This is a genomic window from Moorella mulderi DSM 14980, assembly GCF_001594015.1.
Lineage (GTDB): Bacteria > Bacillota > DSM-521 > Neomoorellales > Neomoorellaceae > Neomoorella > Neomoorella mulderi.
This window is the reverse complement of sequence record NZ_LTBC01000001.1, coordinates 1-115343: the sequence shown is the minus strand read 5'-3', so window position 1 is coordinate 115343 and position 115343 is coordinate 1. Positions and strand designations below refer to the sequence as shown.

Here is a 115343-nt window from a genome sequence, read left to right as displayed (position 1 = left end):
GCGCCCGGATATTTTGATCATCCCGGGCCCCTCTTTGGGCAACAGGCCGTGGTTGATGGCGTTTTCTACCAGCGGCTGCAGGCTGAGGACAGGAATGTGATAATCCAGCAATTCTACCGGTACGTCCTGGAAGTAGCGGAATTTGCTACCGAAACGGGCCTTTTCCAGGACCAGGTAGGTACGGACACATTCCAGCTCTTCCCGCAAAGTTGTCAGGCTGCCGCGGCGGTTTAAGGTGCGGCGAAAGAGGCTGGCCAGGCGGATCAGCAAGCGGCGGGCCCGCTCCGGGTCGGTACGGCTGAAGCTGATAATGGTATTCAGGGTATTAAAGAAGAAGTGGGGGTTGATCTGGGCGTTCAATGCTTCCAGCCGGGCTTCCGTGAGGAGCTGGCGCTGGCGGTCCAGCTCGGCCAGCTCGATTTGCAGGCTCAAAAGATCGGCCAGGCCAATGGCCAGGCGGATGATCTGGGGCGGGAAGACCCCTTCCCGGGTCTGGTAGAGCTTTAAAGCGCCGACAATTTCCTCCCGGCATTTTAAAGGAACGATAACGGCTGCTTTTAAAGGGCAGTTACAGCCCATATTATACCTGGGGCAGCAGAGCCCCTGGGGGGTATGCACCACCTTCAACTTGCCCGTGGCGATGACTTCTTTCGTGGCTTCCGTTAAGATCCGGTCACCGGCCCGGTGCTGGTCGCAGCCTACCCCCAGGAAGGTCAGGACGTGTTCGCGGTCGGTGATGGCTATGGCCGGGACTTCGGTGATATTCTGGATGATTTCGGCCGTCTTGGCGGCCGTTGCTTCATTTAACCCCCCGCGTAATACCGGCAGGGTCTCATGGGCAATCTGCAGGGTAGAAGCGAAAATACCTTCCGTCCCGCCGATCTCATCCTCTTCTTCCACCGGAGACTGGGTTAATGAGCAAGGGGGCCCCTGGAAAGCTTTTAAAGCCCCTAACCCCAGGGCGTTTGATCCCCCGAAGGCCAGGAAGGCCAGGAAGGGTGAAGCGTGGAAAAGGATGATTGCGGCTATGGTTTCTACCAGGGTCAAAGCAATAAACAGGAGGTAAAATATATAATTCATGGCCATTTCTCCCATCTACCGGCAAGAAAATTAAGAAAGCAGGTACTAATCCTTGTTAATTCCATGCTACAACGAACTGGCTTCTTTGTCAATCAGGGACATCTATAACTGCACTGCCCCAAATATAAAAGGAGAACCCTTCTGTTCACGGGCTCTCCCTTCTCGATGTGGAACCGGCTTTAGCAGCTAGTTCCTCCGAGCTTCCGACCCCCGGCTTCCTCCCTCCGACCTCGGGACTACGCTTCCTCGGCGTAAGCGGCTTTCAGTTTGGCTACCGTTGCCGGGTCGGCCAGGGTGGAGGTGTCCCCCAGGGCGCGGCCTTCGGCAATATCCCTGAGGAGGCGGCGCATGATTTTACCGCTCCTGGTTTTGGGCAATTCGGCGGTGAAAAAAATGGCTTCCGGCCTGGCCAGGGCACCGATCTTTTGTACCACATGTTCCTTCAGTTCCCGGGCCAGAGCGGGGGTGGCCTCGACGCCGTCCTTGACCGTGACGAAGGCCACTATGGCCTGCCCCTTGATTTCATGCTCCCGGCTGATGACGGCCGCTTCGGCAACATCAGGGTGATCCACTAGGGCGCTTTCCACTTCCATGGTGCCGATGCGGTGGCCGGAGACGTTAATGACGTCATCCACCCGGCCCAGGAGCCAGAAGTAGCCGTCTTCATCTACGCGGGCGCCGTCGCCGGTAAAGTAATAGCCAGGGATGCGGTTCCAGTACTGGTTGACATAGCGTTCGGGGTCGTTGAAGATGGTGCGCATCATGGCCGGCCAGGGTTTTTTAATGACCAGGTAGCCGCCTTTACCTGGTGGTACCGGTTCGCCCCGGTCGTCGACTACCGCTGCTTCTACCCCCGGGAAGGGCCGGAAGGCTGAGCCGGGTTTCAAGGGGGTCAAGCCCGGCAGGGGGGTGATGAGGATCATCCCGGTTTCCGTCTGCCACCAGGTATCGACAATGGGGCAGCGGCGGTGGCCGATATAGTTGTAGTACCACATCCAGGCCTCGGGGTTAATGGGCTCACCGACTGTTCCCAGTAGCCTCAGGGAGGAGAGGTCGTGCCGGGCCGGGTAGGCCGGGCCGGCGCGCATAAAGGAGCGGATGGCCGTGGGAGCGGTATAAAAAATGGTAACACCGTATTTCTCAATAATCTGCCAGTAACGGTCCGGCTGGGGGTAGTCGGGGCTGCCCTCATACATGAGAACGGTGGCCCCGTTGGCCAGGGGACCGTAGACGACGTAGCTGTGGCCGGTAATCCAGCCGATGTCGGCAGTACACCAGTAGACGTCTTCATCTTTTAGGTCGAAGACGTAACGGGAGGTAGTGGCAACGCCAACCAGGTAGCCGGCAGTGGTATGGACAACTCCCTTTGGTTTACCAGTGGTGCCACTTGTATGCAGGATAAAGAGAGGATCTTCAGCCTCCATATGTTCCGGCGGGGTATAGAGAGGAGCGGCGGCCATGAGTTCATGCCACCAGAGGTCCCGGCCCGGCTGCATATTTACCCTTTCCCCGGTGCGTTTGGTAACGATGACTTTCTCGATAGTAGGGGTCTCGGCCAGGGCGGTATCGGCGTGTTCCTTTAAAGCAACTACCCTGCCTTTACGGAAGCCGCCATCGGCGGTGATCAGCACTTTGGCGCCTATATCATTAATCCGGTCCCGCAGGGCGGCAGCGCTAAAACCGCCGAAGACCACGTTGTGGACGGCGCCAATGCGGGTGCAGGCCAGCATGGCAATTGGCAGTTCCGGGATCATGGGTAGATAGATGGTTACCCGGTCATTCCGCCTGACCCCCAGGGAACGTAAGCACGCTGCGAACTTGTTGACTTCCCGGTAGAGGTCGCGGTAGGTAAGGACGACAGAATCCCCAGGTTCCCCTTCCCAGATAAGGGCCGCCTTATTGCGGCGCCAGGTTTCCAGGTGCCGGTCCAGGCAGTTGTACGAAACGTTGAGGGTGCCGCCGTTAAACCACCAGGCCAGGGGATATTCCCACTCCAGCACCCGGTCCCAGGGCCGGAACCAGTGGAGTTGAGCAGCTTCCCTGGCCCAGAATTTTTCCATATCTTCGCCTTCCTTATATATTCCGGCGTCCCTGGCATTGGCTGCAGCGGCAAAGGCCGGCGGGGGAGGGAAAGTGCGGTTTTCTTTTAACAGTGTTTCGATGGTCCTGGTGTCTTTACTCATGGTTTTCACTCCCTTCCTGTGTTTCTATCTTAAGCGGGAAAGCAAGAAAAATAAAGGCTTTGGGCGCCAAAGGTCGTCTCGCCGGTCTTAGTGGTAGGCAAAGAGGTTTAAGCAGCTTTGGGAAAAAAGGGGCAAAATTTGCAGGAGGTTTTTCACCATTATTGCCGAATAAAGCAAAAGGGAATTAAGCAGCAGTAAAATGGTTAGGATGGGATTATGGCAAGCCTTGGCATTGACATTATTGAAATTGAGCGCCTGGAAAGGGCTTTAAAGCGCCACCCGCGTTTGTTAGCCAGGTTATTTACGGCAGCGGAACAGGAGTACTGTAGCAGCCGGCACCGTCCCGGGGCTTCTCTGGCCGCCCGTTTTGCCGCCAAAGAGGCGGTAATGAAGGCCCTGGGGGTGGGATTGGGTAGTTGTTCCTTCCGGGACATTGAGATTAGCCGGGAAGAGGGCGGGCGGCCCCGGGTAGTGCTTTATGGCCGGGCCAGGGAACTGGCCCGCGAGGTGGGAGCCGGCACCATAATCGTTAGCCTGTCCCACTGCCAGGCCTATGCCACGGCAGTAGCCCTGGCTTTGGAAGAGTAGTCCCGCGGGGCTGGCGCCCCAACCACGAAACCATGAAAATTAAGGGCTGGCTTTAGTTTGGAGCGAACGAAAACAAAGCCGGCCCGCGCAGAAGCTATTTTGAAAGAGGGATGAGCCATGTACCTGGTAACGGCCGCGGAAATGGGGCAGCTGGACCGCCTGGCTTCCAGCGAGTACCTGGTGCCCAGCATTGTGCTCATGGAAAATGCGGGCTTGAGGGTAGTGGAATCCATCCGGCGCCATTTTCAAGACCGGGTGAAGAACCGCCGGGTGTTAATCTTCTGCGGCAAAGGTAATAACGGTGGCGACGGCCTGGTGGTGGCCCGCCATCTTTTAAACCAGGGGGCGGAGGTCAAGGTCTTCCTCCTGGCCCGGCCGGAAGACCTGCGCGGCGATGCCCGCACCAATTTAGAGATATACCAGAAAATGGGTGGCCGTATCTTCCCCCTCCTGGGGGAAAGCCACCTCCAGCGGGCTGACATCGCCCTCCTTTATGCCGACCTGGTGGTAGACGCCATTTTTGGTACCGGTTTTAAGGGAGCAGCTATGGGCTTACCGGCAGCCGTCATTACCATGATCAATAAAGCCCACCGGGATACAGTGGCCGTTGACCTGCCCTCCGGCCTGGAAGCCGATACCGGCCGGGCCTTTGGCCCCTGCATTCAGGCTACCTGGACCGTAACCTTTGCCCTGCCCAAACTGGGCCTGGTCGTCGAGCCGGGGGCGAGCTACACCGGCCGCCTGGAGGTGGCCGACATAGGCATCCCCCAGAAACTCATTGACAGCCAGCGCTTTAACCTGCACCTGCTGACGCCGGCCTGGTGCCGTTCTTGCTTGCCCAAACGGGAGGCCAGCGGTCACAAGGGCCTTTACGGCCATGTCCTGGCCGTGGGCGGTTCACCGGGCCTGACCGGGGCCATTGCCTTGGCGGCCACGGCCGCTTTAAGGGCCGGGGCCGGCCTGGTAACGGCGGCCGTACCCCGCGGTGTCCACGGGATCCTGGAAATGAAGACGACGGAAGTCATGACCTGTCCCTTGCCGGAAACACCTGGCGGATACTTAAGCCGGGAGGCCCTGGACCCCATCGTGGAACGCCTGGCGGCATGTGACGTCCTGGCCCTTGGCCCCGGCCTTTCCCGGGACCCGGCAACTGTGGAACTGGTAAAGGAGCTCCTACCCCGCCTTAAAGTTCCGGCGGTGGTCGATGCCGATGCCCTCAACGCCCTGGCAACAGATACCAGTATCCTTACCGGTGATCACGGTCCCCTGGTTCTGACACCCCATCCGGGGGAGATGGCGCGCCTGGTGGGGACAACGGCGGCCAGAGTCCAGGAAGACCGCCTGGAGATAGCCAGGAAGTACGCCCGGGAATGGCAGGTGGTTCTCCTCCTTAAAGGCGCCCGGACCATAATTGCCTGGCCTGACGGGCAGGCCTACATTAATCCTACCGGGAATTCCGGCATGGCTACCGCCGGCAGCGGTGATGTCCTGACGGGGATTATAGCCGGCCTTATGGCCCAGGGGCTGGAGCCCGGGGTGGCTGCGGCCCTGGGGGCCTTCTTGCATGGAGCGGCCGGGGACGAGGCGCGGGCCAGCCTGGGCCAGCATGCTCTCCTGGCGGGAGATTTGTTAAACTTTTTACCAGCGGTTTGCCGCAATTTGGAGGTGGAGGCCGGTGTCACGGCCGGTTTGGGCCGAGATTGATTTGGATGCGATCGCCCACAATGTCCGCACCATTAAAAAAATACTAGCTCCCCAAACAGAGATTATGGCTATTGTTAAGGCCAACGCTTACGGCCACGGGGCCGTACCGGTAGCCAGGACGGCCCTGGCCAACGGGGCCACCTGGCTGGGAGTGGCCACGCTAGATGAAGCCCTGGCTTTACGGGAGGAGGGTATTACAGCCCCTGTGCTTATTTTAGGCTATACCCCGGCCGAAGATGCCGGCCGGGTGGTGGCCGCGGACCTGTCCCAGACGGTCTTTAGCCTGGAACAGGCCCGGGCCCTGAATGCAGCCGCCGCTGCTGCTGGTACCCGGGCGCGGCTGCATTTAAAAATTGATACCGGCATGGGACGGCTGGGTTTTTTGCCTGATCGAGCTGTAGCGGCGGCTCTGGCCATAGCCGGATTGCCCCACGTCCGGCTGGAAGGCATATTTACCCATTTTGCCGCTGCCGATGCAGCCGATAAAACCTATACCAGGCGGCAACTGGCCCTGTTTCAAGGGGTAATTACCGACCTGGAGCAACAGGGCATAACCTTCCCCTGGCGCCATGCGGCCAACAGCGGGGCCATTATCGACTTGCCGGAAACCCATTTCAACCTGGTGCGGGCGGGCCTCATTCTTTATGGCCATTATCCTTCCCCGGAGGTCCAGAGGGAGCGCCTGGATCTACGCCCGGCCATGACCTTAAAGACCAGGGTCGTCCTGGTGAAGGAGGTGCCGGCCGGGTCGTTTATTAGCTACGGCTGCACCTACTGTACGCCTGCCCCCGCCAGGGTAGCGACTTTGCCGGTGGGCTACGCTGACGGCTACTCGCGCCTCCTTTCCAACCGGGCGGAAGTATTAATCCGGGGCCGGCGGGCGCCGGTCATTGGCCGGGTCTGCATGGACCAGTGTATGATAGACGTCACGGCTATACCAGAAGCCCGCGCCGGTGATGAAGTTGTCCTTTTCGGCCGCCAGGGAGAGCAGCTTTTACCGGTGGAGGAAGTAGCTGCCTGGATGGGAACGATAAACTATGAGATCCTTTGCCTGATTTCCGGGAGGGTACCGCGGGTATATAAGCAAAGTTAAAAAATGGCCGTTAAAATGATTTCTCCCGGCCTTGCGCTGGTAATCCTTTACCGCTATAATTGGTTATATCATGACAGCAATATTATTTGAGAAGTTTAGTTGCCTCTCCATTTCTAACTTCTCATTTCTCACATCCAATATAGGGGGTGCCTTTTCTTGCCGGGTGTCAAGCGGATCATGATCAGTCTACCGGAAAGCCTCCTGGCCGAGGTTGACGGCCTGGCGACCCTGGAAAGGCGTAATAGGAGTGAATTTATTCGCGAAGCCATGAAACTATATATTACCGAGCGTAAACGCCGCAATATCCGGGAGCAAATGAAACGGGGCTACCAGGAAATGGCGTCAATCAATCTGGCCCTTGCGGTGGAAAACTATGATGTAGAAAATGAAGCCCAGAGATACTACGATGACAGGCTGGCGGAGTGTAAATAAAATGTTGGTTCGTCGTGGAGACGTCTTTTATGCCCATTTAAATCCGGTGGTCGGTTCCGAACAAGGAGGAACGCGGCCGGTACTCATCATCCAGAATGACATTGGCAATCAGTACAGCCCTACCACCATTGTCGCCGCTATCACTTCCCAGATTGCCAAGGCCAAACTACCTACCCACGTGGAAATCAGCGCTGCCAGGAGCGGCCTGGAACGGGATTCGGTTATCCTCCTGGAACAAATCCGCACCATTGATAAAAGCCGCCTCAAGCAAAAGGTAGCCGTCCTTGATGAAGAAACCCTGGAAAAGGTCAACCGGGCCATTGAGATCAGCCTGGGTTTGATAGAGCTATAGTTTGGGGAGAGGAAGTTACGGGGGAAGATTTATGGCTGCGCCGAGAATAGGGGTTACTTGTGACCTGGAGCGTGACCGGGAACGCGTTTTTTTACGGGCGGCCTACCTCCAGGCTATTACTGCCGCCGGGGGCCTGCCGGTGCTCTTACCGCCGGTAAACCCGGAACTGGTGGCAGGTTACCTGGCAATAATTGATGGCTTGCTTTTAACGGGTGGCGGTGATATTAAGCCTTCTTTTTTTAACGCCCGGCCGGAAGCTACGCTGTATAAAGTCCTGCCGGAGCGGGATGCCTTTGAGCTGGCCCTTACCCGCGCCGCCCTGGCGGCGGGAATGCCCATCCTCGCCATTTGCCGGGGCATCCAGGTACTTAATGTAGCTGCCGGGGGTGACCTGTACCAGGACATCAAAAGGGAAGTTCCAGGTGCCTTGGAACACAACCAGGCCGGGCCTAGAGAGCAACCCGGCCATGATATTAAGGTTATACCAGGCACCAGGCTGGCGGGAATTTTCGGGCCTACGGCGCGGGTCAACAGCCTGCACCACCAGGCAGTCCGCCGGGTGGGTAAGGGTTTAAGGGTGAGTGCCGTGGCTCCTGATGGCCTGATCGAGGCCCTGGAAGGTGAGGGGAAGGTAGCGGTAATTGGCGTCCAGTGGCACCCTGAGGATTTATTTTGTCACGACCGGCGGCAAAAAGAGCTATTTGAAAATTTTGTCGAACAAGCCCGGGGCAATAACATCTAACACATTATTTTCCATAGTTGCAGGAAATAGGTCATTACCTGTCGAATAAATTAATGATAGGGGAAGTAATTTTCCATGTAAGCCGGAGGATGTATAGGCCTTGCCAAGGATACTCATTGTTGATGACCAGCACGGGGTGCGTACCTTATTGCAGCTTGCTTTTCAGGAAGAAGGCTACCAGGTTGCTACGGCCATTAACGGGCGGGATGCCTTGCGCCAGGTAGAGCGCTGGCGGCCGGATGTAGTGGTGATGGATGTTAGGATGCCCATCATGGGCGGGCTGGAAGCCCTACCACGGATCAAGGCCCTGGCCCCGCATACAGCAGTAATTATCATGTCGGCTTACGTTGATGCAGCGACGCTGCCGGAAGTCTGGCACCTGGGGGCCAGTGATTTTATCTACAAGCCCTTTGACCTGGAAGAATTAAAAGCCAGGGTGAGGGCACTCTTACCCGGGGAAGAAGCGGATTGCAGGAAACTGGCACCGTAATAACGAAGTATAAAAGCCGCCTGCGTATTACGGCAGGTGGCTTTTAGACTTCCTGGAGGAGGACAAAATGATGGCTCCATGGGACCTGTACGTCATTATTACTACCAACCTGGGCGGGGGCCGGCCAACCCTGGAACTGGTGCGCCAGGCCCTGGCCGGCGGGGCGACAGCCATCCAGCTGCGGGAAAAAGACCTGCCGGCCCGGGAGCTGGTAGAGCTGGGCCGGGAGATCCGGCAGCTTACCCGTGCTGCCGGGGCTACCTTTATCGTTAACGACCGCCTGGATGTAGCCCTGGCCGTAGAGGCCGACGGCGTGCATATCGGCCAGGAGGATTTGCCGGCCAGGGTAGCCCGGGAGCTTTTGGGCCCGGGAAAAATCCTGGGGGTATCAACGGGGACGGTACTTGAGGCCCGGCAGGCAGTTGCGGATGGTGCGGATTACCTGGGCGTTGGCAGCATCTACGCTACTAGAAGTAAAGAAGATGCCGGCGAGCCCATCGGCCTGGCGGGATTAAAGGCCATCCGGGCCGCAGTCACTGTGCCACTTGTCGCCATAGGCGGCATCAATAGCAACAACGCTGCTGAGGTTATTGCGGCTGGAGCCGACGGCGTGGCCGTCGTCTCGGCGGTGATCGGTGCTCCGGACGTGGCCGCTGCCGCCCGGGAATTGCTGGCCGCCGTCAGGCGGGCCCGGCACTAGTATATAGATGCTATGCGGCAGTGCCAGGCCAGCCAGGAATAGTAATTACGTGGCAGGATTATCGCCGGAAAGGTAGAAGTAAGGTATTGGGTGTTGCTTGATGGACTTGGAAGCCCTGCGACAGAAGGCCGTGGCCTGCCGGGGATGCAGCTTAAGGCAACGGGCCAGGCAGGTGGTCTTTGGTGAAGGGAACCCCCGGGCCGGCTTAATGCTGGTGGGGGAGGGCCCCGGGGCCCAGGAGGACGAACTGGGGCGACCCTTTGTCGGCCCTGCCGGAGAGCTTCTCGACCGCATCCTGGTTGCTGCCGGCTTTAAACGGGAAGAATTATATATAACCAATGTCGTTAAATGCCGGCCGCCGGGTAACCGCCAGCCAGATGCCTCCGAAATACAGGCCTGCCGGCCAATCCTGGAGGCCCAGATTAAACTTATTAAGCCTAAAATTATCGTCTGCCTGGGGGCTGTGGCTACCCGGACTTTAATTGCCCCCGGGGCCAGCATCACCCGGTTGCGGGGCCGGTGGATTGCCAGGGATGGTATTCGTTACCTGCCCACCTTTCACCCTGCAGCCCTGCTCAGGGATGCTGCAAAAAAACGGCCAGTCTGGGAGGATTTTAAAAGTTTGCGGGACGTTTACCGCGCCTTGCAGGCGGAACAACTGTCCCTGGAGTTTGAGCAGTGAACGGGCGAGACTCGCAATAGAATGACTGAATGGTGACTGCTGTGCAAATACGGTTAAAGGATGCCGGGGCTACCAGGGAGCTGGGCCGGGTCCTGGGCAGGCTTTTAGGTCCGGGAGATGTTGTTATCCTCACCGGGGAACTGGGAGCCGGCAAGACCACCCTGGCCCAGGGCCTGGCTCAAGGCCTGGGGGTGAGCGGTACGGTTACCAGTCCCACCTTTACCCTGATCCAGGAACACCAGGGCCGCCTTCCCTTTTATCATATTGATGTGTACCGCCTGGAAGACCCGGAGGCTGCCCTGGAATTGGGGCTGGAGGAATATTTTTACGGCCAGGGAGTGACGCTGGTTGAGTGGGGGGAGCGCCTAGAGGAACTTTTACCCCCGGAGTACCTGGAGGTTTGCCTGGAGTATGATGCCACGGCAGGCCGCCGCGCCACCCTGACGGCCAGGGGGCAGCATTATGCCCGTATCCTGGAGGAGTTGAAACAAATTGCTGGTCCTGGGGCTTGACAGTGCCACCCAGGTTGCCGGGGTGGCTTTAATCGATGGCGACCGGCTGGTAGCCGAATTGTTTTTCAATACCCGCAAAAACCACTCCCAGCGCCTGTTACCCATGATCGCTACCTTGCTCCGTGAGGCCGGGGTGAAACTTGCCGATCTTGACGGCCTGGCCGTGGCCCTGGGGCCGGGGTCCTTTACAGGCTTACGCATTGGCCTGGCTACAGTCAAAGGCCTGGCCCACGCGGCGCAAAAACCGGTGGCCGGTATCCCCACCCTGGATGGCCTGGCCTGGAACGCCTGGGAGGTACCGGGGCTGGTTTGTCCGGTGCTCTATGCGCGCCGCCAGGAGGTATATACGGCCCTTTACCGCTGGCAGGAGGGAGAATTATGCCGTTTAACGCCATATCAGGCCCTGGATCCTTACTCGCTGGTCGACTCATTAAAATCCTCCACTATGCCGGTCTACTTTTTAGGCGATGGGGTAGCACCCTACTGGGAAGTATGGCAGCAGCTGGGCACCAGGGCCCGCTTTCTTCCCTCCACCAGCACCTTGCCGCGGGCGGCGCAGATAGCCAGGTTGGGGCGGGAACGCCTCCTGGCCGGGAAGGAGGACGACCTTTTCCAGTTAAAGCCACTTTACCTCCGCCCGTCACCGGCGGAGAGGCAGGCCCAGTTGAAGTGCAAATCCTGCCCATGACCAGCGAATACCTGGACGGGGTGCTGGCCATTGAAAGGGTTTCCTTTCCTACCCCCTGGACGCGCCACTCCTTCTTAAATGAGATATATAACAACAATTTCGCCTATTATTATGTAGCCCTGGCCGGCCGGCAGGTTATCGGCTATGCCGGGATGTGGATTATCCTTGATGAAGCCCATATTACCAATGTGGCCGTTCACCCCCACTACCGCGGCCGGCACCTGGGGGAACTGCTCCTCAAGGTCCTGATGCAGGAGGCCGTGCGCCTGGGCGCCGACAGGATGACCCTGGAGGTAAGGGTTTCCAACCGGCCGGCCCAGCGCCTTTATGAACGCCTTGGCTTCTTCCGCGCCGGGGTACGTAAAGGTTATTATAACGATAATCGCGAAGACGCCATCATTATGTGGAAACATTTCTTTGAGGAGAATGGCCTTGGAACCAGCAACTACTATTCTGGCCATTGAAACTTCCTGTGACGAGACGGCGGCAGCCATCGTTATTAATGGTACTGAGGTACGGGCCAATATCATTGCTTCCCAGATTGCTACCCACCGTCGTTTTGGCGGGGTAGTGCCGGAGATTGCCTCCCGGCATCACATGGAAAATATCGTCCCGGTAGTGGCCGAAGCCCTGGCCGCCGCCGGCCTGTCCTTCACCGACCTGGATGCCGTGGCTGTTACCTATGGGCCCGGCCTGGTGGGGGCTTTGCTGGTGGGCCTGGCCTACGCCAAAAGCCTGGCCTATGCCCTGGATAAACCCCTCATCGGTGTCCACCACCTGCTGGGCCACATCTATGCCGGATTTTTGCAGTACCCCCATTTACCCCTGCCGGCCGCCTGCCTGGTGGTATCTGGCGGCCATACCAGCCTGGTCTACCTGGAAAGCCATACCTCCCGGCGCATCCTGGGGGCTACCCGGGACGACGCGGCCGGGGAAGCCTTTGATAAAGTGGCCCGGGTACTGGGCCTGCCCTACCCGGGCGGCCCTGAGCTAGAAAAGCTGGCCCGGCAAGGCAATCCCCGGGCCATCAATTTCCCCCGGGCCTGGCTGGAAGAAGGTAGCTTGGACTTCAGCTTCAGCGGCCTGAAGTCCGCGGTAATCAATTACCTCCACCATGCCCGGCAAACCGGTACGGAGGTTAACCGGGCCGATGTAGCGGCCAGTTTCCAGGCTGCGGTGGTCGAGGTCCTGGTAACGAAGACCATCCAGGCAGCCAGGCGCACGGCTACCCGTTCCATCCTCCTGGCCGGGGGTGTGGCGGCCAATAGCTCTTTACGCCAGGAGTTGGCGGCAGCAGGCCGGGAGGCAGGTCTGCCCGTTTTTTGCCCGTCACCTGCCTTATGCACCGATAATGCCGCCATGATAGCCTGCGCCGCCTACTACCAGTACCTGCGCCGGGACTTTGCCCCCCTGGATTTAAACGCTATCCCCGATTTACCCCTTTATTAAATTATAATGTAACCTACCCAACAACCGGTACTTGTATTAATGTTGCTGATGCAGCACATTTCTGTTTAGACTAAAGTTAGCAGAAAGGGAGCTGGAGAAAATTGTGATTGGAGAGAAGACGGGGGCATATGCTGGGGTTTTGGCAGGGAGCCGCGGAGAGCTGTTGGCCGTGCGAGAAATAACTCCCGCGAAATTTCTGGTGGTAGTGTATAGGGAAACAAGTTCTAATGACGGCTTCATCATAACAGCATTCCTGACACGGAAGGTTGGGCAACTAGAGAAGAGGGTTACATCTAAACGGGGGTGGGTCCCTTTCTGGTTACCACAGTGGTCCCCTTTTCGATTGCCACAAACATTTATGGGAGCGTTTCGACTTCTCATTGCTCATCGCTCCGGCTGATATTAAACGCATGTTTTCTAAAAGTAGCCCTTGTCATTTGGTGCAAAAGTTTAATTTTTGCTGCAGGTTAGAACATTTATCGCCAGGGGTATGAACTAACAGAAGCCAAATACGGGGCTCTAAAGTAGTTTTAAAAAGAGTCAGGCTCAAGATATATATCCTTAGTGTCCGGCCAGGAAGACGTGAGCATAATTCCCGGCAAGCGGCCGCACGGCTCCGGCAAGTTATAATAAAAAGGCCCGCCCCGGTGGATAAGGCGGGCTTTTTCCTGAACTTACGGCCAGCCAAAAATCACTGCTCCAATTGTTTCTTCAGGGCGTTTATCTCTTCCGGGGCAAGCCCTGTGGCTTTGATGATTGTATCAATGTCGACGTTAAGCAAAAGCAGGTTCCGGGCCACTTCCCGTTTCCCTTCCAATTTCCCTTCCAACTTTCCTTCCAACTTTCCTTCCAACTTTCCTTCCAGCTTTCCTTCTAACTTTCCTTGCAATAAAATCTCTTGCCTCATTTCATCCAGAGCTATTTCCAGGTTGCTAATCATCTGTTCCACCTCCCAGGGTTTGTTGGCATCCAGGATGCAATCCACTTTTGCCTGTATGCCGGTTGGCATTTTAGGTTTGATAACGTGCTTCAGCCAGGTTGTTATATGACGGAACTCTTCGGGCGTCATAGTCTTTATTGCTCCCGCCAGTTTTTGGAGGCGAATTACCAGCTTTTCCGGCCTGGCTTTTTGATCCAGTAAAAATATGCTGGCGATTACATTGGCAGCTTTGACGAGCTCTTCTTCGCTGTAACGGTTGACGTCAAACAGCAGGTAGCGGAAGTCCAGCAGATGACCGCTGAAATTCTGGTAACCGTCTAGCATTTCTTTGAAGGATAGTTCCGCCGTCCAGTTATTAGCCCCGTTATAGAGCACTGCCGGTATGATGGGCGGCAGGCGGAAATTTTTGCTCTCCCGTTCGCCCTGTGGGGTGTTGTTGTAGATTTCCCGCCAGATTTCAACCATATATAGCAAAAGGCGGAAGGGCATCAGATAGTCTACCGTTGACTGCAGCTCCAGCAGGATGTAAAAGATGACGTTTTTATCCCTGGTCTTGAGCCGGTAGACGACATCGGCTTCTTTCTCGCTGAAATCCTGAAGGACGTAGGATTTATTCACCAGGATAAGGTCGTTTTCGTCGATGGCCGCCACCCATTCTTCCCGGACGAAGGTCTTTAAGAGTTCCAGGAACACTCTTTTGTCGGCCAGGAGCTGCCGGTAACCCTTGTCGTGGGGGTGGTGGGGAGGCCGGGGTTGCCCTTCATTTTCCGGCAAGGGATCACCTTCTTCTTGATATACCATTATACCATATTTTTGGAGCAGGGGGATAGTTTTTGGAAAGCTAACGGTCCCCGGTAAGCCGGTAAGAGAGAGGTCCAGGGAGCTTGCCCCGTGACCCCGAAACCAAGAAGCGGCGGCAGAAATGGGTGACGCATAGTCAGCCAAGGAATATAGATACTTTCCAATCTTTTGGCTGGCCCTGGACACTGGCATGAGAATAATTTTTATGACCAAAAGCGTTTTCCGAGGTTTAAAGGTATCCCCGATTTACCCCTTTATTAACAGGTTCCTGGGACCGTCCTGGGACCTTTTTGGGACCTGAACGGCTGTTTTTGTGGACGATTTAGCCTGTGGATAATGTGTATAAACCTGTGACTAACCTGGAATTAAGGCCTCCCTTGCTGTGGATAAATTTAAAACCATTCTGGCCTCAAGTTATCCACTAAATGTGGATAACTGGCTGAAAGGCTTGATTTTCAAGGTATTAACATGTGGAAAGGTTGTGGATACAGGCTGGGACGGTGTTTTTATTAAGAAGTCCTGGGACTGTTTTCTTAGAGTCAGGGAAGGAATCTGGCGCTTTTATGTCTAATATCTAAAGGCCAGCTTGCCGGGCCGGGGGTGTAACCTTGAAAAAGCAGTTAAGGCAGCAGATTCTAGCCAGGCGTAACGACCTGGCAGCAGCAGTCAGGGAAGCTAAAAGCGAGATTATCGTTAAAAAAGTCCTGGAACTACCTGCCTGGCAGCAGGCCGGCATAATGATGAGTTATGTTTCCTTTGGCAGTGAAGTGGCTACCCCTGCCCTGATTAAAGCGGCCCTGGCCGGGGGAAAACGGGTGGCCGTTCCCCTATGCGTGCGGGAAGGGCGGCGCCTTATTGCTTCGGAAGTCCTGGCTTTCCCGGACGATTTGCAGCCCGGCACCTGGGGTATCCTGGAACCCAGGCCGGAAAGCTTACGCCCCCTGGAACCAGAACTCATCGACCTGGTCATAGTACCCGGGGTGGCCTTCGATAGGGCCGGCAACCGCCTGGGCTACGGCGCCGGCTATTATGACCGTTTCCTGGCGCTCTTAAGGCCCGGGGCCAGAACCATCGCCCTGGCTTTTGCCGAGCAAATTGTCCCTGACGTTTATCCCGCGGCCCATGACCGGCCGGTGGATATGGTGATCACTGATACAGAAATTATTCAGCCCTGAGGCATAAAGGCCCGAGCCGGAGGGGGTAACAATCATCGAAAGGAAGGAAACTGGTGCGCAACTGGACCTGGCTTGTTTTCCTGGTTCTTTTTCTCCTGGCCCTGGGTAGCGGGCGCCTGCAGCAACAGCCGCAGGTTGCCGGCAATATTCCTGGTAACTTGAGTATGACCCCGGTAGATAATGATACTCAGGAATGGCAGGAGCTAGTAAATACTTATGATGGTTTCAGTTTAAACTATCCTGCCGGCTGGCAGCAGGAGATTATCCCGGGGGTAGCAACCATCCTGGCCAAACCCGGTTACGCCAAATTATCTATCTTCGCCCAACCCTTAGGGAAAATCAGTGCCGAGGAATACGTCCTTTACAGCAACCGTAGCCTCCAGGAGGGGTGGGGCAGCATTAAGCTCCAGGGCCAGAAGCAGTTAAATATCCGGGGCTACTATACCTGGCGGTTTGAGTGGACGCGGCAGCAAATGGACGCCGGGGATTTAAACTATTACTTCGAGTATGACCTGGTCGCCGGCAAAACTGTCTATACTTTTATGCTCAAAAGCAACGAGGCCAATTTTACGGCCGCAGCGCGGGATTTAAACCGGATTATCCAGACCTTTAAACCCCTGCCGCCGCAAGGTGTACCTGCCCTGCCGGCAGCCCCGCCGGTCCAGCGGGATATCGAAATCGAAGGCCGGTATCACCGCCTGGTGATCCCGGCAGATAAAACCCTGTGGGGCATCCTTAACCCCCACAAGCTGGGGCGCTTGGAGTATTTTACCAAGCTCTTGCCCCTGGAAAAAGAGCTGGACTTTAAATTTCAATTTCTCATTACTTATGCCGCCTTTGATACCCGCTTCAACTTTGAAGAATTAAAGAAAATCTACGATGATAACCGCGTGCTGATGGTTGCCCTCCAGCCCTGGTGGTACGGCAAAAAGGATGATACCTCCCTCATCGACCTCATCCAGGGCAAGTATGACCATATTTTGCGGGAATGGGCGCGGCAGTTTAAAGCCCTTGAGGACCCTGTTTTCGTCCGTTTTGGCAACGAAATGAACGGCGACTGGTCCACCTGGTCGGCCTGGTACTACGGTAAGGATACGGATATTTTTAAAATGGCCTGGGAGCATGTCTATCGCCTCTTCAAGGCGGAGGGGGCGAATAATGTCCTTTTTGTCTTTAACCCCCACGACCGCTCCTTTCCCAACTTTAAATGGAATAATTACCTGCTCTATTACCCGGGGGATCAAACCGTGGACTGGATCGGCCTGACGGGCTACAACAACGGCACCAGCCATGCCGCCGACACGTGGCGCGGGTTTAATGAAATCTATGAGCCCCTGTACCGCGAGTATATGTATTATTTCGGGAAGAAGCCCTTCATGATTACCGAGTTCTCTAGTAACGAAGTGGGCGGCGACAAGGCGGCCTGGATCCGGGAATGTTTCCGGAGCCTGGCGCTACGCTACCCCAATATTAAGATTGCCGTGTGGTTTAACCAGGTGGACGGCAAGTGGCTCTATAACCTGGATTCTTCGCCCCGGAGCCAGGCGGCCTTCAAGGAAGGCCTGCAGGATCCCCACTACCGGTTCCAGGCGGTGGTCCCGTGGTAGGCCGGCTTTGTTTGCGCTCGTTCCATTTCTAAATGTCTGGTAGCGGGACCTAAAATAGCCCCAATAAAAGGTGTGGAACTTAATTAATGCTGGGCAAAAGGAAATTGTTTCTTTTTTTGAGCTTCATTTTGCTTTTAGCGGTCCTGGTGGGGTGGCGCCTCTGGCCAGGTCGGGTAGCTGCTTTTGAGCGGGCCAGGTATTATTTAACAATATGGCGGGCCTGGGCCGGGCAGGTAGTTGCCCAACAGGCACCCGACCCGGCTACTTTCCCGCCGGCGCCGCCGCCGGTTGCCGGGGCGAGTTACGACGTACTAGTGGTAGGTGGGCAGCCGGAAGGAGTGGCTGCGGCTATCTCTGCCGCCCGCCAGGGGGCGAAGGTCCTGCTGGTGGAAAGGCGCGACGGCCTGGGCGGCCTCTTTACTTACGGCTGGCTGAACTTTATTGACATGAATTACGGGCCGAAACACGAACTGCTGACCCGCGGTACTTTTCTTGATTTCTACCGCCAGGTAGGAGGCAGCATTTTTGATGTCGCCGAGGCTAAAAAGGTCTTCCTGGACATGGTTGAGCGTTACCCCAACCTGGCTTTAAGCCTGAATACTGCTTTTAAAGCGCCCATCCTGGAAGGCAATAAACTGGTGGGCATCAGAGCCGTCAAGGACGGCCAGGAAATGGCTTTCTACGCCGGCCGGATCATCGACGCCACCCAGGATGCCGATGTTGCCGCCGCGGCCGGCGTTCCCTATACGGTAGGCGCCGAGGATATGGGCGAGAAAGACCGGCGCCAGGCCGTGACCCTGGTCTTTCACCTGGGGGGGATAGACTGGGCGGCCCTGGAGCAGGCCGTCAAGGGAGGCCGGATCAAAGACGCTAAGATTTCCGACCGGGCCGCCTGGGGCTTTGCCGACATTGGCGCTGCCTACCAGCCCTCCACCTCGCGCTTGCGGCTGCGGGGCTTAAATATCGGTCGCCAGAATGACGGCACCATCCTCATTAACGCCCTGCAGATCTTTGGTGTCGATGGACTGAGCGAGGCTGCCAAAACTGAAGCCATGGAACTGGCCCGGAAAGAACTGCCGGCTATTACTGACTTCTTGCGCTCCCGGCTGCCCGGTTTTGCCGGGGCCAGGCTCCTGGGGGCAGCGCCGGAACTCTACGTCCGGGAAACCCGCCACATCAAGGCCCTTTACCAGCTGGACCTGAATGACGTCCTCTTTAACCGCTATTTCCCCGACGCCATCGCCCTGGGGTCCTACCCCGTGGATGTCCAGGCGACTTCACCCCAGGATACGGGTTACGTCTACGGCCGGCCGGAAGTCTACAGCATCCCCTTCCGTTCCCTGGTACCCCAGGGGGTTGACAACCTCCTCGTGGTAGGACGGTCGGCTGGCTATACCCACCTGGCTGCCGGCAGCGCCCGGGTGGTACCCATCGGCATGGCTACCGGCGACGCTGCCGGGGTGGCAGCCGCTTATTCCCTGCAGGTGAATAAGAATTTCCGGGAGGTGGCGGCCAGCTCCCGGGATATCAAAGCCATCCAGGATCTCCTGGTGAAGGCCGGCGCTTACCTGAAGGACTACCACATCAAAAACCCCTTGAGCGATCACTGGGCCTTTGCGGGCCTGCAGTTCGTCAACCACTGGGGCCTGATTGTCGCCGGTTATAATAACGACTGGAAGCTGGAAGACCCGGTCAACCAGGCAAGCTTTTACTATATGACGGCCAATGCCTTAAAAAGGGCAGCTGGGCGGGGTGATCTGGTGGCTGCCAGGGCAGCAGCCTTAGAGCCCTATCTCGAACGGAAACCTTTAACACGGGGGGCAGCCGCCTCTCTCCTCCTCACCTACCTGGGCGAGGATACGGCGGCTTTAGACCCGGCGGCGGCCGTGGCCCGGGCCGGGGCAAGGGGCCTCCTGCCCCTGGATAAAACGGGAAGCGATCCCCAGGGGATAGTAACCGGAGCGGAGGCCTACTATGCTACGGAGCGCCTCTGTGCCCTGGTGGGTAAAAAGTAAAGCCATAATTCCTGCTTGCCTCCTATTTATGGTTATGCTACAATAAACATAACCGCATATACCTCCGAGCCAGTGGGCCTAAGGTTTTAAGGCTATGGCCGCTGGCCTCCTGCCTGCTTGCCAGGCAGCGACGGGGTAGGCGGGGAAACCTGCCTGCCTCCCGGAATGGGAAAGGAGTTTTTAGTAACTTCAGGCACCCTTCCGGGTGCCTGTAAATTTTTAGGTTTAAAGGGAATAAAGGCCGGCCCCAATAAGTCAATGAATATAAAGACGAAATTCCTAGGAGGGATATTTTATGGTTGACCGGGAAGCCGTCCGGGCAGCAGTAAAAGAAGCGGCTGCTGGCCATGGTGGCAAGTTACCTTGTGTGGTTGCCCAGGAAGTAGCCCGCCGCTTGCAGGTACCCATGCGTGAGGTGGGGCAGGCTGCCGACGACTTGCAGATCAAGATTATCCAGTGCCAGCTGGGATGTTTTGAGTAGCAGGGGGATATGGATGGAACTCTTCCGGGTGGTAACTTTAGCAGAAGCGCGCCGGCTGCTAACCCGCTACTGGCCCCTGCCGGGTCGGCAGGAAGTGATTTTACCCCTGCTTGCTGCCCTGGGGCGGGAACTGGCCCGGCCGGTGACGGCGAAGGACGACGTTCCCGGTTTTACCCGCGCCACCATGGACGGCTATGCCGTGCGGGCGGCCGATACCTTTGGCGCCCGGGAAACCCAGCCGGTAATTTTGCGCCTGGCAGGAGAGGTGCCCATGGGGCAACCGGCTGCAGTTACTGTTGGCCCCGGCGAGGCGGTGGCCGTGGCTACGGGAAGTATGATGCCCCCCGGGGCTGATGCCGTGGTTATGGTGGAAAGCACGGAAGTCCTCGCGGAGGGCCGGGTCGCCGTTTTTAAACCCGTGGCCCCGGGGCAGGACCTGGTGCGCCAGGGTGCCGACGTGCGCGCCGGTACCACCGTCCTGCCTGCCGGCCATACTTTGCGGCCCCAGGACCTGGGAGTGCTGGCCAGCCTGGGGGTAACCCGGGTGACTGTATATGAACCCTGGCGGGTGGGCATCCTGGCTACCGGCAATGAAATCATCCCTCCCGAGGCTAACCCCGGCCCCGGCCAGGTAAGGGATATTAATTCCTACACCCTGGCCGGACTGGTTAGGAAGTGCGGCGCTGAGGCCACCCTCTACGGTATTGCCCCCGATGACCTGGAGGATCTAACGGCCAGGATCCAGAAGGCCCTGGTGGAAAACCACCTGGTGCTCCTTTCCGGCGGCAGTTCTGTCGGCACCCGCGATTTAACCGTCCAGGTCCTGGCTGGCCTGGGACAGCCGGGTATCCTCTTTCACGGTGTGGCCCTCCGCCCGGGTAAGCCCACCGTTGCGGCAGTGGCCGGCGATAAGATGATCCTAGGCCTGCCGGGCCATCCCGTTTCAGCCATGGTTGTTTTCAGTATCTTAATTGAACCCCTGCTGCGCTACGGGAGCTACGATCATCTGGCCGGGAGGAGGACGGTGGAGGCGATCTTAAGCCGGACAGTTACTTCTATTCCCGGCCGGGAGGACTATATCCGCGTCCGCCTGGAAGCAGGCCCGGGTGGGTTCCTGGCCGTACCGGTACCGGGAGGATCGAGTATGATCTCATCCATGGTCCAGGCCGACGGCCTGGTAGCCATACCCCTGGAGGAAGAGGGCCTGGAAGCCGGTACAAGGGTAGAGGTTAAATTATTTTAAGTGCAACTTTATTATACTATAGTTCATAAAACGGAGAAAAAGCGGCGAGAAAGCGGAGAGGGTCTGGAAGGCTTAATTAAGTTATATTAAACCCGGGAAGGAAGGGTTGGTTATTGGCACGCAAGGTCTTTGTCACCAGCAGGCCCTGGCAGGAGGCCCTGGAGGAATTTCTAGGATCTTTAAGGTCCAATGGCTACCTGGCGGGGCTGCCGGCTGAAGAAATAGACGTTACCCGGGCCCTGGGCCGGGTAACGGCAGCACCGGTCTATGCCGCCATCTCTTCACCCCACTACCCGGCGGCGGCTATGGACGGGATAGCTGTGCGGGCAGAAAAGACCTTTGGTGCCAGCGAGGGGGAACCCCTGGAGCTGGCACTGGACCGCGAGGCAGTGCTTGTCGATACGGGCGATCCTTTACCAGAGGGCTTTGATGCCGTTATTATGATAGAAGAAGTAACTTTTAAAGATAAGGTTGCTGCTGTCATCAGGCGCCCGGCCGTGCCAGGGCAAAATATCCGGCCGGTGGGTGAGGACATCACGGCCGGCGAGCTACTGGTACCGGCTGGCCAGGCCCTCACCCCCTACGACCTTGGGGGCCTCCTATCAGCTGGAGTAACGATGGTAGCCGTCCGGCCGCGGCCACGGGTAGCCATCCTGCCCACGGGGACTGAGCTGGTGCCGCCCAACCCCAATCCGGCCCCCGGCCAGATCCTGGAGTCCAACGGCACCATGCTGGCCGGCCTGGTCACCCGCTGGGGGGGCGAGCCCCGGGTTTACCCCATTACCCCTGATGATTACCAGCTCTTAAAAGAACGCCTGCTGCAGGCCCTGGCGGAAAGCGACCTGGTCCTCATCAATGCCGGCTCCTCGGCCGGGCGGGAGGACTATACCGCCCGCCTGGTGGCTGAGCTGGGGCAGGTCTTAACCCATGGGGTCGCCACCCGGCCCGGAAAGCCGGTAATCCTGGGTATAGTTGAGGATAAACCGGTGATTGGCGTACCCGGCTACCCGGTATCCGCCGCCCTGTGCGCGGAACTCTTTGCCAGGCCCGTTATCTATTACCGGCAGGGATTGGAACCGCCCCGGCGGGAGCGGGTACAGGCCGTCCTGGCCCGTAAAATTTACTCCCCCCTTGGCCGGGAGGAGTTTGTCCGCGTTCGCCTGGAAAGAGAAAGGGACAGGTTGGTGGCCATCCCGACCTCCCGCGGTGCCGGCACCATCATGGCCCTGGCCCGGGCCGACGGTATTGTGGTGGTACCCCGCCTGGCCGAGGGTTTTGCCGCCGGCCAGGAAGTGACGGTATATCTCCTGCGGCCGCGGGAAACCCTTCTGGAAGAACTCCACACCGGAGCCAGGACCATCAAGGGTAGCTATAATTTAGAATGAAAAGCGGCATAACGAAGAAGCCGTTGCCGGAGAAAAGAGGGAGACCGGTGGAAGATGCCTTTCGCCGCCAGATAAACTACCTGCGTATTGCCATAACCGACCGCTGCAACCTGCGCTGCCGCTACTGTATGCCGGCAACCGGGGTACCCTTAAAGAGTCACCAGGACATCCTCCGCCTGGAGGAGATCGTCACCATTGCGCGGGTGGCCGGCAGGACCGGGATAAACCGCATCCGCCTTACCGGGGGCGAGCCCCTGGTGCGCAAAAACGTCGTGACCCTGGTGCGGGAGCTGGCTAAACTTCCGGCCATCAAAGAGGTTTCCCTGACCACCAATGGCATCTTCTTGAGTGGCCTGGCCAGGGCCCTCAAAGAAGCGGGCTTGAGCCGGGTGAATATCAGCCTGGACACATTAAAGAAAGAACGTTACCGTTATATCACCCGCCGCGGCAATATCAGCAGCGTCTGGCAGGGCATCCATGCCGCCCTGGCCGTGGGCCTGGCACCGGTAAAACTCAATGTTGTCGTTACCCGCGGCTTTAACGACGACGAGATCCTGGATTTTGCCCGGCTGGCTCAAGAAGAGCCTTTGCATATCCGCTTTATTGAACTGATGCCCATTGGCGCGGCTGCTGCTTCTGCTGGCGGTTATGTATCCATGGAGGAGATTAAAAGCCAGATTAGCCGGGTCTATCCCCTGGAACCTTTAGCAGACCTGGTAACCAACGGCCCGGCCGTTAACTTTAAGGTGGCCGGCGGGAAAGGTAGTATCGGCTTTATCAGCGCCATGTCCAGTCACTTTTGTCACCGCTGCAACCGCCTGCGCCTGACGGCCGACGGGAAACTCAGGCCCTGCCTCTACTGGGACGGGGAAATAGACATCAAAGGGCCTTTACGCGCCGGGGCTTCGGAGGCGGAACTGGCGGCTATTTTTGCCCGGGCTGTGACCTTAAAGCCGGCCGAACACCATATGGAAACCGGCTGGCGCCAGCCCCGGGTCATGTCCCAGATCGGCGGCTGATGTTTAAGAAGTGAGAGGTGGGAAGTGGGAAGTAGGAGTTGGTTCAGGTTAAGCTCCGGTGAGGTTAATGTCCGTGGGGGGAACCGGGTCGTTCCTTCAATAAAGGTTTGTATCTGTAAAGGCACAAAGTAAACGAGCAGTGTATTATGGAGGCATGGGTATGAGCAATCCCCTGACCCACCTTGATGCCAAAGGTGCTGCACGAATGGTAGATGTGGGCGCCAAGGCCGTTACCGAACGGGTGGCCGTAGCCCGGGGACGGGTACTGATGAGCAAAAATACCCTGGACCTCATCCTGGAAGGAGAGATGCCCAAGGGTGACGTCCTGGCCGTGGCCCGGGTGGCCGGGATTATGGCCGCCAAGCAAACGGGGTCGTTAATCCCCCTCTGCCACCCCTTGTCCATCAGCGCGGTGAGCGTCGACTTCCGCCCTGACCGGGACACGGGGACCCTGGAAATTGAAGCCCGGGTGAAGACCACCGGCCAGACCGGGGTGGAAATGGAAGCCCTGACGGCGGTCAGCGTGGCCGCCTTGACCATTTACGACATGTGCAAAGCCGTCGAGAGGGGCATGGTTATCGATAACATCAGGTTAATCGAAAAAACGGGTGGCCGCAGCGGCCACTTCCAGCGGGAAGGTGAGGAACCATGGGACGTATCGTAGCCGTCTGCACCTCGGCCGCCAAGGGTGAGCGTAAAAAGAATATTGGCCGGGGGATGCTCATTGCCAACCACGGCCTGGAGGGCGATGCCCATGCCGGCCCCTGGCACCGCCAGGTAAGCCTCCTGGCCATGGAAAGCATTACCAAAATGCAGGCTAAAGGCATGCAAGTGGGCCCCGGCGACTTCGCCGAGAACCTGACGACGGAGGGTATTGATCTGGTATCCCTGCCGGTGGGTACGAAATTAAGAATCGGGGACCGGGTCCTGGCCGAGGTGACCCAGATCGGCAAACAGTGCCACAGCCGCTGTGCCATTTACCAGCAGGCCGGCGACTGCGTCATGCCCCGCGAGGGCATCTTTGTGGCCATCCTGGAGGGCGGGCCGGTCCAGGTGGGCGATCCTATCGAGGTGGTGGCCTCGTGATCCGGGTAGCAATACTTACGGCCAGCGATAAGGGAGCCCGGGGCGAGCGGGAGGATAAGAGCGCGGCCGTCATCCGGGAAATGGTGGCGGATCTTGGCGAAGTGGTGGCCTATGAGGTTGTTCCTGATGAGCGCCGGCTCCTGGCCGCCAAACTGCGCGAGTTTTGCGATGTGGTGGGGGCCGATCTCGTTCTCACCACCGGGGGCACTGGCTTCAGCCCCCGGGATGTTACCTCCGAAGCCACCCGGGATGTGATCGAAAAGGAAGTACCGGGGCTGCCGGAGGCCATGCGGGCGGCAAGCCTGAAGTTAACCCCCCAGGCCATGCTCTCCCGGGCTGTAGCCGGCATCCGGGGGAAGACTCTCATCGTCAACCTGCCCGGCAGCCCCAAAGGGGTGCGGGAAAACCTGGCGGCCATACTGCCGGCCCTACCCCACGGCCTGGCCATCTTAAAGGGCGAGGCTGGCGAGTGCGGCCGGCCCTGAAAGATAGATTATGCAAACCCCGGTCTTTACGACGGGGTATTTTTATAAGACTATGTTTACTTTAGACTGCGATATTAACTTTTTCGGATGAGTAAGCCTGGACTTGCTGTTTTATTGGAGTTGGTTTTCTCCAGTAGAAGCATTATATGTTTTATGTTAAGATAATTTGGGGTGTAAAATTTAAAACATCAGCTGGTATAGGGACATCCGCAAGTCTCCCAAGAGAAGTTTTGCTGTTTAGGTTTACTCATTTATATAAAAGCAGCAAAGAGCCGATTTAGTGTATTTTTTAAATTAACAGGGGGCCCGGACTCGGTTGGTAGGAGGTGTATATGCTGATGATGGGAATTACTGTAAGAGAGGCGCTGCGCTTACCTCAGATGGAGGGAGCAGTACTGGTCGGTGGTGAACAGGGACTTGATCGTATAATCAATTCTGTGAACATCATGGAAGTACCAGACATAGGAAGTTATATAAAACCCGCAGAGCTTTTACTGACAACCGCTTATCCTATTAAAGATGATATCAAAGCTCTGGAAAATTTGATACCTCAATTAAACAAATGTGGATTGGCCGCGCTGGCCATAAAGCCGGAACGCTATATCCGCGAGATTCCAGAGATTATGATTAAGCAGGCCAACCAATACAAGTTTCCCCTGATTAAATTGCCCAACAGCGCCTCATTTAACGAAATTATAAATCCTATTTTGACCGAAATTTTAAACCGCCAGGCGGCCGTCCTGCAAAGGAATGAACAACTTAGCAAAGCCCTAACCGGCATAATGCTGCATGGTGGAGGGCTGGCTGAGATCGCGCGGACCCTAGCCGGCTTACTGGGGTTGCCAGTCTCTATTCATGATCCTTCTTTCCGAAAGATAGCTTCGTGGTTAGCGCCCCGCGATTTCGGTACTGAGAAGAACCGGGCACTGGCTGAACTTGTAAATGATAGCAAACAGCTGGCAGAAGCCTGCAAGGATGGTAGGGAACAATTGGTATTTAATTATGCCGGTGGGTTATATGCCATATGCCGCCCTGTTACAGTTGCCGAGGAAATTTATGCATACCTATTTATCTGGGAACCCCAAAAGCCTATTTCTGAACGGGATATAACTGGTATCGAGCAGGCGGTTACTGTTATTGCTTTGGAAATAAGCAAGCAACGGGCTGTCTTTGATGTAGAGAGCAGGTTTAAAAGCAGCTTTATTGAATATCTCGTGGATGGTAAAATCGCCTCAAAGGAAGATGCGATCATTTTGGCCGAAAGATTTGGGTGGGATATTGCTAACGGCTTTACAGTCATGTTATTTGAATGTGATGATCTGCAATCGCTTTACGATCAGGAGCCAGTATTTGCCCGCAAGAAACGGCTTAAGATAATGGAGATAGTGAATACAGCGGTTGTTTCATTATCTCCGGGATCAGCGGTTGTCGAGAGAGGGAGGCGGTTAATGGTGTTGCACCGCCCCCTGCCAGGTAAAGATACCAAACAGTTGCGGAGAAATTCCGAGACTTTGGCCCGTTCCTGTTGTGAAGAGTTAGCGAAGCGGTTAGATACACGAATACTCGTGGGGATTAGCCGCTTTATCGCCGACCCCATGAAGATTGCTGAAGGCATAAACCAATCCCAACAGGCTCTGGAAATCGGGAGGCGTGCTTACGAACGGGGCCAAGTTTTTCACTTTGACGACTTGGGCGTCTACCGCATTTTATTGACTTCTGATGCGGTAGAGATGCGATGTTTCTTTGACGATATCTTGGGCCAACTGGTCTCTTATGATGAAGAAAATAAAGCAGGTCTAATTGCAACGTTGGAGACGTTATTTGCTAATGATATGAACCTGCAGAAAACAGCTGATGCCTTATTTATTCACTATAATACTTTGAGATACCGCATAAACCGGATACAACAAATTACTGGCCTTGATTTAAAGTCTCCGGATGATCGCCTGAGCCTGCAGCTTGCCCTTAAAATCCTGCACATGAAAGGAAATTAACTTGAAGTTTTGTGGCCACCGCTTATTTGGTGGTGTTTTTTATCTAAAGATGGTTTAACTTGTTGATATTTGACTAATTAACGCGTTATCTTTTGTATGAAATTGACATAGAGGTGGTTGACTTAGTAGTGTTAAACTACAAATGTACGGGATACAGGTAATTGGATCTAATTACCAGAAATGTTTTTGCGGCGGAGGTAAAAAGGCAATAATATCATAGCCTGGGTTCGTGGCGCTGTAGAACAGGCTGTGGCCCATAGAATACCCGGCTTAGGGGACTCGTGTAGGATGTCGACACGCAGTTAGATTGCATAGGCATGCAGAAGTTAAGGGGAGGAGGTATAATAACGAATCCTTCGCTTCTGAAGATTTGCTTTGGGTAAAAATCCGGGAAATTACTGGGTAAAGCAGGAAGTTTTAAAAATAGCAAAAAATGGAAGTAATAGACGGTTCTACTAAGACGTATTAAATGCCTTGTATTAGGAGGATAAAAAAATGAGTGCAATTGTGCTTTTGCCGCTTCTTGTTATCATTGCCGTCCTTGTTATGAGGAAGCACATGATAGTCGCGGGTATCAGTGGTGCAATCGTTGCTATGATTATCGGTCATATGGGCCTGGCGCCGGCGACAAAAATAATAATGGACGCTATTCCCGGCATGATGTCTATGACGACACCGATTATGTATTCCGCGACGGCCCTTGCTGTTGCCAAGACAGGAGGGTTTGATGCTCTGCTTCGGCTTAGCCGGAAAATCACCGGCAATAGAGTATATCTAGTCGCTGCTGCTATCGTACTCATTCAGGCACTAGCAACTTACGCTGCTGGTCTTGGTGCAGGAAATACAATGGTAACCGGCCCATTGGCATTTGCTGCTGTAGGAGCAGTTCCGGAGCTAATTGCAGGCATGGCGATTGCAACAGCAGCGAGTTTTGAAACATCCCCAGCTTCTGCCGAGAGTGCCACAATTTCTAAAATTGCAGGGATAGATGTTGGCACTTATGTTAACCAAATGTTTCCATTTACGATCTTATTTTGGATAATTGGTATCGCCCTGGCGGCTTATGGAGTTTGGCGGCGGGGACGTATTTTGAATGAAGAAAATAATGAACCCATGCCCATGGGCCAGATAGTAAGAACTGCTCTTCCACCTCTCTACTTTATCATTGTAGTTGTCGCCGGTAAGTATTTAAATATGTTATTTGGTGGTTACCATGTCTTTACAGCACCTTTTAACATGATCAGCACTCTTGTGCTAGCAACAATTTTAACAAAATCCTCTATGGATAAGATGGCTGAGAACTTAATTCAGGGTTCCTCTTTCATCCTGACGCGGTTATTTGCAATCGGTGTTTTCCTGGGTTTCATTAATATCCTTTCAGAAATTGGTACCTTTAAATATATAGCTCAGATTGCAGCTAGTGCCCCGTCTTTTATCTTCGTAGCGACAGCAATTTTGGCTGGCTTCATTGTAGCTGTACCGGCTGGAGCGTATAGCGTTGGCGTAATTAGCCTGGTAGTTCCCGTTCTGGCTGCTGTTGGCCTTACTCCTTTACAAATGGGACTTGTGGCCCTGGCTATCGGTATGGGTACGCAGATGAGCCCTGTACAGATTAATGTTGCTGCTCTCTCCCAGACATTCGAAATGGAAATTGAAAGCGTCGTCCGCAATAATGCGCCATATGTGCTTGGGGTCCTCGTACTACTGATCATATTAGGTCTCTTCCTGTAAGTGAAGAAAGGGTGCATACCTTGGAGGCTCTTTCTGTGGGTATCGGGGCCTGGGGGACTCTAGAAGGACAGGCTTCTACTGAAGTAATCTCCATATCCAAACGTTCACTGTATTGCCGAGCCCCGGCTGGACTCGTGTGCGTAGGTAGCCAGTCTATAGGGCGCGGGCCCATTAATGTGCTGCTGAGCGAACATGAATGGAACGCCATATACAACCGCATCCTGGTCGGGGAAAACTTGGTTTTTAGTAAAGGTCCTACTTCTGGCATTCACACGGTTTTATTAATGAGGCGTTGCATTTATGCAGCACGTATTGACCCACCACGAGATTTTGGCCTGAAGCCTGTGTCTCTGGATTCCTTGTGGTCGCTTTTATTTACCTACGGTAAGGGACCAATGCTTTGCGCCCTTAACGGTAGTGCTTCTTCTGCCAGTGACCCTTTCGATAAGGTTGTGATACAAAGGGGTAAGCAGGGCATCGATCTCCTCCGGATAAACTGGAACCGAGATGAATGGCAGTTTATTGCGGATGTAGCAGTAAAAACTCTCTTGGGCTTGGGACCAGGTTTGACTCCCTCTGGGGATGATCTGCTTGTGGGTTACATGAGCGGGTTGGATTTAATATCGACCATAAGTTCCCGCGCCCGGGAGATTAAAAAAATGATGCAGTCCAACGTGCTGTCGTCCCTTGCACGTACAAACGAAATTAGCCAAACACATATCAGGTGGGCTTGTAGAGGGTACTATATGGAACCGCTCACAGCCTTGCTAAAGGCAATTGCGGGGGGGGAGCCAGAAGCAGTTGGCAATAACATGAAAAAATTACTAGCAAGGGGTGCATCTTCGGGTACAGATACAGCTATTGGATTGCTGTTGGCCCTAGAAAACGGAAAGGAGATGCAGCGTAGTGGTTATTCGCTGGCTAATTAAACCTAAGATGTATCAGGATTCTGTAAAACTCATGAAGTTATCTGCTGAACTCCGTAAGCAGGACGGGGTAAAGCAAGCATCTGTGATTATGGCGACGGAGATGAATAAGAGCACTTTACAGGATATAGGTATGTTGGTGCCAGAAGTAGCTGCTGCCAATGCCGATGATCTGGCGATAATCGTGGCGGCAGATACAGAAGAGCAGGCACAAAAGGCTGTGGAATTGGCGGAAAAACTTCTCAACCGTGCTGAAGTGCAACAGGGTGAGACTAAACAGCAATTTCCTAAGACCTTACGAAGCGCAGTAGAGGCTTTACCTGGTGCAAATTTGGCCCTTATCTCTGTACCAGGAACATATGCAGCAGCTGAGGCGCTTAAAGCACTGAATCTAGGGCTTAACGTGCATCTATTTAGTGATAACGTTACGCTGGAAGATGAGGTCCGGCTCAAGCAAATCGGAACTAAAAAAGGATTGCTGGTAATGGGGCCGGATTGTGGCACGGCAATTATTGATGGGGTGCCCCTTGCCTTTGCCAACGTTGTTGCTCGTGGCAAGATAGGGATTGTTGGCGCTTCAGGAACCGGTATCCAAGAAGCTACTGTTCTGATCGAGCGTTTGGGAGGAGGAATTTCCCATGCCATAGGAACTGGAGGCAGGGACCTCTTAGATGAAGTTGGCGGGCAAATGATGCTTCTCGGTATTGAACTTCTGGAAGAAGACCCTTCGACAGAGGTTATTTTATTGATCTCAAAACCTGCCGGACCACGGACGGCAAATAAAATACTGGATAGGGTTAAGCAGTGTAAGAAACCTGTAGTAGTGAATTTGCTTAAAGGCGATTTAAATACCATTAAGTCAGCTGGTGTTGTGGGTGCCGCAACCATCGAAGATGCGGCTTACAAGGCAGTCGCTTTGGCCAATGGAGAAGAAGCAGTTGCCATACCGGAAAATTACTGGGGAGATTACTCAAAACAGATCGCCGTGCTGGAGAGCCAGCTGCGCCCGAACCAGCGTTATATTCGGGGCCTGTTTACAGGGGGCACCCTAGCCGACGAGGCAATGGTGATACTCAGCGATATCGTCGGGGATATCTTCTCCAATATCCCATTAAAACCAGAACTAAAATTACCTTCAGCAAGGAAAAGCCACAAGCATACCATTGTGGATTTAGGGGATGACGAGTTTACAAGAGGGCGTCCCCATCCTATGATTGATCCCCTTCCTCGCAACGAACGTTTAATGCAAGAGTATGCTGATCCGGAGGTAGGCGTTATCCTTTGTGATGTAGTTACAGGTTATGGGAGTCACGCTGACCCGGCAGGGGAACTGGCCCGCGCAGTGGCCCGCGCCCGGGATGCTTATCCGAGCAATAATCCGGCAGTAATTGCCTTTGTATGTGGTACCGAAGCCGACCCGCAACCTCTTAGTGAACAGGTCAAAGCCCTCGAAAAAGAAGGGATTTTCGTCTTACCATCCAATGCGGAAGCAGCACGGGCGGCGGGAAGGATTATCAAGTTACACGAAAGCCGGAGGGTTTAATCATGACTTTAAGTAGAGATTTAATTAATGGTCCTGTCAAGGTTGTAAATGTCGGGCTTGAGTCTTTTGCCCATGACTTGACTTCGCTGGGCGTCGCTAATATACATGTAGAATGGAGACCGCCCGCCAATGGCGACCCGCATCTTGTCCGACTGTTGGCCTTGATTGAAGAAAATATTGATGTAATTAATACCGCCAATCAAAAAGCTATCAATCGTTTACTGGAAGCGCAACCGAAGCTTATCGATGTCAAGCTTGCTGGCGAGGTAATTCCTGGCTTCGAGGGCAATATGATATTGCACTCTGGTCCGCCGATTACATGGAGTAAAATGTGCGGGCCTATGCGGGGTGCTGTTATTGGTGCACTTATCTATGAAGGCCTGGCAGATAATGCAGAGCAAGCCGAGAAATTGGCTGCTAGTGGCGAAATAAAGTTTGCTCCCTGTCACGAATATAGCGCTGTCGGTCCTATGTCCGGGATTATATCAGCTTCTATGCCAGTTTTTGTAGTTGAAAATGAAGCCGCTGGAAACCGGGCATACTCAAACTTTAATGAAGGCTTGGGCAAGGTCCTGCGTTTCGGTGCCAATTCTCCCGAAATTATAGAGCGTTTGCGGTGGATTCGTGATGTCCTGGCACCGGCGTTACGCAATGCCATCTTGGCATGTGGTGGTGTAGACCTCAAGACTCTTACTGCAAAAGCTCTCCAGATGGGAGACGAATGCCACAATCGCAACCTGGCGGCAACTTCCTTATTGACACGTACCTTGATGCCTGCATTAGTTAAGACCTGTCCACCTAACAAACTGGAGGAGGTTGCTTCTTTCCTGGCCAAAAATGATCACTTCTATCTCAATATTTCCATGGCCGCCTGTAAGGCAATCCTCGATGCAGCACATGGAATCCCTGGAAGTACACTTGTTACGGCTATGGCACGTAATGGGGTCGAGTTTGGTATTCGCGTCAGCGGGCTTGGTAATGAGTGGTTTACAGCCCCGGCGCCATATGTTAAAGGGCTCTATTTCCCTGGGTACAATGATGAAGATGCTAACCCTGATCTAGGAGATAGCGCTATTACTGAAACGTGCGGTCTTGGCGGCTTTGCTATGGCAGCGGCACCAGCTATTGTGCAGTTTGTAGGTGGTACCCCTCAGGATGCCCTTAACTATACCCTAGAGATGTACAATATTACTTTGACCTCAAACCCTGCCTACACTATTCCTAACCTCGGTTTTCGGCCAACCCCAACAGGGATTGATGTTTTAAAGGTTGTTGAAACAGGCATTAACCCAATCATCAATACAGGTATTGCCCACCGTGAGGCAGGTGTGGGACAGATCGGAGCCGGTCTTGTCCGGGCACCTATGGAGTGTTTTGTAGCAGCACTGCATCGTCTCGCTGAAACTATTTCCTAACAATTGGCGAACGATGCGTTTATAAAAAAATGAGGGGGTTTTAACATGCAAAAAGTTGAAGTCTTTCGTATCCCAACAGCCTCACCTGATGATATCAGCGGGTTGGCTACTTTGATTGATTCGGGGAAGATTAATCCGGCTGAAATTGTTGCTATTTTGGGCAAAACGGAAGGTAATGGTTGTGTTAACGATTTTACTCGCGGTTTTGCCACCCAATCTCTAGCAATGTATCTAGCAGAAAAATTGGGAATAAGCCGCGAAGAAGTAGTAAAAAAAGTTGCGTTTATAATGTCAGGCGGTACTGAGGGTGTCATGACGCCGCACATTACTGTCTTTGTCCGAAAAGATGTCCAGGAACCAGCTAAGCCAGGAAAGCGCTTGGCAGTAGGCGTAGCTTTTACGCGGGACTTTCTGCCGGAAGAATTGGGCCGGATGGAACAGGTAAACGAAGTGGCTCGCGCTGTAAAAGAGGCTATGAAAGACGCCCAGATAGACGATCCCCGCGACGTTCACTTTGTTCAGATAAAGTGCCCGCTTTTGACTGCTGAAAGAATTGAGGATGCCAAGCACCGCGGGAAAGATGTTGTGGTAAACGACACGTATAAATCAATGGCTTACTCACGTGGAGCCTCAGCTCTCGGAGTTGCCCTCGCACTGGGCGAGATATCTGCGGATAAGATTAGCAACGAAGCTATTTGTCATGACTGGAATCTCTACTCTAGTGTGGCTTCGACGTCAGCCGGGGTTGAACTTCTTAATGATGAAATTATCGTAGTAGGAAACTCTACCAATAGTGCCAGTGATTTGGTTATAGGCCACTCTGTTATGAAGGATGCCATTGACGCTGATGCAGTACGCGCTGCCCTTAAAGATGCCGGGTTAAAATTTGATTGTTGCCCGCCAGCCGAAGAGCTTGCTAAGATCGTTAATGTACTGGCCAAGGCTGAGGCTGCATCTTCCGGTACAGTAAGGGGTCGGCGTAACACGATGCTTGATGACTCTGATATCAATCATACCCGCTCGGCGCGAGCGGTAGTAAATGCTGTTATTGCCAGCGTGGTAGGAGACCCCATGGTATACGTTTCCGGCGGTGCAGAGCACCAAGGGCCTGATGGCGGTGGCCCAATTGCTGTTATTGCCAGGGTGTAGGAAGGCAAGGGGGGCCATTATCAATGGCCCCCCTGAATGGCATCTTGCAGCTTAATATAACTAGATTAAGGTGAAGGTCATGCTCGTATTTTTCTTTTTGGCCCTTGGCATCGGAGCTATATGGGCGCTTCAGCCGGTGATAAATGCTGGGTTGGCCCGATCAACTGGCCCCCTGATGGCGTCCACAATTTCTTTTTTAATTGGTTCATTGTTGCTAATAATATCAGTCGCGATTTATCATTGTTTTGCTAAAGAACCCTTCAATTTTGCCGTCCTTAGCCAGGTCAACCCTATATATTATATGGGAGGGGCAATCGGTGCTGCTGTCGTACTTGGTATGACGACGATTATTCCCAAACTCGGTGCGGGAGGGGTACTTTCTGCGGCGATTACAGGTCAACTAATTATGGCGGCAGTAATCGATCATTTTGGTCTATTAGGAGCTCCTCGTATAGCTCTAAACTCACTGCGTTTAATTGGTATAATTCTTTTATTAATTGGCGTAAACCTAGTAATTTACAGGTAGACCCTTTGTCATTCAAGGCGCCAGCAGCTAGATGGACACCCTTATTGCCATAAATTACTTGAATAAGGTAATGATATATGAAGAGGGGGAAAAACGGTGAGTAGTCGTTTTATTGGTGTGGATGAAAAACCCGCCCTCCCATACTTAATTTTGTATGGGCTCCAGCATGTCCTGGCTATGTTTGCCGGTATCGTAGCTGTACCACTAATGGTTGGTACTGCTTTAAAATTACCCGGCGAGCAGATTACTATTCTCGTTCAAGGTTCGCTTTTAACCAGTGGGCTCGGGACATTAGTCCAATCCCTTGGTATTGGTAGGCTTGGTGCTCGCCTCCCTATATGTATGGGGACAGCATTTGTCTTTATTTCTCCATTTATAAGCGTGGGTTCTCAATTGGGTATCCAGGCTATTCTTGGAGCAGCAATTGTGGGCGGTATCGTGGAGTTTGTTTTTAGCTTTTTCGTTTGGCGTATTCAGAAATATATACCTCCGGTTGTTACAGGGACCGTTGTTGTCTTGATTGGGATGGGATTGATGCCCCTAGGTTTTACTTGGCTAGCAGGTGGGGAAAGCTCACTGTTTGGTCAGCCAATAAGTTTTGCTATCGGTGGATTGGTTTTAGTGATACTGATTTTGATAAACCAATTTGCAAAAGGAGTTTGGCCTTCTATATCTGTTGCCCTGGCCATTGTTGTAGGTTACCTGGCTGCTGGTATTGCTGGTGTTTTGAATCTTGGGTTGGTCAAGGAAGCAGCATGGTTTGCTGTACCAAAAGTATTTTCCTTTGGATTGCCAAAGTTTTCATTTCCTGCGATTTTAGCGGTTTTGGTAGCACAATTTGCCTCAATGCTGGAGACTATAGGGGATACTTATGCAACAGGCGTGGTAACTCATAAAAAAATAGGTCGCCGCGAGTTATCCGGAGCAATCAGTGTTGACGGGTTGCTGTCATCAATTGCATTTTTATTTAATGGGTTATCTATCACTTCCTTTAGCCAGAACATTGGTGTCATAAGTATTACAAGAGTGGCCAGTCGCTTTGCCGTAGCTGTCAGTGGCATTATATTATTGCTTATGGGCCTCGTACCAAAATTTGCGGCTCTGATTGCAAGTATGCCCGCGCCAGTACTTGGTGGTGCTGCCCTGGTAATGTTTGGCGCAATTGCAGGATCAGGCATTTTACAGTTCCGCGAAGCAAAAGTTTTTGGGGAACGTGAGATGTTCATTTTTGCTATTTCAGTTGCCCTGGGGATGGGTTTTGGGCTGCATCCAGAAGGTGCACTAGAGTATCTACCATCTTACCTTACAGTTATCCTAGGATCCGGTGTTGCGGTAGGGGGCATAACGGCCATTATACTTAATCAGGTATTGCCTGTAAGACAGAAAGAAGAATAAATGGCTCCTCGCCATTTCGTGTGGGTAAACTTTATTGCGGCCTTTAAAATAGGAGCAAAGCGTAGAACCCTTGACATGGAGAATGCCCTGTTAACCTTGCTTGGTAATAGAGGCTATTTCCATGTCAAGGGCGGCTATTGGAATATATTTGGAGCTACACACACTCGATAGCTAAGAACCAGAAATAACATCTTGCTATTGAGTAAATAGTTAATAAAATAAAAAAACAAAATTTAACAGGAGAGTGAGTAAGACATGGAAAAGTTGGCAGTAATAGCTATAGGTGGTAATTCTTTAATTAAAGACAAAAAACTTATAGGTTTATATGACCAGCTAGCAACGATGAGGGAAACCTGCCGTAATATTGCAGATGTGGTAGAAAAGGGCTGGAATGTAGTAATTACTCATGGTAACGGACCACAGGTGGGCTTTTTAATTCGCCGTGCGGAACTGGCGTGTGGGGAACTGCCCCTGATACCTTTGGAATTTGCAGTGGCCGACACCCAGGGAGCAATAGGTTATATGATCCAGCAGTCATTAATGAATGAATTTCGCCGCAGAGGGATTAAAAGGCAGGCCATTACGATTGTGACTCAAGTAGTAGTTGATCAAAACGATGAAGCTTTTCAGAACCCCACTAAACCCATCGGCAGTTTTATGACCAGGGAAGAAGCTCAACGGCATGTGAAGGAAGACGGTTGGACGGTAGTGGAGGACGCTGGCAGAGGCTGGCGGCGGGTAGTACCTTCCCCCGAACCCAAAGCGATTGTTGAAATCAAAGCTATTAAAGATTTGATTAAGGACGGCTATATTGTCATTTGTGTAGGAGGGGGCGGTATACCCGTAGTAGAACAGGAGGGTAACCTGGAAGGGGTTGCTGCTGTTGTGGACAAAGATTATGCCTCCTCGTTGTTAGCTAAGGAGATTGAAGCTGACGTTCTTGTAATATCTACAGGAGTAAATAAAGTGGCTATAAATTTTGGCAAACCCGACCAGAAAGAACTGGATAGACTAACAATAGCCGAAGCCGAAGCCTACATGGCTGCAGGGCATTTTCCACCAGGAAATATGGGTCCAAAGATTACGGCCCTGCTAAGGTACCTTAAGAATGGCGGCAAGGAAGGCATCATTACGTCGCCAGCAGAATTAGTAGCTGCCCTTGAAGGAAAATCCGGTACTAGAATTGTTCCTTAAAACTTCCTTATGAGGTATACTAAAATTTACGTTACCGGCATTCCTGGGGAGGAAAATAAGAAATTGGTGTCGAAAGAGATAGGGATTTTTAGTAAAGGGTGAAGCTCTTGCTGCAAGACCTGGAAGCTGAAGTACTGGCCTCGCACCAGTTGGGGCAGGACGTTTACTTATTGCGCTTGTACGCCCCGTTGATTGCTGAAGCGGCCCAGCCGGGGCAGTTTGTACACGTCCGTTGCTCAGAAACCTTCGATCCTTTATTACGACGCCCGTTAAGCATCCATGATGCCGGTAACAAGGGAGAATTAACTTTACTGTATCAGGTCAAAGGCCGGGGCACAGCCTGGCTGGCTCGACAGCAGCCAGGCCAGAAGATAAATATTCTCGGGCCTCTCGGCCGGGGTTTTACTTTACCCCAAAACAAGAGGCTGGCACTAGTAGCCGGGGGCATGGGCATGGTTCCCTTGCTTTTTCTTGCCCGGCGGGCCCTGGAGGCCGGTAATGAGGTTGATTTTTTCTATGGCGCCCGGGACAGGGAGCAGTTGTACCAGTTAGAAACATTAAAGGCCATGCAGGTTAATTTATTCCTGGCTACTGACGACGGCAGCGCCGGCTTTCAAGGGCCGGTGACAAAGCTCTGGGAAAAATATATACCAGAGAGGTCCTACGACCGGGGCTATGCCTGCGGTCCCCGGCCGGCCCTGGCGGCCTTCGCCCGCTTGTCGGGAGAGTTCTCCCTCCCGGCTGAAGTTTCCCTGGAAGAAAGGATGGCCTGCGGCCTGGGGGCCTGCCGCGGCTGCGTGGCCACCCTGCGCGATGCTTCTGGCAACAGGTATTACGAAAATGTTTGCACAGGCGGCCCTGTCTTCGACGCAGCCGCCGTGTACTGGGAGGACTAATAATGGAGCAGGCCGGTAAAAGGCCCCGAGTCAACCTGGCGGTGGAAATCGCCGGTTTAACTTTACAGAATCCGGTAATGCCGGCCTCCGGAACTTTTGGTTTTGGCGAGGAATATGCCCCTTTTATTGATCTCAACCGCCTGGGAGCCCTTGTGGTCAAGACCATTACCCTGCATCCTACCCCCGGCAACCCGCCGCCGCGCTTAATGGAAAGCTATTGCGGCCTGCTTAACTCCGTGGGCCTGCAAAACCCGGGCCTGGAAATTTTCCTGCGGGAGAAACTGCCCTATTTACGCCAGTATAGACCGCCCCTCATTGTCAGTATTGCCGGCAGGACCATGGAGGAGTACGCGGAGCTGGCCGCTCGCTTGAGCGAGACCGAAGGCATTGCCGCCCTGGAGGTCAATATCTCCTGCCCCAATGTCAAGGAGGGGGGGATTGTTTTTGGTACGGTGCCGGCCATGGCGGCCCGGGTGACAGCTACCGTCAAGGAACATACCCACCTGCCAGTGATAGTTAAATTAACGCCGAACGTCACTGACATTACTGCTATAGCCAGGGCGGTGGAAGATGCCGGCGCCGGTGCCATAGCCCTGATTAATACCCTCCAGGGTATGGCTATTGATATTGAAAAGCGCCGCCCGGCCCTGGCCAATATAGCGGGGGGGCTGAGCGGGCCGGCTATTAAACCAGTAGCCCTTTATGCTGTCTGGCGGGTAGCCCGGGCCGTAAAGGTGCCGGTAATCGGCATGGGCGGCATTATGACGGCTCGCGATGCCATTGAGTTCTTGCTGGCAGGGGCCAGTGCTGTGGCTGTGGGTACGGCTACCTTGGTTAACCCAGGAGCGATCATGGAGATAATCGCTGGATTAGAAAATTACCTGGCAGAACAGGGCTTTGAAGACGTGCGGGAATTGATTGGTGCGCTGCAAACCTGATTAGCGGACCGGCCTGGGAGTGTATATGTAGCTGCCCCCGGGCAGCAGGCCCGTGCTTATGCAATTGCCATTACCGCTGCCTCTAGGGCAGAGATAGCAGACAAGTAAAATATCTAGAGGAGTGAAGCAAGTGCTCGAGCGGGAAGAAATCATGGCCATTTTTCGCCGCACAGGCGTCTTATGGGAAGGACATTTTGTGTTAACCTCCGGCCTCCACAGCGGCCGTTACCTCCAGTGTGCCCGGGTCCAGCAGTTCCCGGAGGAAAACGCCCTCCTCTGCCGGGACCTGGCGGCGAGATTTAAGGACCAGGGTATTACCGCCGTTGTGGGCCCGGCCATCGGTGCCATTATTATGTCTTATGAAATGGCCCGCAATCTCGGCGCCAGGGCCCTCTTTACCGAACGGGAAAACGGCGTCATGACCCTGCGCCGGAGTTTTACCCTGGAGCCTGGGGAACGGGTGCTGGTGGTGGAAGACGTGATCACTACAGGGGGATCAGTGAAGGAAGTCATTGAAGTTGTGAAACAGTACAACGCGGTGCCGGTGGGGGCCGGCGTCCTGGTGGATCGCAGCGGCGGCCGGGCGGATGTAGGTGTACCGGTACAGTCATTGATCACCTTTGATATTGAGACGTATAAGCCGGAAGACTGTCCCTTATGCCGGCAGGGGTTACCGGTTGTCAAACCGGGCAGCAGGCAACAATAGCGATTCTTTTCGGTCCCATAAATATACCGGACTTGTGCAAAGGGGCTGGAAGGTAATGCACGAAATTAAAGGTGGCGCGGGGGGCCCTCCTGGCCCGGCACATTAAAAAGGCCACCGGGGGAAGGTATTCAGGTAATTTCCTCCAAGGGCAAGAAAACAAACCTTTGGCAAGAATTTAGCCTTGCAGTGCAAGTAATCTTAAAATAGACTTAAAAATGAACTAACATTAATATTTCAAGGAGGCAAGGTAAAGTGGCAGTCCTGGAGGAAATCAAAGAAGCCTTGATGGCCGGTAATGCCAACAAGGTCAAGGAGCTGACCCAGAAGGCCCTGGATGAGGGCATCGCCCCTACCACCATTATTAACGACGGCCTGATTGCAGCCATGAATATCATTGGCGTCAAGTTTAAGAACAATGAAGTTTACGTGCCTGAGGTCCTGGTGGCGGCCCGGGCCATGCATGCCGGCATGGATGTGGTCAAGCCCCTGCTGGCCGGTGGCGCCATGGAGGATAAGGGCACCCTGGTCATTGGCACCGTCAAAGGCGACCTCCACGACATCGGCAAGAACCTGGTCATTATGATGATGGAAGGAGCCGGCTTCAAGGTAATTGACCTGGGTATTGACGTACCGGTAGAAAAATTTGTCCAGGCGGTAGAAGAGCACAAGCCTCAGCTGGTCGGCATTTCGGCCCTGCTGACCTCCACCATGATGCAGATGAAGAAAACTGTCGAGGGCCTGGCAGCTTACCGCGATAAAATCAAGATCATGGTCGGCGGCGCTCCGGTTACCCAGAAATTTGCCGATGAAATCGGTGCCGACGGTTATGCTCCCGATGCTGCCTCTGCGGTAGATCTCGCCCGCCAGCTGCTGGCGTCATAGGAGGCCAGGAGATGCTGGTTGTCGGTGAGCTGATAAATTCCAGCCGCAAGGCCATTGCCCGGGCCGTTGCCGAACGCGATAAGGAATATATCCAGGACCTGGCCAGAAAGCAGGTTGAGGCCGGCGCCCATATTATTGACGTCAACTGCGGGACAAGCATCGGCGAGGAAGATAAGGTCATGACCTGGCTGGTCAATATCGTCCAGGAAGTCGTTGACGTGCCGTTGTGTATCGATAGTCCCAGCGCCGAAGCTTTGGCCGCCGGCCTGGCAGCCCATAAAGGCCAGGCCATGATCAATTCCATCACTGCGGAGAAGCAGCGGTGGGAGGAAGTTTTACCCCTGGTGCAGAAATATAAAGCCAAGGTCATTGCCCTTTGCATGGACGACGGAGGCATGCCGGAATCTGTGGACGATCGCTTGCGGGTAGCCGGCAGGCTGGTACCGGGGCTGGTGGAAGCAGGGATACCGGAAGAAGATATTTACCTGGACCCCCTGATTAAGCCCCTGGGGGTTAACAGCCAGTACGGCGTCGAAGCTTTAGAATCGGTGGCGGCTTTAAAGGAAAAGTACCCCAAAGTTCATACCATCTGCGGCCTATCCAATGTTTCTTATGGCTTACCGGAGCGCCGGCTGTTAAACCGGGCCTTTATGGTTATGTGCCTGACACGGGGCATGGATGCCTTTATCCTAGACCCCCTGGATATGCCCCTGATGGGCCTTTTAAAAGCGGCTACAGCCCTGGCCGGCCAGGATGAATACTGCCTGGAGTATATTGCCGCCGCCCGCGCCGGGAAAATTAAAGCCTGAACTCGAGCGTAAATCCGGCCGCAGGCAGGGAGGTTCCCTGCTGCGGCCGTTTTCATTAGGAGGAAAAATATGCCTTTTTCCCTGGAAAATTTGATCCAGGCTGTAATCAACGGCAATGCCGTCCAAGTACGAGAAGAAGTTAAGAAGGCCCTCGCCGCCGGGGTAGATCCCGCCCGGATTATTTCCGACGGCTTTGTGGCTGCCATGGATGTGGTGGGGGAAAGGTTTGAACGTAACGAGATTTACGTCACCGACCTGATTATTACCGCCCGGGCCATGCACACCGGTTTGAAGGAGCTCAAACCTTTTATGCTGGCCGGTCAGGTGCAACCGGTGGGGCGGGCCATAATCGGTACCGTCCAGGGCGACATCCATGATATCGGCAAGAATTTACTGGGCATTATGCTCGAAGCCTCGGGTTTTGAGGTAATTGACCTGGGCGTCAATGTCGCTCCCACTACCTTTGTCGAAGCGGTAATTAAATATCATCCTGACGTCCTGTGCCTGTCAGCCCTCCTTTCCTCTACCCGGGGAGCTATGGGCGAAACCATTGCTGCCCTGCAAGAAGCCGGCTGGCGGAGCAAGGTAAAAGTGGTGGTGGGCGGTACGCCATTGAATGAGACTATTGCCGCCAAAATGGGTGCTGATGGCTACGCGCCCGATGCCACCGCCGCCGTCCAGCTGATTAAAGACCTGATTGGCGCCGGCCAGAAACGCCAGGCGGTCCTGGCTCCGGCTACCCTGGATTTATTCTTTGGGGAAGGTTCCCTGGAAGACCTGCAGCTGGCCTTTACCCGCATGACCGGGCTGCACCTGGTCATGGTGGATGCCGCTGGTAATCCTTTGACCCCCCTGGGAGGCTTCCTGGAATGCTCCCGGCATTGCCATTTACTCCAGGGCAACCCGGCCAAAGACGTGGATGTTACCACCCTGGCGGGTAATTTTAAAGAGGCTTTTATTTACCGCTGCCATGCCGGCCTGGTGGAAATATCCTATCCCCTGGCCGGTGAAGACGGTACGGTGGGAGCCATCCTCTGCGGCCACTGCCTTTTAGAGGGCGATCCCGCCCCGGCGCAATTGCAGGCGGCCGTACCGGTGCTGTCCATAAAGGATTTGGAAGCCGTCTGCGGCCTCCTCTCCTTTGTGTCCGGGCAGATCATGCAGCTCAACGCCGTTTTACTGGTCAATAAAGAACTGGAGGAGCAGCGCGCGAGCTTTATCCACTTCCTGAAAAGGCAGCACCAGCTGGAGCAGGCCCTGAAGGATGCCGAACTCAAAGTCCTCCAGGCCCAGGTCAATCCCCATTTCTTGTTTAACTCTTTAAATACCATCGCCCGCCTGGCCCTCTTTGAGGGGGCGGCAACTACCGAAAAAATGGTGCGCGCCCTGGCCCGCCTCATGCGCTACAGCCTCTACCAGGTCAAAGAAACTGTGACCCTGGCCGAGGAGATAGCTGCCGTGCGCGACTACCTCTTTATCCAGGAGACGCGTTTTCCGGACCGGCTCCAGAGCCAGGTGCTGGTAGAGGAAGATGTGCTGGAGGCTCGCGTACCCTGCATGGTCCTGCAGCCCCTGGTAGAAAACGCTGTCATCCACGGCCTGGAGCCCAAGGAGGAGGGCGGGAGAATTACCGTTTCCGGCCGCCGGGTGGGGGACCAGGTGCATATAGAAATAAAGGATGACGGCATTGGCATCCCCCCTGAGGTCCAGAAGGCCATTTTTGACCTCCAGGTACGGGGTGGCAGCAAGGGCCAGGTCAGCGGGCTGGGGATTGTCAATGTCTACCGGCGCCTGCAGCATCAATTTGGCAGCAACTGCGCCCTGGATGTGACCAGCACGCCGGGAAAAGGGACTTGCATTCAGCTCACTTTTCCCTATACTAAAGAGTAACGTAGTATTTATGAAGGGGGCTATATCCGGTTTTGTCCACGGAAATCAAGATCCTGCTTGTTGACGACGAACCCCTGGAGCGGCAGGCCATGCGTTTTTTGCTGGCCAGGGAACGGCCCCACTACCAGGTGGCTGCTGAAGCAGGTAATGGTATGGAGGCTGTAAACCTGGCAGCAACTTTGCGGCCGGATATTGTCTTCCTTGACATTAAGATGCCCGTCATGGACGGCCTTACTGCCGGGCGGGAGATACGGTCACTTCTTCCCGAAACCAGGCTAATCTTTGTCTCCGCCTATGGCGAATTTGATTACGCCCGCGAAGCAGTCTCCCTGGGCGCCTCGAAATATTTATTAAAGCCGGTAGACGGGGAAGAAATGATCAAGCTCCTGGATGAACTGGCTGCCGATATTTCTGCAACCCGCCGGCGCCAGCAGGAAACGGCCCGGCTCAAAGAGGCCCTGGAAGAAATGAAGCCCCTGATCCGCCTGGGCTTTATTATGGACCTGATCAATGGGAATATAGCAGGAGCCGAGGCCGAGAGCCGCGCCCTTTTCCTGGGGATTACCTCCCTGCCGCGGTTGGCCTTGCTGGTAGATATTGATAATTTTGCTAGCCTTGCCCGGGAAGGGACGGAAATTGAACGGCAGCTTTTAAAGCAGCGGGTAAAGGAGAGTATTGAAAAAGCAACGGCCGGCTGGCCGGGAGCCCTGGTAGCACCTGTCACCAGGGACGAATTTGCCGTTCTCCTGCCCCTCGATCACCTGGGAAAGGAACGTGACCCCCGCCGGGCCGCCATCCAGCTGGGCGAGGCCATCTGCCGCCAGGTGCGCCAGGACACGGAAGTGACCGTGACGGTGGGTATTGGCCGCCTGGCTGAACGGGTTACCGACCTGGCCCGTTCCTATGCCGAGGCGGCGGCGGCAGCTGAATTCCGCCTGCTTTATGGCGGCGACCAGGTTATCCATGCTGACGACGTAACCACCCGGTCCAGGGCCGGCCGCTCCCTACCGGTGCAGGAGGAACAGGAACTGGCCCAGGCCATCCGCATGGGTGAGCGGGAGCTGGCTTACCGCCAGGCCAGCAATATTTTAATGAAACTGCTCCTGGAACAGGAAAGGCGCCCGGCCCTGTTAAAGATGAAACTCCTGGAACTGGTGGCCCTGGCAGCCAATGCCGCCCTGGAAGGGGGAGCCGACCCGGAGGCCGTTTCCAACCTCACCCTGGCTGCCAGCAGCGAATTTTTAAACCTTGATAACCTGGCGGCTATGCGGCAGCGCCTCCTGGAGCGCCTGATGGACCTGGCAGATCAGGTAGCAGCCAGCCGGGAACAACGCAATTCTTCTCTTATTGACCGGGCCAGCAAGTTTATCGAAGCCAACTTCAGCCAGGATCTCACCCTGGAAGAAGTCGCCCAGCAGGTATATTTAAGTCCCTGTTATTTCAGCCGCCTCTTTAAGCAGGTTAAGGGCCAGAACTTCATTGATTACCTGACCAGGGTACGCCTTAGAGCAGCTAAGGAATTGCTGCTGAATACCAACCTGCCGGTGGCGGCAATAGCCGAACGGGTCGGTTATCACGACGCCCGTTATTTCAGCCAGGTATTTAAAAAGCAGGAAGGGTACACGCCCAGCGTGTTCCGCAAAATAGGGGGTGCTAAGTTTGAAGGAAGTGCTGGTTGATTTCCAGCCGGTGGGCCGGCGCGCTCAGGTTGCGGCTGGCCAGACTATTTTAGCCGCCGCGCAGCAACTGGGGCTGGCCCTGGGAGCCGGGGGCCTGACGGCACCCTGCGGCGGCAGGGGCCTGTGCGGCCGCTGCCGGGTGCGGGTAGCCGCCGGCGACGCCGGGGAGCCGACGCCGGCGGAAAGGCGTTTCTTGAAGCCGGAGCAGCTGGAACAGGGTTATCGCCTGGCCTGCCAGGCAGTCATCCAAGGACCGCTGAAAGTGGAGATCCCCCCGGAATCCATGCTCGGAGTTCAGAAACTTCAGGTGGAAGGGCTGGACGTCGCAGTAGTCCCGGAAGCGCCGGTTAAAAGGTATAATCTTCCTTTAACCAGGACGACCATTGAGAACCCCCGGCCCCTCTGGCAGCAGGTGGCCGGCGAGCTGGAGGCCACTTACGGCCTGGAGCGCCCGGAAATAGATTTTAACCTGGCTTTGGTAACGGAACCCATGGCGGCCGGCGGCACCGGCGTGGTTACGGTGCGCGGTAAAGAGGTGATCAACATTTATGCCGGCCGGCCGGCGCCGCCGCCCCTGGGCCTGGCCGTCGACCTGGGGACCACCAAGGTGGCCGGTTTCCTGATAAATCTGGAAACGGGGGCTACCCTGGCTGCCGACGGGATCATGAACCCCCAGATCGCCTATGGCGAAGATGTCATGGCGCGCCTGGGCTATGCCCTGGAGGGAGAAGCCGCCTACCGGCGCCTCCAGGAAGTAGCAATCGAGGGGTTGAACCGGCTGGCCGCCACCCTGGCCGGGAAGGCCGGCGTTACCACCGCAGACATTGAAGAAGCCGTCATCGTGGGCAACACCGCCATGCACCACCTGTTGTTGCACCTGCCGGTAGAGCAGCTCGCCCGGGCCCCCTACGTGCCGGCTTTGACCATACCTGTAGAAGTAAAAGCCCGGAGCCTGGGTCTAAACTTCAGCCCGGGAGCCTATGTCTATCTCCAGCCGGTAATTGCCGGCTTTGTCGGCGGCGACCATGTGGCCATGATCCTGGGCAGCCGCCTTGACGAGGCCCGTAAAGTCACCCTGGGCCTGGATATCGGTACCAATACGGAAATTGTTTTAAGTTACGGCGGTAAAATGCTTTCCTGCTCCTGCGCTTCGGGGCCGGCCTTTGAAGGCGCCCATATCGCCCAAGGAATGCGCGCCATTACCGGGGCCATCGCCGCCGTCCGGCTCAGTGACGACGGACGGGAGGTCTACTGGGAGAGCATTGGCGGTGTACCGCCGCTGGGTATCTGCGGTTCCGGCATCCTGGACGCCGTGGCCGAGCTTTACCGCACCGGCGTCCTCAATGCCAGCGGCCGGCTGGATTTAAATCATCCCCGGGTAAGGCGACCTGCTGAGGGTGGCCCAGCGGAATTCCTCCTGGTGCCGGCTGAGGAAACCGGCATTGACAGCGACCTGGTGGTAACCCAGAAGGACATCAGCGAGATCCAGCTGGCCAAGGCGGCCATTGCCAGCGGCACCCTGCTCCTCCTGGAGGCAGCGGGCCTCACGGTGGCCGACCTGGAAGAAGTTGTGGTCGCCGGGGCCTTTGGTACCCACCTGAAGCTGGAAAGCGCCATTACCATCGGCATGTTCCCCAAACTTCCTTTGAGCGCCTTCCGCCAGGTGGGCAATGCCGCCGGCACCGGGGCGCGGCTGGCCCTCCTTTCCATGGCCGAAAGGCAGCGGGGCGAAACAATAGCCCGCCAGGTGAGCTATATCGAACTCATGACGCGGCCATCTTTCCAGGAAGTGTTTATGAAGTCGCTTCTATTACCATAAATTCTGGAGGTGAAGGCCCGTGAATCATGTTGAACGGGTGCAGGTGGCCCTGGCCCGGGGCCGGCCCGACCGGGTGCCGGCGGGAGAATTTGAGCTGGAACCGGGGCTGGTGGCGGCCCTGCTGGGCCGGGAAGGACCGGCGGGTTTTGCTGAGGAAGTGGCTGCCCGGGATCTCCTGGGGATGGACCTCCTGGCCGTTACTCCCCAGACTCCGTTAAAGGAAGAGGGAAATGACTGCTACCAGGATATCTGGGGCCGGCGGCTGCGGCGGCAGAGGGGTTTGACTACCGTTCAGGCCCCGGCTATCCCCTCCCTTCAGGAAGCAGCCAGTTACCGCCTGCCGGACGCGAACGCCTTTGACCTGCGTTCCTTACGGCGCTGGCGGGAGGAAACGGATTTCTTCGTTTTTGCCTTTGTAGACGGCCCTTTCCAGGGGACTAATAAGCTTTTTGATTTTACGGATTTTCTCCTGGCGGTGGCCGGCCGGGAGGGAGCCATCAGCGACCTGGCCGCGGCTGTAGTTGACTTTAACCTGGAGCTGGCCCGCCTCTGCGTCCAGGCCGGGGCCCATGGCCTGCTTATCGGCGACGACATTGCCTATGAGCGGGGAACCTACATTCACCCCGGCCTGTGGCGGGAAATCTTTTTGCCCCTTTTGCGCCGCCAGGTAGAGGCCATTAAAGCCATGGGTGTTCCGGTCCTTTACCACTCCGACGGTAACTTGAGGGCCGTTTTACCCGACCTGGCAGCCTTACCCCTGGACGGCATCCAGTGCCTGGAACCGGCCGCCGGCATGGACATTGGCGCCATTAAGAAGGAGTGCGGCGGGCGCCTGTGCTTGATGGGTAATTTCGACCTGGACCTCCTGGCTTCAGGCACGCCAGAAACCATTACGGCGGCAGTGGAGCAGCTCCTGCTAGCGGCGGCGCCCGGCGGCGGGTATATCTTTTCTACCTCCAGCGGTATTTTGAGTGCCGACCTGCCACCCCGGAACGTCCTGGCCCTTTACCGGGCGGTAGCTGAATATGGTGCTTATTAAATTTACCCTATATTTTGCACCCTTTACCAGAAGGCCTGGCATATTTTTTCCCTCCCGGCATACCATTAAATAAGGATCCGGGCAGGCACTAACCCGGATGGCGAAAGGGTGGCCCTACCCTCGTACAACTTGAGGGTAGAACCTGGCGGGAGAGGTGGTTTGCTTGGCCTGTAGATTTTTACGCTGGCAGGTTATTTTACCCGTAGCGCTGGTGCTGGCCCTGGCTGGCGGCTGGTTTTATTCTTATTACCTGCGGGAGATAAAGGTCGAACCCCAGGAACTTATTGTCCAGGCCCTTGATACTACCAACCAGGCAACCAGCTACCGTTTCCACGTCGAGGCCAGCCTGATTACCGGCGGAAATAAAATAGGCTTAAGCAGCCTGGACGGGGAACGGGCCGGTGACGGCAGCCTGTATTTAAAGGGCCAAATGACCGGCCAGCCGGTGGAAATCTACCAGGTCAAAGATACCACTTATTTTCGCGACCCGACCTCCAAACGCTGGATGGTCACCCCTGGCAACAACCCCCTGGAGCAGGAAAAGTATATGGCTGAAATCAATCCCCTATCCATTTTAAAAATTACCCGGGTGGATGATTTGAAGTTTTTGGGCCGCCAGAAAAAGGTGCCGGGGAGGCCCTACCTCCTCACCTGCCGGCCGCAGGTCAACAACCAGTTCCTCAACAGCTACTGGCAGGATCTTTACTACCAGTTCTGGGTGGAACGGGGCAGTAACTACATCCGCAAAGTTTCCCTCGAAGCCGCCCACCGCCAGCGCCCCCAGGACAAACTGACCATGACGGTTGACTTCTACGATTTTAACAAGCGCATCAACATTAAACCGCCCCAGTAGGGCGGTTTGGCTTTTAGTGTTAATTCAAGGTAAGATCGCGGAAAAACTGCTGGGCCAGGGGATAATATATCGAAGTTATCGCGCCAGGTTGCTGTTAACAACTGTGCTTTCTAAATTTTTCTTCCCTGTACCTGGCCTGGAGCAATGCTGTCACCGTGCCGGGCCGACCGTCCTTCCGGGAAGGGCAGGTCGTCGGCAGCCTGTGATGGTAGCTTCTCGATGTAACGGCCCAGGTCATAGGACAGGTAGCCGACGATACCACCGGAGAAAGGAATGGGGTGTTCTCGCCGGGGGAGGATGTAGGGGGCTATAAGGGAGCGGATGATTTTCCAGGGATTGCCGGTAAGGGTTTGCACCGGTTGACCGGGAGAGGAGAGCCGGGCCTGCTAGCCCCTGGTCTTGACTAACCAGGAAGGGGTCGCTGCCTAAAAAGGAATAGCGGCCCCAGCGGGGGTGAAAAAGGGAGCTTTCCAGCAGGAAGCCGTTTTCCCGGCCGCCGGCGAGGGCGGCATAAAGGGCCTCCGGGTCTGGTCCTCACCCCAAAAGCTCCGAGTCGTCTCATCTGGAACCTCTAACTCGTATTGCCCATCTCCGCTCAGCTCATATTAACTTCTGCCTTATACCTTAATTTATAGCATTTACAAGGCACCAGGACAAGTACCGGGCGCTGCTAAAGTATCGCTGACCCTGCCACTTAAGTTAGATAACTCAGGGTACGCCTGTTTCGCTAGAAAAACTCCCGAAAATGCTCCATCCACCAGCGAGCGTACCGTTCCTCCGGATCTTCACTTTCCAGGGTAAGGCCGGCTGCTAACAGGGAATTGCGCCCGGGCAGTTTATGGCGCAGGAGGTATTCATAAGCCTCAGTGATTAGCATAAATTTTTCAATAGTTAGCTTATCATCCGCGTGACAATCGGGGTGGTACTGCCGGGCCAAGCGGCGGTACGCCTTTTTTATTGCCTGGGCGCCGGCATCGTGACTGACCCCTAGGACCTGGCGCGCCCTTTTTTCTAATGTACTGGTACCAGGGGACACCGGTAGCTCACTCCTTTGGCGCCAAATTCGGACGGCCAGAAGGATTTTGCCGTTATACAGCGAAGATAACAAGGTTATGGTAAACTGTCAAGAGGTATATTAATAGAGGCCGGTGGAGGAAGTTTGCCGGGGTGAAGGTAACATCTTACTTTTATTTCGGGGGAGGAATTATTTTTGCAGGATGACATTGCTGAAGTCCTGGTCAGCGCCGCTGAGATAAAAAAACGGGTTAAAGAAATGGGCGCGGCCATTAGCCGCGATTATGCCGGCAAGGACCTGCTGGTGGTGGGTATTCTCAAAGGGGCGATCATTTTCCTCGCCGACCTGGTACGGGAGATTACCATTCCCCTCCAGCTCGATTTTATGGCCGTTTCCAGTTACGGCGCCGGGACCACCACCTCGGGAGCAGTGCGCATCTTGAAGGACCTGGAAGTGCCGGTGGAAGATAAGCACCTCCTGATTGTGGAGGATATTGTTGATACCGGTCTGACTTTAAAATACCTGCTGGAAAATTTAAAAGCCCGGAAACCTTTAAGTGTGCGCTCCTGCACCATCCTTGATAAGCCTGAGCGGCGGCTGGTGGATGTCCATGTCGACTACAGCGGCTTTTCCATACCGGATTATTTTGTCGTTGGCTACGGCCTTGATTATGCCCAGAAATACCGCCATTTGCCGGACATCTGCGTCTTAAAACCGGAGGTTTACAACGGGCAGAGATGAAAAGAGGGTCGCCAGGCCTGCTCCTTACACGGCAAGAGCTCTATAGTTGGGCGACCTGCATCAAAAGGAGCTTCACCGTAAAATAAAGGTTAATTCAGTGAGGTTGGGTAGATAGATGATGCGAGAAAACAAGCAACCTGCGGAAATAGTCCTGGTCCTGGACTTCGGCGGTCAGTACAATCAGCTAATCGCCCGGCGGATACGCGAAGCCGGGGTTTATTCGGAAATGATCCCCTTTAATACTCCCCTAGAAGAAATCCTTGCCCGGCGGCCCAAAGGTATTGTCTTTTCCGGCGGGCCGGCCAGCGTTTACAGCCCGGGGGCGCCCCGCATTGACCGGGCTCTATATGAGAGCGGCATCCCCATTTTAGGCATATGCTATGGCATGCAGCTCATGGCCCACGACCTGGGGGGCCGGGTGGAGGCAGCCGCAGGGCGGGAATACGGTAAGACCGAGCTTGAAGTAACGACTGACGACATCCTCTTTGCCGGGTTACCCCAGAACATGCAGTGCTGGATGAGTCACGGCGACTATATCAGTGCCCCGCCGCCGGGCTTCCAGGTAACGGCCCGCTCGGCCTACACGCCGGTGGCAGCCATGAGCGACCCGGGGCGCCGGCTTTACGGTGTCCAGTTTCACCCGGAAGTCAAGCACACGCCCCTGGGCCAGGAGATGCTCCGCCGTTTCCTCTTCCAGGTGTGCGGCTGCCGCGGTGAGTGGTCGGTCAGCTCCTTTATCGAGGAGCAGGTAGCGGCTATACGCGAGCGGGTGGGTGACGGCCGCGTCCTCTGCGCCCTGAGCGGCGGCGTAGATTCTTCCGTGGCCGCGGCCCTGGTGCACCGGGCCGTGGGCGACCGTTTAACCTGCGTCTTTGTCAATCATGGCCTCCTGCGCCAGGGCGAGGCGGAGCAGGTGCAAAAGACCTTCGGCCAGGCCCTGCAGGTGAACCTGGTTTATGTCGACGCCAGCGAGCGTTTCCTGGCTAAACTGGCAGGAGTAACCGACCCGGAAGAGAAGCGCAAGATTATCGGCCACGAGTTTATCCGCGTTTTTGAAGAGGAGGCCAGAAAGCTGGGGAAAGTGGATTTCCTGGTCCAGGGAACCTTATATCCTGACGTCATCGAAAGCGGCACCGAAACGGCGGCCGTTATCAAAAGCCACCATAACGTCGGCGGCCTGCCGGAAGACATGGAGCTGGAGCTAATCGAACCGCTGCGGCTTTTATTCAAAGACGAGGTGCGCCGGGTGGGGGAGGAACTGGGCCTGCCCGAGGAAATAGTCTGGCGCCAGCCCTTCCCCGGGCCGGGACTGGCCATCCGTATTCTGGGGGAGGTTACACCGGAAAAGCTGGCGATTTTACGCCAGGCGGATGCCATTGTAACCGAAGAGATCCGGCGGGCCGGGCTCTACCGGGAAATCTGGCAGTCATTTGCTGTTTTGCCCTCCATGAAAAGCGTGGGCGTTATGGGCGACGAGCGCACCTATGCCTACCCCATCGTCGTCCGGGCCGTAACCAGCGACGATGCCATGACAGCCGACTGGGCGCGGCTGCCTTACGAATTGCTGGAGCGCATCTCTTCCCGCATCGTCAACGAGGTGCGCCACGTTAACCGGGTGGTTTACGACATCACCTCCAAGCCGCCGGCGACCATAGAGTGGGAGTAGGTAAAAAATTGCTAAGGCCAGGAGCGGTGAGTTATACTTTATAATGAGGGTTTGGTAAGGGGGGGTTATTTATGCTCAGCAACTATACGGCACGTTATACAAAGATCAGTTCAGGTTACCTGGGGCAACTGGTCGAGTGGCCTGAGGTAATAACTGAAGGGAAAACCCTGGAAGAATGTAGAGAAATGCTTAAGGATGCCCTTCGGGAGATGATTCTGGCCTATCGCCAGCAAAAGAAAGAAATTCCTCCTGGAGGCGCATTATTAGAACAGGTGCCGGTGGAGTTTTAGCAGTGTCTATAAAACGTCGGGACTTGATTCGTTACTTTGAGGCAAATGGTTTTTATTTACTACGGGAAGGTGCTAACCATTCAATCTATACCAATGGTATAAAAACGGTACCTGTTAAAAGGCACCGCACGCTGGACCGGATTACAGCCAATGAACTTTGCAAGCAGGCGGGTTTAAAGCCAATATTTTAAAAGCACGCTCCGTTTAAAAATAGCGTGCTTTTTTTATTGCTTTCTTATATCACCCGCCGGGCGCCGCGGTAGCGCCGTCCCCAGTAGTAGGGGTCATCAATGTTATCAATAGCTACCCCCCGGGAACTGGAGGCGCTGATGAACTTGCCGTTACCTATGTAAATACCGACGTGGCTGATTCCGGTACCATAGGTGTTGAAAAATACTAGATCGCCTACCTGGAGATCCTCCTTGGCGACGTGACTGCCGCTGGCGGCCTGATCGGATGCGGTGCGGGGCAGTTCGATGCCCACCTGGCGGAAAACATACTGGGTAAATCCGGAGCAGTCGAAACCACTGGGGCTTGTCCCCGCCCAACGGTAGGGGACACCAAGATATTGCCTGGCAATGGCGGCCACTCGTTTAGCGGTGGTGGTGGGAGTAGTTTCTTCCCCGCGGGAGGCAGGCAAGACGTTGCGCACTTCTGTCCCAGAGGAAGGGATGGATGCGGGAATCTCCAGGACTTGTCCAACTAAAATTAACGAAGAATGAAGGTTGTTGGCCGCCTGGATTTGTTCGACGGTGACGCCATAGCGGCGGGAGATGGCCCACAAAGTATCGCCCTTCTTTACTTCGTAGGGCTGGGCCGTAGCGGTCCCGGCGGCGGCTAAAATGAAGGAGCCGGCCAGTACGGTGGTAAGACAGTATTTACCCCACTTCTTCAATTTTCTTAGACCTCACTCTCTCCACACCTACGAGGTTAGTTGCCGGGTTCGGACCGAGAGTTAGCCCGGAGCCAGGAGGCTCTTCACCCCAAAAATTATCCCCCGTTTCCCGTTATTGCGGGAATTCGGTGCTAAAATATAACCATTTTATTATAACGTCGAAAAAGAGAAAAGTAAAAAGCGGTGTAGGGTGATTATGGTGCTATTAGTAATAATAATTGCGCTAAAGTGTCTGATTTCGCCTTCTAAATAAATTAATATGATATATGTGCATGCTGCATATTGTTTACCTATTACTTTGGATATTTTATAGCAAAATGTATACAGGTACTTTAACTGTTGAAGCGAAAGTCTTTATTAATAATATTTTACTGGTGGGTTGAGTGAAAAAAATTCGATAACAACAATATTTTTAGGGAAGATAAAGTGACTAAGGAGGTCTGTTAAAAGTATGGCTGCCTTGACCCCCAGAGAACGTGTCTTGCGTGCTTTAAATCGCCAGTGGGTGGATCGCATCCCTGTAGGTAACCCCACTTCCGTGGCTACTGTCGAATGTATGGAGGCTTGCGGTGCCTATTTCCCAGACGTCCACCTGGATGCGGAAAAGATGGCCACCCTGGCCGCTACCGGCCATGAGATCCTGGGGTTCGACACTATCGCCCCTTACTTCAGTGTCCAGCAGGAAGCGGCCGCCTTTGGCCTAAAGATGAGCTGGGGCGAAGTTGATTCCATGCCCGATGTCCTGGAAAACCCTTACGAAGAACCGGAGGACATTATTATTCCTCCCGATTTCCTGGAGAGACCTTCCATCCGTACCGTGCTGGATGCTTTGAGGATTCTGAAAAAAGAGTACGGCGACCATGTTTGCCTGGTGGGCAAGGTTATGGGTCCCTGGACCCTATCTTATCATTTGCACGGTACCCAGAACTTTCTCATAAAAACTATCCTGGAACCCGATAAAGTACGCCGTTTCCTGGATAAACTCAAAGGCCTCAGCGTCATGTTTGCCAACGCTCAGTTTGCCGCCGGGGCTGATGTAGTTACAGTGGCCGACCATGCCACCGGCGATCTGGTGAGCGGCGCCTGTTACCGCGACTTTCTCCTGCCAGTGCACCAAGAGATGACGAAGCAGATTAACGGCCCGACAATCCTGCATATCTGTGGCAATACCACCGACCGCCTGGATTATATCGCCCGGGCTGGTTTTACCTGTTTCCATTTTGACTCCAAGGTCAATCCCCGTCAGGCCCACGAGATTGTCGCCGGCCGTATCTCCTTGACCGGCAGCATTAACAATCCGGTCACCCTTTTCAACGGCACGCCCGAGGATGTGCGCCGGGAAGTAATCGCGAACATTGAAGCCGGTATCGAGATTATTGCTCCGGAGTGCGCCGTACCTCTCCGGACCCCCAATGCCAACCTGAAAGCCATTGTAAGTGCCGTAAAAGAATACTGTGATACTTAAAATGTGCACGCCGCACAACCTCAAGAGCAAGGTTTTGATATTTTAAGCAATATGATGAAAGGTTTATAAAGTTAAATGTAGAATATCTTTTATTGATGGAAAAATGATGCTAACTTGTTTAAACTCTTTGGGGGGAATGAGATTGTTTAATGAAGTTGTGAAGGATGTAATGAAAGCAGTAAAACATGAAAAAACTTTAAGGGTTCCGGTAGCGCTTTGGGACTTAGCCCCGTGGATGCCGAGTATGGCGGGCGTTAATTGTCTCGATTATTATAGAAATGTAGATATCAAACTTCAGGTGCAGATGAAGATGCAGGAGTATTTTCCCGAAGCAATATTATTTCCAGGTATCCATCCAGATTTTGGGGTTATTATTGAAGCTTCAGCTATGGGATGCCCAATTCAATGGTTGGATGATGATGCTCCTTTTGCTCATAAATGTCTAGAAAAACCGGAAGATGTACTTAAGTTAAAAGTAGTAGATCCCCAAAATGATGGCCTTATGCCCCAGGTATTAAAAGAGTACAAGTATATGCGTCAAGCTTGCGATAAAAAATTGTTGACTGATTATGGATATATCGAAGGACATGCTTTTAGTATGGGACCTGCGGAAATCGCTGCTTTGATGCGGGGTTATGATGGATTATTTTACGACTTTTATGATTGCCCCGAACTAGTCCATAAGCTGTTAACTATTCTAACTGAAAGCATTATTAAATGGCTAAGGGCACAGGAAAAGGTTAATGGCCAAATAAAACGTTTGTTTATCGCAGATCATTTATCAAGCGAGCTATCACCTTCTTTATACAAAGAATATTTCTTTCCTTATATGAAACAGATTTTTACCGAGTTTTCATATGCTGAGATACGTCTTTGGCATAATGAAGGTCGTTCGGAACATATCTTTCAATTTATACCGGACATGGGATGTAATATTTATCAGTTTGGAGCAGATCCCATTGAAAAGATAAAAGCATCTATAGGCCATAAAATATGCTTGATGGGGAATCTACATTCAGTAAAAGAAATCCGTAATGCTTCGAAAGAAGAAATTAAAAATTATGCTTTAGACCGTTTAGAAATAGGAGCAGAAGGTGGCGGATATATTTTATCAGGAGCCGGTGGACTGGCACCAGGAACTACAAAAGAAAAAGTAAGAGCATTAATTGAAGCTACTTTTATATATCAAAATAATTGAATGAAAATACTAATAGAGAGGGGGCAATGATTTGGATAAGTTTTGTGATACTATAGAACGCATGATTTTGGTTATTCTTATAGCCATGATGACGATAATTACTGTATTGATTTCAATTAACGTTGTTACCAGGTATATATGGCACTTTTCGATTACTTGGAATGAAGAGATAACCAGGTTTATGTTTATCTGGTCGGTATTATTCGGAACTAGTTTGGGGATAAAGCGACGTAATCATTTTAATCTAAACATAGTGAGTAACTTAATATCCATAAAATATTTAGATCTCTTTGTTTCTATATGTATACTGTTGTTTTCCTTAGTAATGATCATAGAAGGTTTTAAATTAGCAACAAGGACATTTACACAATTATCTCCTTCACTAAGCATTCCCATGGGTTATATTTATTTAGCTATACCATTAACCGGTCTTTTCAATGTCATTTTCACCATCAATAATATGTTAAGGCCTTTAAGTCATCAGGAAGAAAAATAAAGAAGGAGGTGACAAAATAGTGGTAGGGGTCTTAACAGTATCTTTTATTGTGTTGCTTATATTAACTGTACCCATAGGTTTCGCCATGGGACTTTCTTCAATCATTGCTCTTATATTCCAGGACAAGATACCATTGATTGTAGTTGTACAACGAATTTTTACGGGCATGGATTCTTTCCCGTTTTTAGCGATACCTTTGTTTGTTATTGCAGGAGCATTAATGGATACTGGTGGTATAGCAATCAGATTAGTTAATTTAGCGAAAGCCCTGGTTGGTTTTATCCGGGGCGGTTTAGGAATGTCGGTCGTAGTTGGAGAAATTCTATTTTCAGGGATTTCGGGCTCAACTACAGCCGATGTATCTGCAATCAGTTCTCTTCTTATCCCTGCTATGAAAAAGGCAGGCTACAGCATTCCAAATTCTGTGTCTATAGTATCTGCTGCAAGTGCAATGGGAATTTTAGTTCCACCATGTATTAATATGGTAATTCTTGGAGCGATGACTGACCAGTCTATAGGAGCTTTATTCATGGCTGGTTTTATTCCTGCTTTTGTTATGGCTGCTGTAATTATGGTTTTAATATATTACCAAGCGGTACGTGAGGGTTTGCCTGCCGATGGTCGTCCTTCATTAAAAACTCTAGGTCGAACCTTAAAAGATGGCTTAATTCCAATGCTTTTTCCAATTATTATTTTTGGTGGGATTCTTGGAGGTATATTTACAGTCACTGAGGCTGCTGCAGTAGCTGTGATTTATGCATTATTTGTAGGGGTATTTGTTTATCGGGAAATAACAATGCAGAAACTGATTAATATCTTAGCTGAGGCAGCGATAACTACTGCCCTGGTAGTTTTCCTGATCGGCACTGCCTCTATTTTTTCCTGGTTGCTTACCAGTCAAATGGTGCCACAAAAATTGGGAGCATTTATCCATACATTTACTTCTTCAAAAATTATTTTTCTACTGCTAAGTAATCTTGTTTTTATCATCATGGGAGGAATTCTTGAGGGTGCCCCTGCGCTAATTATATTTATTCCAATTATGATGCCTATTGCCCAGGCTTTTGGTGTGGACCCCCTGCATTACTCAATATTAGCCATTGCTTGCGTTGGTATTGGGCTGTTTTTACCTCCTATTGGGGTTGGTATATTAGTCGCATGCCGGATTGCTGGTATAACTGTAAATAAAGTTTTTAAAGCGATGCTACCTTATATTGTTGTTCTACTAATCGGTTTACTTATCATTACATTTGTTCCATGGTTTAGTCTGGTGTTACCAAAAATTTTCAGTCTGGTTTAATATTGAAACCTATAAATCCTGTAGCTCTACAGGGTTTAAGGTATAAATCAACGAAGGAGGAAAAGTTATGAGGAGAAATAACAAAAAAGCATGTTTGCCGTTAGTATTCGTCTTATTAATCGTCATGATCATGGGTTTATCGGGTTGTGGGTTATCGAAATCCCAACCGTCTGAGCAAGGTAAAGCTAATAAAGAAACAAAAATTGCACTAAAACTGGGACATATAGTCACAGAAAAACATAGTTATCATGAAGGAGTACTTAAGTTTAAAGAACTTGTAGAGAAAAATAGTAATGGCCAAATAGAGGTACAGATTTTTCCCAATAGTTCTTTAGGGAATGAACGTGATTTAGGCGAAGGCTTAAGAATTGGTACAATTGAAATGGCTTTAATTTCAACGGCGGTTATGCAAAACTTTGAGCCAGCATTAGGCGTTTTTGATTTACCATATATTCTACGTGATTGGGATCATGCCCATAAAGCTCAAGACGGTGAGGCTGGTCAAATGGCAGCCAAAAGGCTATTAGAAAAGCAAAATATTAGGGTACTGTCCTATTACGATCAGGGTTTCCGCCATGTATTGGGAATACCTAAACCAATAAATAATATAGAGGACCTTAAGGGTTATAAGATACGCTTACCCGAATCGCCGGTTTTTATAGATACCTTTAAGGCACTGGGGGCCAGCCCCACAACTATTCCCTGGAGTGAAGTCTACACCGCTTTACAAACCAAAGTAGTCGATGGCATGGAAGGTTCCCCGGAGAGTTTATTTACGAGTAAACTACATGAAGTGACAAAGTATTACTCTTTAACCAATCATATTTATGCTGGGGCCGTTTTATTGATATCGGAAAGTGTATATAAGAAATTAACACCAGAACAACAAAAAATAATTCTCGATGCGGCTAAAGAAAGTAGTACCTATGAACGTAAAGTGTGTATTGAACGCGATAATGAATATATGCAGAAAATGAAAGATGCAGGTATTAAAGTAAATCCCATTACGGATTTAACGCCCTTCCAAAATGCGGTAAAGAATATTTATGAAGACTTTGCTAAAAAAGTTGGCCCAGATGGTGAAAAACTGGTTCAAACAGTTATTGACACGAAGTAGATATTAATTTATTTTTAGAGCAATTATTAGTTTAAGTAGTAGACCCCCTGGAGTAACAGGGGGTTTCGAATCCTTGGGGGTCTCTCAATAGTTTTGTGCTTTTGCTCCATCCAACTAACGCAAGTGTGACCTTACCTTCTCCGGGAAGAAGATGGATAGCTGAAGCAGAATCTGTTCCCAGTTATGTACTCGGCCAGTCCATTTTCTGAGTAAATCTTGAGTGACCAGGTAGAGCATCTTTTGCAAAGCTTCAGATAGGAAAATGCTCTTTCCTTTAGTGACCTTTTTAGTTACCGGTGGTAACTCGCGATCATTATATGGAGCGAGGTAAAGTGTAGAACTTAATAATAAAGAACTGAAACGTATCTACCAGTTAAACGTAATCAACAGACAACGGCGAGAACATACGGTGCAGAATGTGGGATATAAGCAATAAGAAACTACATTTACTGGAAAAGCCGCGCCCCTGGCTTTCAGCAGAAAGGCCCATGAGATTGTCAATGGTTGCATCGCCCTGGCGGGTAGTATCGATAACCTGGCTACCCTTTTCGTACGCCCGAGGATGTGCGCCGGGAAGTAATCGCGAACATTGAAGCCGGTATCGAGATTATTGCTCCGGAGTGCGCCGTACCTCTCCGGACCCCCAATGCCAACCTGAAAGCCATTGTAAGTGCAGTGGAAGAATATTGCCGTAACCACTGATCCCAGCCTGGTTGGCCCCTCTGCCATTGGCAGAGGGGTTTTGCCTTTTGTTATCGGAGATGATCTATACCCCTAAGGTGCAGGTTGGCCTTCCTGAGAGCGTTTACTTTTTGCCAACTCGTGGATAAGTAGCGATGGCAGGATTGGCGGCCTGTAATCGCGTATTTTATCATAAAGCTTGCCCTGAAAATAAAAATTAGCTTTTGTTAGCCAGGTGGTGGTACATTATCATTAAAAGTAGGATGTGGATGTAAGTATGGCCATGGGAAATATCGGAGGGGAAGGGAATGCTGCAGCAGGAGTTAATTCAGCCCTTGCTGGACCGGGCCGCGGCAACTGGCCGGGTGGTAATAGAAATAATCAACCCGGACGGAGTAGTAATAGCCAGTTCGGACCCGGGCCGGGTACATTCATTACGGCCGGAGGTGCAGGAGTTAACTGCGGCCGGGCTTTATTGCCGCCCAGTATCTTCTTCCGAGGTAGATGCTGGTGCCACGCCTGTGATACCAGCAAAGGATGAAAACCACTTTCTTCCTTTAACGGTGAACGAACAGCTGGTAGCCTGGCTGGGATGGCAGGGATCGTTCCCCGGAGAAACCGCGGCTCTATTACAAGCTTCCCTGGAAGGGGTACTGGCAGCAGCCCGGCGCCGGGATGAGCAATACTACACTACCCGGGAAGAGGAGGCCCTTTTGAGCGCCCTTCTGGGGCGGGAGGCAGCTTCCCGGGCGGAGGAATTAAAGCTGCGGGCGCTAAATGCCGGGTATGACTTAAACCTTCCCCGGGCCGTCATCGTCCTGCGGCTGGAGCCCAAGGAGAATCGCTATTTTAATATTAATTTGCACCTGGGTTATGACGTTACCCGCGAACAGCTAAAAAGTGAAATCCTGGAACATGTAAAAGGGGATCTTTATATAACCGCCCAGGACCTGGTGGCCTTTTATAGTGAAGATTACCTGGTGATTTGTAAGGCCTTTTTAGATACTGATAATCTACCCCGCCTTTATCAGGCCATGGATGTTATAGGGAAGCATCTATATGACCTGGTCAGTGGGAATCATCTTTTCGCCGTCCAGGTGGCCTACGGTAGTATTGTCAAGGAGATTGCCGGTTTAAGGAGATCTTACCAGGAAGCGGTAGAGTTAATTTCCCTGGGGGCTGCGTGCGGTAAAAGCAACGGCTTTATCGATGCCGACACCATCCTCTTTGAAGCCCTGGCCTGTGCCCTGCCGGGCCGCCTGACCAGCAGATACCTGGAACCCCTGCTTCAGAAGGTTGAGGCAGCAGGCGAGGAAGGGATCCAGTTACTGGAGACTGTCGAAGCCTTTATAGATAACAATATGAATATTAAGCAAACGGCCGAGCAGTTATACCTGCACCGCAATACTGTCACCAACCGCCTGGAGCGCATTAAGCAGCTGACTGGGTTGGACCCGGCCACAGGTTTTCGCGCCATTTTCTGGCTAAAGATGCTGGCCGTTTACCGGCGCCTGGGCCGGCTCCACCAGCATGAAGATTGAGATTTAGGAAAAGGGGGGATGGGTTCATGGCAGCCAGGGAGCAAATGGCCGGCTGTGAGCGGGTATTAGCAGCTCTCAGGGGCAGAGATGTCGACCGTCTACCTTTAATTACACCCACCTCGGTAGCTACGGTGGAAAGCATGACTGCCACCGGCGCCTTTTTTCCCGAGGCTCATACCGACCCCCATAAAATGGCCGCCCTGGCGGCAACCGGCCACGAACTACTGGGCTTTGATACCGTCGCACCCTATTTCAGCATCCTGCTGGAGGCTGCGGCCCTGGGCTGTACGGTGGACTGGAACCCGGTGGACGCCATGCCGGCTATTAAAAATAACCCCCTGCAGAAATGGGAGGAGTGGCGCCTACCCACGAATTTCCTGGACCGGCAGCCGATTAAAGCTCTTCTCACGGCCATCAGCCTGCTGAAAAAGCGTTACGGTCACCGCGTAGCCGTGGTGGGCAAGGTTATTGGCCCCTGGACCCTGGCTTACCACTTGTGCGGGGTACAGAATTTCCTTCTGGGACTGGTCCTAGAACCGGAGGCCGTACGGGATCTGCTGGGGCGGCTGGTGGCCGTTCCTTTGCTGCTGGCGGCGGCAGAGGTGGAGGCCGGTGCTGATGTCCTAACATGGGCAGACCATGCTACCGGCGACCTGGTTAGTGCTACCGCCTATCGCGAGTTTCTCCTGCCTTTGCACCAACGGGCCGTTAAGGAATTGCCCGCGGATGTCCCGGTTATTCTCCATACATGCGGCCGGGTTACCGACCGGTTGGGCTACTTTACTCAGACGGGTTTTACGGCCTTTCATTTTGATTCCCGCAACCCGCCGGCCGAGCTCCTTATCCTGGCCAATGGCCGCCTGACCTTGGTAGGAGGCATCAATAACCCTCAGACCCTACTGAACGGCAGGGTAGCGGAGGTCAAGGTCGAAGTAGAAAGGCTGCTTAAGGCGGGCATCAGGCTGGTAGCGCCGGAGTGCGCTGTACCTTTGCGGACGCCGAACCAAAACTTGAAAGCCGTGGTCCAGGCAGTACGAGATTTTAGTCGCCGGCAACGGTAAAGGCCGCATTGCCTGGCCTGAGGCTGTGTGTTAAAATGTAAACAAATTAATATTTCCTGTGGGGAATTATGCCTTATGATCCTTTCTAGCAAATTGATCGTTGACTTTCAAGTTAAAGATCGAAAAAATCGACAGGGTTACTTTTTCGTCGTTTCCGGGCCTTCCGGGGTGGGAAAAAATACCCTGTTGAACTATGCCCTGGAGCGGGTCCGGGGTATATACTACCTGCCCTCAATAACCACCCGCCCCATGCGACCGGGGGAAGCCCAGGGCTTCCCGTATTTTTTTGTCAGTAAAGCTGATTTTGAAGCAATGATCACTCAGGGAGCCTTCCTGGAATGGAAGCAGATTCATTCCGGGGACTACTACGGTACCCATTTACCGACAATTGTTTATGCCCTGGAGAACGGCTATGACATTATTACCGACATGGATGTCCTGGGATGCGTTGAGGTCATGGAGCGCTTCCCTGAAAATGTCGTCCCGATTTTTATTGCCCCGCCAAATATGGAAGAATTGCGCCAGCGGCTGGCCGGGAGGGAAAAGGACACCGGGGTGATAGCCAGAAGGCTGGAACGGGTGGACATGGAAATGGGCTATGTCGATAGGTACCGACACGTGATCGTTAACGACGACCTGGAGCGGGCCGGGAAAGAGCTGGTCCGGATTTTAGAGCAATATTCCCAAAGGGAATAAAAAGTGAGGGCTAACTGTCCAGCTCCAATACTTCGTGCTGCAGCTCCCACATCCGGCGGTAAAGTCCCTCTTGCCGGAGAAGTTCATCATGCCGTCCCCGCTGGACGATCCGCCCTTTATCCAGGACCAGGATCTCATCCATGGCTTCTAGGCCCGCCAGACGGTGGGTTATGATCAGGGTGGTCCGGCCGGCCATTAAACGGTAGACAGCCTGCCTTACTTCCCCCTCAGTCACCGTGTCCAGGCCCGATGTGGCCTCATCAAGTATCAGGATGGGGGCGTTTTTCAAAAGGGCGCGGGCGATGGCCAGACGCTGGCGCTGGCCCCCGGAGAGTTTCAATCCCTCTTCACCGATACAGGTTTCATATCCCCCGGGCAGGCTCTGGATAAATTCTTCCAGCCTGGCCTCCCGTGCGGCCTGCCGGATCTCCTCCCGGCTGGCACCCGGCCTGGCCAGTAGGAGGTTTTCGGCAATGGTGGCATGGAAGAGATGGGTTTGCTGGGAAACTACAGCTATCAGGCGGCGCAACTCTTCCTGGGGATAGGCCTTGAGTTCATACCCACCCAGGCGAATAGATCCTTCCTCGTAATCCCAGAAGCGCAGGAGCAGATTTACTAATGTGCTTTTTCCGGCCCCGCTGGGACCGACGATGGCCACCCGGCCCCCTTCTGGCAGGGTAAAGTCGATGCCGTCCAGGACCCAGGGTTCTTCCGGGGCGTAGCGAAAGCGCAGTCCTTTTACCTCCAGGTGGTAGTTTGCCGGCTGTGGCGGCGGGCCGGGCGGGTCCTGGACGGCAGGCCGGGTATCGATAAGGGCGAAGAGCCGCCGGGCTGCGGCCAGGCTTGCCTCCAGGTGCTCAAAGATCATAGGCAGGGGCAGGAGGCCTCAAAGCTAGCGGCCGCCCCCAGGGCCAGCATGGCCAGGTAGATACCGTCCAGCTGGCCGCGGTCCACCAGGGGGATGGCCAGCACCAGGACCGACCACAGGGCCAGGTTCATGGCCAGGCCTGTCAGGGCGGCTGCCAGCCCGGTCCTCCAGGCATCGTGGCCCTGGAGAACCAGCAGTTCCTGGCTCAAGGCGGCGATGCGTTCCTGCTGCTGCCTGGCGCGGCCGAAGGCCAGGATTTCAGGCATGCCTTGAACGGTATCCACCAGGGCGGCGTTAAGGGCCGCCCGCACCTCCCCCTGCTGACGGCCCGCACCCCGCCCGGCAGCCTTCAGGCCCAGGGGCACAATGATGCCAGCCCCAAGGAAAAATAACAGCCAGGCCAGGGCCGGTTTGATGGTAAAATAGGCCAGGAAAACGAAAACGGCCACCATTACCAGCAGGGCCACCAGGGGCGGGGCCAGGACGCGGAGATAAAAGTTTTCCAGGGTCGCCACATCGGCCACGACCCGGCTCAGTAAGTCACCACTGTGGTGGTCCGGTAACCGGGCCGGGGCCAGGGGTTCAAGGGCCTGGTAAAAGGAAACCCGCAGCCGGCTGAGGAAGTGCAAGGTTACGCTATGGTTGACGTAACGTTCCAGGTAACGGCTGGCGGCCCGGGAGATACCAAAAAAGCGCACCCCGACGATGGGGAGCATGAGGTCTAAAACCGGCGGGTGGAGGGCGGCGCCGGCAATGAGAAAGGCAGCGGTAGCCATGAGGCCGACGTTGCTGGCTATGGTAAAAAATCCAAGCAGGGTGGCTCCCAGCACAGCGGGCCAAGAGGATGCAAGCAGACCCAGGAGATGGATGAAAGTGTTGGTGGTAGTTCTCCGCTTAAAATGGGTAGGGGTTAACTGCCGGTACAGGGCGGTGCAGTTCTGGGGGCCAGGGGTAGGCGTGCTTCCAGGCTGGTGATGTTTTTGGCGGCATGAAAAGTACGGCATATCGAGAGAGCGTGTGGAGCGGGCAGCCATGCTAACGGATTGGCGCCGGTCCTGCCCGAAGGCATAGTCCTCCGCTCCAGCAAACTCTCCGGAGTGGAGCGAGTTAGCGGGCGCTGAGCTAATCTTGACCCTTCCGGTTGCGCAATGAAAGGCCGTGACCAGGCGGTAATAGGCACCCTGCCGCGCCATTAATGCCTCGTGCCGTCCTGCCTCCACCACGCGGCCGGAGGCCAGGACCACGATGCGGTCCGCCCGGTAGACGGTGCTGAGGCGGTGGGCGATAATCAGCACCGTGCGGTTTTCCATCAGGCGATCCAGGGCCGCCTGGATTAGCCGGTCAGTGGCTGGATCCAGGTTGGCCGTAGCTTCGTCCAGGATCAGTAAGGGGGCGTCCTTCAAAATTGCCCGGGCAATGGCCAGGCGCCGCGCCTGGCCGCTGCTCAAGCGCAGCCCCCGTTCACCGATGGGCGTATCATAACCCCGGGGCAGGGCGGCAATGAACTCGTGGGCCCCGGCGAGGCGGGCCGCGGCCACCACTTCCTCCCGCGAGGCTTCCGGACGTCCCAGGAGGATATTGTCGGCTATAGTACCGCTGAAAAGGTAGGGATGCTGGGGAACCAGAGCCACCTGCCGGCGCCATTCCTCCAGGGGGATCTGGTTTAAAGGAAGGCCGTTGACGGTAATCAGCCCCCGGCCAGGCTCCAGGAAACGCAGGAGCAGGTGGGCGATGGTGCTTTTCCCCCCGCCGCTGGGACCAACCAGGGCCACCTTTTCCCCCGGCCGGAGTTCCAGGGAGACCTCTTCCAGGGCCGGCCGCTCCCTATCCGGGTAAGTATAATGAACCCCTTCAAGGACAATATGCAGCCCCGGCGGTTGTATGCGGCTTTCCCTACCCGGCGGGAGATTTCCCGTTCCCGCGCCTCGAGGCAGGGATTTGACCCTTACGTCCGCTACTGCCGGGGCCGGGGTAGTGCAAGGGCCTGCCATATCCAGAACGGCGAAGATCCGCCGGGCGGCGCTGACGCCGGCCAGGCCGGCATGGAACTGGCTGCCCAGGAGGCGCAGGGGCAGGTAGAATTCCGGGGCCAGCAGCAAAAGGAAAAGGGCCTCATTAAAGGGTATTTGGGCATAAACCAGGCGCAGTCCCACGGTGACAGCCACCAGGGCGGTACTGATGGTAGCTACGAGTTCCAGCACCAGGGCCGAGAGAAAGGCCACCCGCAGCACTCCCAGGGTGGTGGACCGGAAACGGTCGCTGAGGCGGGCCAGGATTTCAGCTTGTTCTTTGCTGCGGCCGAAGATTTTCAGGGTGGTAAGGCCCTGCAGCACATCCAGGAAGTGGCCGCTTAGGCTGCTCAGAGTTTGCCACTGCTGTTGAGTGAGGCTTTCTGCCCGGTTGCCGATAAGGAGCATGAACAGGGGAAGCAGGGGAGCGGTAAAAAGGAGGAGCAGGCCGGAAAACAGGTCCAGGGGGAAGACGAAACCTAGGACCATCAGGGGCACCAGGGCCGCCAGAGCCAGCTGGGGCAAATAACGGGCAAAATAAGCCTCCAGGTCCTCAACTCCTTCCACCAGGACGTTGACCAGCTCCCCGGTATGCTCATCCTTCAAAGGTAACGGACCTACGGCCAGGAGGTGGCCCACCAGGCGCCGGCGCAGGTCATATTTGATCCGGGCCGCGGCCCGGTGGGCCGCCACTTCTACACCCCAGGCCAGGCCCGCCCGGAGGAAAATGATGCCCAGGAGGGCCATGAGCCAGTGCCAGACACCCCGCAGGTCCTGCCCTTCCAGGAAGACCCCGTTCACCACCCGGGCCAGGTAACCGGCCTGCAAGATGGCCAGCAAGCCGGCCGCCAGGCCCAGGCCCACGGTCACGGCCAGGTGCCAGCGCACCCGGCGTGCTTCGCCCAGGAGATTCCTTTCCAGCAGCAAATTACCTTCCCCTCTCTCCGCAGGACCTTCTTTGCTCTAACCCTCTCTGGTGCGTATTCGAAAACTCTTGGCTAGCCCCGTTCACCCTTTGCCGCACTTTCGAAACAAGAACGGGCGTAGCCAGTTCCGGCAAGCCCCCGGCCTCCAACTCCTAATATTCCAGGTCCCTGGCCTTAACCCGCTGGCGGAAGACCCAGTAGGTCCAGCCCTGGTAAAGGAGCACCACGGGTACCAGGGTGAAGGCGACGATGGTCATAACTTTAAGGGTATAGGGGCTGGAGGAGGCCTGGTAAATGGTCAGGCTCCACTGGGGGTTCAGGCTGGAAACCATCACCCGGGGAAAGAGTCCTCCAAAGAGAGCCGCAGTGCCCAGGAGGATGGCCAGACCGTTCAAGATAAAGGCCCCGCCGTAGCTCCGGGAGCTGAGCAACCACCAGGCCAGGAGAAGGGCCACCAGAGCGCCCCAGGCGGCGATTCCCGGTACCATCCGGGTAAAGATGTCGGTTTCCCGGTAACTCATAATTAGCAGCAGGAGGAGGGCCGCCACAGTGCCGGTACCTATCTTTAACCCTGCCTGCCGGGCGCGCTGCGGCAGTTCATCCCCGGTTTTGAGGGCCAGGAAAAGTGCCCCCTGTAGGGTGAAAAGGAGCAGAGAGGTCAAGCCCCCTAGCAGGGTGTAGGGGGAAAGGAGATCGAAAAAGGAACCGGCATACTGCATCCTGGCGTCAATGGGTACGCCCCGGATCAGGTTGGCCATGGCCACGCCCCAGAGAAGGGCCGGCAAGAGGCTTCCCAGGAAAAGCATCCAATCCCAAAAGTTACGCCAGGTACGACGTTCATCCTTGCTGCGGAATTCAAAGGCTACCCCGCGCAAGATTAAGGCTACGAGGATAAGGAATAACGCCAGGTAAAAGCCGCTGAAAAGGGTGGCGTACCAGTGGGGGAAGGCGGCAAACATGGCCCCGCCGGCGGTGAGCATCCACACCTCGTTGCCGTCCCAGAAGGGGCCGATGCTGTTAATGATGGCGCGGCGTTCCCCATCGCTTTTCCCCAGGAAAGGCAGCAGGATACCGACGCCGTAGTCAAAGCCCTCCAGGAAAAAGAAGCCGGCAAAAAGGACGGCTACCAGGATAAACCAGAGGACAGTTAGATCCATAAGGATACCTCCCCGGAATTATCTAACATCCTGGTGGCAGGAGTTGTCTCAACACCCTGCCGGGCGTATTTAGCCAGGAGGTAGACGTCGGCTACCGCCAGGACCCCGTACAGCAGGGTAAAAGCCACCAGGGTCGTCAAAATAGCGGCGGCGGATACCCCGGGCGAGACGGCCGCCTCGACCCGCTGCAGCCCGTAGACAATCCAGGGATAGCGACCGATCTCGGCCATCAACCAGCCGGCGGTGTTGGCGAGATAGGGCACGGGAATGCTCCAGAGGAGGGCTTTGAGGACCAGGGGTTTTTCTTCCAGGCGTCTCCGCCGCCACAGGTACAGGCTGTAAAGGGACAGTAAAATTAACCACAGCCCGGCGACGACCATCAGGCGGAAGCTCCAGAAGACCGGGGCGACCGGCGGGATATAACTGCCGGGGCCATAGCTGGCCTCTGCCGCGGCCTGGAGATCCTTCAGGCCTTTAACCTCGCCCTGGAAGCTGTTATAGGCAAGAAAGCTGGCCAGGGCGGGAATTTTAATCTCGAAGGTATTGGTCTGGGTTCTTTCATCAACCAGGGCCGCCAGGGCCAGGGGGGCCGGAGCGGCACTCTCCCACAAGGCCTCGGCGGCTGCCATCTTCATAGGCTGGGCACTTACCAAGTACTGGCCCTGGAAGTGGCCGACGGCCGCCACCAGCAGGCTGCTGATGACGCCCATTATCAAGGCCAGCCGGAAGGAACGGCGGAAGGGCTCTAATTGGCTTTGCCGCAGGAGATGATAGGCACTGATCCCCATGACAAAAAAGGCTGCCGTCACAAAGCCGGCCAGGACGGTGTGGGGGAATTGGTAGAGGACATGGGGGTTGGTCAGCAGGGCAAAGAAATCTGTCATCTCGGCCCGGCCGTTGCGCAGGACGTAACCTACCGGCTCCTGCATAAAGGAGTTGGCCACCAGGATCCAGAAGGCGGAAAGGTTGGTTCCGAAGGCCACCAGCCAGATACAGGCGGCATGGAGGGTTTTAGGCAGCTTATCCCAGCCAAAGAGCCACAGGCCCAGAAAGGTGGATTCCAGGAAAAAGGCGGCCAGGGCTTCTACGGCCAGGGGAGCGCCGAAAATATCCCCGACGAAGCGGGAGTACTCTGACCAGTTCATGCCGAAGTGAAACTCCTGGACGATACCGGTCACCACGCCCATGGCAAAGTTGATGAGGAAGAGCCTGCCCCAGAAGCGGGCCATGTTCTTGTAAGTTTCATCACCAGTGCGGACGTAGATGGTTTCCATGATGGCCACCAGGACGGATAGTCCCAGGGTCAGGGGAACGAAGAGGAAGTGGTAAACCGAGGTAATCCCGAACTGCCACCTGGCCAGCAAGAGTGCATCCATAACTTTTCTCCTCCCCTTAAAATACATAAAAGTATATCCAAATAGTATAGTTTATTTGAAAATAATCCCTCCTTTCAATCCTTCCCTCAACTTTTCCCGGCCAGCTCGGCAAAGTTGTAACGCTCCAGCTCCCGGCGCAGGACGGCCTGGACTGAGCCCAGGGCCCGGTGTACCGGGCAGTGAGGGGCGCCGTGTTTATTACAGTACTCCGGGTCCAGGAGGCAGCGGTTAATGCTGACTGGTCCTTCTACTGCTTCGACGACATCCAGCAGGGTAATTTCCCCAGCCGGCCGGGCCAGGGCAAAACCGCCGCTAATGCCGCGGTAGGATTGCACTATCCCGGCCTGCACCAGGGAACGCATGATTTTAAGCAAGAAGCGCATGGGGATATCTTCGCGGGACGCAATCGTCTGGGCTTCGGCGATGGTGCCTGGTTCCAGTTTCGCAAGGTACAGGACGGCGCGGAAGGCATAATCAGTGGCCTGGTTTAAGCGCATGTAAAACTACATCCGATCTAAAGTATATTCATTTGGTATAGTTTATAGTAATAATAACTCATTCTATTTTTCCTGTCAAGTTTTTCTATACCATCCTGTTAATACAGGGCCAGGCGATCGAGCTCTTTCAGCTTATTGCTGAACCAGGCGGCATGCAGGTCTTCATCAATTAGGTGGCTCCAGAGGAGGTTAAAAAGGGGTTTTTCGGCAACTTTGAGAATCAGCCGTTTGTAGTCAGCCATGGCCTTTTCTTCTAAAGTAATGTTGGCCCAGAGGAGGGTGCGGGTATTGGTCCAGTTGAGGATGGTCCCGGCTGCCACCCCCAGGAGGGGAGCAATGATGGCTCCCAGGCGGGTCGGGGTGGCGCCGCGGCGGCTGATTTCCGCTTCCAGGTTGATGACGTGTTCCTGTTCCATAGCCGCTATCCGGGTCAATACCTGCCGCAGGTAAATGTCCGTTGCTGCCCGGGCCTGGCTCTTATAGAGGTCTACCTGCTCGATTTCCAGGCTGTAGAACCAGTTGAGGCTACGGATAAGGTCCTTTTCTTCCAAGCACGGCACCCCTTAATTAACCTTTACCGGAAAGGGTATAGTTATACGGCCGGGGCAATCTTTTTTCATTCAGGGCCAGCATTTTTCAGAATTCCAGTTTCCAGGGCCTCTGCTGGCGTCAAAGCTGGTATGGACAACTGCTGGAGGAAATGCCTGGCGTTCCAGCTAACATAGTGCGATACCAGTGGACCCATGTTTCGTACCGTATAGATAATTAGCGCATCGCCAAAGCTGGCCTTTTTGCTTATGATGGCCAGGATACTTTTTACTGTTAGGCGCGGCAGGTACTCCTTTGAGGGCGGGTAAATTTGCAGGTTGTAATGGGTCGGCAAATGACAATAAAGGTTTAATAGCTGCTGCTCGTTTAAGTTATAGGAAAGGATACCACATACCTCTAAAACATTGAAGATCGATGTAATACCTTGTTGCTTGCCATGCTTGAGCCCGGCTAAAAAAGCAGCGTTTTCTTTATACTTAGTGTCACGGCGATAGCGCAGGTCGATTAGTAATACATCAGAATCTACGAATATCACTTTTGCCGCCTGCTTTCCTTGAGAGCTTCGTGCCAGTCAGGGTAATATGGCTCGCTGGCTTCCAGGGCCCGTTCAATATCTGCCCACGCCTCATGATAGGGAAGAGGGGAAAATTCGGGAGTGTCATTTTCAAAGGGTATTAGCCATGCCACAGGCTTACCCCGATGCGTAATGGCAAAACGTTCCCCGGCCCTAACCTTCTCTAATATCTTTCCAGTATAAATACGTAGCTCCTTGCTGGTGGCAAATTCCAATGCGTTTCCCCCCAAGAAGGTATTAGTTAGAACTTAAGTTTACCTTAAGTATATACTTGAAAATAACTCCAGTCAAGGAATCCCCGATATCCTGTTGCCAAAAAACGCATTAGCCCCGGTTACGATACCGGGGCTAACGCAGCGATACAACCGCCAGAACGGCTGTCAGGAGCAGGCACGAAGAGATTACCCCTATGTCCAGTAGCTGGAAGGTCGAGGTGTGCAGGCTGGTACGGGGGCCGGCGCCAAAAGCGCGGGTTTCCATGGAGATGGCCATGGTCCGGGCCCGCTGGACGGACATGAGGAGGAGAGGGAGGGCCAGGGGAATGAGGGCCAGAAAGCGCTTGATAATATTGCGGCCTTCCAGGTCGTAGGCCCAGGCCCGCTGGGCCTGGATGACCAGGCTCAATTCTTCCTGCAGGGTAGGGATAAACCTTAAAGAGGTTACCAGCATCAGGGCATAGACATAGGGCACCTTCAGTTTTTCCACAAAGGCGACAATCATATCCTTGGGCGGGGTGGTGGCCAGGAGAACGGGAATGGTAGATGTCATGGCCAGCATCCTTAAAGCGAGCATGGTGCAGGCCTTGAGCCCCACGTCGGTGATGCGGCCGATGCCGGTGCCGGGTACCAGGGTAAAAACAACCTGGCCCTCGTCGATTAAAAAGACCTGAAAGAGGAAAAAGATGGCGGCAAATATTATAAGCCCCCGGATGGCGGGCAAGATTTCCCGCAACACCTTACCAATCAGGGCGACGGCCAGGACCGAGGCCCAGAGGCTTAAGATGGGCAGGGGTTCCTGGTAGACAAAGGCCAGGGTAATAACGGCCAGGGACCAGACGACTTTGGTAAGGGGGTTGAGTTTATGCAGGAAGGACTTGCCGGGCATCTACCTCACCCCTTAAAGCGGCGATAATTTCGGCATACAATTCTTCTACCGTCAGGACGGGGCGCAGGAGTCCCTGTTCCTGGTAAGGACGGGCGAGCTGGATGACCTGGGGAGGTACGAGGCCGGTTGCGGCCAGAATATCTTCCCGGGCAAAAACTGTCGCCACGGGCCCATCCAGGAGCAACCGTCCTTCCCCCAGGACGAGGGCCCGGCCGGCGAAGCGGGCCACCATTTCCATATCGTGGCTGACGAGGAGTACTGTGTGGCCTTGCTGGTGCAGCTTCTTGACAAGCCTCATTATTTCCAGGGCTTCGCGGTAATCCTGGCCGGTGGTGGGTTCGTCCAGGACCAGGACTTCCGGCTGCATGGCCAGGACGGAGGCCAGGGCCACCCGCTGGCGCTGGCCTTTGCTGAGCTGCCGGGGGTTAACGTCAAGATAAGGAGTGAGGCCTACGGCGGCAGCCGCTTCCGCCACCCTATCTTCCAGGGCCGCCCCTTTGAGACCTAAATTCTTAGGACCGAAGGCCAGTTCTTCCCTGACGGTGGGCAGGAAGATCTGGTGATCCGGGTTTTGAAAAAGGAAACCTACCTTGCGCGCCAGTTCAGCCACCCGCGCCCGGGCCGTATCCAGGCCGCCGATCAGGATCCTGCCCGCTGTGGGTTTAAGAAGCCCGTTCAGGAGCTTGAGGAGGGTGGTTTTCCCGGCGCCGTTCTGGCCGATGAGGGCCACGAATTCCCCGGACCGGATATGAAAGGATAGGTCCCTGAGGGCTTGGAAACCGTTGGGGTAAGTAAACTCTACATTTTCAGCCCGGATCATTTTTTTGCGCCTCCAAATATAGGTTGCCGCCCCGTACTGATGGCGACAGCTTTCAGGTATCTTTTACCGCCGGCTGGCAGCGTTTTTCTCTCGCCATGATCCCTGCACAGCAGTTGCCCTCAACTCGCCCGCAAAGGTTAGCCGGTTATAAGATGAGGCATTTACTGATTGCACTATGGTATTGCCCTGCCCGTACCAGATCCCTGGCTGTAAATAAATGCGGCCGGGAAGCTGCTCACCCCTGTGGAGTCTCCATAAGAAACAGGACCATCTATCTTATAACTTACCTGCGTACCGCTATGCCCTGGACGCCCGGCTCCCAAGCAGGCGCCCCAGTTCCCGCTGTCCTTCGTCTACCTCCAGGGGCAGGTCGCCGTGATAGACGCCGGCCCGGCGTAGCATCCGGAACAGGGCTGTCACCGGGGGTACCTCCAGGCCCAGTTCGGTCGTCAATTTCTCCTGGGCCAGGATCTGGCGCGGGCTGGCATCGGCCACGATGCGGCCCTTGTTAAGACAGACCAGCCGGGGGACCCGGGGGGCGAGGACACTAATTTTTTGTTCAATCAACAGGATGGTTATACCATAGTCCCGGTTGAGCCGCTGCAGGAGGGCCACGATTTCCAAGGTCCCCCGGGGGTCGAGTTCGGAAGTCGGTTCATCCAGCACCAGCACCCGGGGCCTTAAAGCCACGGCAGCGGCAATGGCCACCTTTTGCTTCTGGCCGCCGGATAATTCCCGTAAACTACGGTGGCGCAGGCTGGCTATGCCCACCATTTCCAGGGCGGCGCCAATGCGCTGCCGCATTTCTTCCCGGGGGACGGCCAGGTTTTCCAGGCCGAAGGCCAGCTCATCCTCGACTACTTCCGCCACCAGCTGGGCTTCCGGGTCCTGGAAGACGCTGCCGATAACCCCGGCCAGCCGGGCGCAGGGGGTTTTTGCCGTGTCTAAACCGGCAACCATTACCCTGCCGCCCATACGGCCTCCCTGAAAATTGGGGATGATGCCGTTCAGGGCCAGGGCCAGGGTGGTTTTGCCGGCGCCGGTAGGGCCGGTCAGGCCTAAAAATTCTCCCGCTTGGACGGTCAGGTTTATTCCGGCCAGGGCTGGCACCTGGCTGTCGGGATAGTAAAAAGTAAAATTCTCTACCTTAATAATAGGTTCCATGAACCGGCCTCCGCGCTGCTGCGCTCTGTCAGGTTAAACATTTTTCAGCAGTTGTTTTAAGGGGAAATAGAGTACCTGGGCCAGGACGGCGTTAAAGATGCCGGTAACAATAACTACCATGAGAAGATAAGTGTAAGCTGGATTTTTGGGTAAAGTAGCAAAGAGAGTTATGGCTTTAAAGATAGTAATGTACGTAAAACCGCTGGCAAAGGTACCCAGGAAGGTGACTACCAGAGGTTTCACTACCCTGAAGAAGCTGTTTTTGTCAAAGGGCAGGTAGAGTAAAAGGGCGGTAACAATAGCTCCTACCGGTTCGCTGGCAAAATTCAGGTAGGGCAGCAAGGATTTGGTGGTCAGCTGGCAGACGGCGGCTGCCACCAGGCCGATCCCCAGCACCTGGGGCAGGCGGGGCCTGAGGAGCATAATGGCCAGGACATACATACCGATGACTACGTTGGGGGTAATGCCAAAGAAAGGCGGGGTGATCATCCTAAGTACCGCGCCTGCTGCCAGCAGGACGGCCACCACGACCACGTCCATGGCCTGCAGCCCCTGCTTTTCCACCCGGGTTACTTTGACCTCTTCCATTGATAACTCCCCCTTGATGATGAATTATTACTGCCGGCGGGGCTGCAGCCCCGGAACGGCTGGATAAATAAAAAACAGCCTGACGAAAACCGCCAGGCTGTGATTGCCTAAAACTCCGGCCAGTCTCGTCTCTCCTCATCTCTATACTTGGCTCTCAACTCAGCTCAAGCTTGGCAATGGTGAACAGGTAAACCTATTGTTTGTTTTCCTTAGCAGGTTACCTTTAGCATACCAGGGGGAGAGAGTTCCTGTCAAGGGGGTGATCAGGTAATAATTCGGCACGTATCTTTAAACTATCACATAAGCCTTGACATGGCCTGCGCTTGTGCCTATACTGTATATAGATAGTATATACAGTAGTTTCTCCGGGGCATCGGTCCGAGGGGGAACTGGTCACCCGAAAGTGTAAAAGGGGAGGATGCCCTTGCTCCTCAAAATATCCGGGGAAAACCCGGAGCCCATGTACCAGCAGATCATTAACGAAATTCGCCGCCTGATTCTCACCGGCGAGCTTTCTCCGGGGGACCCCCTGCCCTCCATCCGCGAACTGGCCCAGCAGCTGACCACCAGTGTCATTACCACCCGGCGGGCTTACCTGGAGCTGGAGCGGGAGGGTTTGCTTACCACCCGCCAGGGGGTGGGGACCTTTGTAGCCCGGGTCGACCGGGAAAGCGCCCGCGCGGCAGCCAGGAAAATAGCGGCCGGATTGCTTAGCCGGGCTCTGGAGGAGGCCCGCAGGCTGGGACTCACTGATGACGAAATCAGCGCCATTTTCCACGGCATCCTGCAAGGAGGTAACGGCAAACTATGATCGCCGCCCTGGAAGTACAGAACTTAAAGAAGTCTTTCCCTGGTTTCACCCTGGGACCCCTGTCCCTGGAACTGCCCGCCGGTTATATCATGGGCTTCATCGGTCCTAACGGCGCCGGCAAAAGCACCACCATTAAATGCCTGTTGAACCTTTTCCACCCCGACGACGGGGAAATCCGGGTATATGGCCTGGATTCCCACAGGGACGAACTGGAAATTCGCCAGGTGGTGGGTTACGTTGCCGAAACCCACCCCTATTACCAGGACATGACGGTGGCATGGACGGCCGGCTTTTATGCCCGCCTTTACCGTCACTGGGACGATGGACTGTGCCGCCGGCTCCTGGAAAAGTTTAATGTGCCCCGCGACAGGAAGATTAAAGAACTTTCCAAGGGGACCCGGGCCAAACTCTCCCTGGCCCTGGCGCTGGCCCACCATCCCCGCCTGCTTATCCTGGATGAGCCCATGGCCGGCCTGGACCCCATCGCCCGGCACGACGTCCTCCAGGAGATGCTGGCCTTCATCCAGGATGAAACACGGGCCATTTTTTTCTCCACCCACATTATGGAAGACGTGGAGAAGGTGGCTGACTATGTGGCGGTTTTAAACGAGGGCAGATTGCTCCTGTGCCAGGAGAAGGACGACCTCCTGGCCGACTGGAAGGGCCTGGCCTTCCCTGCTTCCCGCCTGGAGGAATTGAAGCCCTGGCTTAAAACCTGGCAGCAGGAAGGCGGCCGTTGCCTGGGGGTAACGGGCAGTTACCGTGACCTGCTGCAGCAACGCCCGGAGGCGGCCCGGTACCTTGAGGCGAGCCCCCTGAAGCTGGAAGACCTGCTCCTGGCGGCTGTAAGGCAGGGAAAAACTGGCCGCAACTGAAGTTGGACAGGGCAATCACAGGAGGGGGATCAACTTCCAACGACGCAAGTAAAGTGAAAGCTATTTTCTCACCAAAATTAAAATCCAGGGGGAGAAAACCATGTGGACCCTTATCACTAAAGACCTGATGGTTGCGCGCTCGAGTATGTTGACCTACGCCTTGATGGCTGCGGCCATGATCTTATTTTTTAGCCGGATGGAAATGGGGAGCGCCTTCATAGCTACCTGGAGCATCGTTTTACCCTACTTTTTTAGCGGCCGTATATGTTATCAGGAGGAAGTAGAAGGGGGCCTGGGCTTGCTGCGCTCCCTGCCAGTAAGCCCCGGCGCCATTGTGGCCAGCAAATTTGCCGGCGGCCTGTTGCTAACAATAGGCGGCAGCCTCCTGGTAATCGCTGCGGGCGGCCTGGCGCACTGGCTGGGCTGGTTTGCGCCCCAGGGTGGGGTCAGTCTAATCATATCCCTGGCTTTCTCCCTGGCCCTGGTGCTGGTTCTGGAAGGATTGTTTTTCCTGGTCTTCTTTACCTGGGATTATAAACGCGCTTCTAATGTGATGCTGTTACCCCTTCTGGGCCTTTTACCCCTGGCGTTCCCCTCCTTTTTTCGCCCGGTCATCAGGTGGGTGGTGGATCGTATAACTGTAGATTCCTGGTACTTCCTGACGGGATTGCTGCTGGCATCCCTGATCTGCTACCTGGCCTTCGGGCTGCTGGCCGCATGGGTGTTCAGCCGGAGGGATGTAGGATAGGATATTCTCTGCTATAAATTTCCCCGGCCGGCAGGAGAAATCTGGCAGGGTAGAGAATTACTAAACAATAAGAGAGGTACAGGGGGAAGAACAGCGAAAGGGGAGAAGGGAAAAGTATGAAAAAGTGGTTTCAGGTGTTGATACTTGCCGTGGGCCTGATCCTGGCCCTGGCACCGGCGGCCCTGGCCGGAACGGTCACCGGCGACCAGCTCCGCCAGGTATTTCCCCAGACCCCGGCGCCGGGGAAGACCCTGACCCGGGGTGAGTTTGCCGCCCTGCTGGCCCGGGCGGCGGGGATGCAGGTGACGGCCGACACTGCTGATACCCAGGGGGATGCCTGGTATAGCCCGGCGGTAATGGCTTTGAAGGAAAAAAGTGTCATCAGGGGCTACCCCGACGGCGGCCTGCACACCGACCGGCCGGTTACCCTGCTGGAAGCGGCGGTGATGGCCTCCCGGGTCCTGGGGCTGCCTGACGGCGTCGCCGCGCCGGATGTAAAGGGGTCCCTGGGGCGGGAGAGCTGGGGTTATACCCCCTATGCCTGGCTGGTACGGGCCGGCCTGCTGCAGCCCGACCAGGACGCGGCCGCGATCCTGACCGTGGATGAGGGCGTTGCTTTCCTGGCCAGGGTTTTTGGCAGCGACCCGGAGGCGGAAAAGATTGTCCAGGCCGCCAAGCAGGCCCAGGCTAAGGTCAAAGACGTGAAATTCGCCGGCAGCATGGCTATAAGCGCGCGCTTGCGGCCCGGGGTTGCCGGGGAAGTGCCAGCAGTATCCATGCAGGGCAATATCGTGAGCGAGTTCAGCTATCCCTTGAGCCTGCACCAGAAGGTGGACATGACCTTTAACCTGCCGGCTGAGAAAACACCGGGTGAAGACCTGCCGGCGGGCGGTAAGATGCAGATGACTATGGAACAGTACCTGGTGGACGGGACTATGTACCAGAAGATAGAGATTCCCGGTATGGAAAAACCCCAGTGGATGAAGCTACCCAAAGAAGCTCTACCGGATCTGCAAACCCTGGTAGAACAGAGCAGGAGCGCGGCGGGGTTACCGCCGGGGCTAAAGGACAGTTTCCACTTCCGGTACCTGGGCGAGGGTATAGAGAACGGGCATAAGGTTCACCGTATCGCCTACTACGGGCGGATTGACGACTGGCAGGCCCTGATGCAGGCCCTGCCTGGTGGGTTGACCCCGGAGATGGAGCAGGCCTTGAACCAGGCCGGCGGCGTCTTGAAGTCCATTTCCTTCTGGAGCGAGGAAGCCATCGGCATGGAGGATAACCTTACTTATGCGTCAGAAATAACCTGCCTGGTGGCTTTTGCGGACAGATTCCAGGAAGAAGCCGTGCCCCTGGAGACCATGACCATCAACATGAAGGTTACGGATTACCAGTATAACAGCGGCGTAAAGATCGAGCTGCCCGCCGAAGCCCTGGCGGCACCGGAAATACCACTGACGCCCTCACAACCTGATGTAAACCCATCCGGGGGCCAGAAGATACAGGGGTAGGCATAACTTAGACCCAATTCAAGCCTCAACCGGCGCGGGAAACGCCCGTTGCCGGCCTGAAGTACCTGGAGGCCACGTATCCGGAAGGACATGGCCTTTTTCTGTACCCTGCAACGAGGAGATTGCCGCGGCCGGCCAGCAAGATCCCTGTCCGGGAAACTGCCTTGCCATACTGCGTCCGTTATAGTATGATAGGGACGGAAAAATGTGCCACGGGGGCGATGCCTTTGCGTCTAGGGGCGGCCCAGATGTTTATCGCCGACAGCCCGGCCGTCAATGAGGCGACAATCTTGCGCCTGGCCGCGGAAGCGGCCGGGCGGGGTGTGGAACTGCTGGCTTTTCCGGAAATGAGTCTGACGGGATATAATCCGGCCACCCTTGGCCGGCCGGGGTTTAAGGAGGAGCTGGATGGCGCCCTGACCAGGATTGCCCGGGCAGCGGCCGACCTGGGTGTGGGTTTGCTTGTCGGCCGGGCCGAGTTCGCCGGCGAACACCTATTCAATGCCGCCTCGGTGTTCCTACCCGACGGCAGTGTCCATACCTATCGCAAGATTTACCTGACGGAGGCCGAGGCCCGCTATTTTAGCCCGGGTGCCGATCGTCTGGTCTTTAGCTATAAAGGAAACTGGTTCGGGGTCATCATCTGCCGCGACCAGAATTATCCCGAACTGGCCCGGCAGATCGCGGCGGAAGGGGCCCGGGCCCTGTTCATCCTTTCCGCCCACTACTACCAACCGGGCGAGGCCCGCTGGAAGCTGCCCAAAAACCGCGCCCTGCCCATCGCCAGGGCGGTGGAGAACCGCTGTTACGTCATCCTGGCCAACGCCGTAGGCAGCCACATTGGCATGGTGAGCCTGGGTAACAGTCTGATTGCCGACCCGGAGGGAGGTCTGGTAGTTATGGCTGATGAAGCCTCGGAGACGCTGCTGACATGCGACCTGCCGGAGGACAACGTACATCAGGCCAGATGAAGGCGGGGTAATGGGCTATAATTAATAATTTAATAATTAAAGACTAAAGGAGGGTTACTGTGGATGCCCTGGAGGCTATCGCCAAAAGAAAAAGTGTGCGGGATTATAAAAAAGATCAGATTCCAGATGCAGCATTAGCGGCTATCATAGCTGCCGGTCAAAATGCTCCCTGTGCCAGCCCATATCATATTACGGTGGTGCAGGATAAAGGATTGCTACAGCATATTTCAAATCTTGCCCTGGAAGCCATGAAGAACTCGGGCAATGAATTTTTAATGAGCCGCGCCGCATTACCGGGATATGACCCTCTCTACGGCGCCCCTACCCTGTTCCTTCTTTCTGCCCCGCAAGGGCCTTATAGCCTTGCCACCGCTTCTTGCGCTGCCACCAGCATGATCATCGCCGCAACAGCTCTGGGATTGGGTTCATGCTACCTGATTACCCCAACCCTTGCCTTCAAAGCCGATAAGGAACTTGCCGCCAGAGCGGGCATTCCCGAAGGTTACGAAATCATGTGCGCTGTAGTTGCAGGCTACAAAGCGGGAGAGAAATTTGCCGTGGAAAGGGTAAAAGAAAACAACGTTAATTATGTAAGATAATATAACGGGTTCCTGGTTAAAGGAGCAGGCCCGGTATTTTTGCCGGACCTGCTCCCATATTTTAAAACACTACAGGAAAGTCTAGTTACCACTAAATGGGTAATTGTATTACCACGAAACCCTGCGAAAGGCCAGATAAGAGTAAAATATGGTGCTAACGACGGCTATAAGGATGCAGGCCATGGGCAGGATAAAGTTTGCCGGCGGCGGCAGGAAGGCCGCGACGATGAACATAAACCCGGCCAGGATAAAGGCATAACCGGAAAAGCGGTGGGTGCGCCGCCAGACTTCCTCATTGGCCAGGGTCCAGGGGGTGCGGACGCCGAAGAAGTAATTGAGACGCGCCTGGGGCAGGTAGTTGCCGATCAGGATAAAGAGCAACCCTACCGCCAGGGGTACTACCCGGCCGACCAGGCTGGCCGGGCCGCCCAGGGCCACGACCAGGGTGGTGGCATAAATCACCCCCATAAAGAAGACCATCCCCAGACGCACTATCTGGTAAGCCCGGTCAAAACGGGTATAATTTTCCCGCTTGGGATCAAGGTAAGGAACAAAAAGCAGGAGCAGGTAAATGCCCCCGGTCATCAGGGGCAGGGCGAAGGCGCCCCAGAAGCGGTTAAAGTAATTATCAACCTCGCCCCGGAAGTTCCAGTGGGCCGGGACCAGGTCCGGCAGGCGGGGGTAAACCAGGATGCCGGCAACAAGCATGGCGGCCAGGACCACCAGGGCGGGCCAGTCGCGGGCTATTATTTTACCGGTAACGCGATACCTATTTTCCATTCTCTTTACGCGCCTCCCCTTTTTTGGCTGGCTGCCGTTCCGTTATTGTCCCCAGCAGGTCGAACAGCCATCCCGCAATATCCTGAAAAACAGTGGTGTTCAGGGAATAGATGACGTACTGCCCCTTTTTCTCATCCTGCACCAGGCCCGCCTCCTTAAGAACACTGAGGTGGTGGGAGATGGTCGGCCAGGAGAGGTCGAAGGCTGCGGCAATCTCCCCGGCGGCCATATCTCCCCGGGCCAGCCGGCGCAGGATTTCCCGGCGGGTCTCATCACCCAGGGCCTTGAAGAGGGCGTTTAACCCCATGGCCTTTCATCCTTCCCTTCCGGGATATTTAGAAATAAATCTAATTAACCACAATATAACTTTCGCCAGCTTGTTTGTCAAGGGAAATGGCGATTAGAAAAACAACAAAGAAGGGGGAGAAAGCGCGCTTGTGGTCTTACTGGCCACCCCGCCTGCATCCGGCAAGGGGCCCGCACCTATTTAAACATAACATACAGGGCGGCGGCGATGGACAGGAGGGCGGCTTCCGGCAGGATGAGCATTTTGAGGACTTTACGCAGGTCGGCTTTAAAGAAGTCGACGGTCAATGTCAGGCACAGGTGCATGGGGGTAAACATGGCCCCGGTAAATGTGGCCACAAAGACAAATACCACGAGGGGCATTTCTATCTGACCGCCGGTAGCAGCCACCACTACGGGGAAAATTATCCCCATGGAGTAAGAAACAGTGCCGGTGATCAAACCGACCAGGAAGCCGAACGTCCCGAAAACCACGAACTCCGGTATGGCCAGGGTTTCCAGGAGGTAGGCCAGGCCGTCGACGGCCCGGGTTTCTAAAATTATCTGCTTGAAGAACATGATACCCAGAACGAGGAGCAGGGTTTTTACCTGCACGGCTTCCCGGCTCATCCGGAAGGCGCGGGCGGGGGTATAACGGTGGCGGATCAGGAGCACCGCTACGACGAGGCCAACGGCCGCCCACATCTTGACCTGCAGCAGCAGGACCATTAAAACTACGGCCAGGACCGGGGAGATGTTGATAAGGACCTCCCTGGCAAGGAGAAAATAGTCGGTGCTGCTGTGTTCCTTGACCACTGGGATCCGCCGCAGGACGGGTATTCCCAGCAGGGCCACCAGCAGGGCATAGGGAACCGTAGCCTGGATTAATTGCGCCAGGGGTATCCCGCAAACACGGGCGGTTATTAAAAGACTCGGGTAGAGGGGCAGGCAGTACTCCCATATGTGGCGGTAAAAATAATTGACGAAACTTTTCTCTTCCGCGGTCAGGGGAGTGTCAGCTGCCGCCTGGGCGACCAGGGGGGCAGAAAATAGGGCACCCCCCAGGGAAGGCATCAAGCCTATCAAGGCTGGCAACACCGCTAACAGGAGGCGGCGGTTATGCAGGAGGTTACGTAAACTGGCCAGCATCCTTTCCAGGTAACCGTGCTTGCCCAGGAGGTGTTCCAGCAACATAATCAGTAAAAGGACTATCTCCAGTTCAATGGTGGCCGGGTCCGTAATGGTTTGCCCGAAGGTGGTCAGAAAGGCGACCGGGCTGAGGCGGTAAAGAATGGCGAGGAGGCATGAACTCCCAAAAATTACCGGTGCCAGCGGGGCCCGCAGCCAGAGAAGCACCATCATCAATGCGAAGACGGCTAACAATTTAAAGGCAGGCAAGGGTTCACCTTCCCGGGAGTTTTTTGCCTAAAAAGGATGGCATAAGTGTTTATTAAATTGATAAAGTTATTACAACGGCTTTCTGGCTTATTTTACTATACCTGCGTAGCGGTTACAAGTGGTGATTAGACTGAGTCGATATCGTTCGTGTCCTCCAGAGGCTCAAGTATTATCAGCGAATCGACCTGGCGAGGCCGCCGCCCGGCACGTTAACTAAAAAGCTTTAGCTCCGGTTGACCGGAGCTAAAGCTTTGGTAGCCAGATGGTTAATTACTCACAGTCCCCAGGGCTTTATTCAATGCGGTGACGCCTTCGACAGGCAGGGAGACCCTGCCGGCATCGCGGCCCTGTTCATCATAGCCCCTGGCAAAAATTTCAGTAGCCAGGATGGTTACCCGGGGGATGGGAAAAGTCCACACCTGTTGACTGCCAGTTTCAGCTTGCTTGCTGGCCTGGCCGAGGAGGGTATAATCCTTCTCGGTTACCCCCGTCCCGGTTGGTACGGCCCAGATCTCCACCCGGGCCAGGCTTTTCCCCTTAATTACCAGGTCGGGTGGAGCAATAGTGAAAGAGTCAATGCTGGCAGCGAGGTTTTCCTCGCCGTTACTCGCCGGGGTAGGGGATTGTACCGGCATGACGGAGTTCACCCGCATGATGGGTCCCTGCATATAGATATTGGGCTCCTTGGTGAGGGTTCCTATCACCATCACCGTCCGGCCGGCGTATTTCTCCAGATCCTTAGCTACACCGGTGGAGCCTTCTTCTGGCAGCAGCACCAGGCGGTCCCGGTCAGTTTCCAGTTCAAAGTGACGGCCTTCGACGTTGCTCACCACCAGCTTACCGATGGCCCTAATTTTTTTATTCAGGTAGTAGATGCTTACCCACGCCGGGTAGTAATTGCCGTAGTAACCTGTCCAGCCGCCTATGTTCCGTACCAGCTCCACTACCGACCCGCCGTCCAGGGATTGCAGGCATAGAGAGCCGCTGCCGGCGCTGTCCAGGCGCAGGAAGTAGAGGTCCTGCCCGTCCGGGGAGACGGAGGGGTAGCAGTCGGCATTTTCGGGCAGGCCGGCTGTCAGAGGCCGGGCCCGGCCGTTGCTCGCCGCCAACCAGATACGCTGGTCGCTCACCAGCACTCCGGATAGTTGCTTGCCTTTCCAGGCTGTTGTTTCCAGGCCGCGGCAGAAGAGGACGCCGTCATATGGGGCGGGTAGCCACAGGGGTTGGGTATCCACCCTGCCGGGCTGGTCGTAAAATGTAATCTTACCTCCCGGAAGGGTTACAATACACAGGCGCTTGTTGGCCGTCGCTTCCCTGCCGCTGCCCTGGATAAAGGCCAGTCTATCGCCGTCCGGGGACCAGGCCAGCCACTGGCGGTAGGGCAGGCTGGTCCCCAGGTCAAGGGGTTGACGGGGATTATCTAAGTCCAGCACCTCGAGGGGTACCCCGTCGGCGGAGAGGGAAGCTGCGTTGAAGTGGAGGTAGTAGGCCAGGTAGCGGCCGTTGGGAGACCACTTTAATCCTGTTGCATAGCTGAAATAGATCTCGTCCACCGCTGTCCCGGCCTCGCCCAGGGTGAGCAAATTATGGCGCTCGCCCTTCAAGGTCAGGCGGTCGATACGCAGGGGCTGATCTTCAGTGCGCGGCAGGGAGAGGGCCAGGCTCTGGCCGTCCGGAGCCCAGGCGAAGTCTTCTACCAGCTCACCTTTGTCCGGTATCAGCGTCGTTACTCTAGCCTGGCCGCTTTCTATAGCGGCGAGCTTCAGGTTCATATCCGGGGCGTAACCGCCACCAGGCCCCTGGGTACTGTAGGCCAGGATGCTGGCTGCCGGCGACCAGGACGCCTTTGCCAGCACCGGCCGCGGGTCTACCTGGAAGGCGCCACTCCCGTCGGCCTTAACCACCCAGAGGTAAGGTTTGGCGGCCCACTCTTCCTGCTTTTCCCGTTGCAGGTAGGCCAGCCACTGGCCGTCGGGGGACCAGCCCAGAATCGTCACGACGGTGCCTTCTTTAGTTACCCGTACCGGTTTGGCCCCAGTACGGCTACCGTCCAGGAGATAGAGGATACCGTTGGCGGTAAAGGCAACCCGCGCCGGGAAGGCCCCGCTGTATGCCCGTTCCGGTACCGGCGCCGGCGGGGTGGTGATGGTGGCCGTCAGGTTCTGTTCATCCCAGGCCACCGCGGCGCCCAGGACTCCCGCCAGGAAACGCAAAGGCGCTATGCTGCGGCCGTTAATTATTTGCACTGGCACAGGGAGGGAGAGCTTCTCGCCATTTTTCAATGCTTCTTTGCTGCCAACCTTCAAGACGATGGTGGTTTCCGGCGTGGTGATTAAAACCGTCCTGCTCTCGTCGCTCCAGGCCACCCTGGCCTGGAGGGCCGCCGCCAGGTTTCTTACAGGGACCAGAAGGTAGCCGTCCTGGATAACAGCCGGCTCCTCCAGGTTGAGCTCCCGGCCGTCGACAAAAATAGCTATCCCTTCCGTCTTGGCCAGGGCGGTGGCGGGGATGAGCCCTGCCAGCAGGAAGAATAAGGCCAGCAGGACCAGGGACTTAAGTGGTTTCTGGGCGTGATACATGGATTATGCCTCCTTTTGTCTTTCTCCTAATTTTACAGACGCTGGAAGGGAGGCATTGGTTCCCGCCTTTAAGGATCATCCAGGCCCAGCGGGCGCGGACTATGGCCATCACCATGGAAACCCGCGGTTTCGGCGCCGGTCCCCGCATTTCGTTGCGGACTTCTACCTTCCGGCGACTGGACCCGGGAGTAATCTCCGGTTGTTTGTTCCTTACTGCGGCCCTGGTGGTCGTCGCCCTCCGCTAAAGCTTTATTTTCCTCCTGACGGCCATCCAGTTGATGTTTATCCCCACCGTCAGGTATGCCTTTACCATCATACCGCTCTTAATGCTCACCGCCGCCTGGCTGCTGGACCTCCTGTTCGGGCCGGGAAAAACGGCGTGAAAGGCAATTTTTATAGCGGGACATGGGAACCGGGAAGGTTCAACCGGCGTCTATATAAATTAAGAAGCTGCTTATGAGGGGTTGATGCCCCTTTAGAGGAGACCCTCATGGTGGCGTGGCCACCTCGCCGACATCCCACATCTCATTGCAGAGGAAGGTGAAAAATTAATGCGCAAGTTATTGCTGTTCGCCGTACCGGCCCTGATACTGGCCCTGGTTCTCCTGGGAACCTTCGGGTCGGTTCCGGCCCTGACCAGGCTTTTGACCGGGGCGGCCTTCGGGGCCACCGGTGCTGCCGGCGGGTCCGGGGACGACCAGGGCCGGCCGCCGGAACTGCCGGTGGTGGGTTCCTATGCCAACCTGAAGGCCCTGCTGGAGAAGGTGCAGCGGGAGAAGCCCCGTTACGGCGTCGGCGTCATGATGAAAGCCGACATGGCGGCAAACACGGTCCATGAGGCCGCCCCGATGCGGGCGCCAGCCGCGGCCCCGGCGGCTTCGCCGGGAGCGAATTACTCCCGCACTAACGTCCAGGTAGCCGGTGTGGATGAGGCTGACATCGTCAAAACCGATGGCCAGTACATCTACCAGGTCAACGGCCGGCGGGTGGTGGTGGCGCGGGCCTACCCGGCGGCGGCGATGCAGGTGACCAGCATCCTGGCATTTCCGGAAGAAAAGTTCACCCCGCGGGAACTCTATGTCGACGATAAATACCTGGTGGTCATCGGGTCCACCCACCGGGATATTCCCTGGCAGCCGGCCGGGCCGCCCTTAAAACCGCAAACCGGACCCAGCGGAGGTGCCCCGCAGCCGCCCGGGGGACCACAGGACCCCGCTGCGGCCGGCAGTCCTGCTCAAATAGCTCCCCTGCTGCGCCCCGGTGGCCCGGTGCCGGAAATCTTCCCCCCGCCTACCCGCAGGGAGACGGTAGTTAAAGCGATTATTTACGACCTGGGTGACAGGGAGCATCTCAAGCAGGTCCGGGAGGTAGAGCTGGAAGGGAATTATGTTTCTTCGCGTAAGATCGGCACCGCCCTGTACCTGGTGGCCAACCGCTACCTTGACTACTACTACATCATGAACGAGAAGGGGGACGCCCGACCGTCCTACCGCGATTCCGCCCGCGGTTCCAGCTGGGTGCTCGTTGATTACCGGGACATCCGCTACTTCCCCGACTTCGCCGACGCCAATTACCTGCTGGTAGCCGGACTGAACCTGGACCGCCCGCAGGAGGAAATGCATATAGCCACCTACCTGGGGGCCGGGGAAAACATCTACGCCTCCCCGGAGAACCTGTATGTGGCTGTTACCCATTACCGGGCGCCGGAGGTCAAGCCCCTGCCGCAGCCGGCTCCCGGCCTGCAGCCAGATACGTCCGCTTCCTCAGTAGCGGTACCGCCGCGCCGGCCCTTTATCTGGCCCAGGCCGGCCGGAGATGCCAGAACTACTCTGTATAAATTTGCCCTGGATCAGGGACGCACAAAGTACCTGGCCCAGGGCGAAGTTCCGGGAACGGTGCTGAACCAATTTTCCATGGACGAGTACCAGGGTTACTTCCGCGTGGCTACTACCAGGGGTGAGGTCTGGCGTAGCGATGCATACACCGCTAAGAATAACGTCTACATTCTCGATGCGGGGCTGCAGGTGGCAGGCCGACTGGAGGACATCGCCCCCGGCGAGCGCATCTATTCGGTGCGTTTCATGGGCGGCCGCGGCTACATGGTCACCTTCAAGAAAGTGGACCCCCTCTTTGTTATCGACCTCCAGGACCCGCAGCAGCCGAAGATCCTGGGCGCCCTGAAGATTCCCGGCTACAGCGATTACCTGCATCCCTACGATGAAAACTATATCATCGGTTTTGGCAAGGATACCATCGAGATGCCGGTCAAAGACTTCCAGGGTAACGAGCGGGACACCATGACCTTTTACCAGGGGATGAAGATGGCCCTTTTCGATGTCAGCGACGTCCAGCACCCAGTGGAGAAATTCAAGGAGAGCATCGGCGACCGTGGTACTGACTCCGAACTGCTGCGTAACCACAAGGCCCTCCTTTTTGATCGGGAGAAGGGCTTGCTGGCCTTCCCCGTCACCGTCATGGAAGTAAAAAATAAGGCAGCGGCCAGTCCCGGTGGCCCGCCGGCTTACGGCGAGTTCACCTTCCAGGGGGCCTACGTTTACCATATTAACCTGGAGCAGGGCTTTACCCTGCGCGGCCGGGTCACCCACCTGGACGACCAGGACTTCTTGCGGGCCGGGCAGCACCGGTACGAAGACCAGAAAAACGTGAATCGCATCCTCTACATCGACAATTCCCTCTACACCCTCTCCCGGGCGATGATCAAGGCCCACGACCTGACCACCCTGCAGGAGCAAAACACCCTGGCTATACCCGTTGAGTAAAGGCGGGAACAATATTGGCTCTCCAGAAAGCCCGGCAACGATTTGGAAGTACTCCGCCGCCATGGCGGCAACCTTACCTTTGCCTCCCCACCGGGCATGGGCTTTGCGTCACCATGACCCTGCCGGAGGCGCCGCCAGAACCGGCACCCCCTGATTCTGTAACAACTTCTTAATATCTCGTCATAGCTTTGCAACACCCGGGTGCTATAGCAGGAAGTGAGGTTTTCCGGGCGGTTTAGGGTGCAACCACCGGTGCAAGACCCTAACCGCATTGATGGCAGGCCCGGCGGTGCTTATTTATTGAGTTGCTTGATTAGCCCTTCCAGTCGCTGCCGGTAGGCAACCGGATCGCGGCAAGCATGATCAAAAGCACTCTTACCCCGGGGCCAGTGCCTGGCGATGAGGCCTTTAATACCGGCCACGGCCCCAGGGTAAAAATTCAACGGATCAAAGTCTACTTCCCGGGCACCGGCCATGCCGGCCGCTTTTGTTATGGCGGCAAGGTCTTCAGGAGCATCCGTCAGGCCTGGTATCACCGGGGCGACAAAAACCCAGGTCTTGATGCCGGCCCCGGCCAGCTTTTCCAGGGCCGCCAGGCGCCGGGAAGGAGAAGGCGCGCCGGGTTCCAGCACCCCGGCCAGTTTGTCATCCAGGGTAGTAATGGTAAAGCCGACCTCGGCGGCGGGCATTGCCCTTAATAGCTCTACATCCCTAATGACCAGGTCAGATTTGGTGAGGATGGATACTTCCAACCCGCTCCGGGTTAATAGTTCCAAACACCTTCGCGTCAGGCCATATTTTCTTTCGATAGCCTGGTAGGCGTCAGTAACGCTGGCCAGCATAACCTTTCCCTTTTTGGGCCTCCTTAACTGGGCGGCCAGCACTTCGACAAAGTTCGTCTTGACCTGGACGAAGAAACCCCATTTTTCCTGGCAGCCGCTGAAGCGCGCCATGCAGCTGGCATAACAATAGATGCATCCATGGCTGCACCCGGTATAAGGGTTCAAACAGTAGTCCATGCCGGGGATGCGGGAACGGTTGAGGGCGCTCCGACAGGCGGTTTCATATAATTTAAACATGGCTCCCTACATGTCTCCATTCTGATTGGGCAAGTTAGAGTTCCTACTGGTTTTGGGTACTTTCGGCCGCCAATTAAGTAGCTATTATATATACAGCAGCGGCTACGACGAGAAGTGCCGCTTCGGGGAGCACCAGCATCCGGAGGACCTGGCGCAGGTCGGCGCGGAAGAAATCGACCGTCAGGGTCAGGCAGAGGTGCATGGGAGTGAACATGGCTCCCGTAAATCCGGCTATAAAAACAAACACCGCCAGGGGCATACTTACCTGCCCGCCGGTAGCAGCCACCACGACGGGAAAAATAATGCCCATGGAATAAGAAACCGTGCCGGTTATTATGCCTACCAGCAAGCCGAATATCCCGAAGACGATAAACTCCGGTACGGCCAGTGCTTCCAGGAGGTAGGAAAGGCTGGCCACAGCCCCGGTAGTTAGAATCATCTGTTTAAAGAACATGATCCCCAGGACGAGGACCAGGATTTTCACCTGTACGGCTTCCCGGAAGAGAGGCAAGAATTGCAGCGGGGTATAGCGGTGGCGCACCAGGAGCACTCCCAGAACCAGCCCTACGGCAATGAGGACCCGTACTTGAAATACCAGGACCATTAGCACTATGGCTAGCACGGGCAGGATGTTGAGCAGTACCTCTTTAACCAGGGGATAGCAGCCGGTGCCGGGACGGCCCTTTGCTACCGGGATACGCCGCAGGAACGGCCACCCCAGCAGGGCTACCAGCAGGCCGTAAGGAAGCAGGGCCTGGATTAATTTTGTCAGGGGCAGTTCGCAGACCCGGGAGGTGATTAAAAGGCTGGGGTAAAGGGGCAGGCAGTATTCCCAGATGTGGCGGTAATAATAATTGATAAAGCTTTTTTCCTCGGCGGACAGGGGGGTATCCGCCGTTGCCTGGGCGACCAGGGGGGCGGAAAAGAAGGCGCCGCCCAGGGAAGGCATCAGGCCGATAAAGGCGGGTAACATGGCCGCCAGGAGGCGGCGGTTGGGGAGGAGGTTGTGTAAACCGGCCAGCATCCTATCCAGGTAGCCATGCTTCCCCAGCAAACGCTCAAAAAGCATAATCAGCACCAGGACAATCTCCAATTCAATGGTGGCCGGGTCCGTAAGGGTTTGCCTTAGGGCAGCCAGAAAAGCGGCCGGGGCAAGGCGGTAAAGGAGGGCCAGGAGGCATGAACTCCCGAAAATCACCGGCGCCAGCGGGGCGCGCAGCCAGAGGAGCACCATCATCAATGCAAAGACGGAGAGCAGTTTTAAGGCCGGCAAAAGTGCACCTTCCCGGGATTTTTTCTATCTGGCGGGTGCCCAGCAAACAAGTGTTGATCAATTGGCAAAGTTAATGCAGCTACTTCCTTGCTTCATCTTACTATACCCGGAGGCTGTTTACAAGGGGTCCGGTTTAACCGGTTTAAATGGGCGTACCGCCAGGCGAGGGGTAATGCCCCGGTCGTTACCGGGCTGGTTCGGTGCGTTCTGCGGCGTCCTGCCTTTCCATTCGTGCTTGTTCCGCCCGTTCTACCTGCGAAGGGCCTCCCAGCGGAGGACCGCTCAAAAAACCGAGATGGTAGTCCACCTGACCGATGGTGACGGCACCATTTCTTCCCTGTAAGAAAATCATCGATAATAAATCGTAAGCCGCTGGTAACTGCTCATAACATCTTCCACGACTTAGGAAGTATCTGGTCGGGAACTCACTCCCCATCTTACGGGGTAACGGAAACGGAGAAGATTTTAGCGGAGGGAATCAAGTAGTGGTTCCTTTCGTCTATATGTAAGAGAACAGCTATAAGTAGGGGTTCAAGAAGCTGCCGGAACTCGAGGGAGCATACGAGTAACATGACGGAAAGCATTGACTGCCTGCGACCTAGCCCGGGCTCTGGAAAAGTGCAAGAAGGTGCGGAAACTGGACTTTGTGACAGGTAAGGCAGGCTGGCTCCTGCTGGCAACAGCGGACGGCCAGGGAACGGAACTGCTGAAGAGCACGGACGGGGGGTCAACCTGGCAACTGGTTCCGATAGATATTGATGCTGGCCAGCGGGAGTAACGAGTAACGTCGTGCAAAGCCCTGGACAAAAGCCGCTGGCAGATAACGGACGCGGCGGTGTTCCCTGTGTCCTGCTGGGCATGGCTGTAGGAAAGCTAACCAGCCGCTAGAAAGGATAGGCCGGCTGAAGGCTTGCGCGCGTCCTTTATAAATGTCCGATAGTCCAATAGTTGAAGAGGTGGGCTGGGTGACCAGTTTTTCCTATGAGCGTGAAGCAATAGATTACCTTGCCGCTGTCGCCAAGGGATTCCCCCAAGCGAAGGTCTATCGCGGCCAGGGCGCCGCCAACCGCTTCGACGTACCCGGCTGGAACCTGCCGGTCCTGCAGCGGTTCCAGTTTGGCGATCTCCGGCTGGAAACGCCCGGCGAAACTATCATCGTAGAAACCGAGAGCGCCGGTGGAGTGACCAACCTGGTCAAGTACTGGCCGTTTTTGGCCTCCGGAGCCGTGGAGAAGCGGCTGATCCTTCTGCACCTGTTCCAGGTAGCCAGTGAGGGGGATTACATAGCCCACCGTCGCCTTTGGGGCTACCTGGTTGAACGGATGAAAGAGGACCTCCAGACGCGCTGTGGAGTCCTCTACGGCCAGCACTGGGAGGCACACCTGTTTACGTATCGCTCCTTGGAGGAACTGGAAGCAATTCAGCATTTGCTTCAGGAGAGGCTGGCGGGGCGGTAAAAGGTTTAGGTTCAGCGGGAAAGTGACGGCGCAAATCAGAACAAAGGGAAAACGAAGGAGGGCAGGAGATGCGAATACTACTTTCCGGGGACACAGGCCTGATCGGGCGGGCGCTTAAAACGGCGGCCGGTACCGGGGCGAGGAGAACAGTGGCCGGGGAGGTGAGGACGTGAGCCTGGACGGGCGGATGTGGCGCTTGTATCTCCCGGCCGGGAGCGGGACCACCGTTGTCCCACTGCGGAACCTAGCCCTGGCCCTGGACTTGCGGTTAACCTGGAATGGTTCCACGGCTACGGCCGAATTGGAGACGGAGAGGTTGATAATATCGGCTCCTGGTCCGGTGCCGCGCTAGTGGTTCTGAGGGCGGCCCATCCGCATGTCCTGAAGCTAGACGAACTGGTGGAAGCGGTTCTGGTTTTGCGCCGGAAGCTGGAGGCAGCGCGCCGTATGAAGGCTTCAAGGCCCGTCAGGCGGTCGGTCTCGCGGTTGATTATTTCCAGCCCGCGCCCAGTTCCCGTTCTTCCACCGGCAGTCCTTCCAGCAGGGTGACTACAAAGCCCTTGATGGAAGTTAAAGGAGTACGCAGTTCATTGGGAGATGGAGCTAACAAATTCGCTTTTTAGCCTGTCCAGCCGCTGCAATTCCTGAGTCATGTGATTTAGAGTATCGGCCAGGCGACCAATCTCATCGTTAAAGTGACAAGTGACGGTAACGTTCAAGTTGCCACAGCTCTCGGTTCATGGTTAGCCCCTTCTGACCGCCGGGCCTTTGCCTTTATCTGCCCGTTACCCGCACCTTTTTTAGCTCCTTGAGGAGCCACTTCCCTTCCCGGTTAGCGAATATCACCTGGACCCCGGCTGCCGGCCCGCTGGCGATGGTAAGGGGCCCCTGTACCTCCGCTGCCGGGTCGGGCAATTCCAAAAGCCATCTCTGGCCCAGGGGCTGCTGTATAAGACCCCATTCCTTAGCCTTGCTTACGAGTCTGGGCTCCAGAGCCCACTGGGCCGCCTGGTCCTCCTGCCCCAAGCTCAGGTGGTAGATAAATTCCACCAGGGCACTGTAGGCGGTAGATACTGTCTCGGCGGCCACCCGCTTGTAATTTCCGCCTTGCCTTCGCCAGACATCCCGAAACCGGCGGTGCGGCCCCGCATTGGCCTCGTGGAATATTTGATCTTTACCATCCCCTGCTTCCCAGGAATCGCTTTGCAAGATAAACTCTTCCAGGCTGGCTCCCGTAAAAATAATATTGCCGTAGCTGTTGCGCTATTCCCGGGACAGTGGCCTCCAGAGGATTTGCCAGCCATCGTCCTGCCGGCGCAAAAGATAAAGTTCCGGGCGCGGGGAGCCGCTGCCCGAAAAAGCGCTATCGTAAACGGCGGCCATCTCGGCGCCACCTTCCGGGCAAAGAGCCAGGCGCCCGCTTAAGGCCTGGTGGGTAGATCCCAGGCCGTGAATCTGGGCCTCAGCACTGTAGAAAGCCTGGTACTTAAGCCGGCCGTTCCCCCGGGCCGATGGCTCTTCTTCCCACCAGTAAATGAGGTGGACATCAATGGTGCCGTCATAGGGCCCGGCCTTAAGATCGACCAGCAAGGTTTCGGGCAAGCCGCCCGCCCCTTGTGCTTTCACGGTAAGACAGACTGCCGTCTTTCCCGGCCGGAGCATAAGTCAACACTTCCAGCTGGTTGCCCGCGGAAGCGCCGATAGTCCAGCCTATGATAATCTCAGGCGGACCATCGCCAGTAAGATCCTCTAGCTCTAGAACGTCTAGTCCAGGAGGGCCGGGTTTCTCTTTCTGCCAGACTTTTTGCCAACCTTGAGGGGTGCGGTGGGCGATAAAAACGCCGGCCATTTGTTCTGGGCCCTGGTAACCCACCACCAATTCCCGCTCACCGTCTCCGTCCAGATCTTCTGCGGCAATAGCCTTTTGCCCCCCGGCTTCGCCGTCCGGGGATAGTAACTGGCGGACTTCGGCCACGGTTTGGCCGGGTGCCAGCAACTCCTGAACGGCTTTAGCGATTTCATCCACCTGTCCGGACACCGCAGGTGGTCTGATGGCAGCCAGCGGGCTGGGGAGGCTGCACCCGCCGAGGAAAAAGATTGTCCCCATGATTAAGGCACACCACTTTTTTAAGCAGGGCACGAGAGCCACTCCTTTGCTTCTTTTTAAATTCTAACTTCATCCTATCATCTCCTTCCCGGCAAAGGGTTACAAAATGGTTAACGGTTGAAATTTAAGCAAGAATTGATGCATGACTTCCATGAGGGCATCTTCCTCACCGCTCTAGGTTTTGATTAAGAAACAAAAAGCCTGCCGCTAAAAAGGCAGGTTAAGCTTGGAGCCCGCTTCGAAACGCTCGAACAAGCTTAGCTGCAGCTCGAAGTAGGCATTGAAAAGAAAGAAAGATCAGCTGGTAAGTTACCTTTCCTGCTACCTGCTCCTGTGTTAAAATTAGGAACGAATTACCACAAAAAAGGAGCAGGTGATGGTTAGGCATGAAGGTATCGCTGCGTATAGTTGTCATTCTTTTATTCTTGTTGCTGATCCCGCCAGCAGCCGCCTGGGCTGACCCCTGGCAGGACTACCAGCGCGCCGGGGAACTGGAGGCCGGTGACCCGGCCACGGCCGAGAGCCTCTACCGCAACGCCGCCGCTGCTTTTGAGGCCAGCGGCGACCTGATCAACGCCGGCCTGGCCTGGCAGAAGATCTTCCGCCTCTGCGACCGCCAGGGGAAACTGGCCGAGGCCGGGGCAGCCTACGTGAAGGAGGCCGCCCTCTTCCAGCAGGCAGGGGTACCCGACTGGGCCTGGGGGGATACGGCCCGGGGCGAGAGCCTGAAATCGGTGCTGCGCCTCTTTTTCCCGGTGACGGATCCCGGGCGGATAACCCTGGCTAAATTTGAGCCGGCTGCCGGCACCTACCTGGGCCTTTATGAAGAGCGGGGGCCTGCCGGGAACGACTACAACCGGGTCAAAGACCTTTACGGTCGCCAGCACGCCCTCTATTTAGGCTACGGCCATATCTACGGGCCGGGCAACTTTGTTTTACCCCGGGATACGATGGAGAAAGCTCGGCAGGTGCCTGGCGCGGGCCTGGTCCTGGCCCTGGAGCCCAACGGTGGCATGGAGGGCCTGCAGGAGGAGGATCTGGTGGCCATCGCCCGGGAGCTTGCCGCCTATAAAATCCCTGTTTTTCTCCGATTCGCCTCGGAAATGAATATGGAGGGCACCAACGCCTGGCATGGCGACCCCGCTGCCTACGTCGCCTGGTTTCGCCGGGCGGCGACCATTATGCACCAGGAAGCACCTAACGTGGCCATGGTCTGGAACCCCTTTGATATTGTCCAGCCGGAGGGGGTCAAAGCCGCGGCCCTGGAGTATTACCCCGGCGATGACTATGTCGACTGGGTGGGGGTCAACTTCTACAGCGACTACTACCTGAGCGGCCGCGCCGATCAACCGGGGGCGGGCCTGGATCCCCTGCAGCGCCTGGACTACTGGTACCGCATTTTCGCCGGCCGCAAGCCCCTGATGGTGGGCGAGTTCGGCATTGCCCACACGGTGTTGAGCCCCGGCCGGGCCGATGTCAGCCGCTGGGCCGCCTTTAATATTCGTAAATTCTACCGCACCCTGCCCCTCCTCTACCCGCGGGTCAAGGCGGTGGTCTACTTTGATCTCAACGAAAGCGACCCCCTCTACACCCAGGCGAAGGTGAGCGATTATCGCCTGGATGACAACCGGGAGGTTTTGACCGCCTACCGGGAAGCCATCGCCAGCCCCCACTACCTGGAACAGGTCGGCCAGGAAGCCCCCGGAACCTACCGGGAACTCGAGGATCGCATGGCCATCCAGGGGGAAGTTACCCTGGGGGCCGCCGTCAAGCTTTACGACCCCTTCATCAGCAGGGTGGAATATTACTTAAATGGCGAGCTTGTGGGTAGCCCTGCCAGCCCGCCCTACCAGCTAAGCATTGATTTCAACCGCCTGGCTGGGGAAGGGAGCCTCGTAGTTAAGGCCTATGACAGCCAGGGCCGGGAAGCCATTAGCCGCACCTTTACCATTTATGGGAGCGCCGTGCCGGTGGCCATTACCCCCGGGCAGAAGGGCTACACCAGTAATGGCCAGGCGCAGGCGATGGATGTCGCCCCCTTTATTGAAAACGACCGCACCTACGTCCCCCTGCGTTACCTGGCCCTGGCCCTGGGTGTTCCCGAGGAAGGCATTGGCTGGGATCCCGCCACTGAGACGGTAACCCTGCAGGGAGCCGGTCATGTTCTGCGGTTTTATTCCGGCCGGGCGGAGATGGAACGCGACGGCCAGCGGGAAAGCCTGGATGTAGCCCCCCTGAACCGTTATGACCGGGTTTTCCTCCCGGCCCGTTATGTCGCCGAAGCCCTGGGGTACCGGGTCACCTGGTCCCCGGCCCGGCAGCAGGTGCTGGTAACCCGGGAATAATGATGCCGTGGATGATACCATAATTCGGAAAATATTAAGAGTAATGACGGGGGTGTGATTTGTGGAGATCCCCTTTGCCCGCTGGTACCCACTTATAACCTGCCCAAACGCCTGGACTGCGGCATAGCCATGCTGCATATCGAAGTGGCTGCCTTATACCACGGCGTCAGGGGCTGCTAGCAGTTCCTGGACGCCCCGCAGGTGGCCCGCTTTTCCTGGTAATGGTACCGCGTCAGCGGCATAGATCTACCCGGGACATGGAGGGTAAACTTTGGCTGCCATAACGCCGGCACTTCAAGTAGAAGGCCTGACACTTCAAATCGGATTTTTTTATATTGAGGCGGATTATGCCTGTTATGCCTGCCCGTCATCGGCCGGCTGAACGTATAAACATCTCTTCGCGCGCGTTATGTACATGACAGATAAACTTCGCTTTTTTTCGACCAGTAATTAGTGGGACATAACCAGATCACCAATCAGGAGAGGAAAAAATGAAGCTCAGCTTTTTAAGCCTAGTTCCTTTTATTGCTTTCATCATCGGGAAAGCTATGGGTGGAAGTTTTAAAAAGATGATTGATGAAATGTATAAACTAGACAAGGTTGGGTTTGGTTTTGTTGGTATGATTATTTTGGATCTTACTAAAGATAATCCGGAGATGATCCCGTACGCTTGGATTGCGGGACATTTATTTGCTTTTATTTTTTTCTGGGCCAATAGAAGAAATGTTCCTCTCTTGATCGTTGGCGTTGGTATGTTTCTCAATTTTTTTGTTGTCACCGCAAATGGATTTGCGATGCCCGTTGAGGAAGCGCATGTCACACGCGACCCCGAACTGATGAATCTATATTTAAAAAAGGGACTTGATCCTCTGCATGCATTTGCAACGAACGAAACCCGTTTTTATTTTCTTTCCGATGTCGTTTACCTTCCTCGCTTGTTATGGTTTCATCCATCGGTTGTGAGTCCTGGTGACCTCGTAAAGGCGGTCGGAGCGTTGTTCCTCATTCCCACGCTCATGCTACGCAAGAAGGAGTGAGCATACAAAGTAACAATCCATAGAACAGTGACAAACCATAGAGCAGCTTCTAATCAAAGCGTCTGTCTGACATTGGTGGTGCTTTGCCTGACCACCTTCGTTGGGAGGATGAGGGATGAAGCCATGGCGAAGATGGCTTTTCGGAGCCGCCCTCTTGTTGGGGTTCTTATTGCTTCTGGTGTTTGAAAGTGTTTTAGGGTCGCACCGCCTGACCGTGGAAACGGTGGAGGTTCGCTTGGAGACGCTTCCTCCAGAGCTTGATGGTCTTCGCATCATTCAGTTGAGCGATGTACACTACGGCTTTGGGTGGTTTCGCCACAAGGACCGCGTGATCAGCGTGATCGAGCGCGTTCGCTCCCTTTCCCCTGACGTGGTCGTCTTGACCGGCGATCTTCTTGACATGTCGGCGCCGCCTTCCCTTGTGGATGCATTACCTCTTGAAGGGATTAAGGCGCCTTTGGGGGCGTATGCTGTCCTAGGCAACCACGACCATGCGGTGGGCCAAGCCGTTGTTGTACGCGCCCTTGCAGGCAAAGGCATCAACGTCTTGGTGAACGAAAGCGTTCGTCTGGAGAACGGTGGAGTGCCGTTTTGGCTCGTGGGCGTGGACGACCCTTTCACCGGTGAGCCTGATTTGGACAAGGCTCTAACGAACGTGCCCATGGACGCTTTTAAAATCCTGCTGGCTCATGCCCCGGATTTTGCTCCAAGGGCGGCCGAAGCCGGCCTTCCCCTTGTGCTTTCAGGCCACAGCCACGGGGGGCAAGTTTGCCTGCCGGGCGTCGGCGGCCTCGCTTATCCGCCCCTAGGGCGCAAATACTCTCAAGGTTTGCACCGTGTTGAAGGGACGAGAACATGGGTATACACGAATCGCGGCCTCGGGACGTCCATTGTGCCCGTTCGCCTCTTTTGTCCGCCGGAGGTGACGGTCCTTACCTTACGGGCCACGAGGGAGCCGGCGCCTCGCTAATTTAAGGACAACCCAAAGGAGTCGGGTTAGCCCAGGTAGGCGGGAGGCCGGCCGAATCACCAGGCCCAAAGCAAAGACGCCTTATAATGGACCCATAAAACTAGACACGAAAACAGGAGGGCCTAAGCGTCAAATGAATACGGCATTCACCCATCCATACTTAACTGCTGGAGAAATATGGTAGTAGAAAAGTCGCCCTCTTTCTTCACCGATGAACAAAAAATTGAAAACATAACGGTTCCAGGTGAATTACAGCCCAGCTGCGGAAGGAAGGATTCTTGGTCAACCGCAAAGCCGTCCGGCGCTGGGCCTGGTGGCCATTTACCCGGGAACCAATTTAAGCAGGCGCAACCAGGAACACCACTATGGTAATGACGAATGATATAAAATCCCAGCTTGTTACCTTTATAGGGCTCTGAGGTAGCATTTCTTGCCTAAATCTTTATTATTCTAATAACCAACCATTGGATTCTTTTTGTAAAATAGTCGGGCTAATGGAATTCACATATATATTAAAGTAAGGTGGTCGAGTAGAGGTATGCCTCGTGGCATACCCCCAGTATCTTACTCGTACCGTAAAGCCTCGATGGGGTCCAGGCGGGCGGCCTTGTTGGCCGGGTAAAGGCCAAAGAAGAGGCCCACGGCTGTGCTGAAGGCAAAGGCCAGCACGACCGTGCTCCAGGAAACCAGGGGCGGCCAGTGGGCGAAATGGGCGATGACAAAGGCGCCGCCGGCACCGATAAGCATCCCCAGGACGCCGCCCACCAGGCTGATGGTAATGGCCTCCACCAGGAACTGGCCCAGGATATCCCGGCGCCTGGCCCCCAGGGCCATGCGGATACCGATTTCCCGCGTCCGTTCCGTAACCGAAACCAGCATGATATTCATAACGCCGATGCCGCCGACAAAAAGGGAGATGGCGGCAATGGCCCCGATAATCAAGGTTAAAATTCCGGTCACCCGGTTGGCCACGGCCATTTGCTGTTCCATGCTCACTGTCTGGTAGCGGCCCGGCTGGGCATTATGCCGCCGCTCCAGAACCCGCACCGCCAGCTTCATGGCTGTATCCACCTGGTCCTTGCTGGCAGCCTGTCCTTCCAGCTGGTTGATCAGGCGCCGGGAAAAAAGTTGCTGCCAGTAGGTGATGGGAATATAAACGGTACGGGACTGGTCGCCACCGGTTAAAAAGGAGGTGTCGGCCTTAGTAACCCCCACAATGACGGCGCTGGCCCCTTTCAGGAGCACCTGCTTGCCGACCACATCCCGGGAGCGAAAAAGCTCTACGGCCAGCTTTTCATCCACGACCACAGCCGGCCGGGCGGCAGCTACGTCGGCAACCGTTAAAAAACGGCCGCGGAGCATCTCGACATTGCGCACCGGTCCATAATCGGCAGTCGTACCCTGGACAGTTACCGCCTGTTCTTTGCGGCCCGAGGTAATGCTCGCCTGGCTGAAGCTGGAAGGGGCCAGGTATTTCACCGCCGGCACCAGTTCCTTGATGGCCGCCACATCCTCCAGGGTTAACTCGTTCTCCCGCGGCATTTGGCTGCTGTCCCAGGGTATATAAACGGCAAAAAGGTTACTACCAATCTTTTCCATTTCCTGCATCAGGAGGGCGCGACCCCCTTCGCCCACCGCCACCACGGCGATGACGGCAGCGATGCCAATGGTGATTCCCAGCATGGTCAGGAAAGAGCGCAGTTTGTTGCTCCAGATGCCCTCCAGGGCCAGGAAAAAACCTTCCAGTAAATTCATTGCCCCTGCCCTTCCTTCCCGGACGCCAGGAGTTCCCTCGCTTTTAACGGCCGGGGCACCTTTTCTTCCTTAAGCAAACACCCGTCGCGAAAATGAAGGATGCGCCCGGCGTGGCAGGCAATATCCCGCTCGTGGGTTACCAGGACGATAGTCGCGCCGGCCTCATGGAGTTCCTGGAAGATAGCCATAATCTCCTCCCCCGAGCGGCTGTCCAGGTTGCCGGTGGGCTCGTCGGCCAGGATTACCGCCGGCCGGTTGACCAGGGCCCGGGCAATGGCCACCCGCTGGCGCTGGCCGCCGGAAAGCTCATTGGGCCGGTGGCGGTAGCGATCCGCCAGGCCTACGCGCTCCAGGGCCGCCAGGGCCTGCTGCCGCCTTTCCGCGCCGGGCACGCCGGCATAGATCAGGGGCAATTCCACGTTGCGCAGGGCTGTCTGGCGGGGCAGCAGGTTAAAGGTCTGGAAGACAAAGCCGACTTTCTGGTTGCGCACCCGGGCCAGGGCTTCCTCCCGCAGGCCTTCCACCGGCTGGCCGTCTAAAAAATAGCGGCCGCCGCTGGGCCGGTCCAGGCAGCCCAGGATATGCATGAGGGTCGATTTGCCGGAACCGGAGGGCCCCATAATGGCCACAAACTCCCCCGCCTTTACCTCCAGGGAAATATCCACCAGGGCCGGCACTTCAATATTCCCCAGGCGGTAGACCTTGCTTACCCCTTCGAGGCGGATCACTGCTTTTCCCCCTCGGGTTTGACGGCCACCCCGTCTTTGATTTTATCGGTGGGATTTAAGATTACCTGATCGCCCGCTTTAAGGCCTGAAGTCACTTCGATATAGAGTTCATTCTCCAGCCCCGTCTGGACAACCACCCTCTGCGCCTTGCCGTCGACAATACGGTAGACATAACGTTGACCCTTTTCCTCCTGGATGGCTTCAAAGGGGAGGGTCAGGGCCTTCGGCCGGGCGGCAGTAGTTATTTTTAAATCGACGCTATATCCCGGTTTCAACAGGGGCGCCGGCCCGGCCAGGGCGATAATGGCCTCGACCGTCGTTTCTGCCCCCTGCTGGGACTGCCGGGTCACCGCCGCCGGCGCCACCCGCACTACCTTGCCCTGGTAGGTTGTTCCCCAGAAGGCGCGGCCGGTAATAACCACTTCCTGGCCCGGTTGCAGGCTGCCGCTGTCGGCTTCGGCCACACTGGCCCGGACCTGGAGAGTCGCCGGGTCGCCCACCCGCAACAGGGCCGTACCCGGGCTCACCCATTGCCCGGCCCTGATATTCACCTCCAGCACCATGCCCGTTACCGGGGCGGCGACGGTGGTCGCACCCAGTTGTTCCCGGGCTGCCGCGGCGGTGAGTTCCGCCTGGTGAAGTTGCGCTTCCAGGGCGGCTATATCCTCAGGCCGGGGGCCGGAAGTCATGACTTTCAGTTTGGCTTCGGCCTGCTCAACCTGCAACTCCTGCTGGGCGACTTCGTTCTGCGCCGCTTCCAGTTCGATTGCTGGTATCGCCCCGGCAGCGGCCAGTTCGCGGGTCCGCGCCAGTTTCCTTTGCGCCTCCTGGAGGTTTAAGCGGGCCTGTTTCAGGGCGACTTTGGCTGCCGTAATTTCCTCCGGTCCGGCCCCGGCCTGGCCTTTGTTCAGGTTGGCCCGGGCCACGGCCACCGCCGCTTCCGCTTCCCGGACCTTAGCTGTCAAGTCCGTGGCCTCCAGGCGCACCAGGGTTTGCCCCTTTTCTACCCGGTCACCGGGTTGCACCAGGACTGACACCACCCGGCCGGCAACGGTAGCTGTAACCTCCTGTTCCACGGCCAGCTCCGCCCGGCCGGATGTCAGTACGGTGGTGGTCATATCGCGTTCCTCTACCGCGGCCACCTTGACGGGTAACCCGCGGGGCTGGCGGCTCCGATAGACATTGGCGGTAATTATTCCCCCGATGACGACGATTATCCCGGCAACGGCTAAAATTCGTTTCAGCATGACAACCTCCCGGTACGGCACCAGCTCCTTCCGGGTTTAATGTACGGCAGGGTTCAGGGCCATAGCGGCCATACTTAAAGCTATACTCACAGCTACGTAAACCATCCAGATAACCAAAACCACCGCCAGGCCACGGCGATTATCAACCCTGGCCACCGCAGCCGTACCCAAACCCAGGAGGACAAAATTCCAGATTACGAAGGGGTTGATTTTATCCAGCAACAGGTACCCTACCCCGGGATGGGGCGAGGGCGGCAAAAACGCGGCCAGGCTGACTTTTACCTGATTCATGGCCTCGAGGGGCAGGGCGAGAATCAACAACGTCTGGATCAGGCTCCCCAACAAAGGGGCTACCCAGGCCACTGCCGCCACCGGCAGCAGTCCGGCGACTGTTACCTGTAGCCCGAAGGCGCGGCCTACCAGGCTGATAGCCCCGGCCTCTGCCACCCAAATTATCAGGGGCACTATCAGGGCCCCTAAAATAGCCATCGCCGGGACGAAATAGTTAACGATTGTCGTTGCTATGGCCAGTTCATCGGCCGGCAGGGGGCTCTTCTCTAAGCCCAGGAGGACTATAGCCCTGGCTTTAGGCAGGGCGACAAGAGTCAGAATAAGATTAAAACCGATAAGGGTCAATGCCGGTGGCCAGAAAGGAGCCTTTTCCGGCCACTCATTAAAGGTAACACCCGGGCGAACCAAAACCCCCCATAGCATTCCCGGCCAGGAATGTTCCTGCATTTCCCTTCCCCCTAGTTATATGTTTTTAAGGTGGCTGCCTGTTCCTAGGAGTTAGTTCGCTTTAGTTCAAATCAAATCCTGCTCAGAATAAATTAATTTTTGATTAAGCCAGGAGCACCACCCGGTTGACAAAAAAATCCTGATTGCTATGAACGCAAACCGGGTTCTTGCTACAGGTTGATTCGCCTGTATTTGTTTCTGGGCCCACGTCTGCATAAATTGCAGCAGGCAGGCCCCCGCTACAGCACTCACAGCGGTAATGATCAGAAGAGTGGCAGTATGGCTAAAACCTGACCTCAAAAGGGCAAAGTATATGGCATTAGCCACACCTACCACGCCCAGTCCCAGAAGCATGCTTAAGGCCACGTTCGAGTTATAATTGGTGGGTTGTCGCGGCAGGTTCCAGTTGAGCATGGGGCGTGACAAATCAAATATGAGAGTTCCGCTGTTGATCAGAAAAATTAGCTCCGAGGCCTTGGGTTATGAGATGGGTTGGATGGAAAGCAAGTAGCAGGTAGTGGTCTGGCCAGCGCAAAATTGAGGATCAATGAACTGGATATGAGCCGCGCCAGGACATTAAAGCAATGTAAACCATGGTATAATAAGAACGTAAAATATAAGGGAAAAGTAGGGGAGGAGACCTTGAAACTTAGATTTACTGCCCATGCTGAAAAGCAGCTAATAGAAAGAAAACTCGATAAAAAGTTGGTAGGGGAGACAGTATGTAATCCGGAACGAATAATACCGCAAGGGCAAGATGTTTTAATCTACCAGAAGGTTTACAAGGAAACGGGGAAAGAATATCTGCTCAGGGTTGCCGTAAAATTATCGGGAGATAGTCACGTGGTTTTAACCGCGTATAAAACATCAAAAATTAAAAAGTATGGAGGCGATAAATCATGAAGTTTCGTTATGATCCAGATGCTGACGCCTTATATATTCGTTTTAATGACAGCTCTATTTATGAAACGGAAGAAATATCTCAGGGTGTATTGTTGGACATCGACGCAGAAGGTAAGCTGGTAGGCTTGGAGATCCTTAATGCCTCGAAAAAATTGGGAGAGCCCCCTTTGACTGTGGAGGTAGAGCTTCCGAAAACAGCTACCATATAGTTTGCTTTTTTCTTACGCCCATGCCGCCCCGGCGGCACCTGGAGACGATGTAAGATACCTACCGGGAACTCGAGGACGGCATGGCCCTCCAGGGGAAAGTCACCCTGGGGGCCGCCGTCAAGCTCTACCCTGGAAAATATCCAGGTTTCCCGCCAGGTAAGCCGCCCCGCCTGGCGCGCTGCCAGTTCCTCCACCCGCTCTTGCCTGGCGGCAGCAGGCACCCGGTAGACATCGGCCAGCAATTGCTGGTACTCCAGTCCCGTCAGTTTTTCCCAGATGTTGGGGTTATCTGGGACAAACCCCAGGGAGCCTTTGGCGGCCAGGGGGTCGTCGGCCATATTGTGGCGTTGATTATGACCTCCCCCGGGGTGGGGGTTAATAGCGTATGGGCCTTAACGGGGGTGGGAGATACTAGTGGCAAGGCAAGAATAATAGGGGGTTGCGGCATAGAAATGGGTCAGGGCCAGCCATATATACGGCCCCAATTGCCGAAGCAACAGCTCCAGTTGACCAACCTGGACAAAGTCTTCTGGCCGGAGGGACTGACCAAGCTGAACCTGGTCGAATATTATGTCGACATGGCCCCCGTCATCCTGCCTTACCTGCGGGACCGCCCCCTGGTCCTGAAGCGCTACCCGGACGGCATTACAGGGGAGGCCTTTTACCAGAAAGAGTGCCCTGCCTATGCGCCAGAGTGGGTGGCGACCCTGCCCGTCTATCACGCCGATAGCGATAAAACCATCAATTACGTTCTCTGCAATAACGAAGCAACCCTGGCCTGGCTGGCCAACCAGGGGTGCATCGAGAGGCACGCAACAAAGGTTAATCGGGTCGGGCGGCGGCTCATGGGCAGGAGCGCCGGCCGGTTTTTTTTATTTTGCTGGGCGAAAAATACGGAAGGAGGTTCGCAGTGTGGCTAGAAAGCTTGTGAAGGAGACTAAAAAAGCAAGGCTCCTCCGGTTGCTGGAGGAGCGTGATGGAGTCGTGGATTTAGGGGAAGCGGCCAGGGTGATTTACGGAACACGTAACAAGATCGCACAGGAAAGCCTCGAAAGAGCACTAGGAGCATATAGGATGAAAGACCGGAGATTCGCAGGGATCAGAGTGAGGAACAGGAGACTGGTATGCTTGAAATCAGACGCCGCGCCGTATCAGCCGCCACCGATATAAGTCGTGAAAACGGCAGTCACCTCCTGTCCACCTCCCGGTTTTCTTCCCATGAGGTCAAATCGTTACGAAAGAACTCAGGCAACGAATTGAAGGACAAAACGTTTTTGAGCGTTAGATTTCCAGATAGAACGTATTCCAGCGGAGACTTCAGAAAAGCCAGCGCGTGGAGCAACGCATGAACGTTCTTCGTCGATTCCGCGTAATCAGCGAGCGCTTTCTGATCATACCAATGATCAGCTAGCGTACGAAGTATATAGGGTTCAAGAGAAGGTGAAGAAAGATGAAGAAAAGCGGCGAGGATCTGCCGAAAAATCGGCACGACAGGCGTTTCCATTTCGAGGATTTTTTCCTTAGCGAATTGCTTGAGCGTTTTTTCTGGCAGAGGAGATTCATTTTTTACATCACCCCCTTCACCTTCGTTTGCGTTTGCCCCCTCGGTCTTTTCCGGCAGCGGTAGTTTTGATTGTGTCCATACCACCGGTGCTGCAGCAGACCACCCCAAGGGCAGGATGGCCCCAGCTGGATAATTAATCGCGGCAAGCACCACGCGAGGATCTTCGTTTAGGGCGGAAGCTATTCGAAGTAACATAGCCCGCGTCAGCGGGGATTTCCCACGAAAAATCGCTGATAAATGCCCGTCGCTCGTTTGAAGAACGCGTGCCACAGCACGTATGGAACCGACGCCGAAATGCCGGCAGAGATAATCAAAAAGCGCGCGACCGTAGTTCTCGTTCCACTTAACACCCGCGACATCCACACATACCTCTCCTTTCTCCAGATTTTTGAGCATTCCCCCCACTCCCATTCAACATTATACCTTTATGATAGAAAAAATAAACGCTTTTTTATTAAAAAGCCTAGAAAGGGGGATTGCATCAAATACGTGGTTATGTTATACTTTCAAGTAGTGCGTTAAGCACACCAAAACAAGCAAAACACGTAATTTAACCTTGTCGGAAAAAAACGAGGAACAAGGTATGGGAGAGGTGTGCATGTCGCAGGAAATGGAAACCGGACAAAAAAATTCCCACAGGGGCAGAGGCAGACCGCCGGGGCGAAAAAACGGATCGGTACGATCCGATCGTGTGGAGGCGTGTCATTTAATAGCGAATGTCTTGGTTATGGAGCCCACGGCGTCGGCAGCACGGCTGGCTGAATTGGCCTGGCCCGAAACGGCCAGCAGCACGAAAGCGAGGGAGGCGGCACGGAAGAGAGCGGAAAGGGCGCTGGCCGACCTGGACGAGGATCCTTCGTTGGCCGGCGTGGAGATGGAAGAAAAAGTGCGGGCCGCCTTGAAAGCCCGCCGGGGCGAAGAGGAACGGAAGCGGAAAGAACAGGAAAAAGGGAACGAAAGAAAAAACGCAATCATGGATATCATCGCAAGATATAAAACTGCATTGGGTGTTGAAATCAGATATAGTGAAAACGAATATAGAGATGAGGATGGAGATAAAGAAGACAAAAAAATTGCCGTCGCCGCGTCAGACGACCACATCGCGGCGGTGGCAACGGTAGAACTCGGCGTAGAAATCACGCCGGACGAGGTTGGGCGGATCCGACGCAGTATGGGGCTAGTCGTGTCTCCGTCATTCCTCCCGCCGTCGCCTCCAGGTTCGAAGAAACGATATAATTCAACAAATACGCACAAAAAGACATATCGTCGATTAGCCATATCGACGCACGATATGGTGACGCGAGGGGCGAAAAGCGTCTATATATGTATACCAGGAATATGGGACGCCGATAAAGGAACATGGGTTCGGAGGGAGTGCTGGAAACCCTTGGTAAAACAGCCCGGACTGTCAACATACTACCCTACCCTCATCGATCCCGCGATGGGGAGCAGTGGCGGAGGCAAGCGGAAGAAAGGCGGCGGGTGGAGCCGAGACAGCGAGCAATTTCAAAAACTCAATTGATTATTCAACCCGGCCGGGAGGCCGGGTTTTTCTTTTGAAAGAAAAGGAAGGAGGAAAAAAATGACGGCTATAATTGATTTTCTTCGTGCCGAGCGCAGCGGAACACGCGTCGAGTTCCTGGCCCCGGCATTAATGGTGGCTGGGTTAGCTTACTCACTTATCCACAATTTGGGATGGATGGCGGCGTGCGATGGAGCGACGGCGAAAAAAACGGCTCTTCTGCCCCTCCCATTGCCCCTGGCGGCGGGTATGGCGGGAGAGAAAATAGTGACGGCGCGGAACATAGCCAGGGAAACGGGGATCTTACCCGGAAGAAGAAAGGAAATTAAAAAAGCGAAAACTATTGTGCAAGAGCCGACCGGACCTAGCTCTTTCGTGAACCATACAGAAAATGTAGTTTATTACCACACCCGCGAACGCGAAGGCGGTCCGGTGGTATACGTGCCGTGCCAGCCGCTGGGGGCGCTGGCGGAACTGCCGCACATGCCGAAGGATCTGGCTCGGGCACTGCAGGACGTACCGGCGGAAGCCCAACCCATGCTGGCGGCGATCTGCACCCTCTTCCTGGAGCAGGTAGACGACATCACTAAAAAATACCACCAGAAAAACCCAGGTATGACCCACGGTGCGATCAAGACCAGCCTGCGGGAACTGGCCGAACGCATGGGATTATCGCCGTGCGGTAAAAATTTTCGTATGATAGCGGAAATGCTAGGATTGTTGGTTTTCACACACGCTAAGGATTTTGTAATCGGGTACAAGCGCAAAAAGGAGAAAACCGAAGAAATTGTCATGGCCATGGGGCGCTTCATCACGTGGATAGAATACCGATGGAAAAAAGACCGGCCCTTCGACGACATCACGGTGGGCATCACTATATGTCCTGCTTTAACTGATTTTCTCCTGAGTCCGGAGTGCCAAAGTCAGCTGGTGTGGGTGCCCGTGAACATAATAAAAAAGCTCCGGCGCAAAACGCGCAGGAGCCGGTACAGTATCCCGGCACTATTTTACATCATGGCCGCAAAGCCCGGTAAGGGCAAACCTTTCAGGATCGGCTGGGAGAAGATGGCCGAAAAGATCCTCCCGGGCCACACGGAATCGGGCCGCAAAATCCGCCCGTCAGAAAAACGGGAGCTGGTGCGGGCTATCCTGGGGGATATAGCCGAAACCGGAGTTATCAGGGTAGAAGAGGAAAGCGATGGGGTGTTTACTATACACTACCCCCAAACTCACAAAACACCTAAACTGCTTACTTCAGGTGATAGCAATATATGACAATTATTCCATATCATAGGTGAGTACCAATAACGACGTTACCGAGTACCAATAACGACGTTACCGAGTACCAATAGCGACATTTCCGAGTACCAATAACGACATCCCACTTATTTCCAACTTTTCAAGCCTTGAGACTCAAGGGTTTACGGGTTGTAATTTTTTCCAAATACGCCTAAGAATCTTAAAGAATCTCTTAAGAGATTCTTTAAGAGGGCGGGGAGAGGGTGCTCTTACGGCCCCCTCTCCCCGCCCTGGTTTTGTTACGATTTAAAATTTAATATTATTTCCGCCGTCTTCCATCTACTGGAAACGATATACCAGAAGCGTGCCACCGCCTGCCGCACGAGGCGGGCGGTTTCCCACTCTCCTTTATCCGGCCCTGGCGAGAGCCAGGGCTATTTTTTTTATTTAGAACCCCCAAAAAAACTTAAAGGGAGAACTCAAAGGGAGAGTGGGTAACGTGAGCAGCAAAAGCATATTCCCTGCGGAAGTTTTTGTCGACACGGCGCTGGAGGCCCAAGTGTTGTCAGCCATGGCAAAAGATGCAGACGCATACTGGCGGTACGCGGAGGATTTTCTCGTTCCGGATGCCTTCTCAGACTCCGGACATCGTGCGGTCTTCCTGGCTTTGGCAGATTACCACTCCGGGCGCGGGCCGCTGCCGGAGCTTCCCGCCGCCGAGCCACCCGCTGACCCCGCTGACCTTGACAGCGCGGTTAGGCAACTGGTCACCTTGGCGCAAAAACGGAGAGCCGCCGAGGTGGTGGGCCGATTTTGGCAGGATCTGGCCCAGGGAGGAGCGGTCCAGGACGTGCTGGCGGCGGCGATAGAGAAACTAAGCGAGGCACAGCAAGCGGTGCGGGAGCTTTCCCCGGGGCAGACGAAGACGCTAACGGAGCTGTTGGGTGATATGGAGACACGTTATTTGGAGGAATACAAGCTTCTACAAATGACCGGCAGGCCGACCCTGCACCCTTCTTTCGGCAAGGAACTTCCCACTTTTACAGAACTCACCGGGGGCTTCGCTCCGGGAGTATGGGTAATCGGCGGCCAGCCGAACGTCGGCAAAACTTTTTTAGCGTTGACATGGTTGCACCGCTATGTGGTGGCAGAAAAGGATACGGCGTCATTGTGGGTAGACGTACAGGAAACACGTCCGTTAGACAAATTGGCACTTTACCTCGCTTGCATCCACGCGGAGAAGTGCCCTTTGCTGTATGAGCGTCGGAAAGCGAATCCGCAGGAAATATCCGAGATCTGCAGGAAAACAGCGGCGGAATTTAAAGATCGCGTGGAGATAATGGAAGCTACTTCCAACACGACTGTAGCCCACATCCGGGGGGCCGTGCGTAGGTTGCTGGCCAGGACGGGGGCGAAGCGTTGTATGGTGATTTTGGATTACTTGCAAAAGTTTGGGTTGATGGGGGGCGGCGGGAATCTAACGGATACCCGGGCGCGAATTAACCACGCCTTATCGACTATGACGGAAATAACAAAGATATGTAATGGTCCGGTGGTATTAATTTCCAGCTTAGGCAAAGACGCATACCGTCGGAAGACGGAGGACGCGAGCATAGCTGATTTCAAAGATTCCGGGGAAGTAGAGTATCAGGGCGACGTAGGGATAATACTCCGTTGGGGGAAGGACGAGCGCAACGAGCAGAAAGAATGTGCGGTCAAGGTCATCGACGCCTGGATCGTGAAAAGCCGTCTCGGTCCTTCTGCGGTAGTTCGTCTTTATTCTGTCCGCACGGAATCGAAATATGTGGAAGCGGACCCCGGCTTTATCCCGATGCCGCTTGAGCTGGGAAGATGTAGTGTAGAAGACGAAGAGCCATTGCTTTAAGGCCGGGGCCGCCCCCGGCCTTTCACTTCAGGGGAGGCGCCCCTGATTTGATCTTTCGAAGGAGGCGGTTTTTCGTATGTGGTTTTATACTCCCGACGGGTACATTGTGAATCTGTCCACGGCGTCGCGCATATACCGACGTAAAGCCGAGGACGGCGTGTTCGAAGTTGCGGCTTCTATCCCCGGCCGGTGGAAGGTAAAAACGGAACACGGTGTAGAAGAGCGGTCGGGGTATGTGCCTGTGAAGCTGGTTATGTGCGGTAGGGACGAATCGGAAGCAAGTAGAGTTATTGAGCTTTTCTACCGTGCCCTGCAGAAAGACCTGCCCGCAGCTGATTTGGAAGTCCTGCTAGACTTAGGGGAAGGGGATCCAAATGACGACAGCAGCGACGACTGATCGTGACATAATGCTCACCGCCGCCCTCGAACATCTGCGTTTTGGCTGGAGCGTCGTGCCGCTACATTCGCCCGTGCCTGGCGGCGGTTGCACGTGCGGGCGGGACTGCAGCAATCCGGGCAAACACCCCCGTGTAGCGTGGAAAGATTACCAAACACGGAAGCCGACCGAGGAAGAGGTTCGCTCATGGTGGGAAAAGTGGCCTGACGCGAATTTGGCGGTGGTCACGGGCGCGGTGAGCGGTGTGGTGGTAGTCGACCTGGACGGTCAGAAAGCGGTGGAATATGCCAAAGAGCGTGGAATACCAGACACGCCCGTCGCTCGGACGGGGAGAGGCTACCACGTCTATTTCCGACGTCCTGAACTTGAGATAGCTACCAAAGCCAGGTTGATCGAGTTCCCGGACAAGAGCTGCATAGACGTCCGCGGCGATGGCGGTACGGCCGTCCTCCCTCCTAGCCTTCACCCCTCTGGTACGCGATACGCCTGGACTGAGGGCCGCAGTTACCGGGATGTGCCGCTGGCCCCGCTGCCTTCGTGGGTGCTGGATCTGCTGGAAAAGGCGAAGGCGGGGGCGCAGGGCGGCGACGGCGAAAGCCGGTCGAAGGTCGACCCCTTGGCGGTGTTGGCCGGCGTGCCGGAGGGCCAGCGCGACGTTGCCCTCTTTCACTACGCTTGCCGGCTGAGAGCGCAGGGCCTCACCCGCAAAGAAGCCGAAAGCCTGGTCCTGGAAGCCGCCCGGAATTGCCGGCCGCCCTTCCCGGAACGTGAGGCCCTGAAAAAAATCGACCAGGCCTGGAAATACCCGCCGGGAAGGGCGTTGGGGGCGGCGTCCGGGGGCGGGGCGCTGCCGCGGCTCCCCGGCAGGGTGGCCGTGCCGGAGGGCTGGGACAAACAGATGGCGGTGGTGACCACAGACTGGGAGGTGGCCCGACAGGCATACGCCTCCGGGAAAGCCGTGGTGGTGGTCTATCCGGATCTGACCGCCCCGCGCGGGGCGGGAGACGTTTTGCGGCGAGCCGGGGAAATTGAGGTGATGGGGGAGGGGGAGGAAAAGCGCCGGATCGAGTGGGCGCTCTTCCCTTTCCTGGCGATGGCGGGCCGGGCTGGCGAACGTGAATGGCCGGGCGGCCCGGAGAGAGGAGCCGTCGACGAGGCCGGCGGCGCAGTGCAGGGAGCCGCCGGCACGGCGGAGGAAGCCGCGGTGGGCGCGGGCGGCGGCTCCCCGGAGGTTCCCGGCCAGGGCGGCCAGACGGCCGCCGCCGGAACCATCGTCGAAGCCGCCGGCACGGCGGAGGAAGCCGCGGCGGGGCAGGTCCATTCCCCTGAGTGGATGGATGAACTGGCCGCCTTGCGAGCTGGCCGCTTGTTGCTGTTTCGTAACTGCCGCGCCCTGGGCGGGCGGGATTTTTACCTCGCCTTGGACCAGCGGGCGGCCGCAAAAGCCCCGAGGGGGGCGGGGGAGCCGCCGGTCCTCACGCTGGCCGAAGCGCTTGCCTTGGCACGGCGAAACCTACCAGTGCACGGCGAAGAACTGTACGAGGTAATGTCGCGTATAGGTAGAGACGTTCTCGACTGAGAAGGCCGGGCGAAAAGTCGCCCAGCTTTTTCTTTTTTTGGGGAGGGCGTGCGGGTCAGCCCTACCCCCACTCCTTCCTTCGCCCGGCGGCTTTCGGCCGCCGGGTTTTTTGTCAATAAGTGAAAGGAGGTGAACTTTAACATGCGTAAGAAGCTACTTGTTTTAGCGCTCCTGGTCGTCTTGACGGTGGTCCTTGCGGCAGGCCAGGCGTTCGCGGGCACGGGCGCCCAGCCTCTCATCCCTGCTGCGTCCGCGTCTGGACAAGCGGGCCAGGGGCAGGCCCAACAGGCGGAGCTTACCGTTACCAAGGTCGGGACCGTGACGGTAGGGTTGCCGCTGACGGATGAGGCTGCCAAACGTTACGGCCCCGATGTGCTCATCCAGGATTTGCCGTTGTATGTCACGGACAACGGCACGCTGGTCGTATTCGTGCCGCAGGAGCTCGACGTTTTTGGTAAAATGTATAAAGTAGTGTGTGATCGTAAGTTTGTCGACCTGGCTGAGCTACGTTACCTGAGGGGCGACTGGTTGGAGCTACCTTTCACGGTCAATCTGGAGTAAACTGTAAACTGTAGAGTAATAAGCGGCGGCCCCAAAGCCGGAGTGGGACCGCCGCGACCCAAATCAAGTTAAAAAAAAGGAGGAGACAATTTCCATGTTGTTCAAGAGGCTGATTTTTTTCGTGGCCCTGATAGTAATGCTGTTCGCCTTCACCGTCCCGGCCCACGCCGAAATGGAGTATCGTTTTAGCGACAAGGACACCATCACGAAAGATTTTTCCTGGGGCCAAGACGACATCATCGAGGCCATCGACTTTGAGCTGTATGCCGGCTACCCGGACAACACCCTGAGTCTCAACAACAACATGACCCGGGCGGAGTTTGCGGCCGTATTGAACCGGATTGTTGACGCTGGGGGGACGCCGGGGCCGAACTGGTACGACGGGGCCGTAGACGGCTTAGTTAAAGCCGGCGTAATCCCGGATAAGTCCGGGGACTGGGACGCGCCCATCACCAGGCTGGAGGCCGCTAAGTGGTTAGGCAGGCTGGCTAAAGTCTACCAGGTGACAGTCAAGGACCAGGGTGCGACCTTCAGCGACACTTCTGACCCGGACGCCATCTACGCCAACAAGACCGGCCTGATGAAGGGCGTCAGCCCGGGCGTCCTGGGGGCCGACCGGAACCTTCTCCGGGGTGAGGCGGCGGTGCTGCTGCTCCGGGTGGCGAAGAGTGTGGATAATAATTTGCCGAGTGATGATGAGTTGAAGCAGGCGATGATGGAAGCTATAGAAGATGTCAACGCCAATATTGACCATATGCGTAACACTTGGAAGCTAGATTTTGGCTTTTACGATAGCTTGCCGTATAAACGGGTAACCCAAAATTACTTAGAGGAAGATCAAAGAGCAATGTATGCTGAACGTAATAGCGGCCGGACCCTTTCTTTGCTAGGGATTAAGGAAATTAAGATTGCAGAAAAGCATAATGCAATTGCTGTAGTTGTAACCAAGTTATATAACAAAGAGAAAGGATATGATGTTAGTCCTGCAGTTACTCGTTGGAAGAAAATTAATGGCCGCTGGATGATGACCCAAGGTGGAGTTCCAGACAATAGAGATCTAAAGTACCTGGGAATTAAATTTTAAAAATAAGCAAGGAGTGACCACGTATGCGAAGCAAAGCCTTTTTGATAAAGGCTTTTTTATTTATAACCTTTTTATTGATGCTTGCTAGTCCTGCTTATGCTGGGTTGGGAGGCGACGAAGGTTATCAAGCTCCCAACGACTCCCAGGCCCCCCTTTCCAACGGCATGACCTGGTTCGTCCGCCGCGTGCCGGTGATACTGTATAACCCTAATTCCGTTACCGCCAGTCTGGAGGGAAATAAGGGTGAAATCAGCCTGAGCGACGTGGATCTGGTCTGGGGCGAGCTCTGGACCAAGCCGGGATGGGCGCAGGAGGGAAGCCGGTACGGCCTGAACGAGCTTTACATCCCTATTAACTCCAACATGACCCCGGCCCCGGCGTCCGGGACGAAAAAGGTCATTCTGCCGGACGCCGATTTCGACAACCCTGACGTGTTGAGCTTCCTGGCGGACTATTTTGACGTGTCCACCCAGACGCGGTTCATCGACAAAAACAACGTCTGGGCCGGGGACGCCTCTTCGGGCGTATTCGTGAACGTCCCCATGCCGTCGCGGGAGGATTTCCTCAAGCAAGAAGCAGGGATGAACGAGACCATGGCCGCCAGGTGGAAGCCGTTCCTGGCGAGCAAAAGCACTCCCGACGGTTTCATCCAGTCTGCCGACGGCGGCAAGAAATACCTGCGGGCGCTGGACGCCTTCGACCACGGGGCGACTTTTTACTACCACCTGCTGTTGAACCCCGGCCCGCAGAACGGAAACTGGCAGGTTGCGGCCCAGACCAGCCCCAATTACGACGAGAACGCGCCTGACGGGATAGGGTTCTACAGGGGCAAAGACTGGAGCGGCCAGCTTAAAAGCTCGCCCGCGGCCGTGCCGGGCTTCATCGGCGCGATAATGCCCTGGGCGAACCTGAAGCTGGAAGGCCCGACCGAGATAGTCGGCGCCCCGGGGGAAGAGAAGGGTGCTCAGTACGTCGTCACGAATGAAAGCTCTGTCGATTTGAGCCCCGACGTAGGGGTAAAACGCGAGGGCGGGAAATACGTCACGGCGGCGGCCGGAGTCCCGGTGAAGGCGTGGAATAAGGCACCGGTGACGCTGAAATTCAAGGTCGAGGATCATCCCTACACGGTGCGGGTGGGGGTCAACCCTTTTGAGGGGATATGGGAATCCACGTACAAAGACAACTATGTGGACGTCACCGTCAAGCCCATCGCCCCGGATATGTACGTCAAATATCTCGACCCCGGCGCTTCGGAAGCCGAGCCGGGCAAGGCCTACACCGGGACCGTAGTTTACGGCCTGGCAGCTGATTACCCCGTACCGGTCAAAGCCACCCTATCCCTCACCAACAACGGCTATTACGCGACCGCTTCCGACGGCACGCCCTTGAACGACCAGGTTCCGGTGGAGTTCCAGCCCGGCGAAGAAAAGACCTTCACCTTCACATGGCACGGGGATGCCAACGGCAATACCCTGGTGGCAAAAATCCACCCGGTGAACCCGCCGGACGACAGGGATTGGAGCAACAATTCCAAAGAAGTGTGGGTTAACCCGGCCGGGTGCGACCTGGCGGTGACGGCGTGGCCGTTCAGGGACCCGATATTTGTAGGGATGGATACCGGCTATGCCGAGGGCGGCGTTAACATTAAAGTTACCCGCAAGGACGACAACCCCAACCCGGTGACGGCTGAGGTCACCGTCGACGGCCCGGCGGGCAGGCAGACATACACCATCACTATCCCGCCCGGAGATTCTAAGCCGGCGGGGCCGTACCGCTTTAAAGTCTATAGTCCGGGCACCTATACGGTGCATATAGAGGCATGGCCGGAAGGACTACAGGACGCCTACCCGCAGGACAATGTTACCGACGTGGTGATCCACGCTAAAAAACAGGAAATACACTACTACACCGGGCCGAAAGAGCCGGGGCTGCACGCGGAGCTGGGCGGAATGTAACACTCAAAGGGGCTATCCTTTGTAAATCAGGGGTAGCCCTTTTAATTTTTTTAGGGGAGGCTGGCAAAGTGAAAATTATATGCAAACAGAGTAGAGGCTCTATTTTGGTGGAATTTGCCCTATCGATAATTTTATATCCCACATTCCGCACCTTTGGATATAATTACCAATGTTTACTTGGAGCACTAAAAAATACTCCTACCCACCACCGCGGGGTGGGAAAAGGTAAATTTCCTTGCCGAAACCAGCAAGTTCAAGGGCT

General features: G+C 55.3%; 119 protein-coding genes, 3 pseudogenes and 2 riboswitches (1 of these 124 running past the window's edge). Of the genes and pseudogenes, 85 read left to right on the top strand and 37 right to left on the bottom strand.

Going from position 1 to position 115343, the window contains the following annotated elements; genetic code table 11:
• Together MOMUL_RS00570 and acs are read right to left on the bottom strand one after the other, a co-directional pair.
• Nucleotides 1-1080 carry the 5' portion of a histidine kinase gene (locus MOMUL_RS00570; RefSeq protein ID WP_062280181.1) on the bottom strand. It extends 276 nt beyond the left edge of the window, so only the first 1080 of its 1356 coding nucleotides appear in the window; its start codon is at nt 1078-1080; its stop codon lies off the left edge, out of view.
• Nucleotides 1081-1316: 236 nt separating this feature from the next.
• The gene (gene acs, locus MOMUL_RS00565) at nt 1317-3263 is read right to left on the bottom strand and encodes an acetate--CoA ligase (RefSeq protein WP_062280178.1); all 1947 of its coding nucleotides are present in this window, start codon (nt 3261-3263) and stop codon (nt 1317-1319) included.
• A 216-nt stretch (nt 3264-3479) separates the two neighbouring features.
• Between acs and acpS the strand changes: the two genes are divergently transcribed.
• From acpS to tsaD, 13 genes are all read left to right on the top strand, one after another.
• Nucleotides 3480-3851, top strand: a complete 372-nt coding sequence (acpS, locus tag MOMUL_RS00560) for a holo-ACP synthase (protein WP_064774280.1) — start codon at nt 3480-3482, stop codon at nt 3849-3851.
• 117 nt (nt 3852-3968) lie between these two features.
• Nucleotides 3969-5555 carry a bifunctional ADP-dependent NAD(P)H-hydrate dehydratase/NAD(P)H-hydrate epimerase gene (locus MOMUL_RS00555; RefSeq protein ID WP_062280173.1) on the top strand — a complete coding sequence of 529 codons (1587 nt, stop codon included), beginning with the start codon at nt 3969-3971 and terminating at the stop codon, nt 5553-5555.
• Entirely contained in the window at nt 5527-6648 is a 1122-nt protein-coding gene (gene alr / locus MOMUL_RS00550) for an alanine racemase (RefSeq protein ID WP_062280170.1), read from the top strand. Before MOMUL_RS00555 ends, alr begins: the two co-directional genes overlap by 29 nt.
• A gap of 156 nt (nt 6649-6804) precedes the next feature.
• Nucleotides 6805-7080 carry a CopG family ribbon-helix-helix protein gene (locus tag MOMUL_RS00545; RefSeq protein ID WP_106007067.1) on the top strand — a complete coding sequence of 92 codons (276 nt, stop codon included), beginning with the start codon at nt 6805-6807 and terminating at the stop codon, nt 7078-7080.
• Between the two features lies 1 nt (nt 7081).
• Nucleotides 7082-7432 (top strand): type II toxin-antitoxin system PemK/MazF family toxin, encoded by a 351-nt coding sequence (locus tag MOMUL_RS00540; RefSeq protein ID WP_054938113.1) that lies wholly within the window; start codon nt 7082-7084, stop codon nt 7430-7432.
• A 31-nt stretch (nt 7433-7463) separates the two neighbouring features.
• The gene (locus MOMUL_RS00535; RefSeq protein WP_062280167.1) at nt 7464-8174 is read left to right on the top strand and encodes a gamma-glutamyl-gamma-aminobutyrate hydrolase family protein; all 711 of its coding nucleotides are present in this window, start codon (nt 7464-7466) and stop codon (nt 8172-8174) included.
• Nucleotides 8175-8274: 100 nt separating this feature from the next.
• A complete protein-coding gene (locus tag MOMUL_RS00530) occupies nt 8275-8664 on the top strand; it encodes a response regulator (RefSeq protein ID WP_062280164.1) in 390 nt (129 codons plus the stop codon).
• Between the two features lie 70 nt (nt 8665-8734).
• Nucleotides 8735-9364 carry a thiamine phosphate synthase gene (gene thiE / locus MOMUL_RS00525; protein WP_062280161.1) on the top strand — a complete coding sequence of 210 codons (630 nt, stop codon included), beginning with the start codon at nt 8735-8737 and terminating at the stop codon, nt 9362-9364.
• Nucleotides 9365-9464: 100 nt separating this feature from the next.
• Nucleotides 9465-10046, top strand: coding sequence for a uracil-DNA glycosylase (locus MOMUL_RS00520; protein WP_062280158.1), 582 nt, complete (start codon nt 9465-9467; stop codon nt 10044-10046).
• A gap of 29 nt (nt 10047-10075) precedes the next feature.
• Nucleotides 10076-10558, top strand: a complete 483-nt coding sequence (gene tsaE / locus MOMUL_RS00515) for a tRNA (adenosine(37)-N6)-threonylcarbamoyltransferase complex ATPase subunit type 1 TsaE (RefSeq protein WP_062280156.1) — start codon at nt 10076-10078, stop codon at nt 10556-10558.
• Nucleotides 10539-11246 (top strand): tRNA (adenosine(37)-N6)-threonylcarbamoyltransferase complex dimerization subunit type 1 TsaB, encoded by a 708-nt coding sequence (gene tsaB, locus MOMUL_RS00510; RefSeq protein ID WP_054938107.1) that lies wholly within the window; start codon nt 10539-10541, stop codon nt 11244-11246. Before tsaE ends, tsaB begins: the two co-directional genes overlap by 20 nt.
• Entirely contained in the window at nt 11243-11710 is a 468-nt protein-coding gene (rimI, locus tag MOMUL_RS00505; protein ID WP_054938211.1) for a ribosomal protein S18-alanine N-acetyltransferase, read from the top strand. Before tsaB ends, rimI begins: the two co-directional genes overlap by 4 nt.
• Entirely contained in the window at nt 11673-12695 is a 1023-nt protein-coding gene (tsaD, locus tag MOMUL_RS00500; protein WP_062280153.1) for a tRNA (adenosine(37)-N6)-threonylcarbamoyltransferase complex transferase subunit TsaD, read from the top strand. Before rimI ends, tsaD begins: the two co-directional genes overlap by 38 nt.
• A 691-nt stretch (nt 12696-13386) precedes the next feature.
• Here tsaD and MOMUL_RS00495 read toward each other — a convergent pair.
• Nucleotides 13387-14409 carry an Rpn family recombination-promoting nuclease/putative transposase gene (locus tag MOMUL_RS00495; protein ID WP_062281391.1) on the bottom strand — a complete coding sequence of 341 codons (1023 nt, stop codon included), beginning with the start codon at nt 14407-14409 and terminating at the stop codon, nt 13387-13389.
• A 635-nt stretch (nt 14410-15044) separates the two neighbouring features.
• On the opposite strand from MOMUL_RS00495, the gene MOMUL_RS00485 reads away from it, so the two are divergent.
• The 30 genes from MOMUL_RS00485 to MOMUL_RS00345 all read left to right on the top strand — a co-directional run bounded on the left by MOMUL_RS00485 (nt 15045) and on the right by MOMUL_RS00345 (nt 48316).
• A complete protein-coding gene (locus tag MOMUL_RS00485; protein WP_062280147.1) occupies nt 15045-15611 on the top strand; it encodes a 5-formyltetrahydrofolate cyclo-ligase in 567 nt (188 codons plus the stop codon).
• Nucleotides 15612-15664: 53 nt separating this feature from the next.
• Nucleotides 15665-17218 (top strand): glycoside hydrolase family 26 protein, encoded by a 1554-nt coding sequence (locus tag MOMUL_RS00480; RefSeq protein ID WP_062280145.1) that lies wholly within the window; start codon nt 15665-15667, stop codon nt 17216-17218.
• Between the two features lie 128 nt (nt 17219-17346).
• Nucleotides 17347-19233 carry an FAD-dependent oxidoreductase gene (locus MOMUL_RS00475; RefSeq protein ID WP_236712924.1) on the top strand — a complete coding sequence of 629 codons (1887 nt, stop codon included), beginning with the start codon at nt 17347-17349 and terminating at the stop codon, nt 19231-19233.
• Nucleotides 19234-19283: 50 nt separating this feature from the next.
• Nucleotides 19284-19426: riboswitch (molybdenum cofactor riboswitch) on the top strand.
• On the top strand, nt 19399-19536 hold the full coding sequence (locus MOMUL_RS16475; RefSeq protein WP_161484941.1) for a hypothetical protein: 138 nt from the start codon (nt 19399-19401) through the stop codon (nt 19534-19536). (Overlaps the previous riboswitch by 28 nt.)
• Nucleotides 19529-19714, top strand: a complete 186-nt coding sequence (locus tag MOMUL_RS00470; RefSeq protein WP_062280140.1) for a hypothetical protein — start codon at nt 19529-19531, stop codon at nt 19712-19714. The genes MOMUL_RS16475 and MOMUL_RS00470 overlap by 8 nt, the downstream gene beginning before the upstream one ends.
• Before the next feature lie 13 nt (nt 19715-19727).
• Nucleotides 19728-20957, top strand: coding sequence for a molybdopterin molybdotransferase MoeA (locus MOMUL_RS00465; protein WP_062280138.1), 1230 nt, complete (start codon nt 19728-19730; stop codon nt 20955-20957).
• Between the two features lie 113 nt (nt 20958-21070).
• The gene (locus tag MOMUL_RS00460) at nt 21071-22342 is read left to right on the top strand and encodes a molybdopterin-binding protein (RefSeq protein WP_062280135.1); all 1272 of its coding nucleotides are present in this window, start codon (nt 21071-21073) and stop codon (nt 22340-22342) included.
• A 47-nt stretch (nt 22343-22389) separates the two neighbouring features.
• Complete coding sequence (gene moaA / locus MOMUL_RS00455; RefSeq protein ID WP_062280131.1) at nt 22390-23361, top strand: GTP 3',8-cyclase MoaA; 972 nt, start codon at nt 22390-22392, stop codon at nt 23359-23361.
• A gap of 160 nt (nt 23362-23521) precedes the next feature.
• A complete protein-coding gene (gene moaC, locus MOMUL_RS00450) occupies nt 23522-24025 on the top strand; it encodes a cyclic pyranopterin monophosphate synthase MoaC (RefSeq protein WP_062280128.1) in 504 nt (167 codons plus the stop codon).
• Nucleotides 24010-24447: an MOSC domain-containing protein gene (locus MOMUL_RS00445; RefSeq protein WP_062280125.1), complete on the top strand. Its 438-nt coding sequence runs from the start codon at nt 24010-24012 to the stop codon at nt 24445-24447. Before moaC ends, MOMUL_RS00445 begins: the two co-directional genes overlap by 16 nt.
• Nucleotides 24444-24932, top strand: coding sequence for a MogA/MoaB family molybdenum cofactor biosynthesis protein (locus MOMUL_RS00440; RefSeq protein ID WP_062280122.1), 489 nt, complete (start codon nt 24444-24446; stop codon nt 24930-24932). Before MOMUL_RS00445 ends, MOMUL_RS00440 begins: the two co-directional genes overlap by 4 nt.
• 338 nt (nt 24933-25270) lie before the next feature.
• A complete protein-coding gene (locus MOMUL_RS00435) occupies nt 25271-26926 on the top strand; it encodes a PucR family transcriptional regulator (RefSeq protein ID WP_169802143.1) in 1656 nt (551 codons plus the stop codon).
• Between the two features lie 495 nt (nt 26927-27421).
• Nucleotides 27422-28657 carry a hypothetical protein gene (locus tag MOMUL_RS00430; protein WP_062280116.1) on the top strand — a complete coding sequence of 412 codons (1236 nt, stop codon included), beginning with the start codon at nt 27422-27424 and terminating at the stop codon, nt 28655-28657.
• 176 nt (nt 28658-28833) lie between these two features.
• Nucleotides 28834-29586, top strand: a complete 753-nt coding sequence (locus tag MOMUL_RS00425) for an oxamate carbamoyltransferase subunit AllH family protein (RefSeq protein WP_169802142.1) — start codon at nt 28834-28836, stop codon at nt 29584-29586.
• Nucleotides 29564-31126 carry an acyl-CoA synthetase FdrA gene (fdrA, locus tag MOMUL_RS00420; RefSeq protein ID WP_062280110.1) on the top strand — a complete coding sequence of 521 codons (1563 nt, stop codon included), beginning with the start codon at nt 29564-29566 and terminating at the stop codon, nt 31124-31126. Before MOMUL_RS00425 ends, fdrA begins: the two co-directional genes overlap by 23 nt.
• Before the next feature lie 2 nt (nt 31127-31128).
• On the top strand, nt 31129-32541 hold the full coding sequence (locus MOMUL_RS00415) for a YlbE family protein (RefSeq protein ID WP_062280107.1): 1413 nt from the start codon (nt 31129-31131) through the stop codon (nt 32539-32541).
• Between the two features lie 45 nt (nt 32542-32586).
• Nucleotides 32587-33690 (top strand): cyanuric acid amidohydrolase, encoded by a 1104-nt coding sequence (gene atzD, locus MOMUL_RS00410; protein ID WP_062280104.1) that lies wholly within the window; start codon nt 32587-32589, stop codon nt 33688-33690.
• A 97-nt stretch (nt 33691-33787) separates the two neighbouring features.
• Nucleotides 33788-34216, top strand: coding sequence for a DMT family transporter (locus MOMUL_RS00405; protein ID WP_169802141.1), 429 nt, complete (start codon nt 33788-33790; stop codon nt 34214-34216).
• 96 nt (nt 34217-34312) lie between these two features.
• Nucleotides 34313-35611: a nucleobase:cation symporter-2 family protein gene (locus MOMUL_RS00400; protein WP_062280098.1), complete on the top strand. Its 1299-nt coding sequence runs from the start codon at nt 34313-34315 to the stop codon at nt 35609-35611.
• A gap of 255 nt (nt 35612-35866) precedes the next feature.
• Nucleotides 35867-36805, top strand: a complete 939-nt coding sequence (arcC, locus tag MOMUL_RS00395) for a carbamate kinase (RefSeq protein WP_062280096.1) — start codon at nt 35867-35869, stop codon at nt 36803-36805.
• Nucleotides 36806-36903: 98 nt separating this feature from the next.
• Complete coding sequence (locus tag MOMUL_RS00390) at nt 36904-37701, top strand: dihydroorotate dehydrogenase electron transfer subunit (protein WP_169802140.1); 798 nt, start codon at nt 36904-36906, stop codon at nt 37699-37701.
• A gap of 2 nt (nt 37702-37703) precedes the next feature.
• Nucleotides 37704-38639, top strand: coding sequence for a dihydroorotate dehydrogenase (locus MOMUL_RS00385; RefSeq protein ID WP_062280090.1), 936 nt, complete (start codon nt 37704-37706; stop codon nt 38637-38639).
• Between the two features lie 151 nt (nt 38640-38790).
• Complete coding sequence (pyrE, locus tag MOMUL_RS00380) at nt 38791-39345, top strand: orotate phosphoribosyltransferase (RefSeq protein ID WP_062281379.1); 555 nt, start codon at nt 38791-38793, stop codon at nt 39343-39345.
• A 252-nt stretch (nt 39346-39597) separates the two neighbouring features.
• Nucleotides 39598-40227 (top strand): corrinoid protein, encoded by a 630-nt coding sequence (locus MOMUL_RS00375; protein ID WP_054938037.1) that lies wholly within the window; start codon nt 39598-39600, stop codon nt 40225-40227.
• Between the two features lie 11 nt (nt 40228-40238).
• Nucleotides 40239-41036 (top strand): methyltetrahydrofolate cobalamin methyltransferase, encoded by a 798-nt coding sequence (locus MOMUL_RS00370; protein WP_062280088.1) that lies wholly within the window; start codon nt 40239-40241, stop codon nt 41034-41036.
• A 69-nt stretch (nt 41037-41105) separates the two neighbouring features.
• Nucleotides 41106-42926, top strand: coding sequence for a histidine kinase (locus MOMUL_RS15325; RefSeq protein WP_064774279.1), 1821 nt, complete (start codon nt 41106-41108; stop codon nt 42924-42926).
• A 32-nt stretch (nt 42927-42958) separates the two neighbouring features.
• Nucleotides 42959-44605 carry a response regulator gene (locus MOMUL_RS00360; protein ID WP_062280085.1) on the top strand — a complete coding sequence of 549 codons (1647 nt, stop codon included), beginning with the start codon at nt 42959-42961 and terminating at the stop codon, nt 44603-44605.
• On the top strand, nt 44577-46424 hold the full coding sequence (locus tag MOMUL_RS00355; protein WP_407937678.1) for an ASKHA domain-containing protein: 1848 nt from the start codon (nt 44577-44579) through the stop codon (nt 46422-46424). The genes MOMUL_RS00360 and MOMUL_RS00355 overlap by 29 nt, the downstream gene beginning before the upstream one ends.
• 19 nt (nt 46425-46443) lie before the next feature.
• Nucleotides 46444-47463: a uroporphyrinogen decarboxylase family protein gene (locus MOMUL_RS00350; RefSeq protein WP_062280079.1), complete on the top strand. Its 1020-nt coding sequence runs from the start codon at nt 46444-46446 to the stop codon at nt 47461-47463.
• Between the two features lie 163 nt (nt 47464-47626).
• Nucleotides 47627-48316, top strand: a complete 690-nt coding sequence (locus MOMUL_RS00345) for a hypothetical protein (RefSeq protein WP_062280076.1) — start codon at nt 47627-47629, stop codon at nt 48314-48316.
• Between the two features lie 110 nt (nt 48317-48426).
• Here MOMUL_RS00345 and MOMUL_RS00340 read toward each other — a convergent pair whose 3' ends face one another.
• Nucleotides 48427-48672, bottom strand: a complete 246-nt coding sequence (locus MOMUL_RS00340; protein ID WP_062280073.1) for a hypothetical protein — start codon at nt 48670-48672, stop codon at nt 48427-48429.
• Between the two features lie 371 nt (nt 48673-49043).
• Entirely contained in the window at nt 49044-49352 is a 309-nt protein-coding gene (locus tag MOMUL_RS00335) for a J domain-containing protein (protein ID WP_062280070.1), read from the bottom strand.
• Nucleotides 49353-49526: 174 nt separating this feature from the next.
• Between MOMUL_RS00335 and hpt the strand changes: the two genes are divergently transcribed.
• The 4 genes from hpt to MOMUL_RS17735 all read left to right on the top strand — a co-directional run bounded on the left by hpt (nt 49527) and on the right by MOMUL_RS17735 (nt 52219).
• Entirely contained in the window at nt 49527-50072 is a 546-nt protein-coding gene (hpt, locus tag MOMUL_RS00330) for a hypoxanthine phosphoribosyltransferase (protein WP_062280068.1), read from the top strand.
• A gap of 115 nt (nt 50073-50187) precedes the next feature.
• A complete protein-coding gene (guaA, locus tag MOMUL_RS00325; protein WP_062280065.1) occupies nt 50188-51738 on the top strand; it encodes a glutamine-hydrolyzing GMP synthase in 1551 nt (516 codons plus the stop codon).
• 71 nt (nt 51739-51809) lie between these two features.
• Complete coding sequence (locus MOMUL_RS00320) at nt 51810-52028, top strand: type II toxin-antitoxin system HicB family antitoxin (protein WP_062280062.1); 219 nt, start codon at nt 51810-51812, stop codon at nt 52026-52028.
• Between the two features lie 2 nt (nt 52029-52030).
• Nucleotides 52031-52219 (top strand): type II toxin-antitoxin system HicA family toxin, encoded by a 189-nt coding sequence (locus MOMUL_RS17735; protein ID WP_062280059.1) that lies wholly within the window; start codon nt 52031-52033, stop codon nt 52217-52219.
• A 44-nt stretch (nt 52220-52263) separates the two neighbouring features.
• Here MOMUL_RS17735 and MOMUL_RS00310 read toward each other — a convergent pair whose 3' ends face one another.
• Nucleotides 52264-52923: a C40 family peptidase gene (locus MOMUL_RS00310; RefSeq protein ID WP_062280055.1), complete on the bottom strand. Its 660-nt coding sequence runs from the start codon at nt 52921-52923 to the stop codon at nt 52264-52266.
• Nucleotides 52924-52933: 10 nt separating this feature from the next.
• Nucleotides 52934-53064: riboswitch (cyclic di-AMP (ydaO/yuaA leader) on the bottom strand.
• A gap of 310 nt (nt 53065-53374) precedes the next feature.
• Between MOMUL_RS00310 and MOMUL_RS00305 the strand changes: the two genes are divergently transcribed.
• From MOMUL_RS00305 to MOMUL_RS00285, 5 genes are all read left to right on the top strand, one after another.
• Nucleotides 53375-54388, top strand: a complete 1014-nt coding sequence (locus tag MOMUL_RS00305; RefSeq protein ID WP_062280052.1) for an MtaA/CmuA family methyltransferase — start codon at nt 53375-53377, stop codon at nt 54386-54388.
• Between the two features lie 142 nt (nt 54389-54530).
• Nucleotides 54531-55586 carry a uroporphyrinogen decarboxylase family protein gene (locus tag MOMUL_RS00300; RefSeq protein ID WP_062280049.1) on the top strand — a complete coding sequence of 352 codons (1056 nt, stop codon included), beginning with the start codon at nt 54531-54533 and terminating at the stop codon, nt 55584-55586.
• Between the two features lie 61 nt (nt 55587-55647).
• Nucleotides 55648-56082 carry a TRAP transporter small permease gene (locus MOMUL_RS17730; RefSeq protein ID WP_407937682.1) on the top strand — a complete coding sequence of 145 codons (435 nt, stop codon included), beginning with the start codon at nt 55648-55650 and terminating at the stop codon, nt 56080-56082.
• A gap of 19 nt (nt 56083-56101) precedes the next feature.
• Nucleotides 56102-57382: a TRAP transporter large permease gene (locus tag MOMUL_RS00290; protein WP_062280043.1), complete on the top strand. Its 1281-nt coding sequence runs from the start codon at nt 56102-56104 to the stop codon at nt 57380-57382.
• Between the two features lie 67 nt (nt 57383-57449).
• Entirely contained in the window at nt 57450-58499 is a 1050-nt protein-coding gene (locus MOMUL_RS00285; RefSeq protein WP_062280040.1) for a TRAP transporter substrate-binding protein, read from the top strand.
• Between the two features lie 114 nt (nt 58500-58613).
• On the opposite strand, the pseudogene MOMUL_RS17725 reads toward MOMUL_RS00285, so the two are convergent.
• Nucleotides 58614-58813 (bottom strand): annotated as a pseudogene (locus MOMUL_RS17725) (IS256 family transposase); the annotation flags it as partial.
• A 250-nt stretch (nt 58814-59063) separates the two neighbouring features.
• Here MOMUL_RS17725 and MOMUL_RS16825 point away from each other — a divergent pair.
• The 4 genes from MOMUL_RS16825 (at nt 59064) to gmk (ending at nt 62478) form a co-directional block, all read left to right on the top strand.
• The gene (locus MOMUL_RS16825; RefSeq protein ID WP_169802139.1) at nt 59064-59201 is read left to right on the top strand and encodes a hypothetical protein; all 138 of its coding nucleotides are present in this window, start codon (nt 59064-59066) and stop codon (nt 59199-59201) included.
• A gap of 287 nt (nt 59202-59488) precedes the next feature.
• On the top strand, nt 59489-60721 hold the full coding sequence (locus tag MOMUL_RS00280) for a PucR family transcriptional regulator (protein WP_062280037.1): 1233 nt from the start codon (nt 59489-59491) through the stop codon (nt 60719-60721).
• 26 nt (nt 60722-60747) lie between these two features.
• Nucleotides 60748-61782, top strand: coding sequence for an MtaA/CmuA family methyltransferase (locus MOMUL_RS00275; RefSeq protein WP_084785360.1), 1035 nt, complete (start codon nt 60748-60750; stop codon nt 61780-61782).
• Nucleotides 61783-61857: 75 nt separating this feature from the next.
• Nucleotides 61858-62478: a guanylate kinase gene (gmk, locus tag MOMUL_RS00270; RefSeq protein WP_062280034.1), complete on the top strand. Its 621-nt coding sequence runs from the start codon at nt 61858-61860 to the stop codon at nt 62476-62478.
• 10 nt (nt 62479-62488) lie between these two features.
• Here the strand turns inward: gmk and MOMUL_RS17010 are convergent, their stop codons facing one another.
• The 13 genes and pseudogenes from MOMUL_RS17010 to MOMUL_RS00210 all read right to left on the bottom strand — a co-directional run bounded on the left by MOMUL_RS17010 (nt 62489) and on the right by MOMUL_RS00210 (nt 74110).
• Nucleotides 62489-63346, bottom strand: a complete 858-nt coding sequence (locus MOMUL_RS17010) for an ABC transporter ATP-binding protein (protein WP_201786439.1) — start codon at nt 63344-63346, stop codon at nt 62489-62491.
• On the bottom strand, nt 63343-64122 hold the full coding sequence (locus MOMUL_RS17720; RefSeq protein ID WP_407937681.1) for an ABC transporter transmembrane domain-containing protein: 780 nt from the start codon (nt 64120-64122) through the stop codon (nt 63343-63345). Before MOMUL_RS17720 ends, MOMUL_RS17010 begins: the two co-directional genes overlap by 4 nt.
• Before the next feature lie 375 nt (nt 64123-64497).
• Nucleotides 64498-66279, bottom strand: a pseudogene (gene cydD, locus MOMUL_RS17715) (thiol reductant ABC exporter subunit CydD); the annotation flags it as partial.
• Between the two features lie 154 nt (nt 66280-66433).
• Entirely contained in the window at nt 66434-67438 is a 1005-nt protein-coding gene (gene cydB, locus MOMUL_RS00255) for a cytochrome d ubiquinol oxidase subunit II (RefSeq protein ID WP_062280031.1), read from the bottom strand.
• On the bottom strand, nt 67429-68814 hold the full coding sequence (locus tag MOMUL_RS00250; RefSeq protein WP_062280028.1) for a cytochrome ubiquinol oxidase subunit I: 1386 nt from the start codon (nt 68812-68814) through the stop codon (nt 67429-67431). Before MOMUL_RS00250 ends, cydB begins: the two co-directional genes overlap by 10 nt.
• Before the next feature lie 86 nt (nt 68815-68900).
• Nucleotides 68901-69311: an RrF2 family transcriptional regulator gene (locus tag MOMUL_RS00245; protein WP_062280025.1), complete on the bottom strand. Its 411-nt coding sequence runs from the start codon at nt 69309-69311 to the stop codon at nt 68901-68903.
• Between the two features lie 98 nt (nt 69312-69409).
• Nucleotides 69410-69871: a ferritin-like domain-containing protein gene (locus MOMUL_RS00240; RefSeq protein ID WP_236712922.1), complete on the bottom strand. Its 462-nt coding sequence runs from the start codon at nt 69869-69871 to the stop codon at nt 69410-69412.
• Between the two features lie 56 nt (nt 69872-69927).
• Nucleotides 69928-70395, bottom strand: coding sequence for a hypothetical protein (locus MOMUL_RS00235; protein WP_062280023.1), 468 nt, complete (start codon nt 70393-70395; stop codon nt 69928-69930).
• Nucleotides 70392-70649: a type II toxin-antitoxin system Phd/YefM family antitoxin gene (locus MOMUL_RS00230; RefSeq protein ID WP_054938000.1), complete on the bottom strand. Its 258-nt coding sequence runs from the start codon at nt 70647-70649 to the stop codon at nt 70392-70394. The genes MOMUL_RS00235 and MOMUL_RS00230 overlap by 4 nt, the downstream gene beginning before the upstream one ends.
• A gap of 133 nt (nt 70650-70782) precedes the next feature.
• A complete protein-coding gene (locus MOMUL_RS00225; RefSeq protein ID WP_062280020.1) occupies nt 70783-71538 on the bottom strand; it encodes an energy-coupling factor transporter transmembrane component T family protein in 756 nt (251 codons plus the stop codon).
• Complete coding sequence (locus MOMUL_RS00220) at nt 71513-72358, bottom strand: energy-coupling factor ABC transporter ATP-binding protein (protein WP_062280017.1); 846 nt, start codon at nt 72356-72358, stop codon at nt 71513-71515. Before MOMUL_RS00220 ends, MOMUL_RS00225 begins: the two co-directional genes overlap by 26 nt.
• A gap of 297 nt (nt 72359-72655) precedes the next feature.
• Complete coding sequence (locus tag MOMUL_RS00215; protein ID WP_062280013.1) at nt 72656-73522, bottom strand: energy-coupling factor ABC transporter ATP-binding protein; 867 nt, start codon at nt 73520-73522, stop codon at nt 72656-72658.
• Between the two features lie 33 nt (nt 73523-73555).
• The gene (locus tag MOMUL_RS00210) at nt 73556-74110 is read right to left on the bottom strand and encodes a tryptophan transporter (protein WP_062280010.1); all 555 of its coding nucleotides are present in this window, start codon (nt 74108-74110) and stop codon (nt 73556-73558) included.
• Nucleotides 74111-74534: 424 nt separating this feature from the next.
• Here MOMUL_RS00210 and MOMUL_RS00205 point away from each other — a divergent pair, with 424 nt between their 5' ends.
• From MOMUL_RS00205 to MOMUL_RS00180, 6 genes are all read left to right on the top strand, one after another.
• On the top strand, nt 74535-74921 hold the full coding sequence (locus tag MOMUL_RS00205; RefSeq protein WP_062280007.1) for a GntR family transcriptional regulator: 387 nt from the start codon (nt 74535-74537) through the stop codon (nt 74919-74921).
• A complete protein-coding gene (locus tag MOMUL_RS00200; protein ID WP_062280004.1) occupies nt 74918-75796 on the top strand; it encodes an ABC transporter ATP-binding protein in 879 nt (292 codons plus the stop codon). The genes MOMUL_RS00205 and MOMUL_RS00200 overlap by 4 nt, the downstream gene beginning before the upstream one ends.
• Before the next feature lie 76 nt (nt 75797-75872).
• Nucleotides 75873-76544: an ABC-2 transporter permease gene (locus MOMUL_RS00195; protein ID WP_330219163.1), complete on the top strand. Its 672-nt coding sequence runs from the start codon at nt 75873-75875 to the stop codon at nt 76542-76544.
• A 116-nt stretch (nt 76545-76660) separates the two neighbouring features.
• Nucleotides 76661-78055, top strand: a complete 1395-nt coding sequence (locus MOMUL_RS00190; protein WP_062279999.1) for an S-layer homology domain-containing protein — start codon at nt 76661-76663, stop codon at nt 78053-78055.
• A 188-nt stretch (nt 78056-78243) separates the two neighbouring features.
• Nucleotides 78244-79026 carry a carbon-nitrogen hydrolase family protein gene (locus MOMUL_RS00185; RefSeq protein WP_236712921.1) on the top strand — a complete coding sequence of 261 codons (783 nt, stop codon included), beginning with the start codon at nt 78244-78246 and terminating at the stop codon, nt 79024-79026.
• Nucleotides 79027-79085: 59 nt separating this feature from the next.
• Complete coding sequence (locus MOMUL_RS00180) at nt 79086-79625, top strand: nitroreductase family protein (protein ID WP_062279995.1); 540 nt, start codon at nt 79086-79088, stop codon at nt 79623-79625.
• Between the two features lie 108 nt (nt 79626-79733).
• Here the strand turns inward: MOMUL_RS00180 and MOMUL_RS00175 are convergent, their stop codons facing one another.
• The 4 genes from MOMUL_RS00175 to MOMUL_RS00160 all read right to left on the bottom strand — a co-directional run bounded on the left by MOMUL_RS00175 (nt 79734) and on the right by MOMUL_RS00160 (nt 84667).
• Nucleotides 79734-80405, bottom strand: a complete 672-nt coding sequence (locus tag MOMUL_RS00175; RefSeq protein ID WP_062279992.1) for an SdpI family protein — start codon at nt 80403-80405, stop codon at nt 79734-79736.
• Nucleotides 80395-80712 (bottom strand): autorepressor SdpR family transcription factor, encoded by a 318-nt coding sequence (locus MOMUL_RS00170; RefSeq protein WP_062279990.1) that lies wholly within the window; start codon nt 80710-80712, stop codon nt 80395-80397. The genes MOMUL_RS00175 and MOMUL_RS00170 overlap by 11 nt, the downstream gene beginning before the upstream one ends.
• A 176-nt stretch (nt 80713-80888) precedes the next feature.
• On the bottom strand, nt 80889-82088 hold the full coding sequence (locus tag MOMUL_RS00165) for a DUF401 family protein (RefSeq protein ID WP_062279987.1): 1200 nt from the start codon (nt 82086-82088) through the stop codon (nt 80889-80891).
• Nucleotides 82089-82354: 266 nt separating this feature from the next.
• Nucleotides 82355-84667: a stalk domain-containing protein gene (locus tag MOMUL_RS00160; RefSeq protein WP_062279984.1), complete on the bottom strand. Its 2313-nt coding sequence runs from the start codon at nt 84665-84667 to the stop codon at nt 82355-82357.
• A 5-nt stretch (nt 84668-84672) separates the two neighbouring features.
• On the opposite strand from MOMUL_RS00160, the gene MOMUL_RS16820 reads away from it, so the two are divergent.
• Entirely contained in the window at nt 84673-84912 is a 240-nt protein-coding gene (locus MOMUL_RS16820; protein ID WP_062279981.1) for a hypothetical protein, read from the top strand.
• Between the two features lie 306 nt (nt 84913-85218).
• Nucleotides 85219-87447, top strand: coding sequence for a beta-propeller domain-containing protein (locus tag MOMUL_RS00150; protein WP_062279979.1), 2229 nt, complete (start codon nt 85219-85221; stop codon nt 87445-87447).
• 293 nt (nt 87448-87740) lie between these two features.
• Here the strand turns inward: MOMUL_RS00150 and MOMUL_RS00145 are convergent, their stop codons facing one another.
• From MOMUL_RS00145 to MOMUL_RS16470, 3 genes are all read right to left on the bottom strand, one after another.
• Entirely contained in the window at nt 87741-88526 is a 786-nt protein-coding gene (locus MOMUL_RS00145) for an SPL family radical SAM protein (RefSeq protein WP_062279976.1), read from the bottom strand.
• A gap of 73 nt (nt 88527-88599) precedes the next feature.
• Nucleotides 88600-89799 carry a DUF401 family protein gene (locus MOMUL_RS00140; protein ID WP_062279973.1) on the bottom strand — a complete coding sequence of 400 codons (1200 nt, stop codon included), beginning with the start codon at nt 89797-89799 and terminating at the stop codon, nt 88600-88602.
• Between the two features lie 184 nt (nt 89800-89983).
• Nucleotides 89984-90151: a hypothetical protein gene (locus MOMUL_RS16470; protein WP_161484940.1), complete on the bottom strand. Its 168-nt coding sequence runs from the start codon at nt 90149-90151 to the stop codon at nt 89984-89986.
• 231 nt (nt 90152-90382) lie between these two features.
• Here MOMUL_RS16470 and MOMUL_RS00135 point away from each other — a divergent pair, with 231 nt between their 5' ends.
• From MOMUL_RS00135 to MOMUL_RS00125, 3 genes are all read left to right on the top strand, one after another.
• Nucleotides 90383-90577, top strand: a complete 195-nt coding sequence (locus tag MOMUL_RS00135; protein ID WP_062279970.1) for a hypothetical protein — start codon at nt 90383-90385, stop codon at nt 90575-90577.
• Nucleotides 90578-90728: 151 nt separating this feature from the next.
• On the top strand, nt 90729-91256 hold the full coding sequence (locus MOMUL_RS00130) for a hypothetical protein (protein ID WP_161484939.1): 528 nt from the start codon (nt 90729-90731) through the stop codon (nt 91254-91256).
• 169 nt (nt 91257-91425) lie between these two features.
• Nucleotides 91426-91608, top strand: a complete 183-nt coding sequence (locus MOMUL_RS00125; RefSeq protein ID WP_062279964.1) for a stalk domain-containing protein — start codon at nt 91426-91428, stop codon at nt 91606-91608.
• A 235-nt stretch (nt 91609-91843) separates the two neighbouring features.
• Here MOMUL_RS00125 and MOMUL_RS17710 read toward each other — a convergent pair whose 3' ends face one another.
• The 4 genes from MOMUL_RS17710 to MOMUL_RS00110 are packed head-to-tail and all read right to left on the bottom strand — an operon-like array spanning nt 91844 to nt 93396.
• Nucleotides 91844-91975 carry a HAMP domain-containing protein gene (locus MOMUL_RS17710; RefSeq protein WP_201786437.1) on the bottom strand — a complete coding sequence of 44 codons (132 nt, stop codon included), beginning with the start codon at nt 91973-91975 and terminating at the stop codon, nt 91844-91846.
• Nucleotides 91976-92030: 55 nt separating this feature from the next.
• On the bottom strand, nt 92031-92465 hold the full coding sequence (locus MOMUL_RS00120) for a hypothetical protein (RefSeq protein WP_062279961.1): 435 nt from the start codon (nt 92463-92465) through the stop codon (nt 92031-92033).
• Between the two features lie 54 nt (nt 92466-92519).
• Nucleotides 92520-92858 carry a hypothetical protein gene (locus MOMUL_RS00115; protein ID WP_062279958.1) on the bottom strand — a complete coding sequence of 113 codons (339 nt, stop codon included), beginning with the start codon at nt 92856-92858 and terminating at the stop codon, nt 92520-92522.
• On the bottom strand, nt 92830-93396 hold the full coding sequence (locus MOMUL_RS00110) for a VCBS repeat-containing protein (RefSeq protein WP_062279955.1): 567 nt from the start codon (nt 93394-93396) through the stop codon (nt 92830-92832). The genes MOMUL_RS00115 and MOMUL_RS00110 overlap by 29 nt, the downstream gene beginning before the upstream one ends.
• Nucleotides 93397-93749: 353 nt before the next feature.
• On the opposite strand from MOMUL_RS00110, the gene MOMUL_RS00105 reads away from it, so the two are divergent.
• The 5 genes from MOMUL_RS00105 to MOMUL_RS16465 all read left to right on the top strand — a co-directional run bounded on the left by MOMUL_RS00105 (nt 93750) and on the right by MOMUL_RS16465 (nt 98097).
• Complete coding sequence (locus MOMUL_RS00105; RefSeq protein WP_062279953.1) at nt 93750-95708, top strand: stalk domain-containing protein; 1959 nt, start codon at nt 93750-93752, stop codon at nt 95706-95708.
• 54 nt (nt 95709-95762) lie between these two features.
• On the top strand, nt 95763-95888 hold the full coding sequence (locus MOMUL_RS17445) for a hypothetical protein (protein ID WP_269085170.1): 126 nt from the start codon (nt 95763-95765) through the stop codon (nt 95886-95888).
• A gap of 311 nt (nt 95889-96199) precedes the next feature.
• Complete coding sequence (locus tag MOMUL_RS00100) at nt 96200-96745, top strand: DUF5317 family protein (protein WP_062279950.1); 546 nt, start codon at nt 96200-96202, stop codon at nt 96743-96745.
• A gap of 115 nt (nt 96746-96860) precedes the next feature.
• A complete protein-coding gene (locus MOMUL_RS00095) occupies nt 96861-97715 on the top strand; it encodes a metallophosphoesterase (RefSeq protein WP_062279947.1) in 855 nt (284 codons plus the stop codon).
• A gap of 244 nt (nt 97716-97959) precedes the next feature.
• Nucleotides 97960-98097 carry a hypothetical protein gene (locus MOMUL_RS16465; protein ID WP_161484938.1) on the top strand — a complete coding sequence of 46 codons (138 nt, stop codon included), beginning with the start codon at nt 97960-97962 and terminating at the stop codon, nt 98095-98097.
• 182 nt (nt 98098-98279) lie between these two features.
• Here the strand turns inward: MOMUL_RS16465 and MOMUL_RS00090 are convergent, their stop codons facing one another.
• The 5 genes from MOMUL_RS00090 to MOMUL_RS16460 form a co-directional block, all read right to left on the bottom strand.
• Entirely contained in the window at nt 98280-99470 is a 1191-nt protein-coding gene (locus tag MOMUL_RS00090) for an ABC transporter permease (protein WP_062279944.1), read from the bottom strand.
• Entirely contained in the window at nt 99467-100198 is a 732-nt protein-coding gene (locus tag MOMUL_RS00085; RefSeq protein WP_062279941.1) for an ABC transporter ATP-binding protein, read from the bottom strand. The genes MOMUL_RS00090 and MOMUL_RS00085 overlap by 4 nt, the downstream gene beginning before the upstream one ends.
• Complete coding sequence (locus MOMUL_RS00080; RefSeq protein WP_153018180.1) at nt 100195-101466, bottom strand: efflux RND transporter periplasmic adaptor subunit; 1272 nt, start codon at nt 101464-101466, stop codon at nt 100195-100197. Before MOMUL_RS00080 ends, MOMUL_RS00085 begins: the two co-directional genes overlap by 4 nt.
• Nucleotides 101467-101481: 15 nt before the next feature.
• Nucleotides 101482-102183, bottom strand: coding sequence for a YIP1 family protein (locus tag MOMUL_RS00075; protein WP_062279935.1), 702 nt, complete (start codon nt 102181-102183; stop codon nt 101482-101484).
• Nucleotides 102184-102249: 66 nt separating this feature from the next.
• Nucleotides 102250-102597 carry a hypothetical protein gene (locus tag MOMUL_RS16460; RefSeq protein ID WP_062279932.1) on the bottom strand — a complete coding sequence of 116 codons (348 nt, stop codon included), beginning with the start codon at nt 102595-102597 and terminating at the stop codon, nt 102250-102252.
• 78 nt (nt 102598-102675) lie between these two features.
• Here MOMUL_RS16460 and MOMUL_RS16815 point away from each other — a divergent pair, with 78 nt between their 5' ends.
• The 4 genes and pseudogenes from MOMUL_RS16815 to MOMUL_RS00050 all read left to right on the top strand — a co-directional run bounded on the left by MOMUL_RS16815 (nt 102676) and on the right by MOMUL_RS00050 (nt 104465).
• Nucleotides 102676-103086, top strand: a complete 411-nt coding sequence (locus MOMUL_RS16815; RefSeq protein ID WP_169802138.1) for a DUF4258 domain-containing protein — start codon at nt 102676-102678, stop codon at nt 103084-103086.
• Nucleotides 103083-103295, top strand: coding sequence for a DUF2283 domain-containing protein (locus MOMUL_RS15445; RefSeq protein WP_084785359.1), 213 nt, complete (start codon nt 103083-103085; stop codon nt 103293-103295). The genes MOMUL_RS16815 and MOMUL_RS15445 overlap by 4 nt, the downstream gene beginning before the upstream one ends.
• A gap of 452 nt (nt 103296-103747) precedes the next feature.
• Nucleotides 103748-104110: pseudogene (gene ligD / locus MOMUL_RS17705) on the top strand (non-homologous end-joining DNA ligase LigD); the annotation flags it as partial.
• Between the two features lie 97 nt (nt 104111-104207).
• Nucleotides 104208-104465 (top strand): hypothetical protein, encoded by a 258-nt coding sequence (locus MOMUL_RS00050; RefSeq protein ID WP_062279923.1) that lies wholly within the window; start codon nt 104208-104210, stop codon nt 104463-104465.
• 16 nt (nt 104466-104481) lie between these two features.
• Here MOMUL_RS00050 and MOMUL_RS00045 read toward each other — a convergent pair whose 3' ends face one another.
• Nucleotides 104482-105255, bottom strand: coding sequence for a helix-turn-helix domain-containing protein (locus MOMUL_RS00045; RefSeq protein WP_062279920.1), 774 nt, complete (start codon nt 105253-105255; stop codon nt 104482-104484).
• Nucleotides 105256-105622: 367 nt separating this feature from the next.
• On the opposite strand from MOMUL_RS00045, the gene MOMUL_RS00040 reads away from it, so the two are divergent.
• The 9 genes from MOMUL_RS00040 to MOMUL_RS17135 form a co-directional block, all read left to right on the top strand.
• The gene (locus tag MOMUL_RS00040; RefSeq protein ID WP_161484937.1) at nt 105623-106381 is read left to right on the top strand and encodes a hypothetical protein; all 759 of its coding nucleotides are present in this window, start codon (nt 105623-105625) and stop codon (nt 106379-106381) included.
• A gap of 60 nt (nt 106382-106441) precedes the next feature.
• Nucleotides 106442-107656 (top strand): hypothetical protein, encoded by a 1215-nt coding sequence (locus MOMUL_RS00035; RefSeq protein ID WP_062279915.1) that lies wholly within the window; start codon nt 106442-106444, stop codon nt 107654-107656.
• Nucleotides 107657-108119: 463 nt separating this feature from the next.
• On the top strand, nt 108120-109505 hold the full coding sequence (locus MOMUL_RS00030; protein ID WP_062279912.1) for a DnaB-like helicase C-terminal domain-containing protein: 1386 nt from the start codon (nt 108120-108122) through the stop codon (nt 109503-109505).
• A 157-nt stretch (nt 109506-109662) separates the two neighbouring features.
• Nucleotides 109663-109902 carry a hypothetical protein gene (locus MOMUL_RS00025; RefSeq protein ID WP_153018179.1) on the top strand — a complete coding sequence of 80 codons (240 nt, stop codon included), beginning with the start codon at nt 109663-109665 and terminating at the stop codon, nt 109900-109902.
• A complete protein-coding gene (locus tag MOMUL_RS00020) occupies nt 109880-111481 on the top strand; it encodes a bifunctional DNA primase/polymerase (protein ID WP_084785358.1) in 1602 nt (533 codons plus the stop codon). The genes MOMUL_RS00025 and MOMUL_RS00020 overlap by 23 nt, the downstream gene beginning before the upstream one ends.
• 141 nt (nt 111482-111622) lie before the next feature.
• Nucleotides 111623-112042, top strand: coding sequence for a hypothetical protein (locus MOMUL_RS00015; RefSeq protein ID WP_062279903.1), 420 nt, complete (start codon nt 111623-111625; stop codon nt 112040-112042).
• Between the two features lie 94 nt (nt 112043-112136).
• Nucleotides 112137-113126 (top strand): S-layer homology domain-containing protein, encoded by a 990-nt coding sequence (locus tag MOMUL_RS00010; RefSeq protein WP_062279900.1) that lies wholly within the window; start codon nt 112137-112139, stop codon nt 113124-113126.
• Between the two features lie 23 nt (nt 113127-113149).
• Complete coding sequence (locus MOMUL_RS00005) at nt 113150-115081, top strand: hypothetical protein (RefSeq protein ID WP_062279897.1); 1932 nt, start codon at nt 113150-113152, stop codon at nt 115079-115081.
• A 68-nt stretch (nt 115082-115149) separates the two neighbouring features.
• A partial coding sequence (locus MOMUL_RS17135) for a hypothetical protein (protein WP_236712918.1) occupies nt 115150-115343 on the top strand: 194 nt, incomplete at its 3' end.

What these genes read in the sequence shown, in the direction of transcription:
- MOMUL_RS16470 (WP_161484940.1), bottom strand. Translation starts at nt 90,151, where the DNA reads ATGATTTTCTTACAGGGAAGAAATGGTGCCGTCACCATCGGTCAGGTG.
- pyrE (WP_062281379.1), top strand. Translation starts at nt 38,791, where the DNA reads ATGGCCATTTTTCGCCGCACAGGCGTCTTATGGGAAGGACATTTTGTG.
- MOMUL_RS00385 (WP_062280090.1), top strand. Translation starts at nt 37,704, where the DNA reads ATGGAGCAGGCCGGTAAAAGGCCCCGAGTCAACCTGGCGGTGGAAATC.
- MOMUL_RS00245 (WP_062280025.1), bottom strand. Translation starts at nt 69,311, where the DNA reads ATGCGCTTAAACCAGGCCACTGATTATGCCTTCCGCGCCGTCCTGTAC.
- MOMUL_RS00540 (WP_054938113.1), top strand. Translation starts at nt 7,082, where the DNA reads ATGTTGGTTCGTCGTGGAGACGTCTTTTATGCCCATTTAAATCCGGTG.
- MOMUL_RS15445 (WP_084785359.1), top strand. Translation starts at nt 103,083, where the DNA reads ATGAAGTTTCGTTATGATCCAGATGCTGACGCCTTATATATTCGTTTT.
- tsaE (WP_062280156.1), top strand. Translation starts at nt 10,076, where the DNA reads ATGGTGACTGCTGTGCAAATACGGTTAAAGGATGCCGGGGCTACCAGG.
- MOMUL_RS00220 (WP_062280017.1), bottom strand. Translation starts at nt 72,358, where the DNA reads ATGATCCGGGCTGAAAATGTAGAGTTTACTTACCCCAACGGTTTCCAA.
- guaA (WP_062280065.1), top strand. Translation starts at nt 50,188, where the DNA reads ATGATGCGAGAAAACAAGCAACCTGCGGAAATAGTCCTGGTCCTGGAC.
- MOMUL_RS15325 (WP_064774279.1), top strand. Translation starts at nt 41,106, where the DNA reads ATGCCTTTTTCCCTGGAAAATTTGATCCAGGCTGTAATCAACGGCAAT.
- MOMUL_RS00130 (WP_161484939.1), top strand. Translation starts at nt 90,729, where the DNA reads ATGTCCGATAGTCCAATAGTTGAAGAGGTGGGCTGGGTGACCAGTTTT.
- MOMUL_RS00430 (WP_062280116.1), top strand. Translation starts at nt 27,422, where the DNA reads ATGAGTGCAATTGTGCTTTTGCCGCTTCTTGTTATCATTGCCGTCCTT.
- acpS (WP_064774280.1), top strand. Translation starts at nt 3,480, where the DNA reads ATGGCAAGCCTTGGCATTGACATTATTGAAATTGAGCGCCTGGAAAGG.
- MOMUL_RS00225 (WP_062280020.1), bottom strand. Translation starts at nt 71,538, where the DNA reads ATGCCCGGCAAGTCCTTCCTGCATAAACTCAACCCCCTTACCAAAGTC.
- MOMUL_RS00145 (WP_062279976.1), bottom strand. Translation starts at nt 88,526, where the DNA reads ATGTTTAAATTATATGAAACCGCCTGTCGGAGCGCCCTCAACCGTTCC.
- MOMUL_RS00415 (WP_062280107.1), top strand. Translation starts at nt 31,129, where the DNA reads ATGACTTTAAGTAGAGATTTAATTAATGGTCCTGTCAAGGTTGTAAAT.
- MOMUL_RS00095 (WP_062279947.1), top strand. Translation starts at nt 96,861, where the DNA reads ATGAAGCCATGGCGAAGATGGCTTTTCGGAGCCGCCCTCTTGTTGGGG.
- cydB (WP_062280031.1), bottom strand. Translation starts at nt 67,438, where the DNA reads ATGGATCTAACTGTCCTCTGGTTTATCCTGGTAGCCGTCCTTTTTGCC.
- MOMUL_RS00555 (WP_062280173.1), top strand. Translation starts at nt 3,969, where the DNA reads ATGTACCTGGTAACGGCCGCGGAAATGGGGCAGCTGGACCGCCTGGCT.
- MOMUL_RS00175 (WP_062279992.1), bottom strand. Translation starts at nt 80,405, where the DNA reads ATGGAAAATAGGTATCGCGTTACCGGTAAAATAATAGCCCGCGACTGG.
- arcC (WP_062280096.1), top strand. Translation starts at nt 35,867, where the DNA reads ATGGAAAAGTTGGCAGTAATAGCTATAGGTGGTAATTCTTTAATTAAA.
- MOMUL_RS00275 (WP_084785360.1), top strand. Translation starts at nt 60,748, where the DNA reads ATGGCAGCCAGGGAGCAAATGGCCGGCTGTGAGCGGGTATTAGCAGCT.
- MOMUL_RS00370 (WP_062280088.1), top strand. Translation starts at nt 40,239, where the DNA reads ATGCTGGTTGTCGGTGAGCTGATAAATTCCAGCCGCAAGGCCATTGCC.
- MOMUL_RS00210 (WP_062280010.1), bottom strand. Translation starts at nt 74,110, where the DNA reads ATGGAAGAGGTCAAAGTAACCCGGGTGGAAAAGCAGGGGCTGCAGGCC.
- MOMUL_RS00100 (WP_062279950.1), top strand. Translation starts at nt 96,200, where the DNA reads ATGAAGCTCAGCTTTTTAAGCCTAGTTCCTTTTATTGCTTTCATCATC.
- MOMUL_RS00215 (WP_062280013.1), bottom strand. Translation starts at nt 73,522, where the DNA reads ATGGAACCTATTATTAAGGTAGAGAATTTTACTTTTTACTATCCCGAC.
- MOMUL_RS00005 (WP_062279897.1), top strand. Translation starts at nt 113,150, where the DNA reads ATGCGAAGCAAAGCCTTTTTGATAAAGGCTTTTTTATTTATAACCTTT.
- MOMUL_RS00200 (WP_062280004.1), top strand. Translation starts at nt 74,918, where the DNA reads ATGATCGCCGCCCTGGAAGTACAGAACTTAAAGAAGTCTTTCCCTGGT.
- MOMUL_RS00090 (WP_062279944.1), bottom strand. Translation starts at nt 99,470, where the DNA reads ATGAATTTACTGGAAGGTTTTTTCCTGGCCCTGGAGGGCATCTGGAGC.
- MOMUL_RS00170 (WP_062279990.1), bottom strand. Translation starts at nt 80,712, where the DNA reads ATGGGGTTAAACGCCCTCTTCAAGGCCCTGGGTGATGAGACCCGCCGG.
- MOMUL_RS16820 (WP_062279981.1), top strand. Translation starts at nt 84,673, where the DNA reads ATGCCTCCTTTTGTCTTTCTCCTAATTTTACAGACGCTGGAAGGGAGG.
- MOMUL_RS00320 (WP_062280062.1), top strand. Translation starts at nt 51,810, where the DNA reads ATGCTCAGCAACTATACGGCACGTTATACAAAGATCAGTTCAGGTTAC.
- MOMUL_RS17730 (WP_407937682.1), top strand. Translation starts at nt 55,648, where the DNA reads ATGATTTTGGTTATTCTTATAGCCATGATGACGATAATTACTGTATTG.
- MOMUL_RS00305 (WP_062280052.1), top strand. Translation starts at nt 53,375, where the DNA reads ATGGCTGCCTTGACCCCCAGAGAACGTGTCTTGCGTGCTTTAAATCGC.
- atzD (WP_062280104.1), top strand. Translation starts at nt 32,587, where the DNA reads ATGCAAAAAGTTGAAGTCTTTCGTATCCCAACAGCCTCACCTGATGAT.
- MOMUL_RS00160 (WP_062279984.1), bottom strand. Translation starts at nt 84,667, where the DNA reads ATGTATCACGCCCAGAAACCACTTAAGTCCCTGGTCCTGCTGGCCTTA.
- MOMUL_RS00520 (WP_062280158.1), top strand. Translation starts at nt 9,465, where the DNA reads ATGGACTTGGAAGCCCTGCGACAGAAGGCCGTGGCCTGCCGGGGATGC.
- MOMUL_RS00185 (WP_236712921.1), top strand. Translation starts at nt 78,244, where the DNA reads ATGATAGGGACGGAAAAATGTGCCACGGGGGCGATGCCTTTGCGTCTA.
- MOMUL_RS00020 (WP_084785358.1), top strand. Translation starts at nt 109,880, where the DNA reads ATGACGACAGCAGCGACGACTGATCGTGACATAATGCTCACCGCCGCC.
- MOMUL_RS17720 (WP_407937681.1), bottom strand. Translation starts at nt 64,122, where the DNA reads ATGGCTACCGCTGCCTTTCTCATTGCCGGCGCCGCCCTCCACCCGCCG.
- tsaD (WP_062280153.1), top strand. Translation starts at nt 11,673, where the DNA reads ATGGCCTTGGAACCAGCAACTACTATTCTGGCCATTGAAACTTCCTGT.
- MOMUL_RS00150 (WP_062279979.1), top strand. Translation starts at nt 85,219, where the DNA reads ATGCGCAAGTTATTGCTGTTCGCCGTACCGGCCCTGATACTGGCCCTG.
- MOMUL_RS00435 (WP_169802143.1), top strand. Translation starts at nt 25,271, where the DNA reads ATGATGGGAATTACTGTAAGAGAGGCGCTGCGCTTACCTCAGATGGAG.
- MOMUL_RS00105 (WP_062279953.1), top strand. Translation starts at nt 93,750, where the DNA reads ATGAAGGTATCGCTGCGTATAGTTGTCATTCTTTTATTCTTGTTGCTG.
- MOMUL_RS00535 (WP_062280167.1), top strand. Translation starts at nt 7,464, where the DNA reads ATGGCTGCGCCGAGAATAGGGGTTACTTGTGACCTGGAGCGTGACCGG.
- MOMUL_RS00465 (WP_062280138.1), top strand. Translation starts at nt 19,728, where the DNA reads ATGGAACTCTTCCGGGTGGTAACTTTAGCAGAAGCGCGCCGGCTGCTA.
- MOMUL_RS16460 (WP_062279932.1), bottom strand. Translation starts at nt 102,597, where the DNA reads ATGCTCAACTGGAACCTGCCGCGACAACCCACCAATTATAACTCGAAC.
- MOMUL_RS00035 (WP_062279915.1), top strand. Translation starts at nt 106,442, where the DNA reads ATGACGGCTATAATTGATTTTCTTCGTGCCGAGCGCAGCGGAACACGC.
- MOMUL_RS16475 (WP_161484941.1), top strand. Translation starts at nt 19,399, where the DNA reads ATGGGAAAGGAGTTTTTAGTAACTTCAGGCACCCTTCCGGGTGCCTGT.
- gmk (WP_062280034.1), top strand. Translation starts at nt 61,858, where the DNA reads ATGATCCTTTCTAGCAAATTGATCGTTGACTTTCAAGTTAAAGATCGA.
- MOMUL_RS00010 (WP_062279900.1), top strand. Translation starts at nt 112,137, where the DNA reads ATGTTGTTCAAGAGGCTGATTTTTTTCGTGGCCCTGATAGTAATGCTG.
- MOMUL_RS00280 (WP_062280037.1), top strand. Translation starts at nt 59,489, where the DNA reads ATGCTGCAGCAGGAGTTAATTCAGCCCTTGCTGGACCGGGCCGCGGCA.
- MOMUL_RS00445 (WP_062280125.1), top strand. Translation starts at nt 24,010, where the DNA reads ATGGGACGTATCGTAGCCGTCTGCACCTCGGCCGCCAAGGGTGAGCGT.
- thiE (WP_062280161.1), top strand. Translation starts at nt 8,735, where the DNA reads ATGGCTCCATGGGACCTGTACGTCATTATTACTACCAACCTGGGCGGG.
- rimI (WP_054938211.1), top strand. Translation starts at nt 11,243, where the DNA reads ATGACCAGCGAATACCTGGACGGGGTGCTGGCCATTGAAAGGGTTTCC.
- MOMUL_RS00015 (WP_062279903.1), top strand. Translation starts at nt 111,623, where the DNA reads ATGCGTAAGAAGCTACTTGTTTTAGCGCTCCTGGTCGTCTTGACGGTG.
- MOMUL_RS00045 (WP_062279920.1), bottom strand. Translation starts at nt 105,255, where the DNA reads ATGCTCAAAAATCTGGAGAAAGGAGAGGTATGTGTGGATGTCGCGGGT.
- MOMUL_RS00285 (WP_062280040.1), top strand. Translation starts at nt 57,450, where the DNA reads ATGAGGAGAAATAACAAAAAAGCATGTTTGCCGTTAGTATTCGTCTTA.
- MOMUL_RS00250 (WP_062280028.1), bottom strand. Translation starts at nt 68,814, where the DNA reads ATGGATGCACTCTTGCTGGCCAGGTGGCAGTTCGGGATTACCTCGGTT.
- MOMUL_RS17010 (WP_201786439.1), bottom strand. Translation starts at nt 63,346, where the DNA reads ATGATCTTTGAGCACCTGGAGGCAAGCCTGGCCGCAGCCCGGCGGCTC.
- moaC (WP_062280128.1), top strand. Translation starts at nt 23,522, where the DNA reads ATGAGCAATCCCCTGACCCACCTTGATGCCAAAGGTGCTGCACGAATG.
- MOMUL_RS00075 (WP_062279935.1), bottom strand. Translation starts at nt 102,183, where the DNA reads ATGCAGGAACATTCCTGGCCGGGAATGCTATGGGGGGTTTTGGTTCGC.
- acs (WP_062280178.1), bottom strand. Translation starts at nt 3,263, where the DNA reads ATGAGTAAAGACACCAGGACCATCGAAACACTGTTAAAAGAAAACCGC.
- MOMUL_RS00190 (WP_062279999.1), top strand. Translation starts at nt 76,661, where the DNA reads ATGAAAAAGTGGTTTCAGGTGTTGATACTTGCCGTGGGCCTGATCCTG.
- MOMUL_RS00470 (WP_062280140.1), top strand. Translation starts at nt 19,529, where the DNA reads ATGGTTGACCGGGAAGCCGTCCGGGCAGCAGTAAAAGAAGCGGCTGCT.